The organism is Fodinibius sp. AD559 (assembly GCF_052712805.1).
In genome coordinates this window covers 115343-230685 of the sequence record NZ_JBQPVW010000006.1, presented here as the reverse complement: position 1 = coordinate 230685, position 115343 = coordinate 115343, and the positions used below count along the sequence as shown (strand labels likewise).

At 41.5% G+C, this 115343-nt stretch carries 106 protein-coding genes and 1 pseudogene (2 of these 107 running past the window's edge); 68 read left to right on the top strand and 39 right to left on the bottom strand.

What is annotated here, in order from left to right:
* Both atpC and atpD read right to left on the bottom strand, forming a co-directional pair.
* Positions 1–360 carry the 5' portion of an ATP synthase F1 subunit epsilon gene (gene atpC / locus ACQ4LT_RS12320; RefSeq protein ID WP_445666356.1) on the bottom strand. It extends 60 nt beyond the left edge of the window, so only the first 360 of its 420 coding nucleotides appear in the window; the start codon lies at positions 358–360; its stop codon lies off the left edge, out of view.
* A gap of 17 nt (positions 361–377) precedes the next feature.
* The gene (gene atpD, locus ACQ4LT_RS12315; RefSeq protein WP_445666367.1) at positions 378–1880 is read right to left on the bottom strand and encodes a F0F1 ATP synthase subunit beta; all 1503 of its coding nucleotides are present in this window, start codon (positions 1878–1880) and stop codon (positions 378–380) included.
* A gap of 365 nt (positions 1881–2245) precedes the next feature.
* On the opposite strand from atpD, the gene ACQ4LT_RS12310 reads away from it, so the two are divergent.
* From ACQ4LT_RS12310 to ACQ4LT_RS12255, 12 genes are all read left to right on the top strand, one after another.
* Positions 2246–3844: a histidine kinase dimerization/phosphoacceptor domain -containing protein gene (locus ACQ4LT_RS12310; protein ID WP_445666355.1), complete on the top strand. Its 1599-nt coding sequence runs from the start codon at positions 2246–2248 to the stop codon at positions 3842–3844.
* Between the two features lie 453 nt (positions 3845–4297).
* Complete coding sequence (locus tag ACQ4LT_RS12305; protein ID WP_445666354.1) at positions 4298–5146, top strand: class I SAM-dependent methyltransferase; 849 nt, start codon at positions 4298–4300, stop codon at positions 5144–5146.
* 47 nt (positions 5147–5193) lie between these two features.
* Positions 5194–6510, top strand: a complete 1317-nt coding sequence (locus ACQ4LT_RS12300) for an APC family permease (protein ID WP_445666353.1) — start codon at positions 5194–5196, stop codon at positions 6508–6510.
* 207 nt (positions 6511–6717) lie between these two features.
* Entirely contained in the window at positions 6718–8037 is a 1320-nt protein-coding gene (rsmB, locus tag ACQ4LT_RS12295) for a 16S rRNA (cytosine(967)-C(5))-methyltransferase RsmB (RefSeq protein ID WP_445666352.1), read from the top strand.
* Between the two features lie 242 nt (positions 8038–8279).
* Positions 8280–10982 (top strand): valine--tRNA ligase, encoded by a 2703-nt coding sequence (locus ACQ4LT_RS12290; RefSeq protein WP_445666351.1) that lies wholly within the window; start codon positions 8280–8282, stop codon positions 10980–10982.
* An 87-nt stretch (positions 10983–11069) separates the two neighbouring features.
* Positions 11070–13331: an ATP-dependent helicase gene (locus ACQ4LT_RS12285; RefSeq protein WP_445666350.1), complete on the top strand. Its 2262-nt coding sequence runs from the start codon at positions 11070–11072 to the stop codon at positions 13329–13331.
* A 31-nt stretch (positions 13332–13362) separates the two neighbouring features.
* Positions 13363–14922 (top strand): DUF5723 family protein, encoded by a 1560-nt coding sequence (locus ACQ4LT_RS12280; protein ID WP_445666349.1) that lies wholly within the window; start codon positions 13363–13365, stop codon positions 14920–14922.
* A gap of 162 nt (positions 14923–15084) precedes the next feature.
* Positions 15085–17622, top strand: a complete 2538-nt coding sequence (lon, locus tag ACQ4LT_RS12275) for an endopeptidase La (RefSeq protein ID WP_445666348.1) — start codon at positions 15085–15087, stop codon at positions 17620–17622.
* 93 nt (positions 17623–17715) lie between these two features.
* Positions 17716–18645: a ribosome small subunit-dependent GTPase A gene (gene rsgA, locus ACQ4LT_RS12270; RefSeq protein ID WP_445666347.1), complete on the top strand. Its 930-nt coding sequence runs from the start codon at positions 17716–17718 to the stop codon at positions 18643–18645.
* Positions 18646–18725: 80 nt separating this feature from the next.
* The gene (locus ACQ4LT_RS12265) at positions 18726–19844 is read left to right on the top strand and encodes a DUF6588 family protein (RefSeq protein WP_445666346.1); all 1119 of its coding nucleotides are present in this window, start codon (positions 18726–18728) and stop codon (positions 19842–19844) included.
* 78 nt (positions 19845–19922) lie between these two features.
* Complete coding sequence (locus ACQ4LT_RS12260) at positions 19923–20546, top strand: trimeric intracellular cation channel family protein (protein ID WP_445666345.1); 624 nt, start codon at positions 19923–19925, stop codon at positions 20544–20546.
* Between the two features lie 64 nt (positions 20547–20610).
* Positions 20611–21003, top strand: a complete 393-nt coding sequence (locus ACQ4LT_RS12255) for a DUF2914 domain-containing protein (RefSeq protein ID WP_445666344.1) — start codon at positions 20611–20613, stop codon at positions 21001–21003.
* Here ACQ4LT_RS12255 and polA read toward each other — a convergent pair.
* Entirely contained in the window at positions 21000–23780 is a 2781-nt protein-coding gene (polA, locus tag ACQ4LT_RS12250; protein ID WP_445666343.1) for a DNA polymerase I, read from the bottom strand. The two genes, ACQ4LT_RS12255 and polA, sit on opposite strands and share 4 nt — an antisense overlap.
* A 128-nt stretch (positions 23781–23908) precedes the next feature.
* Here polA and ACQ4LT_RS12245 point away from each other — a divergent pair, with 128 nt between their 5' ends.
* Complete coding sequence (locus tag ACQ4LT_RS12245; RefSeq protein WP_445666342.1) at positions 23909–25066, top strand: PP2C family protein-serine/threonine phosphatase; 1158 nt, start codon at positions 23909–23911, stop codon at positions 25064–25066.
* 51 nt (positions 25067–25117) lie between these two features.
* On the opposite strand, the gene tkt is transcribed toward ACQ4LT_RS12245, so the two are convergent.
* The 8 genes from tkt to ACQ4LT_RS12205 form a co-directional block, all read right to left on the bottom strand.
* Positions 25118–27124, bottom strand: a complete 2007-nt coding sequence (tkt, locus tag ACQ4LT_RS12240; RefSeq protein ID WP_445666341.1) for a transketolase — start codon at positions 27122–27124, stop codon at positions 25118–25120.
* Positions 27125–27267: 143 nt separating this feature from the next.
* Complete coding sequence (locus ACQ4LT_RS12235; protein WP_445666340.1) at positions 27268–28281, bottom strand: tetratricopeptide repeat protein; 1014 nt, start codon at positions 28279–28281, stop codon at positions 27268–27270.
* 214 nt (positions 28282–28495) lie between these two features.
* Entirely contained in the window at positions 28496–29200 is a 705-nt protein-coding gene (locus ACQ4LT_RS12230; RefSeq protein WP_445666339.1) for an LOG family protein, read from the bottom strand.
* Between the two features lie 9 nt (positions 29201–29209).
* Positions 29210–29887, bottom strand: coding sequence for a DUF5683 domain-containing protein (locus tag ACQ4LT_RS12225; RefSeq protein WP_445666338.1), 678 nt, complete (start codon positions 29885–29887; stop codon positions 29210–29212).
* Positions 29841–30779 (bottom strand): ParB/RepB/Spo0J family partition protein, encoded by a 939-nt coding sequence (locus ACQ4LT_RS12220; protein ID WP_445666337.1) that lies wholly within the window; start codon positions 30777–30779, stop codon positions 29841–29843. Before ACQ4LT_RS12220 ends, ACQ4LT_RS12225 begins: the two co-directional genes overlap by 47 nt.
* A gap of 13 nt (positions 30780–30792) precedes the next feature.
* The gene (locus ACQ4LT_RS12215; RefSeq protein WP_445666336.1) at positions 30793–31593 is read right to left on the bottom strand and encodes a ParA family protein; all 801 of its coding nucleotides are present in this window, start codon (positions 31591–31593) and stop codon (positions 30793–30795) included.
* Positions 31594–31866: 273 nt separating this feature from the next.
* Positions 31867–32979 (bottom strand): alanine dehydrogenase, encoded by a 1113-nt coding sequence (gene ald / locus ACQ4LT_RS12210; protein ID WP_445666335.1) that lies wholly within the window; start codon positions 32977–32979, stop codon positions 31867–31869.
* A 109-nt stretch (positions 32980–33088) separates the two neighbouring features.
* The gene (locus tag ACQ4LT_RS12205; RefSeq protein WP_445666334.1) at positions 33089–33361 is read right to left on the bottom strand and encodes a hypothetical protein; all 273 of its coding nucleotides are present in this window, start codon (positions 33359–33361) and stop codon (positions 33089–33091) included.
* 191 nt (positions 33362–33552) lie between these two features.
* Here ACQ4LT_RS12205 and ACQ4LT_RS12200 point away from each other — a divergent pair, with 191 nt between their 5' ends.
* Positions 33553–34428, top strand: a complete 876-nt coding sequence (locus tag ACQ4LT_RS12200; protein ID WP_445666333.1) for a DUF58 domain-containing protein — start codon at positions 33553–33555, stop codon at positions 34426–34428.
* 4 nt (positions 34429–34432) lie between these two features.
* Here the strand turns inward: ACQ4LT_RS12200 and ACQ4LT_RS12195 are convergent, their stop codons facing one another.
* A complete protein-coding gene (locus tag ACQ4LT_RS12195; RefSeq protein ID WP_445666332.1) occupies positions 34433–35722 on the bottom strand; it encodes a peptidoglycan DD-metalloendopeptidase family protein in 1290 nt (429 codons plus the stop codon).
* A gap of 197 nt (positions 35723–35919) precedes the next feature.
* On the opposite strand from ACQ4LT_RS12195, the gene ACQ4LT_RS12190 reads away from it, so the two are divergent.
* The 4 genes from ACQ4LT_RS12190 (at position 35920) to ACQ4LT_RS12175 (ending at position 42342) form a co-directional block, all read left to right on the top strand.
* Positions 35920–36942: a hypothetical protein gene (locus tag ACQ4LT_RS12190; RefSeq protein WP_445666331.1), complete on the top strand. Its 1023-nt coding sequence runs from the start codon at positions 35920–35922 to the stop codon at positions 36940–36942.
* Positions 36939–37931 (top strand): vWA domain-containing protein, encoded by a 993-nt coding sequence (locus ACQ4LT_RS12185; RefSeq protein WP_445666330.1) that lies wholly within the window; start codon positions 36939–36941, stop codon positions 37929–37931. Before ACQ4LT_RS12190 ends, ACQ4LT_RS12185 begins: the two co-directional genes overlap by 4 nt.
* 129 nt (positions 37932–38060) lie before the next feature.
* Entirely contained in the window at positions 38061–41414 is a 3354-nt protein-coding gene (mfd, locus tag ACQ4LT_RS12180; RefSeq protein ID WP_445666329.1) for a transcription-repair coupling factor, read from the top strand.
* Positions 41407–42342: an L-threonylcarbamoyladenylate synthase gene (locus tag ACQ4LT_RS12175; RefSeq protein ID WP_445666328.1), complete on the top strand. Its 936-nt coding sequence runs from the start codon at positions 41407–41409 to the stop codon at positions 42340–42342. Before mfd ends, ACQ4LT_RS12175 begins: the two co-directional genes overlap by 8 nt.
* A 60-nt stretch (positions 42343–42402) precedes the next feature.
* Here the strand turns inward: ACQ4LT_RS12175 and ACQ4LT_RS12170 are convergent, their stop codons facing one another.
* Together ACQ4LT_RS12170 and ACQ4LT_RS12165 are read right to left on the bottom strand one after the other, a co-directional pair.
* On the bottom strand, positions 42403–44379 hold the full coding sequence (locus ACQ4LT_RS12170) for a M1 family metallopeptidase (RefSeq protein ID WP_445666327.1): 1977 nt from the start codon (positions 44377–44379) through the stop codon (positions 42403–42405).
* A gap of 77 nt (positions 44380–44456) precedes the next feature.
* Entirely contained in the window at positions 44457–45536 is a 1080-nt protein-coding gene (locus ACQ4LT_RS12165) for a M42 family metallopeptidase (protein WP_445666326.1), read from the bottom strand.
* 162 nt (positions 45537–45698) lie between these two features.
* Between ACQ4LT_RS12165 and ACQ4LT_RS12160 the strand changes: the two genes are divergently transcribed.
* Complete coding sequence (locus ACQ4LT_RS12160; RefSeq protein WP_445666325.1) at positions 45699–46145, top strand: acyl-CoA thioesterase; 447 nt, start codon at positions 45699–45701, stop codon at positions 46143–46145.
* A gap of 51 nt (positions 46146–46196) precedes the next feature.
* A complete protein-coding gene (locus ACQ4LT_RS12155) occupies positions 46197–47453 on the top strand; it encodes an HD domain-containing protein (protein WP_445666324.1) in 1257 nt (418 codons plus the stop codon).
* A 272-nt stretch (positions 47454–47725) separates the two neighbouring features.
* Here ACQ4LT_RS12155 and ACQ4LT_RS12150 read toward each other — a convergent pair whose 3' ends face one another.
* Genes ACQ4LT_RS12150 through mgtE form a run of 3 tightly spaced genes read right to left on the bottom strand, consistent with a single transcriptional unit; the run spans position 47726 to position 50446 of the window.
* Entirely contained in the window at positions 47726–48199 is a 474-nt protein-coding gene (locus ACQ4LT_RS12150) for a dihydrofolate reductase (RefSeq protein ID WP_445666323.1), read from the bottom strand.
* Positions 48196–49044 carry a thymidylate synthase gene (locus tag ACQ4LT_RS12145; protein WP_445666322.1) on the bottom strand — a complete coding sequence of 283 codons (849 nt, stop codon included), beginning with the start codon at positions 49042–49044 and terminating at the stop codon, positions 48196–48198. Before ACQ4LT_RS12145 ends, ACQ4LT_RS12150 begins: the two co-directional genes overlap by 4 nt.
* A 19-nt stretch (positions 49045–49063) precedes the next feature.
* A complete protein-coding gene (mgtE, locus tag ACQ4LT_RS12140; RefSeq protein ID WP_445666321.1) occupies positions 49064–50446 on the bottom strand; it encodes a magnesium transporter in 1383 nt (460 codons plus the stop codon).
* A gap of 256 nt (positions 50447–50702) precedes the next feature.
* Here mgtE and ACQ4LT_RS12135 point away from each other — a divergent pair, with 256 nt between their 5' ends.
* Positions 50703–52121, top strand: coding sequence for a phytoene desaturase family protein (locus tag ACQ4LT_RS12135; RefSeq protein WP_445666320.1), 1419 nt, complete (start codon positions 50703–50705; stop codon positions 52119–52121).
* Positions 52122–52597: 476 nt separating this feature from the next.
* Here the strand turns inward: ACQ4LT_RS12135 and nfi are convergent, their stop codons facing one another.
* Together nfi and ACQ4LT_RS12125 are read right to left on the bottom strand one after the other, a co-directional pair.
* Positions 52598–53296, bottom strand: a complete 699-nt coding sequence (nfi, locus tag ACQ4LT_RS12130; protein WP_445666319.1) for a deoxyribonuclease V — start codon at positions 53294–53296, stop codon at positions 52598–52600.
* 68 nt (positions 53297–53364) lie between these two features.
* Positions 53365–53895: a transposase gene (locus tag ACQ4LT_RS12125; protein WP_445666318.1), complete on the bottom strand. Its 531-nt coding sequence runs from the start codon at positions 53893–53895 to the stop codon at positions 53365–53367.
* 120 nt (positions 53896–54015) lie between these two features.
* Here ACQ4LT_RS12125 and ACQ4LT_RS12120 point away from each other — a divergent pair, with 120 nt between their 5' ends.
* From ACQ4LT_RS12120 to ACQ4LT_RS12110, 3 genes are all read left to right on the top strand, one after another.
* A complete protein-coding gene (locus ACQ4LT_RS12120) occupies positions 54016–55437 on the top strand; it encodes a pyridoxal phosphate-dependent decarboxylase family protein (protein WP_445666317.1) in 1422 nt (473 codons plus the stop codon).
* Between the two features lie 575 nt (positions 55438–56012).
* Complete coding sequence (locus ACQ4LT_RS12115; RefSeq protein WP_445666316.1) at positions 56013–56717, top strand: SDR family oxidoreductase; 705 nt, start codon at positions 56013–56015, stop codon at positions 56715–56717.
* Positions 56718–56757: 40 nt separating this feature from the next.
* Positions 56758–59073 (top strand): M28 family peptidase, encoded by a 2316-nt coding sequence (locus tag ACQ4LT_RS12110; protein ID WP_445666315.1) that lies wholly within the window; start codon positions 56758–56760, stop codon positions 59071–59073.
* A 408-nt stretch (positions 59074–59481) separates the two neighbouring features.
* Here the strand turns inward: ACQ4LT_RS12110 and ACQ4LT_RS12105 are convergent, their stop codons facing one another.
* Entirely contained in the window at positions 59482–59823 is a 342-nt protein-coding gene (locus ACQ4LT_RS12105; protein WP_445666314.1) for a gamma-butyrobetaine hydroxylase-like domain-containing protein, read from the bottom strand.
* 85 nt (positions 59824–59908) lie between these two features.
* Between ACQ4LT_RS12105 and ACQ4LT_RS12100 the strand changes: the two genes are divergently transcribed.
* On the top strand, positions 59909–60622 hold the full coding sequence (locus ACQ4LT_RS12100) for a hypothetical protein (protein ID WP_445666313.1): 714 nt from the start codon (positions 59909–59911) through the stop codon (positions 60620–60622).
* Here the strand turns inward: ACQ4LT_RS12100 and ACQ4LT_RS12095 are convergent.
* Positions 60619–61026: a CoA-binding protein gene (locus tag ACQ4LT_RS12095; RefSeq protein ID WP_445666312.1), complete on the bottom strand. Its 408-nt coding sequence runs from the start codon at positions 61024–61026 to the stop codon at positions 60619–60621. The two genes, ACQ4LT_RS12100 and ACQ4LT_RS12095, sit on opposite strands and share 4 nt — an antisense overlap.
* 843 nt (positions 61027–61869) lie before the next feature.
* On the opposite strand from ACQ4LT_RS12095, the gene ACQ4LT_RS12090 reads away from it, so the two are divergent.
* Positions 61870–62247, top strand: a complete 378-nt coding sequence (locus ACQ4LT_RS12090; RefSeq protein ID WP_445666311.1) for a DUF2914 domain-containing protein — start codon at positions 61870–61872, stop codon at positions 62245–62247.
* 77 nt (positions 62248–62324) lie between these two features.
* Entirely contained in the window at positions 62325–62762 is a 438-nt protein-coding gene (locus ACQ4LT_RS12085; protein ID WP_445666310.1) for an FKBP-type peptidyl-prolyl cis-trans isomerase, read from the top strand.
* A 59-nt stretch (positions 62763–62821) separates the two neighbouring features.
* Here the strand turns inward: ACQ4LT_RS12085 and ACQ4LT_RS12080 are convergent, their stop codons facing one another.
* A complete protein-coding gene (locus ACQ4LT_RS12080; RefSeq protein WP_445666309.1) occupies positions 62822–63448 on the bottom strand; it encodes an O-methyltransferase in 627 nt (208 codons plus the stop codon).
* A gap of 82 nt (positions 63449–63530) precedes the next feature.
* Between ACQ4LT_RS12080 and ACQ4LT_RS12075 the strand changes: the two genes are divergently transcribed.
* Positions 63531–64193 (top strand): lysophospholipid acyltransferase family protein, encoded by a 663-nt coding sequence (locus ACQ4LT_RS12075; protein WP_445666308.1) that lies wholly within the window; start codon positions 63531–63533, stop codon positions 64191–64193.
* A gap of 307 nt (positions 64194–64500) precedes the next feature.
* Here the strand turns inward: ACQ4LT_RS12075 and ACQ4LT_RS12070 are convergent, their stop codons facing one another.
* Positions 64501–65580, bottom strand: coding sequence for a hypothetical protein (locus ACQ4LT_RS12070; RefSeq protein ID WP_445666307.1), 1080 nt, complete (start codon positions 65578–65580; stop codon positions 64501–64503).
* 76 nt (positions 65581–65656) lie between these two features.
* Between ACQ4LT_RS12070 and ACQ4LT_RS12065 the strand changes: the two genes are divergently transcribed.
* From ACQ4LT_RS12065 to ACQ4LT_RS12045, 5 genes are all read left to right on the top strand, one after another.
* Entirely contained in the window at positions 65657–66823 is a 1167-nt protein-coding gene (locus ACQ4LT_RS12065) for a glycosyltransferase (RefSeq protein ID WP_445666306.1), read from the top strand.
* Positions 66824–66897: 74 nt separating this feature from the next.
* Complete coding sequence (gene xerC / locus ACQ4LT_RS12060; RefSeq protein WP_445666305.1) at positions 66898–67815, top strand: tyrosine recombinase XerC; 918 nt, start codon at positions 66898–66900, stop codon at positions 67813–67815.
* Between the two features lie 23 nt (positions 67816–67838).
* Positions 67839–68138, top strand: a complete 300-nt coding sequence (gene hpf / locus ACQ4LT_RS12055; protein WP_445666304.1) for a ribosome hibernation-promoting factor, HPF/YfiA family — start codon at positions 67839–67841, stop codon at positions 68136–68138.
* A gap of 5 nt (positions 68139–68143) precedes the next feature.
* On the top strand, positions 68144–69172 hold the full coding sequence (gene hprK, locus ACQ4LT_RS12050) for an HPr(Ser) kinase/phosphatase (protein WP_445666303.1): 1029 nt from the start codon (positions 68144–68146) through the stop codon (positions 69170–69172).
* A 113-nt stretch (positions 69173–69285) separates the two neighbouring features.
* Entirely contained in the window at positions 69286–70260 is a 975-nt protein-coding gene (locus tag ACQ4LT_RS12045; RefSeq protein WP_445666302.1) for a peptidoglycan DD-metalloendopeptidase family protein, read from the top strand.
* A gap of 80 nt (positions 70261–70340) precedes the next feature.
* On the opposite strand, the gene ACQ4LT_RS12040 is transcribed toward ACQ4LT_RS12045, so the two are convergent.
* On the bottom strand, positions 70341–71027 hold the full coding sequence (locus ACQ4LT_RS12040; RefSeq protein WP_445666301.1) for a TrmH family RNA methyltransferase: 687 nt from the start codon (positions 71025–71027) through the stop codon (positions 70341–70343).
* An 89-nt stretch (positions 71028–71116) separates the two neighbouring features.
* Here ACQ4LT_RS12040 and ACQ4LT_RS12035 point away from each other — a divergent pair, with 89 nt between their 5' ends.
* A complete protein-coding gene (locus tag ACQ4LT_RS12035; protein ID WP_445666366.1) occupies positions 71117–71560 on the top strand; it encodes a CBS domain-containing protein in 444 nt (147 codons plus the stop codon).
* 93 nt (positions 71561–71653) lie between these two features.
* Here the strand turns inward: ACQ4LT_RS12035 and ACQ4LT_RS12030 are convergent, their stop codons facing one another.
* Positions 71654–72331, bottom strand: a complete 678-nt coding sequence (locus tag ACQ4LT_RS12030; protein ID WP_445666300.1) for a response regulator transcription factor — start codon at positions 72329–72331, stop codon at positions 71654–71656.
* 115 nt (positions 72332–72446) lie between these two features.
* Positions 72447–73139 carry an alpha/beta hydrolase gene (locus ACQ4LT_RS12025; protein ID WP_445666299.1) on the bottom strand — a complete coding sequence of 231 codons (693 nt, stop codon included), beginning with the start codon at positions 73137–73139 and terminating at the stop codon, positions 72447–72449.
* Positions 73140–73309: 170 nt separating this feature from the next.
* On the opposite strand from ACQ4LT_RS12025, the gene bioB reads away from it, so the two are divergent.
* Positions 73310–74314: a biotin synthase BioB gene (gene bioB / locus ACQ4LT_RS12020; protein WP_445666298.1), complete on the top strand. Its 1005-nt coding sequence runs from the start codon at positions 73310–73312 to the stop codon at positions 74312–74314.
* A gap of 200 nt (positions 74315–74514) precedes the next feature.
* Here the strand turns inward: bioB and ACQ4LT_RS12015 are convergent, their stop codons facing one another.
* Positions 74515–74784, bottom strand: coding sequence for a GIY-YIG nuclease family protein (locus tag ACQ4LT_RS12015; protein ID WP_445666297.1), 270 nt, complete (start codon positions 74782–74784; stop codon positions 74515–74517).
* Positions 74785–74830: 46 nt separating this feature from the next.
* The gene (locus tag ACQ4LT_RS12010; protein WP_445666296.1) at positions 74831–75790 is read right to left on the bottom strand and encodes an integron integrase; all 960 of its coding nucleotides are present in this window, start codon (positions 75788–75790) and stop codon (positions 74831–74833) included.
* 309 nt (positions 75791–76099) lie between these two features.
* Here ACQ4LT_RS12010 and ACQ4LT_RS12005 point away from each other — a divergent pair, with 309 nt between their 5' ends.
* The 13 genes from ACQ4LT_RS12005 to ACQ4LT_RS11945 all read left to right on the top strand — a co-directional run bounded on the left by ACQ4LT_RS12005 (position 76100) and on the right by ACQ4LT_RS11945 (position 85570).
* Positions 76100–76861: a hypothetical protein gene (locus tag ACQ4LT_RS12005; protein ID WP_445666295.1), complete on the top strand. Its 762-nt coding sequence runs from the start codon at positions 76100–76102 to the stop codon at positions 76859–76861.
* A gap of 217 nt (positions 76862–77078) precedes the next feature.
* Positions 77079–77795, top strand: a complete 717-nt coding sequence (locus ACQ4LT_RS12000) for a S1 family peptidase (RefSeq protein ID WP_445666294.1) — start codon at positions 77079–77081, stop codon at positions 77793–77795.
* Between the two features lie 12 nt (positions 77796–77807).
* Complete coding sequence (locus ACQ4LT_RS11995) at positions 77808–78713, top strand: hypothetical protein (protein ID WP_445666293.1); 906 nt, start codon at positions 77808–77810, stop codon at positions 78711–78713.
* 153 nt (positions 78714–78866) lie between these two features.
* The gene (locus ACQ4LT_RS11990) at positions 78867–79598 is read left to right on the top strand and encodes an XAC2610-related protein (RefSeq protein WP_445666292.1); all 732 of its coding nucleotides are present in this window, start codon (positions 78867–78869) and stop codon (positions 79596–79598) included.
* Between the two features lie 197 nt (positions 79599–79795).
* The gene (locus tag ACQ4LT_RS11985; RefSeq protein WP_445666291.1) at positions 79796–81031 is read left to right on the top strand and encodes an InlB B-repeat-containing protein; all 1236 of its coding nucleotides are present in this window, start codon (positions 79796–79798) and stop codon (positions 81029–81031) included.
* A 229-nt stretch (positions 81032–81260) separates the two neighbouring features.
* Positions 81261–81494 carry an addiction module protein gene (locus tag ACQ4LT_RS11980; protein WP_445666290.1) on the top strand — a complete coding sequence of 78 codons (234 nt, stop codon included), beginning with the start codon at positions 81261–81263 and terminating at the stop codon, positions 81492–81494.
* Positions 81491–81781: a type II toxin-antitoxin system RelE/ParE family toxin gene (locus tag ACQ4LT_RS11975; protein WP_445666289.1), complete on the top strand. Its 291-nt coding sequence runs from the start codon at positions 81491–81493 to the stop codon at positions 81779–81781. The genes ACQ4LT_RS11980 and ACQ4LT_RS11975 overlap by 4 nt, the downstream gene beginning before the upstream one ends.
* Positions 81782–81947: 166 nt before the next feature.
* Positions 81948–82949, top strand: a complete 1002-nt coding sequence (locus ACQ4LT_RS11970) for a peroxiredoxin family protein (RefSeq protein WP_445666288.1) — start codon at positions 81948–81950, stop codon at positions 82947–82949.
* Between the two features lie 160 nt (positions 82950–83109).
* Positions 83110–83688, top strand: coding sequence for a hypothetical protein (locus ACQ4LT_RS11965; protein ID WP_445666287.1), 579 nt, complete (start codon positions 83110–83112; stop codon positions 83686–83688).
* 6 nt (positions 83689–83694) lie between these two features.
* Positions 83695–84543, top strand: a complete 849-nt coding sequence (locus ACQ4LT_RS11960) for a peroxiredoxin family protein (protein ID WP_445666286.1) — start codon at positions 83695–83697, stop codon at positions 84541–84543.
* A 426-nt stretch (positions 84544–84969) separates the two neighbouring features.
* Positions 84970–85176: a MazE family transcriptional regulator gene (locus tag ACQ4LT_RS11955; RefSeq protein WP_445666285.1), complete on the top strand. Its 207-nt coding sequence runs from the start codon at positions 84970–84972 to the stop codon at positions 85174–85176.
* A 45-nt stretch (positions 85177–85221) separates the two neighbouring features.
* The gene (locus tag ACQ4LT_RS11950) at positions 85222–85404 is read left to right on the top strand and encodes a hypothetical protein (RefSeq protein WP_445666284.1); all 183 of its coding nucleotides are present in this window, start codon (positions 85222–85224) and stop codon (positions 85402–85404) included.
* Between the two features lie 10 nt (positions 85405–85414).
* Complete coding sequence (locus ACQ4LT_RS11945; protein WP_445666283.1) at positions 85415–85570, top strand: hypothetical protein; 156 nt, start codon at positions 85415–85417, stop codon at positions 85568–85570.
* Between the two features lie 276 nt (positions 85571–85846).
* Here ACQ4LT_RS11945 and ACQ4LT_RS11940 read toward each other — a convergent pair whose 3' ends face one another.
* Both ACQ4LT_RS11940 and ACQ4LT_RS11935 read right to left on the bottom strand, forming a co-directional pair.
* On the bottom strand, positions 85847–86872 hold the full coding sequence (locus ACQ4LT_RS11940; RefSeq protein WP_445666365.1) for an IS110 family transposase: 1026 nt from the start codon (positions 86870–86872) through the stop codon (positions 85847–85849).
* 514 nt (positions 86873–87386) lie between these two features.
* Complete coding sequence (locus tag ACQ4LT_RS11935; protein WP_445666282.1) at positions 87387–87995, bottom strand: hypothetical protein; 609 nt, start codon at positions 87993–87995, stop codon at positions 87387–87389.
* An 899-nt stretch (positions 87996–88894) separates the two neighbouring features.
* Between ACQ4LT_RS11935 and ACQ4LT_RS11930 the strand changes: the two genes are divergently transcribed.
* Positions 88895–89134 carry a thioredoxin family protein gene (locus ACQ4LT_RS11930; protein WP_445666281.1) on the top strand — a complete coding sequence of 80 codons (240 nt, stop codon included), beginning with the start codon at positions 88895–88897 and terminating at the stop codon, positions 89132–89134.
* A 216-nt stretch (positions 89135–89350) separates the two neighbouring features.
* Positions 89351–89770, top strand: a complete 420-nt coding sequence (locus tag ACQ4LT_RS11925; RefSeq protein WP_445666280.1) for a rhodanese-like domain-containing protein — start codon at positions 89351–89353, stop codon at positions 89768–89770.
* Between the two features lie 91 nt (positions 89771–89861).
* On the opposite strand, the pseudogene ACQ4LT_RS11920 reads toward ACQ4LT_RS11925, so the two are convergent.
* Positions 89862–90239 (bottom strand): annotated as a pseudogene (locus ACQ4LT_RS11920) (SDR family oxidoreductase); the annotation flags it as partial.
* A gap of 465 nt (positions 90240–90704) precedes the next feature.
* Between ACQ4LT_RS11920 and ACQ4LT_RS11915 the strand changes: the two are divergent.
* Positions 90705–91286: a hypothetical protein gene (locus tag ACQ4LT_RS11915; protein WP_445666279.1), complete on the top strand. Its 582-nt coding sequence runs from the start codon at positions 90705–90707 to the stop codon at positions 91284–91286.
* Between the two features lie 442 nt (positions 91287–91728).
* Positions 91729–91875, top strand: coding sequence for a hypothetical protein (locus ACQ4LT_RS11910; protein WP_445666278.1), 147 nt, complete (start codon positions 91729–91731; stop codon positions 91873–91875).
* A gap of 259 nt (positions 91876–92134) precedes the next feature.
* Here the strand turns inward: ACQ4LT_RS11910 and ACQ4LT_RS11905 are convergent, their stop codons facing one another.
* The gene (locus ACQ4LT_RS11905; RefSeq protein ID WP_445666277.1) at positions 92135–92665 is read right to left on the bottom strand and encodes a ferritin; all 531 of its coding nucleotides are present in this window, start codon (positions 92663–92665) and stop codon (positions 92135–92137) included.
* 419 nt (positions 92666–93084) lie between these two features.
* Here ACQ4LT_RS11905 and ACQ4LT_RS11900 point away from each other — a divergent pair, with 419 nt between their 5' ends.
* Together ACQ4LT_RS11900 and ACQ4LT_RS11895 are read left to right on the top strand one after the other, a co-directional pair.
* Complete coding sequence (locus tag ACQ4LT_RS11900) at positions 93085–94422, top strand: M1 family aminopeptidase (RefSeq protein ID WP_445666276.1); 1338 nt, start codon at positions 93085–93087, stop codon at positions 94420–94422.
* A gap of 436 nt (positions 94423–94858) precedes the next feature.
* Entirely contained in the window at positions 94859–95554 is a 696-nt protein-coding gene (locus ACQ4LT_RS11895; RefSeq protein WP_445666275.1) for a class I SAM-dependent methyltransferase, read from the top strand.
* Positions 95555–95929: 375 nt separating this feature from the next.
* Here ACQ4LT_RS11895 and ACQ4LT_RS11890 read toward each other — a convergent pair whose 3' ends face one another.
* Together ACQ4LT_RS11890 and ACQ4LT_RS11885 are read right to left on the bottom strand one after the other, a co-directional pair.
* A complete protein-coding gene (locus ACQ4LT_RS11890) occupies positions 95930–96103 on the bottom strand; it encodes a hypothetical protein (protein ID WP_445666274.1) in 174 nt (57 codons plus the stop codon).
* On the bottom strand, positions 96093–96533 hold the full coding sequence (locus ACQ4LT_RS11885; RefSeq protein ID WP_445666273.1) for a carboxypeptidase-like regulatory domain-containing protein: 441 nt from the start codon (positions 96531–96533) through the stop codon (positions 96093–96095). The genes ACQ4LT_RS11890 and ACQ4LT_RS11885 overlap by 11 nt, the downstream gene beginning before the upstream one ends.
* Before the next feature lie 110 nt (positions 96534–96643).
* Here ACQ4LT_RS11885 and ACQ4LT_RS11880 point away from each other — a divergent pair, with 110 nt between their 5' ends.
* The 9 genes from ACQ4LT_RS11880 to ACQ4LT_RS11840 all read left to right on the top strand — a co-directional run bounded on the left by ACQ4LT_RS11880 (position 96644) and on the right by ACQ4LT_RS11840 (position 103911).
* A complete protein-coding gene (locus ACQ4LT_RS11880; protein WP_445666272.1) occupies positions 96644–97093 on the top strand; it encodes a hypothetical protein in 450 nt (149 codons plus the stop codon).
* A 112-nt stretch (positions 97094–97205) separates the two neighbouring features.
* Positions 97206–97727, top strand: coding sequence for a hypothetical protein (locus ACQ4LT_RS11875; protein ID WP_445666271.1), 522 nt, complete (start codon positions 97206–97208; stop codon positions 97725–97727).
* A 746-nt stretch (positions 97728–98473) separates the two neighbouring features.
* Positions 98474–99175: a hypothetical protein gene (locus tag ACQ4LT_RS11870; RefSeq protein ID WP_445666270.1), complete on the top strand. Its 702-nt coding sequence runs from the start codon at positions 98474–98476 to the stop codon at positions 99173–99175.
* Positions 99176–99498: 323 nt separating this feature from the next.
* The gene (locus tag ACQ4LT_RS11865) at positions 99499–100587 is read left to right on the top strand and encodes a DUF5694 domain-containing protein (RefSeq protein ID WP_445666269.1); all 1089 of its coding nucleotides are present in this window, start codon (positions 99499–99501) and stop codon (positions 100585–100587) included.
* Between the two features lie 200 nt (positions 100588–100787).
* The gene (locus ACQ4LT_RS11860) at positions 100788–101402 is read left to right on the top strand and encodes a hypothetical protein (RefSeq protein WP_445666268.1); all 615 of its coding nucleotides are present in this window, start codon (positions 100788–100790) and stop codon (positions 101400–101402) included.
* A 12-nt stretch (positions 101403–101414) separates the two neighbouring features.
* Positions 101415–101714 (top strand): winged helix-turn-helix domain-containing protein, encoded by a 300-nt coding sequence (locus ACQ4LT_RS11855; protein WP_445666267.1) that lies wholly within the window; start codon positions 101415–101417, stop codon positions 101712–101714.
* Between the two features lie 15 nt (positions 101715–101729).
* The gene (locus ACQ4LT_RS11850; RefSeq protein WP_445666266.1) at positions 101730–101924 is read left to right on the top strand and encodes a PEP-CTERM sorting domain-containing protein; all 195 of its coding nucleotides are present in this window, start codon (positions 101730–101732) and stop codon (positions 101922–101924) included.
* Positions 101925–102010: 86 nt separating this feature from the next.
* Entirely contained in the window at positions 102011–102562 is a 552-nt protein-coding gene (locus tag ACQ4LT_RS11845) for a hypothetical protein (protein WP_445666265.1), read from the top strand.
* 380 nt (positions 102563–102942) lie between these two features.
* Positions 102943–103911 (top strand): hypothetical protein, encoded by a 969-nt coding sequence (locus ACQ4LT_RS11840; RefSeq protein ID WP_445666264.1) that lies wholly within the window; start codon positions 102943–102945, stop codon positions 103909–103911.
* Positions 103912–104063: 152 nt separating this feature from the next.
* On the opposite strand, the gene katG is transcribed toward ACQ4LT_RS11840, so the two are convergent.
* Positions 104064–106289: a catalase/peroxidase HPI gene (gene katG, locus ACQ4LT_RS11835; RefSeq protein ID WP_445666263.1), complete on the bottom strand. Its 2226-nt coding sequence runs from the start codon at positions 106287–106289 to the stop codon at positions 104064–104066.
* 760 nt (positions 106290–107049) lie between these two features.
* Between katG and ACQ4LT_RS11830 the strand changes: the two genes are divergently transcribed.
* The 5 genes from ACQ4LT_RS11830 to ACQ4LT_RS11810 all read left to right on the top strand — a co-directional run bounded on the left by ACQ4LT_RS11830 (position 107050) and on the right by ACQ4LT_RS11810 (position 112663).
* Positions 107050–108165, top strand: a complete 1116-nt coding sequence (locus ACQ4LT_RS11830) for a hypothetical protein (protein WP_445666262.1) — start codon at positions 107050–107052, stop codon at positions 108163–108165.
* Between the two features lie 19 nt (positions 108166–108184).
* Positions 108185–108610: a substrate-binding domain-containing protein gene (locus tag ACQ4LT_RS11825; protein ID WP_445666261.1), complete on the top strand. Its 426-nt coding sequence runs from the start codon at positions 108185–108187 to the stop codon at positions 108608–108610.
* A 171-nt stretch (positions 108611–108781) separates the two neighbouring features.
* A complete protein-coding gene (locus tag ACQ4LT_RS11820) occupies positions 108782–110278 on the top strand; it encodes a methyl-accepting chemotaxis protein (protein WP_445666260.1) in 1497 nt (498 codons plus the stop codon).
* Between the two features lie 743 nt (positions 110279–111021).
* Positions 111022–111486, top strand: coding sequence for a TspO/MBR family protein (locus tag ACQ4LT_RS11815; protein ID WP_445666259.1), 465 nt, complete (start codon positions 111022–111024; stop codon positions 111484–111486).
* A gap of 13 nt (positions 111487–111499) precedes the next feature.
* Complete coding sequence (locus tag ACQ4LT_RS11810) at positions 111500–112663, top strand: lycopene cyclase family protein (RefSeq protein ID WP_445666258.1); 1164 nt, start codon at positions 111500–111502, stop codon at positions 112661–112663.
* Here ACQ4LT_RS11810 and ACQ4LT_RS11805 read toward each other — a convergent pair.
* From ACQ4LT_RS11805 to ACQ4LT_RS11790, 4 genes are all read right to left on the bottom strand, one after another.
* A complete protein-coding gene (locus ACQ4LT_RS11805; protein WP_445666257.1) occupies positions 112660–113751 on the bottom strand; it encodes an AI-2E family transporter in 1092 nt (363 codons plus the stop codon). The two genes, ACQ4LT_RS11810 and ACQ4LT_RS11805, sit on opposite strands and share 4 nt — an antisense overlap.
* Positions 113752–113777: 26 nt before the next feature.
* Positions 113778–114488 carry a PIG-L deacetylase family protein gene (locus ACQ4LT_RS11800; RefSeq protein ID WP_445666256.1) on the bottom strand — a complete coding sequence of 237 codons (711 nt, stop codon included), beginning with the start codon at positions 114486–114488 and terminating at the stop codon, positions 113778–113780.
* A 104-nt stretch (positions 114489–114592) separates the two neighbouring features.
* A complete protein-coding gene (locus ACQ4LT_RS11795) occupies positions 114593–115330 on the bottom strand; it encodes an ABC transporter ATP-binding protein (protein ID WP_445666255.1) in 738 nt (245 codons plus the stop codon).
* A 7-nt stretch (positions 115331–115337) separates the two neighbouring features.
* On the bottom strand, positions 115338–115343 hold the 3' end of the coding sequence (locus ACQ4LT_RS11790) for an efflux RND transporter periplasmic adaptor subunit (RefSeq protein WP_445666254.1). It continues 1374 nt past the right edge of the window; the window shows 6 of its 1380 coding nt (coding positions 1375–1380); its start codon lies off the right edge, out of view; it ends in the stop codon at positions 115338–115340.

The window sequence follows — 115343 nt, the reverse complement described above, 5'->3', positions numbered from 1 at the left end:
TGCCTTTTTTGCCCGATCTTTATCAATCTCTTTATCGTCAGCTTCAAGACGCTCTACTGCACGCTCTTTTGCCTGCTTGGCTCGCTCAACATCAATTTCCTCAACCGGTTCAGCAGCTTCGGCAAGCAATGTCAGCTTATTATCCACCACTTCTACAAAGCCACCCGTCACAGCAAAATGCTGTTCGCCGCCAGCGGCTTTGCGAACCAGTATTTCTCCGATTTCAAGCGAAGAAATAATATTGGCGTGAAGCGTCTTAACTTCAAAACTCCCCATTTCTCCGGGGACTCGTACTCCGGTTACTTCATCATCAAAGATAGAACCTTCCGGAGTTAATATTTGAGCACTAAAGGTGTTCATTTGTTGTATACCTCTTATTATTCTGCGGCTTCAGCTTCTTCCTCGGCCAGCAATTCTTCGCCTTTTTCTTCTGCTTCTTCAATGGTACCAACCATGTAAAAAGCTTTCTCCGGCAAGTGATCGAGCTCACCGTCAAGAATCTTCTTGAAGCCTTGAATAGTGTCTTCAACATTCACATACGTACCGGGTTGACCCGTAAACTGTTCAGCAACAAAGAATGGCTGACTCAAGAATCGCTGAATGCGTCGAGCTCGTGACACAACCGTTTTATCCTCATCCGAAAGTTCATCCATACCCAGGATAGCAATAATATCCTGCAGATCTTTGTACTTCTGAAGAATTTCGATCACTCGCTGTGCCGTCTGATAATGTTCTTTACCAACAATATGCGGATCAAGAATTCGAGAAGTAGAATCCAGTGGATCTACAGCCGGATAAATACCAATCTGTGTAAGCGCACGACTCAATACCGTCGTTGCATCCAAGTGAGCAAATGTCGTTGCCGGAGCGGGATCAGTCAAGTCATCAGCCGGTACATAAACAGCCTGTACTGATGTAATAGAACCATTTTTCGTAGAAGTAATACGCTCCTGCAGGTCACCCATTTCAGTAGCCAATGTTGGCTGATAACCTACCGCCGATGGCATACGTCCAAGCAGTGCCGAAACCTCGGATCCAGCCTGCGTAAATCGGAAAATGTTATCAATAAAGAGCAGGATGTCTCGAGAAATTTCTTCACGGAAATACTCGGCCAGTGTTAATCCGGAAAGTGCTACACGAAGTCGAGCTCCAGGGGGCTCGTTCATTTGCCCGAAGGCAAAAGCAGCTTTAGAATCTTTCAAAGCATCTTTGTCTACCTTGCTAAGATCCCACTCTCCATTTTCAAAAGACTCTTTAAATTCTTCACCATAATCAATAATACCGGCTTCGAGCATCTCACGGATAAGATCGTTACCCTCACGAGTACGCTCACCAACACCGGCAAAAACCGAAAGACCACCGTGACCTTTGGCAATATTATTAATCAACTCCTGAATAAGAACCGTTTTACCCACACCGGCACCACCGAAAAGGCCTGTTTTTCCACCTTTGGCATATGGACAAAGAAGATCGATAACCTTAATTCCCGTTTCGAGCATCTCTGTAGATGTGGCGAGATCCTCAAAATCAGGAGATGATCGGTGGATAGGATATTGTTGATCTCCTTTGGGAGGCTCAATTCCGTCAATAGGTTCACCTACCACATTAAATACACGCCCGAGGATGTCCTCACCTACTGGCATCGAGATCGGAGATCCCGTATTAACAACTTCCATCTCCCGAACCAATCCGTCGGTAGAGTCCATCGCAATGGTACGGACACGATTTTCGCCGAGGTGCTGAGCAACTTCCAGATAGAGTTTAGATTTATCTTCTCTTTCGATATAAAGTGCATTAAGTACCGGGGGAATGTCGCCTTGATCGAAATCAACATCCACAACCGGCCCAATCACTTGTGCAACGGTTCCTTTCTTCATTATTTATTTAGTTCTAATGAGTTAACTTTTGATAATTTCTTGTCGGAAAGAAATGTAAATTTCCTACCACATAAGAAGCGGCAAAAGTTAGGGCTTTTTGCGAGCAAATGAAAGTCAAATCATACCTTTATTATATACCAATAACTTTGACAGAAAAATTTCTTATACGTCAAGTAAAACAACCCCGCTTTAGAATTCCCACCTTGATCCTTTAAAAATTCTAAACCTTATCTATCATACTTAGCCCCTGCCCAACCTGCACCCATACCCTTATTAATAAATATTAGAAATTTTTAATGTTCTGCTGATTTCTTACATTTTACTAAGGTTAGTGGCAGAAAATAATTTTAGTTGGATATAACATTATCATGAATAACACGGATCAACAAAGCTCTAACTTACTTTGGAAGCCGTTAACATTTGATATTCTACTTTCGCGTTATTCACTTACAAATATTCGCGTCTGGGGAATGTTGACGATGTGGATTATTGCTATTGCCGGCACACTCTATGCTACCATCGCTCTACTGCCTAATGAATGGATGTCAGTATCTAACGGCCGCGCCGACATCATTAAGTTTTTCCTTTTTAATCCGGCACTAATTTTGGGACTGCTGCTGTTTTTCTGGTTTGGTTTTGAGTGGGGATTTATTCCCATCTTTTTATGCTCTTTCATTATTGCATTTCATTCAAGCATGCCTTGGGGTTGGGCACTCGTTTTTGCAATTGCATTTGTATTAGGGGTAGCTATCTGTGCCATGGCATATCAGGGATTTAATATCGCCTACGATCTACGCAGCTTAAAGAGCATTGCGTTCTTTATCTCTATTATGTTTATCGCTTCTATCGCAAGTTCTCTGGGTTCTTTTATCTGGAGTTTTAGTCATCAACTTTCGGCTTCTGAAACCCTGATGATCTGGAAGAGCTGGTGGAGCGGTTCATTTATTCAGGCTATCTTAATAACAGGTCCGTTATTATGGCTATTCACTCCCGCAGTTGAACGTCTAAAGAGCCGCTTTTTTTCACTGCCCGATCGTTCCCGTTTGTCCTTAAAATGGGTGGCCGGTGCAGTAGGATCAATCACTGGAGCGCTTGCCCTATTTATTTTTTCGGGGAAATACCTGGGCAAGCTACGAGTTCAAGAGGTGATGACGGAACAGAAAACAGCTACCGTTATTGATGTGGTTAATGCTTTGGAGTCTTTCGAAATTATTTCGTGGATATCTATCGGCATTATTATAGTAACAGGATATGGCGCCTTTAAACTTATTGGAGGATGGAACCAACAGCTAACATCGGAAGTGGAAAACAGAACCCGTCAGCTTCATGAAAGTCAGAAAAAGCTACAGGTTTCATTAGATGAAAAAAAAGTTCTCCTCAAGGAAATTCATCATCGGGTAAAAAATAACCTGGCTTTGGTTAGTGCTTTGTTGGAATTGCAGGAACAAAACTCCTCACAAATTGAGAATGACAGTACATTCAGAACCGCACGATCGCGCATTAAGTCAATGGCATTGGCTCACGAAGCCCTTTATCAAAATGAGTCATTCTCTAATATTAGCATGAAAGAATATATCCAGCGAATTGCCAATCTTACCCATCAATCATTTGTCAATAAAAATGCTGACATCGATCTCAAGTTCAATCTCGAGGATGCACGGCTGGAAATGTCACAATCAATTCCTCTTGGTCTGGTTATCAACGAGATTCTAATTAATGCTCATAAACATGCTTTTGATGGTATATCTGATGGTTTTATTGAGCTTGGAAGTACGGTAAAGAATGACAAGATAAATATTTACATCCGTGATAATGGTGTGGGACTCCCTCAAGATCGGAAAACAATAAAGCCAAAGTCACTGGGAATGACACTTATCAAAAAATTTTCCAAGCAGCTTAAAGCTGATCTATCCATCGAAAGTGAGCAAGATGAGGGTACAACATTTAATTTAGTATTTCAGAATTAAAACTTCTTTTACACTTTCCACCATTTATTGCATGTGATATTGTAATCATTAACTATTCAGCGATTCCAACGTTCATGATTATAAGCCACATAAAACTCGTCAAAATACATATGTGGCGTTCCACTCCAGAAGAAAATTTAATCCCAACTTTCAGACGGGGCAAAAACAAACAGAACACTTATACATTTTTTAAAATACTAAAAACAGTGTAGCTCCTTGCATTTTTTTGCATTTATATGCTTATATTTGTTTTGCTTACTCTCTATTTCTTCTTTAAAAAATATTATAGAGATCTATCATATCTGAACAACCATTAAAAGATGTAATTATTTACTCAATGCGGAACATCTTAATAACAAAGTTGGTTCTTTAAGATAAAACTAAAGCTTTCATTTTTAACTTTTCGTAGTACATTACATAATTATTTCTTTCTTAAATTCAAGTAACCTAATTATGGAAAAGCGAACCTCGGGCAAATCATTACCTTACTATTTTTTTTCAGTACTAATATTTTTAGGATTAACTTTTACTTCTGTATCCCACGTCACAGCACAGGATCTGGATGTCCCCTACGTACCTACCCCCGACAATGTAGTTGAACGCATGCTCGACCTTACTGATGTAGAATCCAGTGATTATGTCATTGATTTAGGATCCGGAGACGGACGCATCGTAATTGCGGCCGCCAAACGTGGCGCCAATGGCCACGGCATTGATCTTGATCCTGAACGCATTGCCGAAGCTCGCGAAAATGCCAGCAGCGAAGGCGTTGATGACCAAATAATGTTTATGGAGGGTGATATCTTTGAAACCGATTTTAGTAAAGCTTCTGTTATTACGATGTATTTGTTGCCCTCAGTAAACAAAAAGTTGAGACCCGAACTAATAAATAAGCTGGAACCCGGTACACAAGTTGTTTCGCATAGTTTTGATATGGGAAGCTGGAAAGCTGATAAGAAGGTCGTTGTAAAAAATAATGGGAGAAGCCACGACATCTATTACTGGGTGATACCGGCCCAAACAGAAGGAACATGGTCGTGGAATTATAATGGCACCAATTTTAATATGACGGTTAATCAGCGATTTCAGGAAATTTCGGTAAAACTCACCGATAATAATGACACCTTTTTTGATATCCACAAAGCGGAATTAAAAGGTAAACGAATAACTCTGCGGGCATCAAATGGAAATCAAAATTATATTTTTAGCGGACGCGTTGAAGGAGATAAGATTAACGGGATGATGCAGCATCATAACGGCCAGGGAAAGAATTTTTATCAATGGTCGGCAATAAAAAAATAATTTCTTTTATTCCGACTTATCTTAATAAAAGGTTTTAGCCTCGCTGCATGAACACATCCGATTCGGGTTCACCGCTTAAAGTGTTTACTAATCTTAGTGCTATAGCTGTCGTTGTTGGTATTGTGGTCGGCATAGGCATATTTCGCCTGCCTTCCATTGTAGCACAGAATGCTGCATCTGAACTTCATTACATCGGTTTTTGGGTGGCAGGTGGGCTCATCTCCATCATTGGTGCACTTTGCTATGCCGAAATTGCATCAAAGAAGCCGGATGCCGGCGGGGAGTACTATTTTCTTACCGAAGCCTATGGATCGACCATAGGCTTTTTGTTTTCCTGGGGACGCATGACCGTCATTCAAACAGGATCTATTGCCCTGGCCGCTTTTATCCTTGGAGATTATGCATCTACTATTTACGATATGGGAACATATAGCTCATCTATTTATGCCGGCATCACCGTTATCGGATTGACCGGATTAAATATATGGGGCACCCATCCCGCAAAGAATGCCCAAAACGGAATGACAACCCTTATTGTGGGCATCTTACTGCTCTGTGGACTTGCCGGCGTTATTACCGGTGGTGAGGTTACACCTCAAACCGGCTCCTCAGTCAACACCTCGGCCGGTGCTGCTATGATCTTTGTCCTGCTCACCTATGGCGGATGGAATGAGGGAGTTTATCTTTCGGCAGAACTAAAGGATGTCCGACAAAATATATCCAAGGTACTTCTCATTGGATTAGCTGTAATTACTATTCTATATGTACTTATCAATAGTGCCTACCTTCAAGTATTGGGACTCGAACAACTTCGTACATCTAAAACAATAGGTGTAGATCTTACCAATAGTATTTTTGGGGCCGAGGGAGCCTATATTATGGCTGTTATTGTTATCATTTCTGCCCTATCTACCGCCAATGCGACTATTATTACCGGCGCAAGAACCAACTATGCATTGGGACGCGATTTTAGTGCTTTGAGATGGATTGGCAAATGGAATCCCCATTATAATTCCCCCATTAATGCTTTACTGGTACAAGGAGGTATAAGTCTTGGACTGGTTTTCTTAGGAGCATTTACCAAAGAGGCTGTTTCTACGATGGTCGATTATACGGCCCCTGTTTTCTGGTTTTTCATCCTTCTCACCACCGTTACGCTATTCCTTTTTAGGAACAGAGAAGAATCTTCTGAGGATACATTCAAAGTCCCGCTATATCCTCTTACTCCAATCCTGTTTATTATATGTTGTTTTTATCTTTTGTATTCAAGCGTGATGTTTACCGGGTGGGGAGCGATGGTTGGCATAGCTATCTTGGCAGTAGGTCTTCCGGTTTACTATTGGGCACAGAATAAACCGAAATAGCAAATCCCAGTAATCCAACTAATATAATCTATTCTCTATTAGCAACTCCCATGCTAAAACCGTATTTTTGACAACCTAAGAAACCACGTATTTTTTCGCTTAGAACAACAAAAAGTGAACAGAATGATTGTTGCACTTTGTGGATGTGGTTTGCTGGATTTTAAGATTGATTATCACCAGAAAGTTTAACTCTAAACAGATATTGCATTGGATACCGAAGCAACAGCTCGTTCTATCAGCGTAGAAATACTAATAGATTTTGAAGATAACGGAGTTCTCGATTATTCCCGGGCCAACAAGCTTGAGAGCCGCGACCGTGCTGAAGTACGCGAGTATGTGCAAAACATTTTACGACGTCGCTCCTACCTCGATTTTCTTATCGACCAGTTTTCGAACGTAAAAATTGATGAGATGAAATCGAGCTTAAAAAATATTCTGCGTCTCGGCGTGTACGATATGGTGTTTATGGATAGCACTCCCGATTATGCTGCTATTAACGAGTCAGTAGAGATAGCAAAATACAGTCTTGGCTCGCGTACCGGTGATCTTACCAATGCAATACTGCGTAACCTGCAACGGGATATAGATAATCTTCCCAAACCCAACTTCGAAGATCGTACTAAATTAGTTGCTACAACCTTTTCACATCCCGAATGGCTTGTAAAACGATGGACCGACCGCTTCGGCGAACGCGAAGCCTTTAAGCTGATGCAAGCCAACAATAAGCGTCCTGTATATTACATCCGTGCTAACAATTTGCGCACGAAAACAGAAAACTTTAAGCTACGCATGACCAAGCACGGCATCGAGTTTGAAGAAAGCGACTGGCTGCCCGGTTACTTTAAGGTGGACAGCGTTGCACCTTTCATTTCGAAAGGATGGCTGGATAAAGGTTTTTGCCAGGTACAGGATATTGCAGCGGGCTTTGCCCCTTATCTTTTGGATCCGGATCCAAGCGAATCAATTTACGATCTTTGTGCAGCACCCGGTACTAAAAGCGTTTTGATGTCTGACCTGATGAATGGTGAAGGCGACATTTTAGCCGTTGATATTTCTTCTGAGCGACTTGATAAACTGGCCGAAAGCGCCCTCTCCTATCACGCCGAAAATATTCGGGTTCGTCGCGCCGATGTCACGGAAGTAGAACTTGATGAAACAGATGCCGTTCTGTTGGATGCTCCGTGCACGGGAACTGGAGTCCTCAGCAAGCGAGCCGACCTTCGCTGGCGTCGCGATCAAGATTCCCTTGATAATGCAGTCCAATTGCAGTCTGAATTACTCGACTCTGCTGCAGCGATGGTTAAAAAAGGAGGACGCTTGGTATATAGTACCTGCTCACTCGAAGAGGAAGAAAATATGGAACAGGTGATGAACTTCCTCGACCGCCACGAAAACTTTGAAATGCAATCAGTGGAAGGATACGTGCCGGACGAAGTAATTGCCCACGGTGGGTTGGCTTATCAGACTTTCCCTCACAAGCATGGCTGTGACGGACACTTTGGCGTGCTGTTAAAACGTACGAAATAAGAGGTATCTTATACAGATCCTGAAACCCCGAATAGTCGGGACACGGCAAATTCAGGATAACATATGTAATGTTTGATTCCTGCTTCCGTAGTTCCACTGCGGAAGCTTTTTTATTCCTATTGTATTTTAAATTTCTCCGATAAAACCAGACATCAATTCCGACTCTACATCTTCTTTCCTTTTTCGTATCTTTGCGACTAAAATAGCGTTAACCGGAACCTGTAAAACGAGTTTTCATAATTTTGGATAAATCCACGCCTTCTCAAGACATCCCAAAACATTTTGATCCCGGCAGTATTGAAGAAAAATGGTACAGCTACTGGGAGGATAATGGCTTTTTTCATTCCGAGCCCGACGACCGCGAATCGTATACTGTTGTCATCCCTCCGCCCAACGTCACGGGCGTCCTACACATGGGCCACATGCTCAACAATACCATCCAGGATGTACTTGTCCGACGTGCCCGCATGCAGGGCAAAAACGCCTGCTGGGTGCCGGGTACCGATCATGCCTCTATTGCTACCGAGGCTAAAGTTGTTCAAAAGCTGCGCAAAGAAGGCATTACCAAAGCGGATTTAACCAGAGAGGAATTTCTTGAACATGCTTGGGACTGGACTGACGAGCACGGTGGAATAATCCTGCAACAACTGCGCAAACTCGGAGCATCATGCGACTGGGAACGCACACGGTTTACGCTCGAAGATGATTTATATGAAGCAGTCGTTGATTGTTTTATAGAACTCTACGAACGCGGCTATATTTATCGCGGCAAAAGAATGATTAATTGGGATCCCGAAGCCCAAACAGCTCTCTCTGATGAAGAGGTTATTCACCGTGAAGAAACCTCCAAACTCTATCACGTTCGCTATAAAATTAAAGACAGCGACGAGTGGGTTACTATTGCGACCACGCGTCCTGAGACCATTTTAGCAGATACGGCCGTTTGCGTACATCCCGAAGACGAGCGCTATCAAGACCTGATCGGCAAAACGGCCATCATCCCTGTTGTAGAACGCGAAGTGCCCATTATTGTCGATGAATACGTGGATATGGAATACGGAACCGGCTGCCTGAAAATTACGCCTGCTCACGACGAAAATGACTATGAGATCGGTCAGAAGCATGACTTGGAAATAATCGATATGCTTAATCCCGATGGCACGCTAAGCGATGCTGCCGAGCACTACATCGGTGAAGATCGCTTTGATGCCCGCGAGCTGATCATTAAAGATCTAAAGAAAAATGATCAGCTTGTAGAGATTAAAGAAATGCAGAATAAGATCGGGTATTCCGAGCGGACCGACGCCATTATTGAACCACGTCTGTCGCTACAATGGTTCTGCAAAATGGATGAGTTGGCTAAACCGGCCCACGAAAATGTCATGAATAACAACATCGATTTTCATCCGTCCAAATTTGAGAATTCCTATAACCACTGGATGGAAAACATTCGGGACTGGTGCATTTCACGACAGCTTTGGTGGGGTCAGCGTATTCCCGCCTGGTATTACGGCGAAGGCAAAGATGACTACGTCGTTGCCAAAACTGAAGAAGAGGCTGTTGAAAAAGCACGCAAAAAGTCAGGTAATGATGATTTAACAGCGGATGACATCCGTCAGGATGAGGATGTGCTGGATACTTGGTTCTCTTCTTGGCTGTGGCCGATTACGGTTTTTGATCCGGAGTATATTCGTACTGGAGAAGCGAATGAAGATCTGGAGTATTACTATCCTACCCAAGACCTGGTTACCGCACCGGAAATTATGTTTTTCTGGGTTGCTCGGATGATCATGTCCGGCTATGAATTTATGGACGAAAAGCCATTCAGCAATGTATATTACACAGGTATCGTCCGCGACAGTCAGCGTCGCAAAATGTCAAAATCGCTGGGTAATTCGCCTGACCCAATTAAATTAATGGAAGAATACGGAACCGACGGTGTGCGCGTTGGAATGCTGTTCTCCTCTCCTGCGGGTAACGATCTCCTTTTTGAAGAGCAGCTTTGTGAACAGGGGCGAAATTTTGCCAACAAGATCTGGAACGCGTTCCGATTCTTGTCAATGAATCGCACCGAAGAAACGCAGCTCAAGTATTCGCTTGAAATTGATGAGGATAATCTCGTCGACCGTTGGATGCTCTCTCGATTGCACGAGACCATCGACGCCATCAACAAAGATATGGAGAACTTCCGTATCAACGAGGCGCTCCACAAAATTTATTCCCTAATCTGGGATGATTTTTGTGACTGGTACATCGAGCTGATCAAAGCCGACGAACCGGGTGCCAGTATTCCCGAAGATCGCCTGTCGCGCGGATTCAATTTCTTTGAGCAGCTGATGAAGCTTCTGCATCCGTTTATGCCGTTTATCACTGAGGAAATCTGGCAACTTATCCGTGATCGGGATACCGACGAAGCCATGATTGTTGCTTCGTGGCCGGAATTTAATGAATCTGCAGTCTCCGAATCTGACAGAGATCTTTTTGAATCTATTCAGAAGATGATCTCTGCTATTCGAAACATCCGGGCCGAATTCAACTTGAATCCCAACGATGAAATTGACTTGCTTATTAAGGCCAAGGATGAAAAAACTGCTGAAGCTATCAGCAAAAACGAGTGGATTTTCCGCAAGCTCCAGTCCATTAATACATTTGACGTATCAGCTGACTTAGAAAAACCCGAAACATCAGCTTCGGCCGTTATCCAAGGTACTGAACTATTTGTACCGCTGGAAGGACTCATTGATCTGGAAAAAGAACGCAAGCGCATCCAGAAAGAAATTGATCGTCTCGAAGGATTCTTAAAATCTATTGAGGGCAAGCTTAACAACGACGGCTTCGTTAATAATGCGCCTGAAGATGTCGTACAAAAAGAGCGGGATAAAAAAGAAGACACGGAAACAGACCTCGAAAAACTACACGAAATTTTAGAAGAACTCGATTCATAACATCCCCACCCCGAGACCTCGGGATACTACCTATTTTGTGGAGTCGGGAGGTATAATAACAATAAGATATTTAGTATTTAGCATTCTATGCCGAAAGAACCGGATTTTATACACGACCTCAATGAGCAGCAAAAACGTGCCGTACGTCACGGCGATGGCCCTCTCTTAATTGTGGCAGGAGCCGGCAGTGGAAAAACACGCGTGCTTACCTATCGTATTGCGTACCTAATTCATCAAAACATGGCGGCACCAAATGATATTTTGGCGCTTACCTTTACCAACAAGGCAGCCAAAGAGATGCAGGAACGCATTGGACAGCTTATTGGTGACGAAGCCAAACGTCTATGGATGGGTACATTTCACTCGGTATTTTCGAAAATTCTTCGGTATGAAGCTGAAAAAATTGGATTTAGTTCCGACTACTCTATTTACGATACCGAGGATTCCAAGAATGCAATTAAGCAGATACTTCGTGAAAACAATTACGACCCCAAAGAGATAAAACCGCGAATTCTACAGCGGCGTATCAGTGATGCCAAAAATGAACTCATCAATCCGGATCACTATAGCGAAAAGTTTATCCATAGTACGCTTGATGATATCACGGCCAAGATCTACAGAATCTATGTAGAACGGCTCAAACACAACAATGCCATGGACTTTGATGATCTGCTCATCAAACCAATCGAGCTTTTTAACGAGCATCCTGATACCTTAGAAAAGTACCAGGATCGTTTTAAATATATCATGATCGATGAGTACCAGGATACCAATCACGCCCAGTACAAGGTCACGAATATGTTGGCCAGCAAGTACGAGAATTTGTGTGTGGTCGGTGATGATGCCCAGAGCATCTACTCGTTTCGAGGAGCTGATATCAGTAATATCCTGGATTTCAAAAGTGATTATGAGGATGCGGTTGAAATTCCATTGGAGCAAAATTATCGCTCAACAAAAGCCATTTTAAAGGCTGCCGATTCCATCATCAAAAACAACAGTAAGCAGCTCGAAAAAACGCTGTGGACGGATAATGATATGGGCAATACCATCACCGTGCTCGATAATTATGATGAGCGCGACGAAGCCAATCGCGTGGCGAATTATATCCAAGACTTGAAGATGCGCAAGGGATATGATTACAACGATTTTGCCATTCTCTATCGCACAAATTACCAAAGTCGTGTCTTTGAGGAGACCTTCCGGAGAAAAGGAGTTACGTACCAACTGGTGGGCGGACTTTCTTTCTACCAGCGCAAGGAAATTAAAGACGTACTGGCCTATTTGACACTGCTCATCAATCCCGATGACGACACGAATTTGATGCGTATTATCAATGAACCATCGCGCGGAATCGGGCAAAAATCGCTTTCTGATTTGATGAATCGCGCAAGGCAGACCGGGCAATCACTCTGGCGCATCCTCGAAAATGTAGAAGAAGCCGACGTGTATAAACCGGCTGAAAATAGTGTTAAGGATTTTGTGCGAATGATTAACAGTCTAAAGCAGGAATTAGCAAATGGTACAAGCTTAGTCGAAGTTACAAAACAGCTGCTGGATGAATCTGGCTACATGAAATCACTGGTGGAGGAAAATTCTCCCAAATCGATGACGCGACGCGAGAATATCCTCGAGCTCCAAAATGCGATCTCCTATTTTGAGAAAAATAACGATAATGCTACGCTCAGTTCTTTCCTTCAGGAAATAAGTCTAATTACCGACACCGACAAGTACGATGAGGACAAGCCGGCCGTTACTATGATGACGGTACATGCGGCCAAAGGCCTTGAATTTCCCGTTGTATTTATTGTGGGACTTGAAGAAGAGCTTTTCCCGGTTGGTAGCCGCAATAACGAAGATGTCAATATCGAAGAAGAGCGGCGACTATTTTATGTAGCTATTACCCGAGCCGAGAAAGAGCTGTATTTCAGTCACTGTCGTAGCCGCTATAAATATGGCGAAGAACAACGAAAAACACGTTCTCGCTTTCTCGACGAAGTGAGTTCTGACGTAGTACGCACCGAAACAGGATCATCCATTGACCAGGATAAGAACAGATTCTCTACTAATAAAAACAATAATTCTAATAACGGTGACACAACGGTAGAGTACGACTGGAAAAAACCGCTGTATGACAAGAACAATCGCTCATCACATACGCAGGTCCATTACGATAACCCCGATGAAGACCCTTTTCAGGTTGGAGCAAAAGTTGTTCACAATGTTTTTGGACCGGGTAAAATTATAAGTCGCAGCGGACAAGGCGAAAGAACCAAAGTTGTTGTATTTTTTAAAGAACGAGGACGAAAAACATTGATGCTCCGGGCAGCAAAAATGCAGGTTGTCGGATAATAGATATAACACCGGCACATAGGTTCAGCACATGAATAACACAGTTTTTGACGGTTTAAATTGCAGATCTACTACTGGAATAGCTATACTGCTATTTATACTATGCAGCATTTCTATACCCCTACAAGCACAACCCGTGCTTAATGCCCAAAACACTGCTTTGGGTAGTGGAGGTACGGCATACCTATCCGGCAATCAATCATTGTTTTGGAATCCGGCAAATTTGGCTATCAATGACCGTCACGGTACCATCCATATAAATGTGGGAGAAACAGGGATTTTATACGAGCCCGTTCTTTCTTCGGATGTAGCCGGTGACCAGTTCTTCAACTTCGCTGACAGTTATTTCCCCTACGAATCGGGTACAGTAGATATTACTCCGACACAACGCCAAACAATCATCGATAAAAATTATCCCCGCAACAGGTTAGTATCTCAGCATCAAACACGAACGGATGTTATGCTGGGAGGTATTTCATGGTATCGGGGTGACGAAACGTTTTCCATTGCTGCAAGAGCGCGCTACTCTTCACGCATTGAAGTTGGCAGAGGTTGGTACTCAGATAACTATGTTCAACGAGATAACCAACAAATTCGCGACTTTACCCTGGATCAGCATATCAACAAAAACCTGGAAGTTGCCCTGGGATATGGCAGAGAGTTCACATTTCTTGAAGGATTATTTTCTCGATTGAGCAAGTTGTATGTAGGTATTTCTCCCAAATTCATAATCGCAGGTCCCAGTTTTAGTGCCACCTATCAAGGTCAACAACAACGCCCTGATAATGATGATCAAACTCAATATGTGACCAATTTTTCGTATCAATCCTCCGGTGAATATTCTCGTATGACCAGAGACTACCTATCTTCTGGAAATCCGCAAGCTGCCATCAATAATAATTTAAATAAAAAATTCAATTTCGAACCTTCTGGTTACGGGGCGGCTTTTGACTTTGGTCTTACCTACCTCATCCCTATTGGCAGTGACCTTAACATCGTTGAAAATGATCCCAAAAAATCGGTGATAGGAAAATCGCTGCGTATCGCCATCTCTTTTAACGATATTGGGATGATCCGATATACTGAACAACCGCTTTCTTTTACTGCTCCGGATGACACCCTACAAATCGGTCGAGAATTTCCCAAGCAATCGATGTATATTGGATCCGGTGGTCAGTACCTAACGTATTTTGATGAAGCATCGGAGGTTAGCAATCCATTTAGCCAAACTCGAAATCCCAGTTCAAATACATTCTCAACCCCCACTCCGGCTTCAATAAATGGTGGGATTATGCTGGATCTTGAAAGAATTAAATTTATGGGCGACCTGACTGTGGGACTAAATAATACAGCACTGACCGATACAAAGTTGGCTATGCATTTAGGTATGGAAATCCGTCCAATTAGAAAAATACCTCTGCGAATGGGAACAAGATTGGCAGCCGGATTACCAACACATGTGGCGATAGGCACCGGCTATGAAAGCCGCTATTGGGATTTTAATATAGGAACACAGATCATTTTTCGCTCTCATACCTTGACCACCGAATTTGTGGGAGGAGCCTTTGCAGGCATTCAGCTTCACCTGTAATTGAGGTTATTTATGTCAAGCTGTCAAGGTCATTCTCAATTAAGAGCTCAAGTTGCTATTTTGCCAGTAAATATGACTAATTGGTAGTTTAAATAAAGTTGGCTCTTTATTTGCATCGATGTAATACAACACGAAAAAATATAGATTTAAATAATTCCATATATGAAAAACATCTTCGATAACATGGCCAATTTTGAAGATATTCAGGATCAATTTGATGATTTTGAACAGGCTATTCCCCTGATGTCCGAAGAGGAAGAAAAGGAATTGACGCAATCAGAGGTACCTGATGAACTTCCCATCTTACCACTTAAAAACACCGTTCTTTTCCCGGGTGTTGTAGTACCCATTACGGTGGGGCGAGATCGCTCGCTCAAATTAGTGAAAGAAGCATACGAATCTGATAAAACTATTGGTGTAGTCAGCCAAAAGGATGAGGAAGATGAGGATCCCGACGAAAAGGATCTTTATGAAGTCGGTACAGTTGCACAAATCCTTAAGCTAATTAAGATGCCGGATGGCAGCAAGAGTATCGTCATTCAGGGAAAAACAACCTTCAAAGTTGAAGAGTTTTTACAGAAAGATCCTTATTTCAGGGCTACCGTTGAGCCCTATCGCCAAGAGATGGATATTGAAGGCGTAGAGCTGGATGCCTCTATCCGATCGGTGAAAGAGACAGCCCAGAAAATTGTAAATCTTTCTCCCAATATTCCATCGGAAGCTTCTGTTGCAATAAACAATATTAATAGTCCCAATTTTCTGCTGAATTTTATCTCGTCGAACCTCAATGTTTCGACTTCCGATAAGCAGGAAGTGCTCGAGATCCGCAAATTCTCGGAGCGGATGGAACGCGTGATGGAGTTTCTCAACAAGGAACTTCAAGTGCTTAACCTGAGTGAAGAAATTCGTACCAAAGTTAAGTCGGATATCGACGAGCAACAGCGCGACTTTTACTTGCGTCAGCAGATGAAAGCAATACAGGAAGCGCTGGGGGAAGACGGTGAACATCAGGAGATCGCATCTCTGCGTAAGCGTGCCAAAGAAAAAAATCTTCCTGAAGAAGCACAGGAAACCGTTGAAAAAGAATTAAAGCGACTGGAACGAACTCCCAACTCATCTCCTAATCATGGAGTCATCCACAACTATATTGAGTGGATTTTAGACCTTCCCTGGGAAAAATATTCCGATGATAATCTGGATCTTGAAAACGCCCAAGAGGTATTGGATGATGATCACTACGGCTTGGACAAAGTTAAGAAGCGCATTATCGAATACCTGGCCGTGCTCAAGCTTAAGGATGACATGAAGGCTCCTATCCTTTGTTTCTACGGACCTCCCGGAGTCGGCAAGACCTCACTGGGGAAATCCATTGCACGTGCCTTAAATCGAAAATTTGAACGCTTTAGCCTCGGCGGTATTCATGACGAGGCCGAGATTCGCGGACACCGGCGTACCTATATTGGTGCACTGCCGGGTCGAATTCTGCGTGCCATGAAAAAAGCCGGTACGAGTAATCCGGTCATGATGCTTGATGAAATTGACAAAGTGGGTTCCGATTACAGAGGAGACCCTACTTCTGCCCTGCTTGAGGTACTTGATCCCGAACAAAACGACAGTTTTGCGGACAATTACCTTGAGCTCGAATACGATCTCTCGAACGTTCTCTTTATTGCAACAGCCAATTCGCTTGATACTATTCCAGCGCCACTGCGTGATAGAATGGAGATCATCAACATCAGCGGATATACACTGCAGGAAAAAACACAGATTGCCAAAGAGCATCTAATGCCAAAACAGATTAAAGAGAATGGCCTGAAAGATGATCAGATAGAATTTAAGGACGAAACGATTAAACAAATCATTGAAAAGTATACCCGCGAATCGGGCGTACGATCGCTTGAACGCGAGATCGGCTCGGTATGCCGCGGTGTTGCCGCAAAAATTGCCAAAGGTGATGATGGTGGTGAACACGTTGTAGACCCCGATGACCTCCAAGAATATCTTGGTAAGCGCAAATACTTCTCCGAAGTAGCTGAGCGTACCAAAGTTCCGGGTGTTGCCACAGGCTTAGCCTGGACCCCCTACGGTGGGGATATCCTCTTTATCGAGGCCAGCGTATCGAAAGGAACAGGGAAACTCCACATTACCGGACAGTTGGGCGATGTGATGAAAGAATCGGCCATGCTGGCAATGTCATACTTAAGAGCACACTCTGATGAATTGAACATTCCCGAAGAAGCCTTTAAGTACTGGGATCTGCATATCCACGTACCCAAAGGAGCCGTTCCCAAAGACGGACCTTCAGCGGGTGTTTCCATTTTCTCTGCAGTAGCATCTATCTTTACTCAGCGCAAAGTGAAAGGAACACTGGCTATGACCGGTGAAATCACCTTGCGTGGACTTGTTCTGCCTGTAGGTGGAATCAAGGAAAAAGTACTGGCCGCTAAGCGTGCCGGTATCGAAAAAGTTCTGTTACCGCAAAAGAATGAGAAAGATGTTGCTGAAATTGAAGAAGATGTGCTTGGAGATCTCGAAGTACAGTACCTCGAACGTATGGATCCCCTGCTTGATATCGTACTTGAAGATGAAGCAGTGCGAGATCCTCAGAAACGTTTCAAGGTAAGCGAATCCTATAAAAAGAAAACGAGTGAAAATTCTGAATCGACCGACTCCACGGAAGAAACAATTGTGATGGAGTAATGGCTACATTATCAGTAAAAAAAGTCGTCTCGATTTATCGGGGCGACTTTTTTATTTTAGAGATGTTTTAATTTCAAACAAAAGAAGTAAAATTTGCCCAAAGAAGGACGTATTGTAGAATCTACCGGACGATGGTATAAAGTTGCTTATGATGAGGACAGTGGAATGCAGACGATTAACTGTCGGCTTCCCGGCCGTTTTCGTCTTAAAGATCACGCATTGACCAATCCCATTGCCGTTGGCGACTATGTCGAGTTTGAAATAAATGACGACGGTTCAGGAAGCATCGAAAAAATAAAAGACCGTGAAAATTATCTGATCCGTCAGTCTACTCATCGACAGGAAGACCATCAGATACTGGCGGCCAATATTGACCGCGCCTATGTAGTGCAATCCGTTAAAATGCCTCGAATGAAACAGGGCTTTTTTGATCGCTTTCTGGTCACTTGTGAGGCCTACCAAATCCCGGCTTCTATCATTATAAATAAAATGGACCTGGCTGATGAAAACGCCCGGGCATATGTAGATTCTATTGCTGATTTATATGATTCGCTGGGTTATCCCGTTCTCAAAACCAGCATTGAAGACGAGGAATCTCTTAACCAACTTAAGGAAGATCTTCGAGATAATACCTCTGTTTTAATCGGCCCCTCGGGCGTTGGTAAAACAAGTTTGCTTAACAGCATCGATTCTAACATTGACCGCAAAGTGGGTGAAATCTCTACGTTTAATGAAAAAGGAAAGCACACCACCACGTTTGCAAAACTCCTACCCTTGCAAATTGGAGGATATATTGTAGATACTCCCGGCATTAAAGAGTTTGGGCTGGTCAATATCGAACCGTGGGAACTTTCACTGTTCTTTCCGGAGATGTTAGAGCCGCGCCGAAATTGCAAGTTTAACAACTGCACCCATGCTCACGAACCGGGCTGTGGAGTGATTGAAGCCTTCAAAGAGGGACATATTGATGCCGACAGATACGATTCCTACCTTAAAATCCTCGATTCTCTTCAAGAGGATTAATAATTAGAGAGTTAGCTTCAAATTCTTTAGTATTGAAATAGTTTATGGATGGTCAAAAATCAAAATTAAATATCAGGGATATGAAATTAAGATACCGTTTTCTCACCGTAATACTGCTATTTGGTCTTTTTGCATTCAATGCAGCCCCCACTTTTGGTCAGGTTGGAGATATAGGAGACATATTACAATCAGGGCGTGAAGATGCCAATACGCTCGCACGCGCTTACCTCGAACCTTTTGGATCGGGATTCGGTGCTTCGCTCAATACCGGGTGGACCAATACCGCTAAAACACATGGTAAGTTTGGTTTTGATGTTACCGTAAGTTCAGGTTTAGCTATAGTGCCCGATGCCGCAAAGTCATTTAACGTTACTGAGCTCGGCCTTCAAAAGTTGGAGTTAGAAGGAAATAATCCTAATTCACCGACTATTAATGGTGCTGATGAAGCGGGTTCGTTGCTTGCTTATTACGAAGAAATAAATGGCAACCGGGAAAAACTGTTAGAATTTAATATGCCAAAGGGATCCGGATTTGGATATGTACCCGCCCCCATGATAAAAGCCGGGGTTGGTCTTATTAAAGACACCGAATTAATGCTTCGCTATACTCCCAAAACCGAGATTGGAGATTTTGGTAATTTCAACCTGTTCGGCGTAGGTGCCAAGCATGGTATCAATCAATGGTTGCCTGGTGGCAAAGTACTCCCTGTTAACCTTTCCGTGATGTTCGGATATACAAATATGGAAGTAGGATCAGACTTAGACCTACCGGCTGAAAATGTCATTGAAAACCCGAACGATACTTATAACAAATATAATTCCACAAAATGGGATGGACAGTCAGTAACACTAAATACCGATGCCTGGACAATCAATGCGCTGGTTGGTAAAAGCTTACCCATGATATCGATTTATGGTGGTATAGGATATGAAGCTTCAACCTTAAGTATTACGACTCCGGGCTCCTATCCTACTGTTGTTCCTAATGAAAATTTTGATCCCACTAGTTCTGATGAAGAAACCAGACCACTAAAAGTTGATGCCCTTGACGAACCTATTGACGTGTCAATGGATGGAGATAATGGGTTTCGGGCTCTTGCTGGATTTAGGCTAAGATTTACGGTTTTCCATATTTCAGGCTCATATACTCTTTCCAATTATTCAAGTTATAATCTGGGCGTCGGAATTAGCTTCAGATAAACACGAACTCAAAATTTTATAGTAGAAGGGAGTTCACTCGAACTCCCTTTTTTATTTCACTTCAGAATGGAATAAAAAATGTTAGAACCTATTGATGTACTCTACCTCCTCGATCTTTTTGGAGTAACTGTTTTTGCAATATCCGGAGCCCTTGCTGCCGGACGTAAAAGTCTTGATCTGCTTGGAGTCGTGATTATTGCGGTTGTCACGGCCGTAGGCGGAGGCACCACCCGCGATTTACTGTTGGATCGACACCCTGTTTTCTGGATTGCCGACCCTACCTACCTGCTTGTAATTATTATAGCTTCTCTCTTTACCATCTGGTACACGCAATATAATAATCCACCTGAAAAAGCACTGTTGGTAGCTGATGCTCTCGGTTTGGCAGTATTTACAATATTGGGTGCTCAGATCACGCAAGAAGTCGTTTCAAACAGTGTTATTATCGTAATTATGGCAGCCATAACCGGTACTGTCGGAGGATTAATTCGCGACGTATTAAGCAATGAAATACCCCTTATTTTGCGCCGCGATATCTATGCCACGGCGGCATTAGCTGGGGCAACGGTCTATCTGCTATTACAGTTGAGTACCTTCGAACCAACGGTCAATATTGTCTTGGGCATGCTTGTCGTTATAGGCCTACGTCTGGCGGCTATCCAATGGAATCTCCACCTTCCCCGATTCAAATTAAAAGAATAGTTGGTGTTTTCTGTATTTGTAACAATATTTCTTTAACTCTGAAATAAAATGGGGAGATAAAATTATGAAAACACAAATATTATTGTTTCTCTTTCTGATAATCTTATTTACTGGCACAGCACAAGCTCAAGAAATCAACATCCAGCAGTTTGATTTCGCCACAGCTATAGAAGACCGCAAACCCTCGGGTATAGATACTGCCTTTACTGCTGATATTGGCACTGTTTACTGTTTTACGCAGGTTAAAGGTATCTCAGATACCACCCAAATTACGCACGGATGGTATTATAAGGATGAGGTAAAAGCACAGGTCGACTTGACAGTGGCGGCCGATAACTGGCGAACATGGAGTTCCAAAACAATACCTAAAAGCTGGACCGGTTCCTGGCGGGTAATGGTGCTTGGCCCAAATGGGAACGTGCTTGCAACCAAAAATTTTGTAATTACGGAAAATTAGTGTGCTTTAAGCCAATTGTTAGCCAGTCCCATATCTACTTTTAGAGGACAATCTAACTCATAAGCAGACTCCATCAACTCCTTCAACTTTAGGGGAACAGAGTTTTCTTCTTTTTCCGGTACCTCAAAAATAAGCTCATCATGAACCTGCAGCAGCATCCGGGTTTGAAGTTTATTTTTTTCCAGATACTTCTGTATATCAATCATCGCCTGCTTTATGATATCAGCGGCTGTTCCCTGTATCGGCATATTAATAGCTGTACGCTCTGCAAATGATCGCCGATTCCAGTTGCTGGCATTGATATCAGAAATATATCTCCGGCGTCCCATAAGCGTTTTTACGTAACCATGCTCTTTGGCAAAAGCTTTGGTTTCATTGATGTATTCCAAAATTCCCGGAAAACGATCAAAATACTGATCAATCATCTCTTTCCCTTCACTATTACTAATACCCAGCCTATTGGCTAATCCATAGGCACTTACCCCATAGGGAATTCCAAAATTAACTTCTTTTGCTTTTCGACGGTGATCGGAAGTGACATCATCGAGGGAATCCAGCTCAAAAATCTCTTTCGCCGTTCTGGAGTGAATATCCTCATCATTTTTGAATGCCTGAAGCATGTTTTCATCCCCCGACATAGAAGCAATAACGCGGAGTTCAACCTGGGAGTAATCAGCCGATAACAGCTTAAAACCATCATCCGCAATAAAGGCTTTTCGAATCTCACGACCGCGTTCGGTGCGAATGGGTATGTTCTGTAGATTGGGATTTGATGATGAAAGACGCCCCGTTGCCGCAATATGCTGATTGAAATCAGTATGAATACGACCGGTCTCTTCATGGATTAACTTTGGTAGAGCGTCCACATAGGTTGATTTTAGCTTGCTAAGCGCCCGGTACTCCAGAATTAGGTCTGGCATTGCGTAATTTTTTGCTAACTTCTTCAATACTGATTCTGCCGTAGAATACTGCCCTGTTTTGGTTTTCTTTCCGGCCGGCAGTCCCATCCTGTCAAACATCACTTCGCCCAGCTGTTTGGGAGAATTAATATTAAATTCCGTACCCGCCTTCTCATAAATCTGCTGCTCAAGTTCCAATAGATCATCCCGTAGCGACGCTGACAAATCTTTAAGCATCTTTTTATCCAACAAAATACCATTCATCTCCATCTCCGCCAGCACTTCGATAAGCGGAAACTCCAGCTTTTCAGCAATATCATCGAGCTCATCATCAGCCAATTTATCACTTAATACTTTATACAATCGCAAAGTAATATCAGCATCCTCACAAGCATAAATGCGAACCTCTTCCGGATCAAATTCATCCATCGACTTTTGTTTGCGTCCATTGCCAAGAAGATCCGTAATAGGAATCGGCTCATAATTAAGATATTCCTCTGCCAGGGTATCCATCTTGAGCTTTTGATCCGCATCGATAAGATAAGCTGCAATCATCGTATCAAAAACCTTGCCCTGAATCTCGAAACCAGCCCGACGAAGCATCATATAATCGAACTTAAAGTTGTGGGCAATTTTAAGCGTTGTGGGATTGGTAAATAGCGGACTCATGATCTCCAATGCTTCTTGCTCATCAAACCCTTTTTCTCCATTTATTGGGATATAATAAGCAACACCAGGCGTAGCAGAGATAGCAATTCCAACAAGGGAATTTTCCATGGGATCAACACCATCGGTTTCGGTATCGAAGCAGAAGGCATTCTTGCCGCTGATCTTATCCACCAGCTCTTCAAGACTTTCTTTTGAATCCACTAACTCGTAAGTAACAATATCTTCGTCATAACTCTCAAGCGGTGATTCCTCTTCAACCTCATCATCCGCCAGAAACAGATCGCCCTGATTTTCATCTCCCGAATCTGATTTCTTATCTGCCGATCGCACAATCTCTTCACCCAAATACTTTTTGGTGAGCGTGCGAAACTCCATCCGCTTAAAAAAAGCTCCCAGCTTTTCGTCATCAGCCCCTTGCCAGTCCAGCTTCTCCCAATCTATTGTATTAGGTACATCTGTTTTAATTTTCACCATTTCCTTCGCGTGCAGTGCTTCTTCGGAATACTCCTGCAACCCTTCTCGGTGACGCTTAGAACTCATATTGGGTGCATCTTCAATCGCGGCTTCAAGCGATCCGTATTTATTAATTAACTTGGGGGCTCCCTTCTTACCAATCCCTTTAACTCCGGGAATATTATCGGATTTATCTCCAAGAATAGCCAGCACATCTACCACTTTTTCGGGATAAACTCCAAAGTAATCTTTTACGCCCTCGCGATCTATCAAGTTGAACCCGCCATTTTGATTATCGGGTTTGTACATGGTTATGTGGTCGTGCACCAACTGCATAAAATCTTTATCCGGCGTTACCAGAAATACATCCACATCTTCGGCGTTCGCGCGATCAGCTACCGTCCCAATAATATCATCAGCTTCATAGCCATCCTGCTCAATATTTTCAATCCCATAGCCCTCAATCATCTCTTTAATCAGGGGAATACCGATCGTTAATTCTTCTGGCTGTGGCGGCCGATTCGCTTTATAATCTTCATCCATCTCATGCCTGAATGTTGGTTCCTGTGTATCCCAGGCTACGCCAATATGCGTGGGCTCATGCTCCTCAAGCAGTTTCTCCAGCGTATTGGCAAAACCCAAAATAGGACCAGTGGGAATACCTTCAGAATTCTGTAAATTACTGCTAATAAATGCGAAGTGTGAACGATATGCCAGCGCCATACCATCCAGCAAAAACAGGAGACTTTTCGACATGCTTTTTTCTTAAACTTGGAACGTTAAAATTCTTACCATTCGATTGTTAAATTATCCGGTAAAAGGTAAAACTTTTTAGCGTCGTTTTCGAATAACAACTTCATCTATATAATTGATCAAACTCTTTCATGGGATTAAAAAACGAAGCGCAGTCAGCATTCCAAAATACCAAATCCTTTTACAAGGAATACGTTTCGGGTATGACCCGCGAACGTATGGGGAAAGAATTTTATAAGGATACCGATCGTCTTAAAGAACTCTACGCCGAAGCTATCGGTGAAGACATTGAAAAGGCTGAAGATGAAGCCGTGCCCGGTCATCTTAAAATTATGCGGCTTTTTTCGGCATTAACACAACGCCTTAATCCCACCCGGCGGTTAGTTTTTGGATTGTCCGTTGTCTCATTTTTATCCCATTATTTGTTTGGATTCCTGCAGCTTACAGGCATCGTATTTTTTTATGATCTACTACTGCCTTTTGCATTTGTTTCCATGCTGATGTTACTGCTCGTTGAGTTGTTGGAAAAATCTGACGTTAAACGAGAGATTGACCTTGCCCGAGAAATTCAGCTCAGCCTGCTGCCCAATACCGAACATTATCGCAAAAACCTGGAGATCGCCTCTTTTGCCAATACTGCGAAAGAAGTAGGCGGCGATTATGTAGATATCATTGAAACAGATGAAGGAACATATATCGTTATTGCCGATGTATCAGGCAAAGGACTTTCGGCCGCTTTATACATGGTACGCATGCAGGCCTTGGTTCACCTTATTATCGAAAAAAGTCAGCCTTCTCCAAAAGAACTTTTCCTCGAACTCAACAATTATGTGAAGTCGGATATCAAAGACAAAACATTTGTTACAGCCTGTGCGGCTTACTTTCCCAATGGCGAAGATCACTTTATCTTTGCCCGCGCCGGCCATAATGCCCCTATCCTATTTAGTAATGAACGCGATGCCACCTTTGATTTGCGTTCAGATGGATTTGCCCTCGGCATGACCACATCAGCTAATATGGAGAGGCATCTGCAAGAAAAGAAATTTCACTTTAAATCCGGTGACAGCATTCTCTTTTATACTGATGGACTCACGGAATCACGAAATAAATGGGGCGAAGAATACGGCGAAGACCGTCTCGATGGAATAATGAGTGTCTACGGCTCACTTCATTCCAAATCAATTATTCACAAAGTCCAATCTTCACTGGAAAACTTTATCGGTAACGAAGAACCCGTTGATGATGTAACGTTTACATGCGTCCACCACACTGCAAATAAATCAAAATAAGCGGTCTACTATTCAGTAGACCGCTTATTATCTATTCCTCATAATATATTATCAGAGGAGCTTAATTGCCTCTTCTACCATTTGATCACTGGTTATGCCGTATTCTTGAAAAATGGTTTCATAGGGTGCCGAGGCACCAAAACGGTCAACACCAATAACAGTTCCTTCTGTGCCAACCCATTCTCTCCAGCCCTGCGTAGCAGCCGCTTCAATAGAGACACGAGCTGTAACATCTTTAGGCAATACCTTCTGCCGATACGATTGATCCTGCTCTCTAAAAAGCTCCCAGGACGGCATGCTAACTACCCGTGCATCAACATCTTTACCAGCAAGTTTTTCTTTGGCTTCCATTGCGCGGTACACTTCTGATCCACTACCCATCAGTATAACATCCGGTTGATCTTTTTCTGAATCTGAAAGAATATATCCACCCTTAGTGGTATTTTTGGGGTCATTATCTTCTGTACGTTCAAAAGTCGGAACATTTTGACGCGTAAGAACAATGAGTGACGGACCTTCGTTGTGATCCAGTGCTGCTTTCCAGCACCAGGCCACCTCGTTGGCATCAGCGGGACGTAGCACCAATGTATTAGGCATAGCCCGCAAAGATGCCAAATGCTCAACAGGCTGATGCGTAGGCCCATCTTCTCCCAATCCGATACTGTCATGAGTAAATACGAATATGGATGGGATATGAGATAGTGCAGCGATACGAATTGCGGGGCGACAATAATCAGAAAATATGAGGAACGTTCCACCGTATGGAATCACTCCTTTGTGCAACGCCATACCGTTTAGTGCAGCTCCCATAGCATGCTCTCGTACTCCGAAGTGGATATTACGTCCGCTATAATCAGAAGCAGAAAAGATACCGGCATCCTCAATCCAGGTTTTATTACTTCCCGTGAGATCCGCCGATCCACCAATCATTTGCGGTACGTTTTCTGTCAGCGACTGTAATACTTTGCCTGATGATGCACGAGTTGCCATCCCTTTTTCATCAGCCTTAAAAGCAGGTAGAAAATCCTCAAAATTATTGGAAAGCTCACGATTTATGGCATTCGTAAATGCTTTTGCTTTCTCGGGATTGTCTTGCTGATATTGTTCAAACGTATCTTGCCACGCTTGGAAAGACGAAGCTCCTTTTTCAACAGCAGTACGAAAATGGGTTAATGCCTCATCAGGAATATGAAATTTTGCATCCGAAACCCAATTGAGATTTTCTTTCGTCTTTTTGACTTCTTCTTCTCCCAAAGGAGCTCCATGAGAATCAGCGCTATCCTGCTTGTTGGGACTTCCAAATCCAATATGCGTTCGACAGATTATTAACGAGGGGCGCTCGGTTTCTGCCTGGGCTTTCTCAATAGCTTGTTCTACTTCTTTTCGATCATGGCCATCTACTTTAATGGTATGCCATTCAGCGGCTTCAAAACGTTTTTGTACATCTTCGGTAAAAGCTAAATCCGTGCTTCCATCAATAGAAATTTCATTGTCATCATACAGGTAAATCAATTTCCCCAGTTTAAGATGACCAGCCAGTGAAGCGGCTTCTTGAGAAATTCCCTCCATCAAATCACCATCACTGACAATACCGTATGTATAGTGATTTGTTATTTGATGTTCATCAGTATTAAACTTTGCACTCAGATGCTTCTCGGCCATAGCCATACCCACACCCGTAGCAAAACCCTGACCAAGTGGACCAGTAGTCATTTCAACACCCGGCGTCAATCCATACTCGGGATGTCCTGGTGTCAAACTTCCCCATTGACGAAAATTCTTAAGCTCATTAAGTGAAAGATCATATCCAGTAAGGTGAAGCAAACTGTAAAGTAGCATTGAACCATGTCCCGCTGATAAGACAAACCGATCGCGGTTATACCATTCGGGATTCGCTGGATCGTGCTTCAGAAATTTTGTCCATAGCACATAAGCTGCATCTGCCATACCCATGGGCATACCCGGATGGCCAGATTCTGCAGCCTGTACGGCATCAATGGAAAGAGTTCTGATCGTATTTACACATAGCTCGTCAAGTGAGGATTGTTTAGAGCTCATTTTAGAGAATCTGATTTTATTTGAAAGCCAAAATTAGTGCTGAAAATAGTCAATGCTCAGCTTACTTAAAAGAGAAGTTCCGCAAAATAAAAAAGGCCTCCAATAACGGAGGCCTTATAGAATATTTAACCTAAATAAATTATTTATTCAGTAGTATTTTCGCACTCAAGTTCATACTCCATCTGATGCTCAGCCGGAGATTTGAAATTACCATAGGCAGCATTACTAAACGCACCACATGCATTTTCTTTTTGGCCAAGTCCCTTGTATGCGGTACCAAGTTCAAAATAGATCTTCGCTTTATCAGTACGCCCCCCTGTTTCGAGGCCAAGAGCTTCTTTAGAATGTTGTACAGCTTCTTGCCAGTCTTGCGTTTTATTATATGCCTGAGACAAACGATAATGGGCATCAGCAGAGGTTGAATCATACTCAAGTGCTCGATTCAATAATTCTTTCGCACGAGAAAAGTTTTTGTTTTCGGTTGCTGTTGCTCCGCGATATACAAGCTCATCGCGAGCCGCATTTTTGGCGCGAGAAACAATTTGGCTGTCATTGGTCTTTTCTCCCACTTCAATAGCCTTATCAAATAGATCAATGGAACGTTCCAATTCAGTTCCATCAATCTTTTTAAGAACTATCCCCTTCTGATAATATGCCTTGGCATAATTGGGATCATTCTTAATTACTTCATCAAGAGTTGTAAGAGCATCTTGGAAATTTTGCTGCTTATACTGGATAATAGACTTACTATACAGCAATTGATTAATTACTCCATTTGCCTGGTTTGATATTTGCGAATTATCATATTCACCTGCCACATCTTTAGTTTCCCGAAAAGCGTCTATCGTGGCATCAAGATTTGCAATTGTTCGATCTTGTTTGAAAGCACGATATTTATCAAGTGCCATTTGTCGATACACTTCTGGCAATTTCGCTTTTGCTCGTTCGACAATATCCTGGCCTTGAGCATCGAGTTGATTGCCAATATCAATCGCCTTTTTAAATTGCTCAATAGCTTTCTGATAATCGCCGGACTGAACCATTTCCCGAGCACTGTTATACGTTTGGACGGCCTCTTTTCGATCTTGTGCTTCAACGGTTTGGCCCAATCCAAAGATAAAAAGACCAAGTAAGAATACAGATATGCTTGATTTCAACAACTTCATTATTTGTTCGATTTATGGTTAAATTTACAAATACGCAAATGTAGTAAATTAAACGATTTATATATAAGTAAACTAAATCGTGCGCATTTTATTGTTATGATTTATAAAATGACCTTTTTTATCGGCATTAGTAACATGTTATCTAATCCCTGATATCAAATTTTGTTTCAATGTATAACTATTTTTTTAATAAAATTAAACCCTTTTAGAAATTTGGACTCAATGTATGTTTCTGATAGAATTCACAGATAATTTCTATGGCCTCCTCTTTATCATCCGTTAAGTGGAACAAATCAATATCTTCTTCTGATATCGTACCATTAGCAAGCATGGTATCAGTAATCCAGTGAACCAGGCCGCTCCAATAATCTGTGCCAATTAACACAATAGGAAATGGATTAATTTTTTTCGTTTGTATCAGTGTCAGAGCCTCAAAAAACTCATCGAGTGTACCAAAACCTCCAGGAAACACAATAAAACCCTGTGCATATTTTACAAACATAACCTTGCGAGCGAAAAAGTAATGAAAATTGATAATATAATCGTTATCAACATAGCGATTTAATCCCTGCTCGTGGGGTAATGTAATACCAAGTCCTACCGATTTACCACCTCCCTCTTGGGCTCCTTTATTGGCGGCTTCCATGATTCCGGGTCCCCCACCTGTAATAATTCCAAACCCTCTTTCTGTAACTTTTTTAGCGGTTTGCTGAGCCATATCATAATAGACGTCACCTTCACCCATACGTGCAGAGCCAAACATGGATACGCATGGACCAATTTTGAAAAGCTTATCATAACCCTCCACAAATTCGCCCATAATTTTAAATATACTCCAGACATCATTCTCGTGGCTGTCACCAAAATTATCAGGTATTGTTAATTCACTTATTTCATTCTTACTACTCATAACACATATTTACTTAGTTATTAAATCGATTGATAGTGTAATCCCAGGCATATTAGACTGTGCCATTACTGCGGGTTTTACACGAGGTCGCATACTCAAATCTTTTGATACATCAAACGAACGCATGTGAGCAAAAACATAGGCATCTATAATATTAAGGCCATAAGCCAGAACTATACCTACATAAACAAGATCGCGATTATTTCTAACCTGATTCCGTAGATCTCGCACCTCATTCAGATTAGCACTTTCAGGAATATACGAAGGGGTGGATCCAAATCGTAAGTCATCGGGAGTATCGGGATTTAAATTATAGTAGGCCGCACGGTAGTCGTGGTATTTCTTTGTCAAATGAACGCTGTAATATCCCAATCCACCCAAAGTAGCATAAACAATAGGTACTTTCCAAGCTTGATTGTTAACAATTTGTCCCCAACCCGGAATTATCATCGACTTATAGAGCACATTTGTTGGATCGGGCAGATCTGCATTGACACGCTTGCTTGTCGTATCGTTTGCAAATTTCAGATTCTTATAACGTATATCAGTATCAGCACTAAAACTTCTAAATTGCGAAGAAAGCGAATTATTTAATTGCTGAGACTGACCCGGGGTCGGTGCATACAGAAAAATAGATATGCTAAGAAATAGAATCGAAAAGCTCGAGCAGGCGATCCAGTTCCTCATCTGAATAATATTCGATACGTATTTCGCCACCATTCTTTTTGGATTTGATATTGACCTTCGTACTTAACGTACTGCGAAGTCGATTCGATATTTCCTTTAAAAAAGTACTCTCCTTATCTGTGGTATCAGTCGACTTGGATTTCTCTTCCTGACCCTGATTTAGCTTTCGGATTACTTTTTCCGTCTTTCGAACAGAATATCCCTTATCAATAATTTTTTTGTAAACCTCCTCCTGATCGTCTTCATCATCGATAGACAGAAGCGCTCGAGCATGGCCCATTGATATTTTTTGGTCGCGAAGACCTGCCTGAATAAACGCGGGTAAATTCAGCAATCGTAGCATGTTAGTAACCGTAGAGCGGTTTTTACCAACCCGTTCAGCCACTTCAGCCTGGGTATACCCGGCCTCTTCCACCAATCGCTGATAACCCATCGCCACTTCAATGGGATTTAAATCCTCACGCTGAATATTCTCAATAAGCGCATAGGAGATAATATCATCATCATTTACTTCGCGAATATACGACGGTATTTCCTCCAATCCGGCCAGCTTTGCTGCCCGCAAACGACGCTCACCACTGATAAGCTCAAACCGCTTTTCACCGATGTATCGTACTGTTATCGGCTGGATTAATCCGTGAGCATCGATTGAATCCGCAAGTTCCTCAAGACGCTCTTCGTTAAATTCTTTTCGGGGCTGATGAGGATTGGGACGAATATTATCAACCGGCACATGCAGTACAATATTCACCCGCTTCTGCGGCTCTACATACGGAGATCCATCCCCTTCATTTTCATCACCTGATTTTTCACCTTTCGCCTGCTCCCCTTCTTCATCATATTCGGGAAAAAATGCTCCTAAACCACGACCTAAAACTTTTTTGGATGCCATAATTCATCACCTGTTAACTACTCGCAAATACCTGACTATCTTTAAAAAGCTCTTTATTGCGATGGATAATTTCACGTGCTAATGCCAGATAATTCTTTGCCCCTACACTTGTGGAATCATAAAGCAACGCCGGCTTTCCAAAGCTGGGAGCCTCGGCAAGACGAACATTCCGTTTGATAAGGGCTTCAAACACACGATCATCAAAATACTTCCGTACTTCATCAGCAACCTGGTCCGAAAGCCGTGTACGTGTATCATACATCGTTAATAGTACACCCTCAATTTCCAATTCTGTATTTAAATGCTGACGCACAATCTTAATCGTATTTAATAACTGTCCCAATCCTTCCAAAGCAAAATATTCGCATTGCACCGGAATAAGAACCGAATCGGAAGCCGTTAATGCATTGATGGTAAGTAATCCGAGCGAAGGCGGACAGTCAATAATAATAAAATCATATTGCTCCTTAAGTCCCGAAATAGCTTTTTCCAGGATACGCTCCCGCTGATCCCGATCAATCATTTCTATCTCAGCCCCGACCAGATTAATATGCGAAGGTATCAGCTCCAGAAACGGCAACTCTGTCTCTCTGATAGCATCAGAAGCATCCACCCCTCCTACCATCACTTCATAAACAGAATGTGACACCGTCTTCGCTTCAACCCCCAATCCACTGGTTGTGTTACTCTGGGGATCTATGTCAATGATTAACGTAGTATGCTCGATAGCAGCGAGGCTGGCGGCGAGATTAATAGCCGTCGTCGTTTTACCAACGCCGCCTTTTTGATTTGCTATGGAAATTATCTTGCCCATATGAACAATCTATAACAACTATTATTGATGTAATGATTTAAAAATATAATGGGATGACTTATGGTAAACAAAAATACTTATTAACAAGTTGTTCACTAAGATATCAACATCGTTAGTTACCTGCATGCCAATACATTACAACTGTTGAGCTAAAGAAATATTTTATATGTTCCACATATTGTTTCACGGTTAGGCTGAAAGTAGCCTTTATAAATAAAAGAGCCGAACATCTTTTACAGATATTCGGCTCTTCATCTATGACTTTATAGTGCTTTACAATACGTTTTCAACAGGGGTATAATCCATATTAAACGCTTCTGCCACTTCTTTATAAACAATGTCACCATCCACAATATTAAGACCTTTAAGTAGCTCTTTATCATCCTTCAGAGCTTTTTCCCAGCCTTTGTTGGCAATATCAACTGCATATGGCAGCGTAACATTTGTCAATCCAAGTGTTGAGGTCCGGGGAACAGCTCCGGGCATATTGGCTACACAATAGTGTACAATATCATCAACTTCATATATGGGATTGTCATGGGTTGTCGGTTTTGAAGTCTCAAAACATCCTCCCTGATCAATAGCCACATCTACTAATATTGATCCTTTTTGCATATCGGCCAGCATATCACGAGTAATCAGGCTTGGGGCTTTGGCACCCGGTATTAATACAGCGCCAATCACCATATCAACATCGGGAAGCATTTGTCGAATATTGGCTTCTGAGGAAAACATAGTATCCACATTGCGCGACATGATATCATCCAAATGTCGAAGTCGCGGCATACTGATATCCATGATCGTAGTATTTGCTCCCATTCCGGCAGCGATCTTTGCGGCATTAACACCTACGATACCACCGCCAATAACCAACACATTAGCTGGTTTTACACCGGGAATACCTCCCAATAAAATACCAAGTCCTCCTTCAGGCTTTTCCAAATACTTGGCCCCCTCTTGGGTTGCCATACGTCCGGCAACTTCACTCATGGGAATAAGCAATGGCAAGGAACCGTCTTCTTTTTCTACCGTCTCATAAGCAATAGCTACAGCTCCAGACTCTTGAACAGCCTCCGTCAGCTCGCGGCTGGCGGCAAAGTGGAAATAGGTAAAAATAATTTGGCCTTCCTTCATCCGATCATATTCGACCTCAATAGGCTCTTTTACCTTCATGATCATTTCAGCCCTATCCCAGAGCGTATCTACATCGTCAATAATTTCAGCTCCGGCTTCTTTATATTGCTCATCCAGAAAACCGCTGCCCTCTCCGGCTCCTTTCTCGATCAATATATCGTGACCGTTACGTTTCATTTTTGTTACACCGCCGGGTAGTAACGCCACGCGGTTTTCATGTGTTTTAATCTCTTTGGGTACACCTATAATCATGAATACAGAATTTTTGTTAATAGTATGCTACGGAGTCAAATCCGTGCCAAAGGTAGGTAATTTTTGGGAAAAATTTAACTGCAACTATCCCAATTTTTTATGATCTGCATCAGTACCGATTAATTAAACTTTCATACTTTTTTAAACCTGATTCTGTTATAGAAACATGCCCATACAAAAGCGGCCCGCCGATAGTTTTTATATTAATTAGCCCAAGCTCTTGCAGGTACTCCAGCACATGTTTTATTTCGGTACGATCCCATTCGAGGGTAGCATTTATTTTTTTGACGGGTATCTGTTTTGAAGTATCCTGCTGGGAAAGAGAGCCAATTTCCTTTAAAATTCGCTGATACTTTTTACTGAATTCACTGCCAATAATCATGTGCTAATCTATTCGGGGGTTCCACTGTCTTAGGGGATCAAATACAATAATTCTATCTAAACAAACCGTTATGGAACTGTTACCAAATTGTTACGATACATAATCCTCATCCTGGGAAACATGATTATCAGCTTTTAAATAAATAATAATTCCCCTATCCTTGCATTTATTGCAATGCCAATATTTCTATTATGATCTCAAAAGAAATTCTCCAAAAAGTCCGTAAGATTGAAATCCGTACCAAAGGTAAAGTGAATAACCTCTTTGGCGGGGAATATCAATCCGCCTTCAAGGGGCGCGGAATGGAGTTTTCGGAAGTACGCGAATATACTTACGGAGATGACATCCGACAGATCGACTGGAATGTCACCGCACGTACGGGCGATCCATTCATCAAGCAGTTTGAGGAAGAGCGCGAACAAACACTGATGCTCTGCGTTGATATTTCTCCCAGCGGTATTTTCGGCAGCCAGGGACAAAGCAAAATGGAGCTATCGATTGAGATTTGTGCGGTATTGGCATTCAGCGCCATAAAAAATGGGGACAAGGTTGGACTCATTCTTTTTACAGACGAAATCGAAAAAGTAATCCCGCCCAAAAAAGGAAGACGGCACGTATTGCGACTTATCCGAGAACTTTTAACAACAGAAACCAAAGGCACGGGCACCGACATCAGCGAGGCATTATCGTACGTAAACCGCCTGCTGAATCGACGAGCTATCATCGTCTTGGCCAGCGACTTTCAGGATGATCAATATGATAAACAGCTAAAAATCACCAACCGTAAACACGATCTCGTCAATATTTTTATCAATGATAAGTTTGAGGATGAGCTTCCCAACCTGGGATTAGTACCTCTGCGGGATGCCGAAACAGGTGAAGAAGTACTTTTAGATACGTCAAGCGAAAAGGTGCGCAAAGAGTATCAGAAGAAAAGAGAAAAGGCCAAATACCAACTTCGCGATCAATTTATGCGAATGAAAATTGATATGATTGAACTGGAAACCAACGCTTCTTATATCCGGCCACTCATGACGTTTTTCCGCAGGCGCATGCACCGCTATTGATCATTCATCTTACCTGTGTAATAACAGGAGCATCATCAGCGGTGGTATCAATTTTAGCCTCCAGCTGACGATTAAGACTATCTCTTACCTCTGCAAACACATCCATCAGACTATCCGGTACCGCCTCTGATGACGGCAATTCAACGGTACGAGAATTCACCGGCCGATCATTTTTATAAAGTGAATAATGTAGGTGTGGCCCTGTAGCACGGCCTGTACTCCCTACATAACCAATAACCTGTCCCTGCTCGACTTTAGCACCGCGCCTAATACCACTTGCAAATCCTCGCAGGTGCAGATATGCGGTTTGATAGGTCGAATTATGTCTAACTTTCACCATATTTCCACTTGCTCCTTTATAACCAGCCTCAGTAACGGTTCCATCCCCCACTGACAATACCGGTGTTCCCGGCCGAGCTGCATAATCAACTCCGGTATGTGGAACTCTTTTCTTTAAAATGGGATGGTAACGACTGCGAGAAAAGTTGGAACTTACGCGCTGACTAAACTTAAACGGTGCTTGTAAAAGTGCTTTCTGTACACTCTCCCCTTCTTCATTGAAATAGCCTTCGACATCTCCATGGCTAAATTTATACGCCTGATACGTTTCACCACGATGGGTAAACCGAGCTGCTTTTACATCCCCGATACCGTAGTAAGCATCACCGATAAACTGCTTATCATAAAGCACTTCGAACGAATCACCCGGACGTAATCCAAAAAAATTAATCTGCCAGGCAAAAATATTCGCCATCCTGTTCGCCAAAAGTTGGCTGGCGCCCTGCGAACTTATCGTTTGATATAATGAATTCTCTATCTTGCCAGAGGCTGCAACTGTTTTGCTGGAAAGCGGACGCGCAGCCTTATAAATTTGCAACGAATCCTGCTGCCAATCCAACACTACATATTCCAATGGATTGTTTTGTAAAAGAATGTGTGACACATCCTGTGTACTATCCGCAGATACATACGCACGGTACTTTTGGCCCGGTTTAATCTGATCAAAATCGATAATATTACTTGCCTCTTGCGTTATCGAATAAATTTCCTGCGGACTAAAATCGTACTTGTCAAGTATAAGATATAAGCTTTCGTTACGTTTAACGGTATGATTTTGTACCTCAACACTATCAACAGGAATACCAAACTCATCAACTGTGGAAGTAGAAATAACAGTATCAACCGTTGCTGAAACAGGTTCCACCTGCTGTACAGCTGTATTATTTTCAGATTCAGAAATGCACCCCCACATAAGAAAGGTTAGCAGTACCCCAAAAAGAAAGCTTGTTCGCATCGCTCCAAATTTGTTAAAAAATAATTCGTTTAAAGTTAGCATTTTCACAACACCTATGCACAGTTAATATTGCATACAACTATTAAAGATCCAGTTTTTCCGAATGGCACTATTTTTTCTATTTTTGGTGCCTGTTAATTGGGATTTAGTTGTTATCATCCCGATATAAAAGAAATTTCAAACATCGTATTACCTCAGTGGCAATAAAAAAATTTATAAACGGATTTTCCATCGTCTGTCTTCTTCTGATTATTACTCCCCTCAGTGGGCAGACACAAAATCTAAAAGAATTTTCTACTGTAGACTCACTGCAAGTTGGAGATACCTTTGACTTTTCTATTACTCTTGATAAAAATCAAGAATACGATAACATAGCGTTTCCTGACAGCTCGCACTTTGGTGGCACTTTTGAGATTCGTTCCCAAAAACAGTTCAAGGTTTCCGAGTATAAGGACAGCGTTTATTACAAGCTTCAGTTTTTTGGCACCGTCGATACACTTATTCCAAAATTACCTGTTCAATTGGTTGAAGAACAGGATACAACGACAATATATACAAAACCTATTCCTGTTGGCTTCAACAGTATTTTAGCCGGAAACGAGGACTCCCTTCGGCCGCTAAAACCCATTTTCGAATTTGCAAGGGCATGGTGGCCATACCTTTTGGGATTTCTAATCTTAGCCATCGTTGCCTATTATGCCTATCAATACTATCTGCAGTGGCAAGAACAGCAGCAGCAAGAAAAAGAGCGTCCGACATTTACTCCCACTCCATTTCAAAACCCCCTAAAGGAGTATCGAAAATCGATCCAACAACTCGAAAACGCAGAGTTATCTACCCAAGAAGATTATAAGGATTTTTACAGTGATCTGGGAGATGCCATCCGGCAATATTATGAATCACTTTATAACCTTCCCGCGTTAGAATCTACCAGTGGTGAGCTGTTAAATATGCTCCAAAATGGTTCTATCGACCAGGATCTTATCAATGATACACGAGCCGTACTACAGGAAGCAGATATGGTAAAGTTTGCCAAATTCAACCCTACTCCCAAACAGGCCGAGCGAGCCCTTCAAAAAGCTTATAACTTCCTCGATCGTGCCCAGCAAATTGACGGACCTCGCATCGATCACCTTCGGCGCAAACACCAAGCAAAAATGGAGACTCGACGCGAGAAATTTTATGAAGAACATGAAAACAGCGAGAAGGTGAACGCATGAGTTGGGCAAATCCTCATTTATTATGGCTGTTACTGCTGCTGATACCTATTATTGGTTATCAGATCTGGAAACATCGGGGCAACAAAAATCCCAGCCTACTATTTTCCAATACTTCGGGACTTAAAAACCTCAGCGGCAACTGGCGATCATACGGCATCTGGGTAGCTCCTTTATTACAGATTTTAGCCTTCACTCTTATAGTGATTGCTCTTGCGCGTCCACAGTACAAAAACACCACGGTAGAACGCAATGCCGAAGGGATTGATATCGTACTGACGCTGGATATTTCCACCTCGATGAAAGCAGAGGATCTCAAACCAAATCGACTGGAGGCTGCCAAAAGCGTAGCCGAAGACTTTATCAACAAGCGTATTTCGGATCGCATCGGACTGGTACTCTTTGCCCGTCAAAGCTTTACAATGGTCCCTCCTACACTCGACTACGATCTACTAAAACGATTACTCGAGGATGTTGAGATGGGCGTCGTAGAAGACGGAACAGCCATTGGTATGGGGATTGCTACAGCCGTGAACCGCCTCAAAGAAAGCAATGCCGAAAGCAAGGTTATCATCCTTCTTACCGATGGACAAAATAACGCTGGTGAAATTGACCCCGTTACGGCGGCCGATCTTGCCGTTTCTTACGATATTAAAATTTATACCATTGGAGCCGGCACGCGCGGGACGGCTCCCTATCCGGTAAAAGATCCAATTTTCGGTAATCGCTATCAGAATGTAGAGGTTAATATTGACGAGGAGATGCTCACAAAAATTGCCAATATGACCAATGGATCATATTTCCGAGCTACCGATACCGAAAATCTGGAAGGTATTTATAATCAGATTGATGAACTCGAAAAAACAGAGATTGAAGAAGTTATCTATACGGATGTACAGGATTTATATCCACGATTTCTGATTCCCGGCATATTACTGCTCGTTCTGAGTATCATCTCCGAACAATTTATCTTCCGAAAAGCCACTGAGTAGCAAACAAAACAGACATCCTATTATAACAGTGGATAACAAACAGCGTTCTTACTTCCCATAGAACCTAATTTATGGTTATTTTGTTATCTATTTTCTAAGCAGTAGAATTCTTTTCCAATTAATAATTTCATGGCGTTACAGTCTGTATTAAAAACATTTTCAGCCCAAATCCCGTGGAGTGATCTTCATTCCCATATCAAAGAGCGCAACACTTTACAGCTCAACCATTTTGTAGGTTCTACCCCCTCTTTTCTGATAGCCAAACTGGCCCAAAAGTATGACAAGGTTGTTGCTATTCATGGGGACCCCGAATCCGCCCAATTTATGCAGGGCGATCTTGAAGCACTTGATGTTGAACAGGCCAGCTATTTTCCCGAGACCGGTCACAAGCCTTACGATGATCAACAGATTACCGACAGCTCGGTTGTTGTTCAACGCTCAGAAGTACTTGAGAAAATCAATACCGAACCCAAAGCGGTTTTGGTAACATCTGCATCCGCCATTTTTGAAAAGATCGTTGCTCCCGAAGTTTTCACAGATGCATCCCTGACCATTAAAAAAGGGGATTCTGTTGAAATCGCTAAGCTTAAGGAAGAGCTGGTAGATCAAGAGTACGAGCCTGTAAAATTTGTGAATCAACCGGGAGAATTTGCGCACCGCGGCGGTATTCTTGATGTCTATCCCTATTCGGGCGAATACCCCATACGTCTGGAATTCTTTGGAGATGAAGTCGACTCCATCCGTGAATTTGATCCCGATTCGCAGCGGTCCGTATCATTTTTGGATGTCGCTCGCTTTGTACCCGATGCATCGAGTTTAAGCAAAGGACAAAAACAGGGCGTACTCTCCTATTTTGATGAAGATACCGTATTTGTATTACTGAATCGCTCGCTGATTGAATCCGATATCGAAGAACGATTTCAAGAAGCGTCTGAAACATTTAGCGAACTCGATACCACAGAAGACCTTTTACCACCTGAAGAACTCTACGTAGATCTGGAAAACCTTCAAGAATCCTATCAAAACCATGCACGCATTCAGCTCGGCGGCTTTTCAGAAAAGAGTGAACCAGCATGGTCGTATCGTTTAGATGCCAGTCCTCAACCTGATTTTAACGGGAGCATTAAGCTGTTGCGCGAAAATATAGAGCAGCTCAGCAAACAAAGTTTTGATACCTATATCCTCTGCGATAATGAAGGTCAACGCGATCGTTTTGAGGAACTGCTCGGCGAACCTTCAAAAAAACTACGCTATCACCTGTCTGTGGAATCTATCCACGAGGGTTTTACACTTAACGAACAGGGATTAGCCGTTTACACCGATCATCAGATTTTTAATCGGTATCATCGTCCCAAGGTTCGCCAAAGGCGCCATACCAGCAACATCTCCATCAAAGAACTGCGCGACCTCAACATCGGGGATTATGTTGTGCACGTGGATTACGGGATTGGCAAATTTGCCGGATTTAAGAAAATAGAAGTGCGCGGGGTAGAACAGGAATCCGTAGTCCTTCGATACCAAGAAAACTCATTGCTATACGTCAATGTGACCAGTCTGCATAAAATCCAGAAATATTCCGGCAAGGAAGGTACACAGCCCCGTATTAACAAGCTGGGGTCCGGACGCTGGGCACGCAAGAAAGCACAGACCAAGAAAAAGGTCAAGGATATAGCGCGGGATCTTATCAAGCTGTATGCCAAGCGAAAATCCAAAGATGCTTTTGATTTCTCTCCCGATACGTCGTGGCAGACGGAGATGGAAGCTCGTTTCGAATTTGAAGAAACGCCCGACCAGCGGGATGCTATCGAGGCCGTTAAATCGGATATGGAATCTAATACTCCTATGGATCGCCTGGTTTGCGGCGATGTTGGATTCGGAAAAACAGAAGTAGCCGTACGAGCTGCATTTAAGGCCGTGATGGATCATAAACAAGTGGCCGTACTCGTTCCTACAACTATTTTGGCCGACCAACACTACAAAACATTTTCGGAGCGAATGGAAGACTTCCCCGTTACGGTAGAGGTACTTTCTCGCTTCCGAACGCGCAAAGAACAAAAAGAAACGCTCAAAAGACTTAAAGAAGGGAAAGCGGATATTGTCATCGGCACACACCGACTTACGTCCAAGGATGTGGAATTCGATGATCTGGGGCTGTTAGTTGTAGATGAAGAACAACGCTTCGGCGTTAAGACCAAAGAAAAGCTGAAAGAATATCGCGCTACCGTTGATGTGCTTACTCTTACCGCTACCCCTATACCACGGACACTGCAATTTTCGCTGATGGGGGCCCGCGATCTCAGTATTATCAATACCGCTCCGCCTAATCGCCAGCCGGTAGAAACGGAAATACACAGCTTTGACAAAGAGCTTATACAGGACGCCATCTCACAAGAGGTTTCGCGTGGCGGACAGGTTTTCTTTATTCACAACAGAGTAAAAACGATTGAATCTGTTGCTAATATGGTGCGTGACGTTATGCCTAACGTTCGCGTTCGATTTGCTCACGGACAAATGAGTTCAAAGCAGCTGGAAAACATTATTGAGGATTTTTATGAGCACAAGTTTGATGTGCTGGTTTCTACCAACATTGTTGAAAACGGCATCGACATCTCCAATGCCAATACGATGATCATCAACCGTGCCGATATGTTTGGATTGGCTGAGCTCCATCAGCTGCGTGGACGTGTAGGACGATCACACCGAAAAGCATTTTGTTACCTGATCACAAAAGATATTAAATCACTCACTGATGATGCTCGCAAACGACTACTTGCATTAGAAGAATTTTCCGACCTGGGATCCGGATTTAATATCGCCATGCGCGATCTCGACATCCGCGGGGCCGGTGATATTCTGGGCGCCGAACAAAGTGGCTTTATCAACGATCTTGGCTTTGACCTGTATCAAAAAATATTAAACGATGCCGTCAAAGAACTCAAGCAAGAAGAGTTCAGCGACGTCTTTAGCGATGTAGAAACTGAGGTTGAACTGCCGGAAACACAGGTCGAATTTGACCTCCCCGCCCTGCTCGAAAGCGATTATGTATCAGATAATGTAGAACGGTTGAACCTGTATCGAAAACTGGCCGGAGCCGAAAAGCTGGAAACCATCAAAGAATGGAAAGAAGAAGTGAAAGACCGCTTTGGTCCTATTCCTGATGCTACTCAAAACCTGATTACTGCTTCGGTTGTTAAGCTGTATGCATCGCAGCTATTTATGACAAAAGTTCGGGTACGCTCAAATCGTATGTGGATGGAATGCCCGAAGCATGATTCTGATCTGGGCGAAGAGTTTTATGGGGATCGTTTCCAGCACGTGCTCAAGAAAATGCAAAAAGAGGCCGAAGGCAGATACGAGGTCATCCAAAAGGAAGACCGAGTGCGCTTTGCCATTCAAGACATTCCAGATTTGGAAGCAGCTGCTGAGTTTTTAAAAGAATTGGCTCCTTCAACCGACAAAAAAAGAGAGGTTAGCCTTGCTTGATCAGTATATAAATCTTCTTAAATCGGGAGAAGTGGTTGCTTTTCCCACGGAAACAGTATATGGCCTTGGCGCTGATGCCAAAAATCCCGATGCTATAAAAAAGGTCTTCGAAATCAAAGGGCGCCCCTCCGATAATCCGCTCATTGTACACATTTCTGACAAAAAACAGACTGAAGATTTCGCTTCCAAAATTTCGGATGATGCCCGAAAGCTGATGGATGGATTCTGGCCGGGCCCCCTTACTCTCATCTTTGAGAAGAAACCGCAAGTGCTCGATATCATCACGGCAGGATTGGATACTGTGGCCCTTCGCTGGCCCAAACACCCCCTATCACAACAGCTCATTGCGCGGGCCGGAGCATTGGTAGCCCCCAGCGCCAATTCATCGGGTAAGCCGAGTCCTACCAAAGCAGAACACGTTAAAGAAGATTTCGGGGATGATTTTCCCGTGGTGGACGCAGGAGAAACTGATATTGGACTTGAATCTACGGTATTGGATATCTCTTCTGAACCTTATACCATTTATCGTCCCGGTGCCGTAAGTGCCGAAGAAATTAAAAAAGTCATTGGTAAAGAGGTCGTTCAGGATAGCAATTCATCACAAGATAAAACAGCCAAAAGCCCCGGCACAAAATATTCGCACTATTCTCCAGCAGCAAAAGTCCAGTGGATCAGCAGCGGTGATGATACAACTTTCGTGGAAGATGCACTCTATTTGCTACATAACCGTCCTGCTCCTCAGAAAAGCACTCGTGTTATCCATTATAAAGGTGATTTCAAGAAAATGGCGCACGAATTGTACGACCGATTTCGTCATGCTGATCACCAGCAATTAGAATTTGTTTTTGTTGAACCCTTTTCAAATGATCAGCTTCGAAACCCGATAGTAGAAGCCCTTCAAAATCGCATTTCCAAGGCGATTGGCTGAATTTTTAATTCTATAGAAAAAGCCTGCTGCATTAAGCAGACTTTTTCAACTTATTGATTTTTAATTCTTTTCCTTTGATTTCTTCTCAGCTGAATCCGGTTTCCAAGTATTATTATCAGGTTTTACATCAGGAAACTCTTTATTTGGATCAATAACCACCTTCTTAATCGGTGAGGTCGAATTATACTTTACAATCCATTTATTTCCACGGTGCCAGGTATGTACAGGTAGTTCTACCATTTCAGTTTTTCCATTTTCCTGTGTTATTTCCATTTTCACCGGCATCACCAGCTTACCGTTGTTTTTGATACGGATAAATGCTCCCTTCGAAGGATCTTCTTTCATGTAAGCCACTTTATCCACAGCCTGATCCATCGTCCAGGTCTTTTCAAACCATCCCCGCCAGAACCAGTCCAATTCCCGTCCGGTAACATCTTCTAAGGTATTGAAAAAATCATCCGGCGTGGGATGCTTATAAGCCCAGCGATCCACATAGGCATTTATAGCTTCATCAAAAAGTTCTTCCCCGACTATCGATTCACGAAGAATTTGTAAGCCAAGTGCAGGTTTGTAATACGATACGCGACCAAAATTCCCCTCTTGTATTTGGTCGGGAGCTGTCATAATAGGTTCGGTATTTTTACTCGTCAACCAGTTGTTAAGAAAACGAGCATTCCGGGGATTGTGATATTCTCCATTATTGAAATTGGCCGTACTCAAGCTGTTAATAAAAGTATTAAATCCTTCATCCATCCATGCGTGTTCACGCTCGTTGGAACCCACAATCATAGGAAACCACTCGTGGCCAAACTCGTGATCGGTAACGCCCCACAAGCCAGCTCCTTTTGCTTGCCAGCTGCAAAAAACTATCCCGGGATATTCCATTCCGCCAACCGTACCGGCCACATTAATTGCATTGGCATACGGATACGGCATTAAATAATCAGAATAAAATTCTATCGATCCTTTTACATATTCAGTTGAACGTCCCCATGCAGAATCTCCGGCCACTTCTTTGGGATAGACCGACATAGCCATTGACTTATCTCCATTGGGCAAATTAATGCGCGCTGCATCCCACACAAATGCTTTCGATGCCGCCCAAGCTACATCACGGGTATTTTCCATCTTGTATTTCCAAGTCAGTCGATCCTTTCCTCTGGGACGAGATTCTTTTTTGCCAACCTCATTTTTCTTAATGATATATACCCTTTCATCACTATTTCGGGCCTCTTCCATCCGTTGTTGCTGCTTTTTGGTAAGCACATCCCCAGGATTTTGAAGCTCACCAGAAGCCACAACCACATATTTAGCCGGAGCCGTAATGGAATAATTAAAAGTTCCATATTCCATATAAAACTCACCGGCTCCCAAATAAGGCATCACATTCCATCCCTTAATATCATCATACACCGCCATCCGAGGATACCACTGGGCAATTTCATAGATGATACCATTTTTCGTATCCAAGCGTCCCAGTCGATCAGAACCCTCCTCTGGGACTTTAAAACTATAGTCAATGCTAATTTGTATTTCACCACCCTCAGCCTTAATAGCCTCCCTGAGGTTCAACTTCAAATTGGTATCCACCGTATGTGTTTTAGGTTCATAGGTTTCCCCATTGTGCAATATCCTGACCTTATTAATCTCGATACCTCCTTCAAATCCGGGATTACCAAAACGTCCTCCACCAAGTGGGGTCAGTTTAGCGCCCCATGAATGTTCCTCAAACAGATCCTGATCAAGCTGCAACCACAAAAATTTCAAACTCTGTGGACTGTTATTGGTATAATCTATGGTAATAGAAGTTTCTATCTTATGCTCATCGGGATAAAGCTGGGTATCAATAGTATAATCGGCTTCGTTTTGCCAATAAGCTTCACCAGGCTCACCGCTGGCACTTCGATACTGAGTACTCTGACCAGTCTCATAAGGGAGAAAAGCTTCCTGAACCGTACTTAATGTCTGTTCTTGCGCTTGTATTGATGTTGCCATCACTAAAGACAAGAAAAGAATATATATAAACTTTGCTTTCATAATTACAGGCCCGTCATTTCGTTAAAAAATTATGTTTTCCTATCCAGCTATTAACAGCTGGTAATAATATTACAAATCTATTTCAGCACCCGGAATACTTGATCCGGCGCCATATTCAAAACAGACTCAGTCATTAATTCAATAAGTGACTCAATGTCTCGAAAAGAGGCTGTTTCTACCGGGGAATGCATATACCGTAGCGGCAGAGATATCAGTGCACTGGGAATACCTGTTTTTTGATAGAAAATGCTATCCGTATCGGTACCGGTCCGCACGCTGGTAGCTTCGTGTTGCAGCTCAATTTCATTTTTTCTTGCAACCTTCTCGATAAACTCTACAATTTCGGGATGATTGGCTCCGCCATGCTGGATAGAGGGGCCTTTGCCAAGCTTGACCAAACCGTGCTCTTTGTGGTCAATACCGGGTGTATCGGTCGCGTGTGTAACATCGGTCACCAGCGCTGCATCGGGATCAATACGATAACTCATCATACGTGCCCCATAACCGCCCACTTCTTCCTGAACTGAGTTCAACGCTACCACATTTACTTTCAGATCGCTGCGGCGTTCGCTCAGCTTTTTTAAAACCTGCGCAATCATAAATCCACCAATACGGTTATCCAGCGCTCTTCCCGAAAGAATTTCATCGGATAAATAGTCGTAATCATCGGCATAAGTAATAGGATCACCGACTTGAACTAATTTTAACGCTTCCTCCCTGCTGGATGCCCCGATATCTACATATATATCCTTCCACCTGGGCTGCTCTCCTCCTCCGTTCTTTTTGTCCTGCAGATGGATAGCCGTATTACCGGTTACTCCTGAGACGATACCATTACGTGCATGAATATTTACACGCTTCGCACGTGCAATAGTTGAATCACTGCCGCCCAGCTTATTGATAAAAATATAGCCGTCATCGGTGATGTGCTGCACAATCATGCCAATTTCATCGCAGTGGGCTTCGAGCATAATAGTAGCCACATCATAACTGGTATTCAGCTTGGCATATGCCGAGCCGTAAGCGTCCGACTCAACACTATCCGTAAAATTATCTACATATTCGGTCCATACTTGCTGTCCCGCTGATTCAAAACCTGTGGGACTTGGGGTTATCAATAATTCTTCTAAAAATTCTTTTTCTGTTGAATTAAACATAAAACTAAGAAATACTTTTTTGTTACTTTTCTGAATCTCGAATATAAGAATTCACAGCTCTACCGCTAAACTCATTTTAGATAACGGTAGGATATTAAACACTAAGATGATTATTTTGCCTCTATCTTTTTGCTGCAAAACTAATTACATAAATTATCATTTATGATTCGACCGGAATTCGATAAAACAATATTCCCACATTGGACTACTATTCCCATACGTTTTCGAGATTTAGACCCATTAAATCACGTCAATAACGCTATTTTTAGCACCTATTACGAAGAAGCCCGAATTGAATTCATTCAAGAGGTCAACAAGCTGGCAAGTGAATTAAAAAACGGCTACAGCTTTGTGTTAGCCAATATTGAAATTGAATTCATACGTCCCGTTGAATACCCTAACGATATTTTAATTGGATCTGGCATAAAACAATTGGGGAATTCCAGCATCAATAGTTTTCAAGCTATTTATACCGGTGATGAAAAAAAGCTGGTCTCGGTGGCCGAGGCACACGGCGTTTGGTTTGATCTGTCCAAGCAGTGCCCCACAAGAATTCCTGATATACCCAATACCGAAAAGTATATGCTCCCAAATTCACTTTTTGAATGACTTTATAACTGTTTACTTTTGGATTCATTATAGATTTTAAATAACCGATCCATGGATAAAAGCACCCAGTACAAAATATTTAATGATCCCATTCACGGATTTATCACCGTTCCCAAAGGGCCGGTTTTAGAACTCGTTGATCATGCCTATGTGCAGCGTCTTCGCCGTATTAAACAAATGGGATTGGGATATTTGGTCTTTCCGGCGGCAGAACATTCCCGATTCTCTCATGCCCTGGGAGCTATGGAATTAGCTCAACGCACACTCAATAATCTTCGTGAAAAAGACACGACTATCAGTCCGGCCGAATATGAGGCTACGCTCATTGCTGTTTTGCTTCACGATGTGGGCCACGGCCCGCTTTCACACACCTTGGAGTTTGACCTGATTGAGGATTTTCATCACGAAAAAATGACGCTGGCGGTCATGCGTCATCTCAACAGGGAGATGGACGGTATGCTGGATCTTGCCATTAAAATTTTCACGGATCAATATCCCAAAAAACCTTTTTTAAACCAGCTTATTTCATCACAGTTGGATGTTGATCGCCTGGATTATCTGAAACGTGACAGCGCTTTTACCAATGTATATGAAGGTTCGGTGGGCATTGAACGCATCCTCAAGACCATGCGCGTACACAAAGGGAATATTGTGATCGAAAAAAAGGGAATCTATGCCATTGAAAATTACATTTTAGCGCGCCGCCTGATGTATATGCAAGTGTATTTGCACAAGACCGTTCTTAGTGCTGATAAATTAGTCCATCACATTTTTGACCGGGTGCGCAAATTAATCAATGCCGGCGAAAAGCTATATCACGCTTCTCCTGCCCTACAATATTTTTTGGAAAACAAATCCAGCGCTAAGAAGGGAATTAAAGGAGAAATATTACAGAGATACTTACAACTTGATGATAATGATGTATTTCAAAGCATAAAATACTGGCAGTATTCTGCGGATCCCGTGTTAGCAAATCTCTGTAAGCGATTCCAGTCACGAAAACTTTTTCGCACTACTTTCCTTGATCAAAAACCTTCCAAGAAGATTAAAAAGAAAGTATTAACTAAGACACAAAAAGTCCTCAAACAAAAGGGGCTGCCCCATGATGAGGAAACAGCAAGCTATTACTATTCATTTGATGAGAGCTATAGCGAAGCCTATCAGTACGAAAATGAAGGAATATGGATTTTAGAAGAAAAGGACAATGCTGTTGAATTTTCCAAGGCCGCCGATACTAAAAATATTATCGCTCTCACCGAGCCGGTCGTAAAACCGTATGTAGTACATCTAAAGGATATTGAGCTATAATTTTTAGCTTCAGCTGTATATCCATAGCAGGTGTACGGCGCGCCGTATACTTGCTTCATTACCTTCACTTTGGATGGCAACACTAACAACAAAATTAACTACTCGTAAACGACGTTCCGCAGCAGAGCTACGGAACGAGAGTATATATTTTGTTCCGATTCCGTTGCTTCGCTCCTGAATAAACGCCACTCATCATTCATCGGATGGCAAACCCAGCCAGCTGAGGAGGCTTAGAAAAAGCTAAGTCTCATTAGAACCAAATTGGTCAAACCCTACCTTATTCTATCATAAACTACAAAAGACAACTCATCCCGATCGTCTCTTCTGATCTCTTTCCAGGTAGTACCGATCTCGTCGCGATACTCCGGAAAGTAGGTATCTCCTTCATATTCCTGATGAATTTCAGTAACAAAAAGTTTATCACAGCGATCCAAAAACTGCCGATAAATTTTACCGCCCCCAATCAAAAATACCAGTTCTTCATCTCCTACAAATTCTAATGCATCATCAAAAGATGAAAAGGTAGGCACATGATCGTAATTACGAGATCGACTGAGGACAATATTTTCGCGTCCGGGCAGTGGATTTTTTTCCAGCTCCTCAAATACGACCCGCCCCATAATGAGCGGATGTCCCATAGTCGTCCTCTTAAAATATTTTAGATCCTCGGAATAGTGCCACGGCAGATCGCCGTCTTTTCCTATTACTAAATTAGGATCGTGGGCTACGATGGCAGCCAGCGTCATACTGCTACCTCAAATTTAATGGAATCGTGAGGATTGTAATCTTTAAGCTCAAAATCGTCGAACTCAAGATCGTCAACCGGTTTATCCGCAATTTCAAGGGTTGGTAGTGGACGTGGTTCACGGGTCAGCTGCTCTTTCAATCCATCAACATGATTTTCGTAGATATGGGCATCAACAATGGTGTGGGCAAAAGTTCCGTAATCCAATCCAACTTCATTGGCAATGGCCATAGTAAGAGCCGAATAACAAGCCAGGTTAAAGGGAATCCCCAGCGCTATATCACCGGAACGCTGCGTGAGATGACAATTCAGTTTGCCATCCGTAACATTAAAAATGTACATCAGGTGACAGGGAGGCAGTGCCATTTGATCAAGCAACCCGGGATGCCAGGCACTAACGACAATTCTTCGGCTGTTCGGATTTTCTTTCAGCATCTTAATAGCCCGCTGCACCTGATCAAATTCTTTCTTGATCAGCACCGTTTTACAGATGTGCGAAGCATCACCCTCAAAATGAATCTCCTCTTCTTCATGATAAGGGAATCGACGCCACAATACCGGATAAATAGGCCCAACGTGACCGTCTTCATCGGCCCAGTCATCCCAAATATGGCAATCATTCTCATCTCGCAGCCAGCGGATATGATCTTCTCCGCGAAGATACCACAGAAGCTCCAGAATAACCGATCGGAAATAAACTTTCTTGGTCGTAAGCAGAGGAAATCCTTCGGACAGATCTATTTTATAGAATTCCGAAAAACTGGAAATAGTATCGACATCGGTTCTATTTTCTTTTTTAACACCGTTCTCCAAAACATTGCGGACAAGATCTAAATATGCTTTCATATACCCTGTTTTTTAATAATTATAAAACCACTCCCTGTAGCAATAATAATGCAACAGAAAAGTAGATAATGATTCCCGTTACATCAACCAGTGTGGCAACAAAAGGAGCCGATGTTACCGCCGGATCCAGGCCAAAGTGTGACATGACAAAAGGCAACATAGATCCACTTAAATTACCAAATACCACAACTCCAACCAAGCTGGTACCTACGGTTAACGCCTGTAAAACAAGTCCAATTGAAAATACTTCCCCTCGTAAAACCATCCACGTAGCAATCACAATGGACCCCATAACTCCCAGGAAACTACCAAGAAGCAAACCCGAAAAAAGTTCTCGTTTGAGCACCATCCACCAGTCGTTAAGTTTAATATCGTCGGTAGAAATCGCGCGGATAATAAGCGTTGCGGCCTGAGACCCCGAGTTACCGCCGCTCGAAATAATCATTGGAATAAAAAAGGACAGCATAGCCGCGGCAGCCAACGCATCCTCATAACTGGCCATAGCTGTTACCGTGAGCATTTGTCCCATAAAAAGCATGATCAGCCAGCCCACGCGCTTTTTTACCATTTGAAAAATCGTCGTCTCTGAATAATAATCATCCAGAGCACTCATACCGGCCATCAGCTGCATATCCTCGGTGGTTTCCTCCTCGGCCACATCAATAATATCATCTACCGTAACAATGCCCACAAGAATACCGTCAGAGTCGACCACCGGCATAGCCACACGATCATACTTACTGAGCATCTTTACCCCATCCTCCTGATCATCGAAAGCGCTCAATGCTTCAAAACTTTCATCCATAAGCGATGATATCGGCGCTCCGGGATCAGCTAAAATAAGCTGATTCAGTCGCAGATCGTCAATCAGATGCTCATCAGCATCGACTACATAGATAACATTCACTGTTTCTACGCTGTGCCCATATTCCCTGATATGCTCCATGGCCCGCTGTACCGTCCAGTCTTTCTTCACCTTTACATAGCGAGGCGTCATCAATCGCCCTACGCTTTCTTCGGGATAGCCGAGCAGCTTTTGCGACTGCTTACGATCTTCTACATTCAGCGAATTCATCACCCGTTGTGTAAGATGACCAGGCAACTCTTCCACCAGCGATACACGTTCATCGGGCTCCAGATTCGACATTACTTCGCTAAGCTGCTGAGCTGTAAACATATTGAGAAGCTCCATCCCTTTCCCCGAGCTCAAGTACGTAAATACATCGGCCGCCTTCCGTTTTTTGAGCAATCGAAAAATGACGATAGCAATATCAGCATCAAGTTCTTCCAGCAATTCCGCCACATCAACGGCAGGAACATCATTCAGAATGTCCTTCAGAGCTACCCAATCCTTTTCTTTGATGAGTTCTTCAAACTCCGGTTTTAACAGATGAACTATCATAAATAAATCAAGTATAAACTTTTACTTTAATGGCGCCGATAATAATCAAATAATAGCTAAATAAAATAATCCAGTTTGGTATGTATGCTCTCAATGATTCCGTTCAGAATGTAAGAATTGCTCATAGAATATCACAAAATTGGTTTTAGTTATCTTACATTCATATTTATTAGTTTTTCTATCCATAAATATTCAGTTTATCATAATAACCTGAATTTTTATTTCTGCATTCATTGATTAATAGTATCCATCATACATGAAACACGACGCAATTATTATCGGCTCCGGTCCCAACGGCTTAGCCGCCGGTATCCGTCTGGCCCAAGAGGGACTATCCGTTAAAATATTTGAGAAAGAAGATACAATCGGAGGCGGAACCCGAACGCTGGAGTTAACCCAGCCCGGCTTTCATCACGATATCTGCTCTGCCATTCATCCCCTGGCAAAAGCATCACCATTTCTCAGGACACTTCCGCTCGAAGATTACGGACTCGAATGGATACAACCCGAAGTACCGGTAGCTCACCCGCTGGATGATCAACCCGCCGGTGCCCTTTTCCGCTCATTTGATAAAACGGTATCATACATTAAGGATGAAGATAAGAGTAATTACGCTCACAGTATTGCGCCTTTTCTCGAAAAGTGGGATGATCTCCTTACTGATATTTTAGCTCCGTTTTCGCTGTTGCCCAATCATCCATTATTGATGGCGCGGTTTGGACTTCAAGCCCTTAAATCGGCCAACGGTTTTGCAAAAAGATTTAAATCCTCCCAAACCCGTGCCCTCTTTGCAGGATTAGCAGCCCACGGTATTATGCCTTTTGATGCAACGGCTACCGCAGCTATTGGACTGGTGCTTGGCACGTCTGCTCATGCGGTCGGATGGCCCTATCCCAAAGGCGGCTCACATGCTATCACCAAAGCCATGGCAAAACATTTTGAGTCGCTGGATGGAGAAATAGAAACAGGGGTTGAAATAACTTCTGTCGATGAGCTGCCCGAATCTCAGGCCATTCTATTTAACAACACACCCAAGCAAATTTTAGATATTGCAGGCAACAAGCTTCCACAATCGTATGCCAAAAAGTTACGCAACTACAAATATGGTCAAGGCGTTTTTAAACTTGATTTTGCGCTCAGTGAACCTATTCCATGGAAAGATAAACTTTGCCAAAAAGCCGGTACGGTTCATGTAGGTGGTACAATCGAAGAAATCGCAGCATCAGAAGAACAATCTGCAAACGGACAACACCCCGAAAAACCGTATGTATTAGTTGCTCAGCAAAGTTTGGGCGACGAGACTCGAGCACCGAATAACAAACACACCGGATGGGCATATTGCCACGTCCCTAACGGTTCACCTGAAGATATGACGGAACCTATCCTCAATCAGATTGAGCGCTTTGCTCCGGGATTTCGAGATTGTATTATTGACAGCCATAAAATGCATGCTCAGGATATGCAAGCATACAACCCCAACTACATTGGCGGAGATATTAACGGCGGACGTGCTGATATTACCCAGCTTTTTACCCGTCCGGCGGGACTGTTTGATCCATATCATATCCCCAAAACCAACATGTATATCGCTTCATCCTCCACTCCTCCAGGTGGTGGTGTGCACGGAATGTGTGGATATCATGCAGCGGAATCAGTCTTGCATAATGCCTTTTGATACTCTAAAACCCGCAGGGTTTCTAAGAACTGTTTTCTTAATCATAAATTTTGATATCAACCTTACTGAAGTAAAACCCTGCGGGTTTACTTTATAATTTCAATTGTGTCTCTCCCTTTCACAAAACGAAAACTATTAAGCGTCTCCAACCTTCAAAGACAGATGAAACTTATTTAAATTCAGTATCCACAATTCGGCATAAGAATTCTGAATGAAGATAAAGGGTGATCAGGATAATTCTGTACCAGTCTTTAATAAAGATATTGGCTAATATAAGAGAAGGACCACCAGAATTATCCCCTCCCGCCGACCAAAATGATTTAAGAACTCTCAGTACAGGCTACATAGATTTACTACTGCGGTGGAGTAGGTCCATGACTTCTTCGTACCTTTTGTTTCAAGACAAAAAGATACACCTGATTCTGAGGGTTAAAAACTTACAACTCCCTTTAAAACATTAGATCAAATATATTAGCCTATAGAAACTCAAAATACCCCTCCTCAGCCTCTCCCTTCCGCAATTCATTCGCCCACTGATGCGCCAACCGAGACGTTCTGGGTAACTTATATTTCGTTAGTGCTTGCATCACAATGGTATACGCGTCATCAAATGAGCAACGATATCCTGGTGATACATAAATTGGATTTACTCTTGTTCTGCTGCGCAATGCCATCCCGATTTTCTCATCACCATCCACAAGACCTGCTGTTTCACCCTTATGATCTCCCAATTCATCATGTGCACCGGTTAATATATTTTTGGCGCAACCAATGGTAGGATGATCTACTTCAATACCAAAATGGGTAGCAATCCCCATCCGGCGTGGGTGAGCAATGCCATGTCCGTCAAGGATAAGCATATCTGGTTTCCTTACAAGCTGATTCCACGCCTTCAATAGCACCGGCATCTCCCGAAAAGCTAATAGCCCCGGTATATACGGAAAACTCGTCTCATCCGATGCCAACGACCGAGCTACCAGTTTCAATTTGGGCAATTCCAATATGATAATAGCTGCATGCATGAGATCCGACCCCCGATCAAAAGAAATATCCGCCCCAGCAATGTATTTCGGTGGATCTACAAGCGCCTCCAATTTTATTTGCCGGCGAAGTTCTTCTTGCAGCTCCTTCGCCGCAGACCGATCAATGGTTTTATAGTGTTCTAATCGGTTCATAGAAATTAACTTCCATTTAATGGAGCCTACCTTATCCAGACGGAGTTCACCTTCAAGGTGGACTCCGTCTATTTAAAGATGACTGTTCTTTTGGAAAATTCACAGTATTCTTCTTTAGATGAAAAGTACCTATCAATTATAGAATGATTCACCAAACTTCCATTTCTATAACCCGCCAAATCTAAATAGCTGGAATATCGCCATTCTTTAAGGTTATTAACTAATCTTGCTCGAACTGGATTTTTATGGATATATGAGATCAAAGTGAGTAAATAAGCTCGGTCTTCAATTAACTTCGCCTTGGTATGCTGCTGAAATAAACTTCCATTGCGGTCAAAAACTTTGTTGATGGCTTTTGTATAAGAACTTAGATGAATACCGATCTGTTTTCTAAGCTCATCAATTTCTTTTGTTTCAACTCTGATTAAAAAATGAAAATGAGTAGGCATCAAACAATAAGCATAAACTGACAATGAATTTTCAAATCGAACTTTAAACTTGCGAAGGAAATACCTATAGTTTTCTTTCTTTTTGAAAAGAAGCTCACGGTTATTAGATCTGTTATACAGATGATATACTTTATTAAACTCTAACTGCACTTATCTTATATTAAATTCTCCTTTAAAAGTAAGACCCAAAAGCAGCCAACTTCTTACAAAAAATCTAACCATTAGATGGAGCCCACCTCTCAGGTGGACTTCATCTAAGTAAGAATAAAAATGATGGACAACGAAGATTTTCGTAAACACGCTCACGAACTCGTCGACTGGATGGCCGATTATTTCGAAGAAGTCGAAGACTATCCCGTAAAACCAGATATACAACCCGGAGATATTTTACAGCAGCTTCCTGATGAAGCTCCACAAAAATCGGAGTCTTTTGAAGAACAGTTTAAGGACTTCCAAAATATAATCATGCCAGGCATGACCCACTGGCAAAGTCCCAATTTTATGGGCTATTTTCCCGCTAATACCAGCCATCCTTCCGTGCTGGCCGAAATGCTGACGGCCACCCTTGGCGCCCAGTGTATGAGCTGGCTGACCTCTCCCGCCGCCACCGAACTCGAGGAACGAGTCATGGAATGGCTTCGCAAAGCAATCGGACTGCCGAACCCTTTTACCGGAGTAATCCAAAGTACCGCATCCACCTCTACCCTATGCGCACTGCTGATGGCCCGCGAACGCATTACGGATTTCGAAATCAATGCTTCGGGATTTCCAAAGGATGAGACGTTCACGGTGTATTGCTCGTCAGAAACGCACTCATCCATCGAGAAGGATGTTAAGATAGCGGGATTCGGACGACGAAATCTGCGTACGATCAAAGTGGATGATAAACATGCTATGGATCCAAAGGCTTTAGAAGAAGCAATTCGAGAAGACCTCGAAAATGGATTTAAACCTACCGCCGTCGTAGCAACGATTGGAACTACGGGATCAACGGCTATTGATCCAGTAAAAGAAATCGGAGAAATTTGTGCAAAGTACGATATTTTCCTTCATGTGGATGCCGCCTATGCCGGCACGGCACTTTTACTGCCCGAAATGCGGTGGATGAATGAGGGAATTGAGCATGCGGACTCATTCATTTTTAATCCTCATAAGTGGATGTTTACCAACTTTGACTGCTCAGCTTTTTATGTGCAGGATGAGGCGCTGCTGGTCCGCACGTTTGAAATTATGCCGGAATATCTGAAAACGCCTGAAGATCAGCGAGTTAAAAACTATCGCGACTGGGGCATTCCGCTGGGACGTCGATTCCGCGCACTCAAGCTGTGGTTTGTAATGCGAAGCTATGGAATTGAAGGACTACAGGAAAAGATTCGACAACATATCCAATTTGGTCAGCAGCTAAAAGAAAAAATAGAATCTCACAATCACTTTGAGCTGCTTGCTCCCGTTCCACTGAATACAATATGCTTTCGATTTCATCCTAACTTTATTGATGATGAAAAGAAACTCAATGAACTAAACGAGAAACTTCTGAATCAAATACAGGAAAGCGGAAAATTGTTTTTAACGCATACCAAACTGGATGGGAAATATACCATACGTATTGTATTGGGAAATACGAATCTTAAACAACGTCATGTGGATAATGCGTGGCGGCTTATCCAAGATATTGCCAATAGATTAATTTAGCTGGAATTTGACTCAGTATTATACAGAGAATCACAGTTTCATTAAAAATAATAAGGCTTCATGTCATGCTGAACTCGTTTCAGCATCTGAATATAATAAGCAATAGATCCTGAAATAAATTCAGGATGACAGTAACGTTCGTATAAAAAGATCAATATATACCAACATTGTTCTATCCAACTAAATTTTAGCAATACACCTAACGGTCTTTTCATCAGTTCTTCTTTAAGAAGAGTACTATTTCTGGTCCGCCTTTTAGCTTGATCCAAAAGGCTCGTAAAAAATCAAGGGCCTACTACGCCGAAATAGCAAAGCTACGTAGGCTGTACTGAGAATTATGAACACGCTTCGTCTTTTGACTCCGTTCATAATTCATAGGCCGTTCTCTGTGCCCATAAGGGTGATATCAAATTCACAAAAGAAAGCTTCATGGTTTATAACTTGTTGGATTACAAGCATGGGCGCCTGTAATACAAGTTATTCATTATTTTGGAACTTAGATTTGTATCTCAACAAGATGCTGCAAATATTGTATCAGATATAATTAAGCTTCTAATCTAAAATTTTTTCTCGATATGGAATTATCTGATATTAAAGCATTAGTAACGGGCGGAAGCTCGGGCATTGGAAAAGCAACCGCTAAAGCAATTATTGAAGCCGGCGGAAAAGTAGTAATTGCTGCCCGTGGAATAGATAAGCTAAAATCCACAGCCGACGATATCGGGGCCATTCCCATACAATGTGATGTACGTGATGAAAAGCAGGTTATCAATCTGGTAGAAGATACGATCGAAGAACTGGATGGCTTCAATGTGCTCATCAATAATGCAGGCTACGGACAGTTTTCTAAGCTTACAGATCTATCCGAAAAAGCCCTAAAAAGCGTGCTACAAGTGAATACAGTCGGTGCCATGATGGTGGGACGTGAATCTGCCAGGCATTTTATCGAACAAGATTACGGAAATATCATCAACGTTTCGTCATCGGCCGGAAAACGCGGTTTTGAAGGCGGTACAGCCTATTGTGCCAGTAAATTCGCCTTGAGTGGAATGACCGAATGCTGGAGAGCCGAATTGCGTCCCCACAATATTCGTGTAATGCAGATTAATCCCAGCGAAGTACAGACCGAATTTTTTGATAAAGCGGGACGCGGTGGTCGCGACTTCAATCCCACTAAGCTTGTAGCTGACGATATTGCCAAAGCAATATGTAACATGCTTTCGCTCCATGACCGCGGTTTTATCACTGAAACCAGCGTATGGGCTACCAATCCTCAATAAAAACTATTGAGGAACCATCTATCAAAATATCTTAGCTAATATGACATCAACGGCGCTGAAACAAATCACGCTACTCATCCTCGGGATATTTGCGGTCTGGCTCAGCTCATATATCATTCAACCACCGGCGCCCCAACCTAAATCAGCTCCGCAAACAGAATTTTCTGCCGAACGCGCTTTTGAACACATAAAAGCACTTGCACAGACTCCTCGTCCTCTCGGTACCGCCGCCAATGACAGTGCCCGAAACTATATCATGAATGAACTTCGTCAACTGGGATTAGAACCGACGGTACAATCAGGTATCGGCATCGGTTCCAGCTTTGACCGCGGACTGGTGGGCAACACGAATAACATCATTGCCAAAATGGAAGGCGCTAATCCACAGAGAACAATTCTGCTAATGGCCCATTACGATTCCAAACCCAACACCTATGGTGCCGGTGATGATGCGTCGGGCGTTGCGGCTATCCTGGAATCCATTCGTGCAATTAAATCCCAGGAAAAACCTCTGCAAAACAATGTATGGATTTTACTTACAGACGGTGAAGAGCGCGGCCTATTGGGCGCCGAACTTTTTGCGGATGAGTTTGGAGAGCTGGAGGAAATTGACCTCGTACTCAACTTTGAATCACGCGGTTCCAGCGGTCCCTCGATGATGTTCGAAACCAGCGAAAATAACGGGCACCTTATTCCTCATTTTGCCCAGGCCACTCCATATCCCGTAGCCAATTCGCTGATGTATACCGTTTATAAACTGTTGCCCAACGATACCGATATGTCGGTAACCAAACGGGCCGGTCTTGACGGACTCAATTTTGCCTTCACCGAAGATTTTCTGCATTACCACACTATGCTGGATACTCCCGAAAATCTCTCGCTCTCATCCCTACAGCACCACGGATCCAATCTTTTGGGAAACGTCAAACATTTTGGAAACACCGATTTTAATCAACAAAGCGAAACTGAATTCGTTTATTTCAACAACATAAGCGGCGGACTGCTGTACTATCCCTCAGGCTGGTCATTTCCCCTGGCATTGGTCACCGTCCTGCTATTTATCACCTTCCTGATTTATCTATTTCGGATAAATCAGATTACCATCGGAAGATATCTGGGCAGTCTATTATTATTTTTGGTAACCGTTACAATTGGAGCACTCATCACCTACTTTGGCTGGCAAGGTCTCAAAGCACTTCATCCACAATACCAATGGATTATTCAGGGTGAAGTATATAACCATGCCTGGTATTTCTGGGGCTTTGCACTGTTAAATTCCGGCCTTTTTATCGGGATTTACAGCTGGATTCAAAATAAACTATCTACACAACAGCTCATTAGCGGTCCGTTTTCAATATGGATTATTCTGTCGCTCGTAACGGCCTGGTATCTGCCCACGGCTGCTTATATCTTTACCTGGCCAGCCCTGATGGGATTGGCAGGATGGATTATTTTAGGCAATGATCTAACAACCTATTCCTGGAAAAGTACAATGGTTCTGGCTGTTGCTTTCTTCTGGGGGCTTTTTATCATTTCACCATACATACGGTTGGTACAAGTTATGCTGACCACCGAAATACTGGCGGTTAGCATGATTATACTCGGATTACTCATCGGATTAACCTGGCCGCTTGTCTGGCAGATAATCAAAAATTACAAATACAAGTGGAGTGGGAGTCTTGCTGCTATAGCCCTTACCTGTTTTGTGATAGCTTCTTTTACCTCCGGTTTCGACAGTGACCATAAAAAGCAAAACAGCATTAATTTTGTTCAGAATTTGGATACCCAAACGGCTTATTGGATTAGCCGTGATCCCGCACCCGATTCGTGGACACAGCAGTTTTTATTGGATGATTACAACAAAGGAGCACCAGCCGATATTTCATTATCGCTTGGCAACGATGCATTATATCAAAAAGCAACCCCGCTTGATATATTAAAACCTGAATTTGAGATTTTAAGTGACAGCAGTTCGGGCTCTCAGCGGTACCTTACGCTACAAATGAATGCGGGAAAGGGAATTGCCATGAAGATGAATTGGGATCATCCTTCAACAATTACTAAAATAGCCATCGAAGGAAAATCCATTTTTGACACCAAGGATATGGGGCAATACTTGTATTACTTCCACGATTTTACCGAAGCTGTTGAACTTAATTTTAGCTTTCAAAAATCGGAAGAGCTCCCATCATTTCAATTTACCTTTGTAGATCCGGGGCTTCCCACCCAACTACTTGACGATTTTCAATCCCGATCGGATCATATGATTCCGGCCCCCTACTCGGTGTTAAGCTCTGATGCTACTATCTGGGAAACAGAAATTGATCTCAATGAAATTTTTTCCCAAGACAAATAAGGGACATTTGGCTTTATAGTCTCCAAGCTACAACACATTACTCTTTGATCTAAAAACTTTTGCACCAGAATCCAATTAAAGTCTTGTTTTATAAAACATTATTTGGCATTCATTTTTTGTGACCAAAAAACAAATCAAAAAAGTCCCGGGGAAATCGTAGATATTGTACTTTCTGAAATCGTAATCTCGGGGACCGTTCTGAATCATTAGTAATTACTCTTAATAATTTTTCCCGCGATTTGCCCCGGACCCCGAATTTTAAACCCGCAAAAACGGCACAAATAAGTTTCACTTTACTATCTCCCGTGCAATACTGGGAATAGAGTACCTCCAAGAACTTCAAAGGAATGAATTAAAGTAACTCGATTTCATTTCATAACAAAGCTGTTGAAAATACAAGATACCCAATCACTCCTGTTCGGGATAGCATTCTTCACACGGACACATATCCCGCAGCGTCTCCCACTGGTACATACCGTTGTTGTGGCCGTCGTTCCAGAATATCTTGATGGCGTGATTACCAATCTGCTTGATATCCTCAATCTCAAAATGCTGCGTCGGCTCCACAAAAAACAGTGACCGGTCAAAGGTATTCATATTTCCGTGTCCGCCACGACACATTACGCAGGGACAGTTTTTCCGTAATCCAAACAGAGAATATTCTGAATGATGTCCGTCCGACCAATCTATTTCCAGCACCTGATCGCTGTTAGAAACTTCAATTCCGGTAGGTAAAATATCGCTTTGCATAGTCTTCTTTTATTATATTAGGCTCAAAGGTAAGATGTTCGCATCCCGGATTCCAACGATTTCATTTAAAATAAACAGCAAAATCATGTACCTCGTAATCGCATTTTTGACCTTGTCGTTTTTGCTTTCCTTTTGGATGGGATATCGCCGAATTCTTCGGCTCCAGCACCTTAATCAGCGCAGAGTTATTAACGCCGTTGTCGGAGCCCTAATTCTTCTAACAACCATCTCTGCCGGACAGTGGCTCGACCTAATATCCCAAGATATTGCCGCTCATTTTACCATGTTTCTGTACTGCCTGGTTGGCGGATTCTTTTTCGGCTTTGCCTTTAAAATGATTTCCCTCAAACAGTCCGCCAGAGAAACCGAATACGTATATCGCTCCTTCTGGACCGATGCCGCACCAAATATCATAGCTATACTCATTATTGTTTTCGGCATCTATCGCACCGGCATTCTGCATTTTGGCCCATATACCGGCATTGGTATCACCTCCGGATTATCGCTACTGGGGTTTGGCTTCTTGGGACTCACGATAAAAATAGTTCCGGAATTCAGAGACAAAGGCATACTTATTCTGGATCAATATGTATCATGGGAAAAAGTAGTTGCCTACCGGTGGCAATCTGAAAACGTGTTATTGATTGAATACTATACCCCCGACGACAAGCTCACTGATTTTACCACCCATATTCCACCGGAAGATCAACTACAAATAGAGCGCCTGCTTGCTAAAAAGCTGAAGCAGTATCATCAGGATAAAAAAGAAATGATGGGACAAACCAAAGATGACTTTTAACCTGTTACTCTTTCATGCTGTACCATCATGCACTCATTTTCTATATACGTAAACCCCGCATCTTCAGCCAACTTCTTCGCCTCATCAGAAGAAACGTCAAGCTGGGTCCATATCACGGGCTTCTGCCCCCTTTTCTCCGACCATTCAATAATCTGACGAACCATATCGGCCGTGTGTTGTGAATCCCGAAAAATATCCACCACATCAATAGGTATATCTTTAGAAATCCCATCCATATTTGGAACACATTTCACTCCCAACACCTCTTCATAATTGGGGTTGATTGGAATAATACGAATACCATTCTCCTTCAAATAATTGGCAATATGATAACTGGTTCGGTATTTGTTCGCCGAACAGCCAATTATTGCCACCGTTTTTAAATTCTCAAGTAATTCCTTCATCTCCTTTAGATATTTGTTCATAAATATTCATAAAAAACAACACGAAATGTGATTTTAAGGGTCTGCATTATTGATCATTATACTATATTTTGAGCTCAATTTTCACCTTGTTTACTAAAAATTAGTGGTTTCTGCCGCCAAAAAATTTTTAATCAAACATAAAAGATACGCTCCGGTAATATTTTTTATTGGGGGTTTCATTTGGGATAGCCTTACCCTCGGACGTATCGACGGTAGGTACAGCAATTCTGTATTACTCTTCTACCTGATTTGTTTAACAGGCAGTTTGTATATCTACAATCTTGCCGATGACAACCACTGGAAAAATACTTTTATAGCCCCTTATCAACAATATGCACCGCTGGCAATACAGTTCTTTTTAGGGGGGGGCTATCCAGCGCTTATGTTATTTTCTTTTTTCAAAGCGTGACTTTTACCCGTACCATGGTATTCTTTGTAATTTTGGTGATTCTACTTTTATCCAATGAATTGCTACGAGATCGAATATCCAACAAGTATCTGCAATTCGGAGCCTATTTCTTCGTCAATTTTACTTTTTTCACCTTCTTTACCCCTGTCCTTTTTGGAGTAATGAATACTTTTTTGTTTATCCTATCCGGATTAATCAGCCTCCTGCTAACACTGGCTTTTATTAATTATATATATAGCAAAAGCCCTTCAACTCGTAACGACATCTCCCTGTTTAAAGTCGGTTTAATTATTATCGGAATATATGCGACCATTAATGTATTCTATTATTTCAACTTAATTCCGCCTGTGCCCCTATCCCTGCAAAATGGAATTGTTGCATATAATGTTGAGAAACAAGACAATATTTTTACGGTGTCCTACGAACAATCTGCCTTATATAATCCCTGGGAAACGTATGATAAAACCTTCAACTATGCCCCCAATGATACCGTTTTTATCTACACTTCTATTTTTGCCCCTACCGATTTGTCGAAGTCGGTTCAACATCAGTGGCAGCACTATAATCCATCTTTGAAAGAATGGCATACCTCAGACAACATTAGCTATGAGGTTATAGGAGGACGTAAAGGCGGTTTTAGGGGACACACATACAAGGCGAATATTTCACCCGGGAAGTGGAGAGTAAATGTCACAACAAAAGAAGGCCTGGTTTTGGGGAAATTAGAATTTACCATAATTCCCGATTCCAGCTTTGACAAATCACAATTGTCAACGATAAGATTTGAATAATAATACAGTCTCAATTCTCGCTAAAAACCGTTATATTCAAACACATTCACGACAATTAGAAACAAACACAAAGTATTTTGTCTAAAGTTAAAGACGGTGACACCGTAAAAGTGCACTACACAGGAACATTAACAGAAGAAGGAACTGTATTTGACAGTTCTCAAGATCGCGAACCTTTAGAGTTTAAACTGGGAGAAGGAAAATTGATTCCCGGTTTTGAAAAAGCAGTCGTCGGCATGGAAGAAGGCGACGAAACCACCGTGGAAATTGAATCCGGTGACGCTTATGGTCAGCGACGAGAAGACCTGGAGCTGGAAGTAGCAAAATCTGATCTCCCCGATAATATCGATCCAGAGGTTGGTATGCAGCTGCAGATGCAACAGCAAGAAGATGGGCAGGCTATTCCCGTTCAAATCACTGCTGTTGAAGACGAATTCGTTAAGCTTGATGCTAACCACCCGTTGGCTGGCAAAGACTTAACATTTGATATTGAGCTTGTTGAAATCGTTGACTGATTTTACAAGACTCTGCTAAATTTAGAGCCTGAATCTGATTACTCGGATTCGGGCTTTTTTTATTTTTTACGCAGCACTGTAACGCCATCGCGTACCGGCAGCATTACCTGCTCAACGAAATTATCATTCCGAATCATTTTATTCAGCTCGTCAATAGCTCGAGCTTTATCTGATTCGGAATCTAACACCTCCCCACTCCAGAACACATTGTCGATTACCATAATCCCGCCCTGCTCGAGTCGCGGCAGAATCATCTCATAATAGTTAGGATAGTTGATCTTATCCGCATCCAGAAATACAAAATCAAAACTGCCTGAAATAGTGGGAATAGTCTCCAATGCCTTACCCATCAACAGCCTTACCTTAGACCCGGCTTCACTCTTCTTAAAAAACGTGCGGGCGATATCTTCATAACGCTCATTGTATTCACAGGTAAACAATTCTCCGCCATCCGGCAACGCTTCTGCCATCGTCAGTGCCGAAAATCCCGTAAAAGTCCCAACTTCCAGCACTCGCTTAGCTCCTGACATTTTGATTAGCAAACCCAGCAACCGTCCCACCAACCGGCCGCTGAGCATATCGGTATGCTCAAGATTCTTTTCCGAAACACTTATCAGTTCTTTTATGATTTCAGAATGGTCTGTAGTATGATGCTTAGCATACTCTTCTATCTTCCCTTTCTCCATATAAATACCCTTAATTAATACTGGAAACTCTAAAGTAGGCTAAAGATATTCAGGTCAATAACACACAACAAATATTTTCGCCGTGGATTTCATTCCCGCCAAAGAATCACCCGTTTTTATCAAGATATTTCGCCTTTACACCAAACTCCTTTTCAAGTGGAGGTTCAAAACGGTATGGCTCAAACAAGAATATGAACCCTGTTCAGAATGCAAAACCGTTTACTACCTCAACCATCACTCCTGGTGGGATGGGTTAATTCCCTTAATGCTCAACGAATATCGATTTCGTCAGCAAGCTCGCGCCATCATGGAAGATAAACAGATGGAAACCTATTCTCTGTTCCAGAAAATCGGTGCTTTTTCTATTAACAGGAATAATCCACGTAGTGCTATTACCTCGCTGCGTTACGCTGTAAAGTCTTTTGAACGTAAGCAGGCCAGCCTTTTCATTTATCCCGAAGGCACGATCACTCCGGCCGGTAGTTCCATGAATTTTGAGAGCGGACTGGCCTGGCTGCACAACAAGCTGGATAATGTGGATTTTGTCCCTATCGGGATTTACATGCACACTATTCGTCACAGCAAACCGGAGCTACACCTGCATGTGGGGCAATCTGTTCGTTTAAAGGATTCACTACCCAAGGAAGAAAAAACAGCTCATTTCGAAGAGGTGCTCAACCAGATGCTGGCAGAATTACGCCAAACAGCAGGATTTGACGATAGTAAGTTTGAGCAGTTTTTGTGATTTTTTGCCAAACCGCAAGGGGTAATCGTAACTCGTAATAAATTTCGAGCTACATGCCATCCGACCGCTGGCTTTGCGATCGGATAGCTATTACGAATAACGTTTCAGCTATATAAATAGCACAAAAAAAGTATCCGCTACAGCTATCTGTTCTTAAATCGTTCGAGCGTCTGTCCGAATTATAGTAATTAAGCCAACCTCATACCTGCGTACCGCAGCAGAGCTACGGTACGAGATAGCAAAAAAGTATATTAACTCAATAGATCCCCGGCGTTTAAAAACGCCGGGGATCTAGAGGTTCAATTAATCACCACGTCCAACGATACAACTGCTTTGATCGCTGTACCCAATGAGGCCCTTCGGATTTGTACCAGATTCGCATATTGACAAACGGCCAAAAGAGTTTTGCATAGATGCGGTCGGGACAAATATACTCACTTATCCCCTTCGTTGATTCTACCACTCCCTCCTCTGGGATTCTCAAAAAGGCATCACTTTTATAGCGCTGATAAAACGGTCCGTTGTCGAGCAACTTCGACTGTTGAACACGCATTTCAATATTACCGGAACGGAATCCCAGTTTTCGAGCCGTCTTTAATCCAAACAACGTGAGCCCCTTATCTGCCATCTCAACATCTTCAAAGGTTTTCACTACCTCTATATTATGATTGTCAATAAGCCAGGCCCGATGCTGTTGCTCGTGCCTGCGATTCATCACATAATAGATCAATGTGGCTGAATCAAAATGGAACCGTCCCCAGTACCAGTCGTCAAACTCATTTCTCATGGGCTCCTTTCCGGCATTCTGATCATGATATCCCAACCCGTTGAATTGGATTTCCCGCTCCTCCCCTTTTATATCAAGATGTAAATCAGCGGATATATTCGCCCTGGGCTGCACCAAGTTCCAGATGTGACCTTTGGAAGTATTATCAATATTGGTAAAAATATTACCGTTGTAAGGACTGTTAAATAAAATGGTCCCCTCCAGCTGATCTCCATTTGGCAACTGTTCATTAAGTTCCAAATTATATTGCAACTGCTCATCTTTTAAGCGACCCTCCATCTTGTGGTTTCCTATTCTCAGAAGCGGCTGTTCCTCATTAAATTCACAATCCGATTTATCGAACTCGGTAAAACTATAATAGATGGGTTGTCCGTGCTCGTAAATAGAGATGCTAATTGCCGGGTAATCGACGGGAGAAGGGTTTTTATCCGCCAAAATCGCCCCATTATATCGCGTGGAAAACGGATTTCCTTCATATAATATAACGACAAAACTAAATCGATCATCCGAAGAAACACCATCGAAGTACCACCATTGATAGCCACCGGATGTATGGTCAGACTGACGTACGTCCTCCGAAAAATCAGATAATATCTTCATAAGCTGCCAATTAAATAGTTTAAACGATCAGCCGCAAGCTGTTTGATCTTAGGACTGACACCACTACCTTTTAGTGATGACAATTTTACTCTACATAGCACTGGGATACCTGCTTATTACTGGCGGAATTTTATATCTTAATAAAAGGGATTTTACGCCTTTATCCCCCACACCACGCAACTATTTTGACGAGCAGGCTCCGGCGGTGACCATTTGTATACCCGCCCGCAACGAGGCAAACTCTATTGAACGGTGCGTGCGTTCCGCTATCGATCAGCACTATCCCAATCACCATGTTTTAGTACTTGATGATGAATCTACTGACGGCACTTCAGAAATTCTGGCTTCGCTCTCCGAACATTATCCCGATACCCTAACTGTGATTAACGGCAAGCCCAAACCCGACGACTGGCTCGGAAAATCGTGGGCATGTCACCAACTTTCTGAACAGGCGCTTGGCGATATCATTTTTTTTATTGATGCTGACACCTGGCTGGAGCCGGAAACAACGTCCAAGGTCGTACGCACAATGGGTAGTGACGTCGTCGATTTTATCACCCTCTGGCCACAACAAAAGTTTGGTACATTCTGGGAAAAGACCATAATTCCGCTCGTGTATTTTGCCTTGCTCACACTCTTACCCACGCGTTACATATATCGATCACCAAAATGGCTTCCCGGCTTTCTAAAACAGAAAATGAGTCCCCTCTTTGCCGCCGCCAACGGACAGTTTATGGCTTTTAAGAAGAAATCTTATCAGGCTATCGGGGGACATCAATCCGTAAAAGATAACGTAGTTGAAGATGTTGGGCTGGCAAAAAATATTAAAAAAGGCGGATTTCGCATGAAAATGTATCACGGTAAAAATGCAGTAAGCTGCCGTATGTATAAGTCGGGAAAAGAGCTGTGGCAGGGATTCCGGAAAAACTTTTTTGCCGGCTTTGGTCACAATCTTGTCTTATTTATCGGGATGGGGCTGCTGCATATTATCACCTTTATTATCCCCATTCTAAGTTTACCCTTCTTATTTCTATGGGGATCGACGAAGCTCACCCTCTTGGCCCTGGCGGCTGTTTTACTAATGTACTTGCAACGCTTTACGGTGGATACATGGTTTAGCTGGAAACTACGATATGGCTTTCTGCACCCTTTGGGCGTAGGCTGGTATCAGATACTTGGAATACAGGTGCTCTCCGATTATTTCAATGAAGTGTCAGCACAGTGGAAAGACCGTGATATCTAATTGTGTGATCAGGACCTGCAATATCAATTAATAGCTGTTTATTTTTATCTGCAAAGTATCCATATTGCGAGTAGATGAAGAAAGCCATTGACAAATATCTGCGCTATTTAAAGGTTGAGCGAAACGCTTCTGACCATACCATCACTTCGTATAAAAATGACCTGACTCAATTTCTGGAATTTTGCACTAATCATTTTGATGAGTCGGAAGAAAATGTTGATATCACTAAAATCGAACGACTGACCATCCGCCTTTGGCTGGGACACCTATCTGAGCGCAGCTTAGCCAAAAGTACCATAGCAAGGAAAGTAGCTGCCGTTCGTTCATTTTGTAAGTACTGTTTTAAACGCGGCATCGTTGAACAGAATCCGGCACACTTGCTAATTGTCCCAAAAAAAGACAAACCTTTACCTAAAACGGCCAATGCTGAAGATTTAAACAGAATGATGGATTTGGCCGAAGGAAATACCCCGAAATCAGCCCAAAACAGGGCCATTTTAGAATTGCTGTATGGAACGGGCATCCGATTAAGTGAGTTAGTAAATCTCAACGAGGAAGACATCAACTTTAAGCTTAACCAAATTAAAGTACTGGGTAAAGGGGCCAAGCAGCGGATTGTGCCTTTTGGCAAGCAAGCCGGAAACGCATTGAAAAATCATCTTGATACAAAACAAAAGTTGTACGGAAAACGAACGGATGCCGATGCCCGAAAGGCTGTTTTTATTGCAGCAAGCGGACAGCGACTATATCCGCGCGCGGTACAACGCATTGTGAAAGATTATCTACAGCGCGCCAGTGAGGTAACACAAAAAAGTCCGCATGTATTACGGCACAGCTTTGCCACGCACCTGCTTGATCAAGGTGCCGATATAAGAGTGATTAAGGAATTATTGGGCCATGCAAATTTGGCCGCCACACAAGTTTACACGCATACTTCAGTTGAACGACTGAAAAACGTATACGAAACAGCTCATCCAAGAGCTAAAAATTAAACCTAATTTAGGAGGTACATTTTATGAAAACTACGTTCACGGCAAGACATTTTGATGCAAACACCGAACTACATGAATATGCCGAAGATGCGGTACAGAAATTGGACCAGTTTTATGATCGAATTTTAACCTGCGATATTGTTCTACAACCTGTCCCCGATGATGAGAATCCACAACAAGCTGAACTGAATGTGAAGGTTCCACAAAAGTTAATTAATGCAAAAGAACAGGCTTCCTCGTATGAACAGGCCATCAACATGGTTATCGATAATGTAACCCGTCAGCTCAAAAAGTATAAACAAAAAACCTTACATCAGCGATAATCATTATGCCTTTCGGCGACCACGAATCAATACCTAAAAAAGAAAAGATCGCTGTATCATATCTTATTGAACGTCTTCAGGAACGCGTTCAAATAGATCTGCAAAACTTTGTTGCTGAAAGTAATGCCGATCAGCGCCATGTTACCGAGGCGGATTTACACCGTCCCGGGCTGGCGCTGGCCGGATTTGTAAAACTTTTTACTCATCAACGAATACAAATAATCGGTAATACCGAAACAAACTATTTAAAAGATCTTCCCAAAGAAGAACAGATCGAGGCTTTTAAGAATATCACCCAATTTGATATTCCCGTTCTGATCTTGACTCATAACAATGTTCTTCCCGATCACCTGTTACAAATAGCTGACGAAGCGGGCATTCCTGTTTATGGGACTTCTCTGGAAACAACGCAGTTCATGCATTTAACGCGAGATTTTCTGGAAGACCAATTTGCCCTACAAACCATGGTCCATGGCTCTATGGTAGATGTGTACGGCATTGGGATTTTAATTGCCGGAAAATCCGGAATTGGTAAAAGCGAGGTTGCTCTTGATCTGGTTGAACGAGGCCATCGCCTGGTAGCCGATGATGTAGTGATTCTTACCAAAAAGAATAATGTACTAATGACCTCGGCCACCGAAATGAATAAGCATTTTATGGAGATACGCGGTCTCGGTATCATTGACATTATGTCGATGTTTGGGGTCCGGGCCATTCGCTACCAAAAACGACTTGAGGTAGTGCTGGAGCTGTCGCTTTGGGATGAGTCCAAAGATATTGAACGCACCGGATTAAATCGCGATACTACTTCCATTCTCGGCGTCGATATCCCCCTCATTAATCTACCTATTACACCCGGTAAAAATATCACGGTTATTGCTGAAGTTATCGCCATGAATTACCTGCTGCGTCATTACGGCTATGATGCCGCAGAAGCTTTTCAAGACAAGGTCAAATCACATATTGCCGATAAGGCCGATCCTGAGGCTATGCCGCGCAGAGCTATCGAGTATTTTGAAGGTGATATCGAGTAGCGGCACATATTCACCTTTTGAAAATTTGTAATGTATCACTACTTTAAGATTGTTTGTAACAAACGGCTTTTTACTTTCTCTTGCTTATAGATCAGTATGAAAACAAATCATCTATGGCTTTAAACAATTATTACTACTACGACGAGCAGAGCTGTGAGTTCGTGCCCGTCGAATACAACAGCTTAGAACGCATTATCTATACGGCTTGTATCTGGATTTTGTGCGGAGTTGTACTTTCCGGAATTGGTATCTCTATTCTTTCCTTTTCGGTAGGTACACCGGCAGAAATTGCCTTGAAAGCAGAAAATCAAGAGCTTATCGATCAGCTGGAACAAACAAAGACCAAAATTCAGGATTTAGACCAAGAAGTTGATCAACTGGCCAAAGCCGATAATGAAATGTATCGATCGGTATTGGGAATGGATGAAATTCCTTATGATGAGCGTCAGGCTGGTGCCGGTGGTGCTGATGTATATTCCGAGTTTGATGTATATAGCCAAGAAACTGCAGAAATCCTGAAATGGACCGCTGAAAATCTGGAAAATCTGGAACGAAGTATTAACATACAGCAGGTAAGCTTCAACGAAATTAAAAACTACTACAACAATAATCGGGAGAAAATGAAGCATATTCCCGCTATTAAGCCCACTGAAGGCATTATTCTTAGTGGGTTCGGGATGCGCTATCATCCTGTATTACAGTATGAACGCCAGCACGAGGGCCTTGACTTCAGAGCAAATGTAGGGAGCGAAATTTATGCTACGGGCGACGGTGTTGTCAAATATACCGGACTAAAAGGCACTTTCGGTCGACTCCTTATTATTGATCATGAATACGGCTATGAAAGCTATTATGCTCATCTCTCCTCTTTTGCCAAGGGTATAAAACCCGGTACAAAGGTTAAACGCGGCGACCTGGTCGGTTTTACCGGTCAATCGGGCATGGTTGAAGGCCCTCACTTACACTACGAAGTACGGAGAAGCAGTAACCCTGTTGATCCGCTCAACTTCTTATTTGCAGATACTACCCCCGAAGAATATATGATGTATAAGGAGATTGTTGAAAACAATCACCGTTCGATGGATTAACAGCTTTAACAATTTCACTCATTTAAAAGGCTGCTTTTACGGCAGCCTTTTTTATTTACAAATACTTGAACTGCCGCCCACTATTCTTCCTGCTCTTCCAAATAGCGTTGTATAAGTTTTTCGGGAGCTCGAACAGACTTTTTGAGCCAATTAAACTGCAGGTCCAGCTTCTCAGGTTCGGCCAGTGCCCAGTCGTCCCTGCTTTTTCTCAGTCGAGTGCTCAACTCATACAAGCAGAGTGCGGCACTTACCGAAATATTAAAGCTTTCACTAAATCCCACCATCGGAATTTTGGCATAGCCATCGGCATGCTCCAACGCATAATCTGACAGCCCCGTAAGCTCCGCCCCAAAAACCAGTGCCGTTTTTTGATCAAGCGGAATTTCATCGATTGTTGCATCATTATCGTGTGGTGTAGTAGCAATAATTTGATATCCTTTCTCCTTTAACTGGCGGTAACACCGCTCGGTATTATTTTCGCCGGGCTGATTATAGGACTGCAATGTGATCCATTGATCAGCCCCTATAGTTACTCCTTTATTGGGATCGAACTCATTTTTATTTTCGATAATATGCACGTCCTGAATCCCAAAACAATCGCAACTTCGCAATACCGCACTGGCGTTATGCGGCTGATAGATATCTTCCAGGATAACCGACAAATAGCGAGTACGTTTGTCCATTACTTCATTGATCCTCTGCCAGCGATCTTCGGTAGCAAATTGTCGTAAATACTGTATCAACTGCGATTTCAAAGCATTATTCATAAATAAAATAAGGGTGTCTGTTTTTAATCCTTAGAAATGTTATAATGTTTTTGAGTTGTTCTTTATTTCTTACAAAAAACGGAGGTCTTATGCTTGTGCGGGATATCTTAAAAAACAAGGGAACCAAAGTCTATTCTATAGCTCCCAATGAAACTGTTTACCAAGCCATTAGCAAGATGGATAAACACGACATTGGAGCGCTTATCGTCTTGGAAGATCAACAGCTAAAAGGAATTATCAGTGAACGTGATTACCGAAGTAAAGTCATTTTAAAGGGACGTTCGTCAAAAAATACGAACGTTCACGAAATAATGACCGAAGATGTGTATTGTGTAACGCCTGAGGAATCTGTGGAGGCCTGCATGTCAATAATGACAGATAAAAAGATACGCCACCTCCCTATCATGAAAGACGATACTGTGGGCGGTGTAGTCTCTATTGGAGATTTAGTTAAGTCTATCATCTCCAAACAGAAATTTGAGATCAAAAATATGCGCCAATACATACAGGGCGAAGCAACCTATCCGGGCTGATATCAGCAAACTTCGAATTGGGATTATATAAAAAAGCCTTGCAAGAAGAATAATCTTGCAAGGCTTTTAAAGTAGTTAAAGATCTAAAAACTGTTAATCATCACAGCGAATAATGAATCCCTTCTTTCGAACGGTATCAATATACTCATCTTCGGAGTGGTTGCGAATTTTCTTCCGCAGGTAACTAATATATACATTTATATAATTAGTCTGCGTATCGAAATGGATATCCCAGACATTTTCGGCAATCTCTTCCTGGGTAACGATGTTGTTTTTCCGCTTTAGCAAATATACCAACAGATTATACTCATTATTGGTTAAATCGACTTTCGTGTCGTTTACCCAAAACTCGCGCTCCAGCATATCCACTTTAAGTTCTCCACATTCGAGCGTTCGGTCGCCGTTAATCTCTCCAGTACGTCGACTTATTGCCTCAATACGAGCCAAGAGCTCTTCCGTATCGAATGGCTTAGTCAAATAATCATCAACCCCAGCTCGAAGGCACTTAATTTTAACATCCGTTTCTTGTTCTGCCGAAAGAACTAAAATGGGAGTCGTTATTTCCTGATCTCTCACATCCTTGGCCAAGTCAAAACCATCGCCATCAGGTAGTCCCAGATCGAGAATAATTATATCGTACGAATTTTCAACGGCATGCTCTTCGCCGCTTTGGGCCGTTTCAGCAAGATCAACGTTATATTCATTCTTTTCTAATACTGCCTTTACCAACGTGCGTACTGAAGGATCATCTTCAATGATAAGTACATTCATGATAATAAAATATCTCAGTTCCCTATTTTGAAACCATGTAAATCTTGATGGATTATAACCAACTGATTGTAAACATGCTAAGTTTATATCTCAAATTTTAAATTTATTTAAAGTCTTAATAATCCAAGGATGCCAGCCATTTTTGTGTTTCCCGCAAATATTTCCCATCCAATTTATGTGATCCGTCCATCTCTTTGAACATCACATTTGCTCCCCATTCGGATAGCTCTTTACAACTTTTTTGCTGAGGCTCGCTTTTTACGCTTTTATCCCCCGTGCCATGCAGCGCCAACACATTCATATCATCATAACTAACCTTTTCATCTTTAAACACCTCGGTTTTGATACGCGCCCCAATAACGATCAATTCATCTACGAGTTCTGGTCGCGAAAGAGCAAAGTATCCGGCCAGATATCCACCCATCGAATATCCAAAAATCGCCAATCTACTTACTGTAACCTGTTGTAAAATATCTTCCATTAGATTCTCCAGAAAGTCAGAAGCCGACTCTAACGACTTTACAAACTGATCCTGCTCCCCATCATAGAGATACCAGGAACGTCCCCAGTCTTCAACCTTCTTTTTACGGCTGCGATCATAAATGGGATATGGTCCCTGTACAAACAGATGATGGGCCTCCAAATCAAACATCGGGGCAACCAGCTTCTCGAACTGCTCCATATTCTGATTGAATCCATGCAGATAAATAATTACGGGCTTTTCTTCGGATGAATCTCCGGTTTCAATTAATTTATAGGGGACTTCAATATTAAATGTTGCTTGACCTGATTTCAGGGGATTCTTCATTTTTATTTGATAAGTAATAAGTATTTAGGCTATGAATTTGATAGCGAATAAACTACCCATCAAAAGATAAAAATTGAAATATTGATTGCATTATATGCTTTCAATAAATAGTATTTAGCGACCTAACTAATTGGCTTACAATTAATTAAAGACCTAATACCCCAAATACAATGGCTGATTTGCGAACAGATTGGACCAAAGAAGAAATTTCTAACATCTACCACACTTCTTTGATGGAACTCATTTATAGAGCCGCCACGGTTCATCGTGAGCATCATGAAACGGGCGAAGTTCAAGTTTGTACTCTGTTATCTATTAAAACCGGTGGATGTCCGGAAGACTGCGCCTATTGTCCCCAATCTGCCCATCACGATACCGATGTTGAAGCCGAGGATATGCTGGAGCCCGAAGAAATTCTATCAGCTGCCGAACGAGCCAAAGAGGCCGGCAGCACCCGGTTTTGTATGGGAGCCGCCTGGCGATGCGGTCGCGAAACCAAAGATTTTGATCAGGTATTGCAAATGGTGAGCGAAATTACTGACATGGGTATGGAGGTATGCTGTACGCTGGGCATGCTCAACGATGAACAGGCCGAAAAGCTCAAGGAAGCCGGCCTCTATGCCTACAACCACAACCTTGATTCCAGCGAGGATTTCTACAATCGCATTATTTCTACGCGTAAATATCAGGATCGCCTGGATACTATCGAACGAGTTCGGGAAAATGATATCAGCGTTTGCAGTGGCGGTATTATCGGGATGGGCGAAACCGATAAAGATCGTATTGAACTCATTCATAACCTTTCAACCATGCCAGAACATCCCGAGTCGGTTCCCGTCAACGCTCTTATCGCAGTAGAAGGTACTCCGCTCGAAGATCAGCCCAAAGTGCCCTGGTACGACATGGCCAGGATGATTGCCACCGCACGTATTACTATGCCCGATTCCATGGTACGCCTTTCCGCCGGACGCGTGGATATGAACATGGAAGAACAAGCACTCTGTTTTATGGCCGGAGCTAATTCCATCTTTACCGGTGATAAGCTGCTTACTACCAAAAACAACGAGTTAAGCGAAGACAAACGAATGTTTGATATCTTAGGGTTGGAGCCACGTGAGGCTTTTAAGGATGCAAAAGAAGAACATATTCCTGATAAGGTTGAAGCGGCGGAGTAATTTTTTGTATTGGAGGTTAAACGTGACAAGTGAGATGGCAGGAGTGTAAAAAAGTATGTAACTATCAGCCCTTAATAGCTCGGTATTAGTATTCATTGCTCAAAGATTTCCAATGAAATTGGATAGATATCATGCATCACTTTCAATTATCGATTGGGCTCTTTACTCCACGACCCCCTTTTTTAAGGACGTGCGCCCCGTTAGAAATCAAGACACTGCAGTGAGTACTTTAACCTATTTCTCAAATATCGTTTTCCCATCCCGGATTTTAAATATTTCTTCCTGGCCAAGGCATCTGCTTTGTTTAAACATCCCTCAAAATAGATCAACTTTAACGGTCGGCGATGCCGCGTTGAGTTTGTGCGGCCCAACTGATGTTCTTTTACTCTGGATCGCAAATCGCTGGTAAATCCAGTATACCAGTTGTTATCTTTTAAGCTGTAAAGCACATAAACATAATAAAAATTCATCGCTCTGGGATTTCAAACGGGATTGGATGGATATCATGCATCATTTTCAATTATCGATCGGGCTCTTTACTCCCCGGCCCCCTTTTTTTAGGACATGCGTGTAGACCATTGTAGTGCTTACATTTTTGTGTCCCAGCAGCTCCTGCACCGTTCGGATATCATAACCATCCTGCAAGAGATGGGTGGCAAACGAATGCCGAAAGGTATGGCTACTCACCTTTTTGATGATATTGGTTTTTGATACCGCTTCCTTAATTGCCTTGTGCAGATAGGATGACGATTTATGGTACCGCTGGGTCACCTCCGATCGCGGGTCCTTGGCTCGTCGATTTGATGGAAACAGATATTGCCATCCAAATGATGTAACCAAGCTGGGATACTTTTTAGCCAGTGCTTTTGGCAGAATGATTTCCCCATACCCTTTTTCCAAATCCTTTTGGTGAAGCAGCTTTACCCGCTTAATCTGATTTTTGAGCTTTTCTTTACTGACTTCCGGCAGCACCGTAGTCCGGTCCTTTTTACCTTTACCATTACGTACCCAGATCTGATTAAACTCAAAATCGATATCCTTAACTCTAAGTCGAAGACACTCCGACTGACGCAAACCACTCCCGTAAAGCAACTCTGTCATCAGCCGGACATCACCCTCCATATTAGCCAAAACACGCCGAGCTTCTTTAGCAGATAACACCACCGGCAACCGCTTGGGCTCGCTGGCCCGCTGCAAATTATCAAATGCCCCCAATGGTTCATTGAGCACCTGTTTGTACAGAAAAACAATAGCACACAGCGCCTGATTTTGTGTAGAAGCAGCCACATTACGTTCATTCGCCAGCCAGTTTAAAAACTCCACGACCTCCTCCTTTTCCATCTTAAGCGGATGCGTAAGTGCATGAAATTTTATAAACCTAATAATCCACCGGAGGTAGGCCTTCTCGGTGCGGTAGCTATAATTTCTTCTCCGGATTTCCTCTCTTACCTTAGTTAACAATTTACTCTCACTCATTTCTTTTTCTCTCGTGAACAGTTATAAGTAAGACCGCCCAGCCCCCAAAACCTTACAGATAAAATATATTATGCACACACATTATGTGTACAAACCGCTCCCTGCCTTATACAAATAATATTATTACATCCCGGGTCAAAATTAATTTATCCACAATTTTGCATATTATGCTCACAATAAATAGTATTTGAGATGTATGTATAAGACTAGGTTAGGTGTACATTTATATCGGTATTGATCGTAGCCTAATATGTCTGTTATTTGAGTTGTTGGTTAACTTATAGTATCAAACTCAATACAGATTAAATTATGTCACAAGACTATTATCAAGTAAGAGAAGAAATCGAAGATGTGTCTAGTTTTATATCTTCTAATGATTATGATTTCCCTTTTTTAAAAGAAGAAAGTCCTGATTTCCTAATAATTCATGACTCTAAACTTGTAGGAATAGAGCATCAGAGACTATTCCAACCTCCAGATTCTGATGGCGTTTTAATTCAGAATCAAGAGTCTCTAAAAGACCAAATTTATCTAAAAGCGAAGGAATTTTATGATAGACTGGATGGCCCAAACATGCTTGCATTCGTTGATATAAAAGATGTTTATGGTAAAAGTATTGATAAAGAGCAGTATAAACTTTCTAGCAAAGACGTTGATGAAATAGCTGAGCAAGTTGCACACATTGTTTATCAAAAGAATGACCTATCTAAGAAAAAAATTGTCTTAAATGGTACCAGTCTTAAAAATATTGATGATAGAGTTGATGGTATCTCAATTTACAATAATGAACTTTATCAAAGATCATATTTTGATCGAGCTAAGGGAGGCCTAATTCCAACAATTGAGAATTCGTATTTACAAAAACAGATTTCAAAAAAGGAGTCCAAGATTGAAGCATATTACGAAAAGTGTGAAGAGGTTTGGTTACTACTAGTTGTAAATGCTTTAACCTTTGAAAGAGCTTTCGATCTTTCAGATAGCAATGATTTTTTGATGGAGAATTACGAATCAAGTTTTGATTCAATATTTATTTTTACAGCTGATACCCGATCAACTTATAAGCTTAAATAAATATTTATCGTACACCTAACCCGCGCATTAACGCGGACGCACCTCGCCCTCTCTTGCTTGTTTTACTTTCTTGTTGCCAAATAGTAAACTGAAAATTGAATTAACAACAGTCCGTGCGCCGGTTATGCGCAAGGTCGTTAGCCATTTTGGAAAAATATTAACTAATTAAAAATTGATTCTGGTTTTATTTTTAATTTAAAATTAATCATTTAGAGAGATGACTACTTTTGCTGTTTGTAAAGCATCATATAGTTGGATTCCAATACCGACTTCGCCCGGTCGTGCAAAACCTAATGCAGTAGGTGGATACTGTGGAGCAGCTTTTTTTGTTAATTCCAGTACCGCAATTAGTGCACTTCATGTACTTAACAGTCCAACTTTCAAACCTAATCATGGTCGTAACCATGCGCAAGTCTGGATTATCTCTCCAGATAATCACATCGTGGAAATTAATGAATCAATGATTGATCCTTATCCAGATCTTGATTTAGCTATTTTGAATATAAAAGATAGTTTACCTAGAAGTGTTCAGTTAAAATTGGCGTCTGAAGCTCCTGAACAAGGTGAAAAAATTTACAATCTAGGTTATCCCAATACAGGTTCTCCTAACGTTAACTTTAGCGTTAATAACTCGACTTTAGGCCAACCAAAAATTGATTTAACGGGAGGTAACTTGAATTCAGATATAATCAGAAGTAACGGTGTTATTGATTCAATCGAGAAGGAATCTGTTATGGCTAATGACATGTCTCTTAACAATGTTGAGATTATTAGAACAAGCTATGGTGGATCAGTAGGAATGTCGGGCGGTCCACTAATTCGGCAACGAGACCAAAATGTTGTAGGATTCATGTCACATGGATATCCTCCTGATAAAACTGACAAAAATGTGTTATGTGCCATTTCAGTAACAGAATTCAGGAATCATATTTAAAACTTCAATAATATGAGTAACCAAATAATTCTTTTTGGAGCAGGCGCTAGTTATGGTTCAGACAATTCAAACGTACCTCCTCTAGGAGCTGATTTATTTAAGGAACTAAGAAATTTCAACCCTCCTGGTTGGGGACAATTGCCCAAAAATCTTGCAGATATTTTTGAAGAAGATTTTGAAAAAGGAATGAATAGAGTTGCCGATAATTATTCCCATCATATGCCTATTCTACAAAGAGCCATGGCAGCATATTTCTTTAATTTCATACCTAGTGAGTCAAATTTATATAGAAAATTAGGTCAAAGAATTCTAAATAAAAATTGGGATGGTACATTAACTACCCTCAATTATGAAAGACTTTTAGAGATATCATTATTACAAACTGGTTTAAGCCCTGTTGTCCAACAACCGGCTCAAAATTCTAAGCAAGTGGAAGTTTGTTTACCTCATGGATGTTGCCATCTATTCTCGGAAGGAGTTAGAGGAGATGCATCTGCAATTTCATTCTCTGGTGTAAATGTAACTACAGATGGTACTGTAAAAGCAATTAGTGATCCCAACGAATTCCAACAAAGAATAAATAATGATGCCTTCCCGCCAGTCATGAGTTATTTTGAACCTGAAAAAAGGACAACTTCAGGAGCCTCTTTTATTAAAAATCAACGCAAAAGATGGGAGGATTTAGCAAAAAATGCTAAAAAGCTTGCAATTATTGGGGTAGCTGTTAGACCAAGGGATAAACATATTTGGGATCCTCTAGCCAAGTGTTCAGGTAAAATAATCTACTGTTCAGGTCAAACAGGTGGTGAGAATTTTAAAAAGTGGACTGAAAAAAATCGTCCAGACTCATCTGATATAATTTATTACGAATTTTTTGATTCTGCTTTCGATAAAATCTGCAACCATTTGGGATTATAAAAATGGCTAACCCGCGCTATCAGCGGACAGGCCTCGCCCTTTCTTGCTAGCTTCCATTTTTATGGTTACAATTTCAGTTATAAATAATTTCAAAACATTGGCGCCTGCAGCTGTAGCGCAATGTCGTTAGGCTTCTTAATTCAAGATACTTCTATGAGAGTATTCCTTATTATTTGTTTCTTCTTTGGAATGATTGGAACTTGTTACTCACAAGAAACAAATCTTATATCTGAAGAAGATTCGGTTTTTGAACAAAACGGGTTACTGCACAGTATCCAAAAAGCAAAAGTTAGAATTAACTCTTCGCTACCTATTTATCGTATAGAATTTAAATCAGCTGAACTTCCCAAAGAAGAATTTCAGAGATCGAAAAAAGAAGCAGTATTTACGATTAACGTTTACAAGAATGATTCAAATGAATTAATTCAAACCATAAGTGATACACTTAAAGATAGAACTCCCCTATTGGGTACAATGAACTATAAACAAGAATTTCCAGACATAAATTTTGATGGGTACACGGATCTACCAGTTAAGGTACGTGGTGGTATGTCACGCAATAAAGTTTATGACTTTTGGCTTTTTGATAATGAAACCGGAAAGTTCGTTGTTAATCCAGAATTCACAGATTTAATAAATCCATTTATTAAATTAGAGGGAGAGGGAAATAAAATTGGTGTATTTGCAACATCTGGATGTAGTGGCCACCGATGTGGAACTTCCAAAGTTTTTAAAGTCAAGGGGGATAAACTACAACTAGTCGAAAGAGAAAGTACAAGTTTGGAAGAAATGAACTCAAATAATTATTTCATCACCGTCTATGAAGAACTTAGAAATGGGAAGTTAGATACAGTTAAAATAGATACCTCTAAGATCGAGGAGTAAAGAAGCCTAACACGCGCATTAAGCGGACGTGCCTCGCCCTATCCTGCCGATTTTTAGTTCCTCAATTTCTGTAGTACATTTTGTTTTTAATCAACATTGGCCTGCACGCAGCTTATGCGCAATGTCGTTAGGTTGCTTTGCTACTTAACTACGAGTACATTCAGAACGGGTACAAGTTCAAAACAAACAATATTCTTATGAGACCGCTATTATATCTTTCAATCTTTTTATTAAGCCTGTTCGCTATTTCTTGCAGTACAGGGAGTGATACCCAAATGTACGATGTTAATATATCCACCTCACCTTCTGAAGCTGGAACTGTATCACCAGCCGATACTTCTATTGAAGAAGGAACGCAATTTATTTTGCAAGCTGAGGCAAATAGTGAATACTTATTTAGTCATTGGAGCGGTGACGTTGATAGTACATCAGACAATCCATTGTCACTTACAATGGACCAAAACTATTCTCTGACTGCTAATTTCCTGAAGAAAAGTTATCAGCTGACGGTCAACAAAAATGGTGATGGATCAGTAAGTCAAGAAGTTGTGCAACAAAAAACAACTGAATATGAGCATGGTACTGTTGTTGAATTAAAAGCAACCCCAGGTACTGCCTATGAGTTTACCGAATGGACGGGTGATTTGAATTCTACTGATAATCCCAAAACAATAGTTGTGGATGAACCGAAAACAGTAACTGCTAATTTCTCGGTTAAAAACAATAAAGCCGCTTTTAAAGTTAATGTAGATTGGGAAGCAGTTAATCAATCAGCCCAAAAATATACTGCTAAAAGTTCAAGCTCTGCATCATCAATAACACACTTGGGAGCTCGGCTAGTTTATCCTAACCAAAATGCTGCATTTGTTCAATCAGTTGAAAAAGTTACTGCTGATAGTGCTGGTGTTATTACTATGGAAGTTCCTCCCGCTGATTCTGCAAGACTTATGGTTGCTGCAGTTCAATATGACGGTAGCAATAATAAATTGTTGAAAATGGGTGTTCTAGAAGATTTAACTATCCAATCTGGAGAAAGTTATGAGTGGGGTGTTAGCGATATAACTTGGTCTAATCCGTTTTGGAAACCTGCAGATAGCTTAGCCAATGATTATGAATCTGGTAGTTTCACAGTTAGTAAAGATAAAGAGGAATTTGAATTCTACTTTTTAGTCAAAGATCCATTTTATCCAAAAGCTGACCCTTCGCTTGACAATTATTTAATTCGGTTAAATGGTTATGGAGGTAATTCGGGATACGAAAATGGTTATCGAATTATGAGACAAATTGCTGAAAATCCTAATGTTGGGACTGCTAACTCAGAGCTATACGATAACTTTTATCCCTACTTAAAAAGTGAACTGTTTCAACTTCCAACTGAAGGAAGTCGATATGTTGTCTATGAGAAAGGTAGTTTTACAGTAAATTGGGAGTAACTTTAGTTAACAATTGGTCAGCAACCTAACCCGCGCATTAACTCGGACAGGCCTCGCCATCTCCTTGCCTCCCTTCCATTTATTAGTTAATCTTTCGTTTTGTAATTAATTCAGCACTGTTGCGCCTGCCGGTTATGCGCAATGTCGTTATACCCACTACAATAATTGACTTATTCTTCCAGTTCTCTATTGTTATACTTACATTTGAGTAAATTAAACCTTCATTGCTATGATTACCGATATTAAAGAAATTGAAAATTCTGCCCTGAATTTAAATAAGAAGGATAAGGCACGTTTAGCTGATAAATTATTGCAAAGCATCCATGGCAAAATTGATCCAGATATTGAGCAAGCTTGGATTAAAGAAGTTCAGAAAAGAAAAGAATCCCTCAAAGCTGGTGAATCTTCCCTGCATTCTTCATCAGAAGTATTAAGTGAAGCAAGAAAACGTATTCAAGAGTGACAATTAAATTTCATTCAGAAGCGCGAAAAGAATTTTTCAAGGCTGCTAATTATTACGAGGATCAAGTCGTTGGGCTGGGCGATATATTCATTGATGAAATTGAAAACGTATTAGAAGTGATTGAGCAATTTCCGTCATCAGGAACAAAGATTACACCTACCGAACGAAGGTTTTTAGTTTCTCGATTTCCCTATGGAATTGTATATACGGTTGAGGATGATCTTATCACGATATTTGCGATCATGAATCTAAGGCAAAAACCCGGTTACTGGAAACCTCGTACATGAGTCTCCGTGGGCATAACACGCGCATTAAGCGGACGTGCCTCGCCCTCTCCTGCTGATTTTTAGTTATTCAATTTCTGTAGTACATTTTGTTTTTAAATCAATGTTTGCCCGCACGCAGCTTATGCGCCGTGTCGTTAGGCTGTTTAAAAAACTAAATCATCAAGCTGTGAAATATTTTAAGCCTATTTTTTCTTTGTTAATACTGTTAACCTTCGCATCAAATATTATTGCTCAAAATACAACTGAAGTTGACTCGGCTTTTCAAGCAAGAGTAGATAGCGCTTATTCAAAGATTATACCCTTTAAAACAGATAGCTTACAAAAAGAATACGCAAAAGAGTTTTATCATTATCACTTAAATCATCCAAATACAGCAAATGGACAACTAGCTCTTAAAACAGCTATTGGAATGTGGGGGAATACTGGATCAATAAAAAGGATTGAGCAAGTGTTACCAACAATTGATAAAGATTCTGATCTTTGGTCAAAATTCATGTTAAGCGTTGGTAATGCTTATCGAATTAATCAGGAAAGAAATTGGAATGAGTATATAACATTGCTTAAGGAGCTTAAAAATCAACTCACTCATCCCGTCAGCAAGTCTTATGTACTGTTAGAGCTGGGCGAATATAATTTAACCGATAACAAGATTAATAAAGCTAAACTTCAGTTTCAGAAAGTGATAGAACTAGATGCTGATTCAATGTTAGTTTTAAAGGCATCAGGGAATTTGCAAGAGTTTAGCTCATTAAAAACCGGGATGGTTGCCCCAGATTTTACAGCTAAAACCATTTATGGCCAAACAATTAAACTTTCAGAAATAGATAGCAAAATCGTATTACTTGAATTTTGGGCAACTTGGTGCGGACCATGCTTGCCTGAGATTCCCCACCTGAAAAAGTTAAACAGCAGTTATAGTGATCAAGAATTGCAAATCATATCGGTTGCATTAGATAGTGATCTTGACAAACTTGATCAATTTGTAGAAGAACGCGAGATAAATTGGCCACAGATACAACAACCAAAAATGTGGAAGGGAAAAATTGCCAAGGCATATAGTGTTTTAGGCATACCAAGATCATTTTTAATTGATAATAAGGGCAATATTGTTGCCAAAGACTTGAGAGGCAATGAACTAAGAGAAAAGGTTTCTGAACTAATTGAATGATTTGTAAAGTTAACCAATGCATCAACTGGAAAGTAACTCATTGCCAGCTCCTTGTTTTGACTTAATGACGTTACCTCCTATAAACCAGTAACAGCCCGTACACCCGTAAATGCCATATTATTATGGTAGTTGAAAACCAAAAATAAAATCTAACAATATTATGAAGAAAGTACTCTACATTATATTTACAGTATTAGTTGTTTCTTGTTCGAATGGACAAATCGACCAAAAAGATCTTCAACCTGAAGTTGATGAAGTCGTTGATATTCGTATCAATGCTGACGGAGAAATCAGGTTCAATGGTAAGTTTATTGGTGAATCGGGCTTGAAAAGCCATATTGAAAGCTTAAATACATCTGAATCCACTCGAGCCAGACTTATTTTTGATGAAACCGTTTATAACCAAGTAATTTTTCATGCTCAAAAACAACTTTATACGAATCAAATCACGAACCTTAACACAAAAATGCTTAGTCCAGAAGAGTTCAAGGCATATCACCAAAACAAAATTCATATCGATGTCTTAAGTTCAGGAAAAATATTATTCAAGGGGCAAGAAATTTATCCCGCAGACCTCAAAACAACATTAGCAAATATTGAAATTAAACCTGAAACAGAATTTATAATTTCCGTTAGTGAAAAAACAACAGTAGGTCCTGTTTTTAAAACACAAAAATTGTTGGCCGACAACGGGCACCTGAAAATGACGTATGAGGACCTTTCAAAATATCATCATTAATTTGACATGAAGTTCCCTTCAGAAATAAATTTTTGTAAGTACTTTTTGCTAAGCTTTTTAGGCTTGTTTTTATTTGTCGGTTGTGGGGGCTCGGAAGACTCAAAATCAATCAAAGCTTTCAACAATCTTTACCGAGAATATAAAAAGGAGTTTGATGTTAGCACTGCGACTTCAAACACCAAGCTTGAAAAATGGATCGGTAATTTTTGGGAGCTACGGGAACAATTTCCAAACACATCAGGAGCAACAAGAGGAACAGTACAAGCTTATAAAATAGCTGTTGACCATAAAGACATCATTGCATTAGATACCTTGTTCCATAAAATATCTATCCAAGACGATGCCATGGCGGATATCTTGAGGTTTTTACCTTACACTCCTATCTATGAAAATGCCATACCCAAATTACGGCAAATCAGAAGAGAGTCAGATAATATTAATGTGCAAACTGTTGCTTTACTACAAAGCGCTATGGTTCATCAAACCCATCGCCGGTATGGCCAAGTAGCCGTAATATTAGACTCCCTGGCTGCCGAATTTAGCATTACTCGATCTCATCCGGAGTATGGAGATGAGATTGAAAAGCTCGAGAAAAACATGACGTCCTTTTCTATTGGGCAAAAGCTGCATAATTTTGAAACAACAACGATCGATGGGCGCCAGTTTAGTAGCAAAGATTTTAAGGGGAAGGTAACGTTAGTATACTTTTATAATACCGGATGTGGTACTTGTATTAAGATGATACCTAAATTGAATCAGTTATATAACAAATACAAAAGTTCTAATTTTGAAATTTTAGGAGTTTCTGCCGATGGACCCTATTTGGCTGAAAAAGAATTCCGAAATGAAATCTAACAACTCAATATAACATGGCCCCAGTCTTTGGAAATAGACCTATTTTATAAGTATAAAATAGGCAGAGTCTCAACGATATTTTTGATAAATAAAGATCAAGAGTTGGTTTTAACAGGTGAATCTGAAAATGTTACTCAAGCTATATCAGAACTGGAGGGATTATCACTTTATGATGCCGTTAAAAAACTATTGATCAAAAATTAAACAGCTAACCCGCGCATTAACGCGGACAGGCCTCGCCATCTCCTTGCCTCCCTTCTATTTATTAGTTAATCTTTTGTTTTAAAACTAATTCAACATCGTTGCGCCTGCCGATTATGCGCAATGTCGTTAGCCGTATTAAATATTTCCTTCTTATATACTTTTTTGCTTTTTATTTCGTATTCTTATGTTAATAACATAGTAAGAACATAAAGCAACAATATTATGATTAAGAAACTTCAAAAAATCGGCAACAGTCGTGGTGTCTTGCTCGAAAAAGCCCTGCTTAAGCTGTTGAAGGTAGAAGATGATGACCAAGTCGAAATCATCCCACAAGATGAAGGACTTTTGATTAAAAAAGTTGATGCAAAGTCTGCTTATCAAGAAGACAGTAAGAAGCATCGAAAATCCTTAGATAAACTGGGTGAATAATGAAAGAGCCTTCCTTTCTAACTATGGAAGACATTTTATTCATCCATGAGCAAGAGATTCAAAAAGCAGGTGGTGATCCAGGTATTCGGGAAGAACAAGACGTCCAAGCGTGCGCGGATGCTCCCAAGGCTAGTTTTTGACGGGGAATATCTGAATGACCTATTTGATAATAGCAGCCAGTTAGATCATTTGTTTAACAATCCGGCATCCATTCGTCGATGGAAATAAACGAACAGCTTTGGCCTCTGCCCTGACCTTTTTGTATCTCAATGGATATGAAGTTGAAGAATCCTATGAATTAGAACTTGCCGACTTGGTCTTGAACTTTTTATCAAAAGATATTTCTAAAGAGGAAGTAGCCGAACATCTAAAACAGAATTCGAAAGAAAGGTAGAAAATACGGCTAACCCCTTCAAAAAGGAAAATGTCAAGCAGATAGTCCTCACCTACCTTAGTATCGTATTACTCCAATAAATCCTTGGTTCAAACCTTTAGCTGGCAACCGGTTTCGGTGATCACGCTCGGACTGCCTGCTGGCGTCCAAACCCCTTTTCGGGCTTATCTTCTGCCAATGGGCAGAAGCTGCCTCGGTAATTACCGAGACTATCCCAGATCTTTAACCGGCCCACCAACCGATGTCCCAATCCCGCGCACGGGCTCAAAGTCCCTCTTAGGCGTTCGGGCTTATCGGTTGGGGCCAGCAGGTTTGCGAGGCGGCCCTTACCGGCTGCCCCTTAAATCCTTTATACTCTTCATTCTTGGTCAGCATATGCCAGACTCCTTTGGCCAGTTCCTTGGCGACCACGGCTCGGGCCACGGGCCGACCACTTCGACGCTTAATCTTGCGATAAAATTTCTTCACTACCTTATAATGGGTATAGGCAGAAACTGCTGCTTGTCGAAAAGCCGCCCGCAGGTACCTGTTCCCATCTTTGTTACCGGACTTATGCCGGTGGGATCCGCCACTGTCTTTGGCTCCTGGTACCAGCCGACAGTAGCTGGTAAATTGCCTGGCACTGGGAAATCGGGTGATGTCCCCGATCTCTGCCAAGATCGTCCAGGCACCAACCTTACCTAAACCGGGTACCGCCATGAGTCGCTCGGCCGCTTCTTCGAAGGGAACCTGCTGCTCGATTTCTTCTTCCAGCCGGTGAATATGTTTCTGCAGCTGGCTGATTTGCTCGAGCATTAGCTGGATCTGCAGATTCGCTGCTGGTGGCAGTTGTGGCTGGAGCCACTGCCCAAGTTTCTCCAACTCTCGCCACTGACTTCCGCTGATCTGCACGTTGTATTTGATGGCCTGGTTCCAAAGCGTGGACTGCAGTTTCCCCCGCCACTGGATCAGCCGAAGGCGCCCGCGGGTGAGTTCCCGAAGTTCTCGTCGGTCATGTTTAATTTGATAAGCCTCCGGAATGAGATCAGCCTTAAGCAACTCAGCCAGGGTTTTCGCATCTACTTTGTCGGTTTTTACCTTCGCATAGCTGATAGCCTTCACCATCTTCGAGTGGGCCAGCGTCAGCTCGATGTCGTTGTCCCGGCACCAGTCCGACAGCCAGTACCAAGAGCTTGTGCATTCGACCACAGTCTGGACCGGCGCTTCTAAATCATTGAAAAAATCTTCCAGTGATCTTGTGGCCGTCGGCAGTTTCGCCTCCCTTACCACCTTGCCATTGCCGTTAATCGCTACATTTACCATATTATTAGTGTGAAGATCTATCCCTACATAGGTCATGGAGTCCTCCTTGGATTAGTTACAGTTGATACTCTCTAATCTAAGTGAGGACTTCCTTTTTGGAAAGATCCCGCGCATTAACGCGGACAGGCCTCGCCTAGTAGTTCAAACATGCAATTATCTCATATTTATACCCACCTCTGTTACGATGCAATTGATATATGGTGACACGTTTGAGTTTACAGAGAGGATTACACCAGATAAAAAGAAAATTCGAATGTGATGCTTTCAGATAACCCAATCAACTCCATTTGTCAACCCCTGCCACTAGACCGAAAAAATGGCGTCCTTTTGGCAATTGAGATAAATCAATTCTTTAGGCTTTTCACGAAACATTCTATGGTTTTCAAGCTAGGGTCTGCCTGCCCAACAATGAACGGAATGAGGACAAATTAAGTCCAAAAAACCCGCAGCGGTTTTGACGACACTATGGGCTAACTATTTTTTTTGGGGGGAACATTTTTACATCCCTAAAGGATTAAAAAAAGTTTTTATACCTTTCAAATACGAGACCAAATACCTGGACCGTCATTTCTCTTCCATCTTCTCCAATGATACTAGGATATACCACGACCATGGTTTCATCAGTTCCCAGATCAATATTATTAAGAACCATATCTTCAACTTCAGGTATGAGAGCTGGGTCTAATGCAATAATAATAGGGTCCGTAGTTTGAATAAATGTGGATTTTGGTCTCCAGTCACTACTTGGAACCCACTCTGAACCCGGCATCCACAAGGAAGGAGGGATTTCTTCCGTTAATAATCCTGAAGAAAGTTCATCAGCCGATAATTCAACAGGTTCTGTCATGCTGCGATTGACAACCTCGCCGTTGTTTATCTGAAAGCCGTGGAGCACCACATCGAATTTAGAAAAGTCAGTCTGGGAAGGCCCCCCAATGTGCACGTTATCCTGAAAGTATTCCCAGGTAAAATCACTGGGCGTTTCGTTGATCATGGTACTCAACCCATCGGAAGGAGCCATCTGGAACTCCAGCGGTTCTGGGTCAGCACCTGTACCAGTATCACAAGAAATTAAAGAGAAAGCGATTATTATAGTGCATAATATGATTATCAGACGTCGCATAATTCCAAGAGTTTATTAACCTTGATGAAGTTTCACTTAGTAATATATGCGTGACAAAAAGTGGAATGGGGACAAATTCAAATATCCCGACATTCTAAGGGGTTACATGAAGACGCTTTTCAAATAAGATAGTAAAAGTAAGTGTAGCAACTTCACAACTACATCTTAATTGAATTGCCTCCTATTTACACTCACCTCTGCTACGGTAATAGGAGGTAACATATTTAAATTGAAGGGATCAGTTCTCGACAATTGAAGGTTTTGACAATATTCTAAGATAAGCCTACAGTATTAACCTAATTCTTTAGGATTTCTATATATAATCCCCCCGTATTTAACCAAAGTCTGCAAGCAATGTTATTTAAAAAATCGACCCTTCAGAAAAGCATACCCTATTATAAACCGCCCCACCCTTGGCTTCGAAAGGCAGGTTTTATTTTTATCCGAAACCTTTTAGCCTTGTCCAGAAATGATTTGGACTTTTTGATAAGCAACAAACTGGGGCAAATATAAAGCTCCTCACTATATGGAGATTGGGCACATGGAGCTTAACTCGAGGAGGTTGTCAATAACCTTCTGAAGGCATTCTATTATCTACATGTTATTGTTGTAGGCGGTACGAAAAAATGAACAACTAAGAAATTTCGATCCTAATCCCAATTTTATGAGGAAAATAGAACGTATTATTTGAGCGATTGCAGGTAGTTTTGTAACCATCAACATACCACGGGGCTATTTTGTGAGCCCTTACTGGTACCAGTTTGTGGGGCTAAACCTTTTACAATCATCCTTGGTGCCTGGCCGAAGAGATATTGAAGAAGTTCGGTATTTGGAATACCTTGCAAAAGAAAAAGAAGTCCTAAATCAGAATTTGAACATCAAATACAAAAGCTTTAAAAATGGAAGTACTTATTTTAGCAACCAAAGACTGTAATCATCGGCCGTTGGTGGAAGAGCGGCTTAAGAAGATGGGCATTTCGTACGAAGTTCGGTATGTGGATGAACATCCGAAACTGGTAGAAAAATATGAGGCCCATTCCTCACCAAACATTATCGTTGACGGAGAAGTCGTTTACCGTGGCGACTACGGTGATCCTATTCCGACAGAAGATGAATTGAAAAATTTATTTAATGCTTAACGTAATGTCATGTTAATTCCCCGCTGTTGGGTGAACTTTTGTGAGAGTTCCTTGTAACTTATCATATTCGTATAGAATTGCCATTAAACCTGACCGGTCGGCGATATTCAGCATTGACTAGATAGGAGTTTAAAAGTCAATATACAAAACAAAGACAAAATAGAATGGACAAAAAAACAACTGATAGAGCGTATTCCCAAAAGAGACGAAATGCAAATGACTCCCCAATACATACCGGATACGAAGGGACTGGTAGCAGTAGATATTACATGGGGCGAAATCCAGCCCATCCAGGTCGCCGATGGAATCCGTACCGTAGGTGAGCCAGAAGTAATAAAGCATCTTCAAAGCGGGCTTCCAGTGATTGACGTACGAGCTCCCGGTACCCGTGACGGCATACGAATCGCCGGTACAAATGAAATACCCATTTCAGATATTGTTGATCGGATGGATGAGCTGGACCGGTCAAAGCCCACTATTTTCTTCTGTAATGGGCCGCAGTGTCCACAATCGCAAAAGGCGATTAATCTGTTGCTCGAAGCAGGATATCCCGCTGAAAAGATGTGGTACTACCGCGGAGGCATGCATGATTGGATCACACTGGGACTCCCGGTTGTGAAAGAATACGTAGAATAGCGATTTAGGACGTGTTAGTACGCACTGAATCGTTACCTTAGCCAGAGTAATTGAATATTTTTTACTTTATACTTTAGGTAAACAAAATCAGTTATTGTGCGGTATAACCACCGTCTATGACCAACGCACTCCCGGTTACAAACTTTGATTCATCGGAAGACAGGTAAAGAATTTCATTGGCGATATCTTCCAGTTCGCCTACATGGCCAATTGGATGAGCCTCAGCAAGTTCTTCCCGGAATTTTTCAACTGTAACGCCTTCCTGTTCTTTAGCAACTCTCTCAACCAACAAAGTCCAGATGAACCCAGGGTGCACAGAGTTAACGCGGATGTTATCCTCGACATAAAATAGTGCATCATTTTTGCTCATAATATGAGCTGCTCCCTTAGATGCATGGTAAGGAGGTAGATCGGCTGCGTCTACTAATCCATAGATAGAGGATGAATTTATGATACCTCCGCCGCCCGCCCTTTCATAGTGGAATGGCATACTAAGCACACAGGAGTTCCAACTTTACCCACTTTGGTAGAGAATGCTATAACTGAAGGGAGAAGAATATTATCAAAGTCATCCAAAAGTATTTGGGGATACTCAGATGATCAGAAGGAATTAGCGAATTAAGTTGAAGTTTCAGAATTTTCTTTCATAAATCTTGAAATAGAGCAAATCCTGTATGTCCCAATATTATCGGATATTTAACTTGGATTATTCATCAAAAAATTTGGTTGATGGCGGGGAAGAGGGAAAATTAGATTACCACAATATATATTGTTTCTACTCCCACTGCCATTTAAATTGACAAATACATTAAAGGTTAAAACCATACAGATTCTTATGGCCGACTATCGGAACGTCTTACCTTCTCTATCTCGTGTAATATGACATGGAACTGAATTGATCAGATTTAAAACAATAATTCTGGGAGGATTTATTATGAAACGTTTTTACTCGTTAAGTCTTGTTGTGCTACTCGTTGCTCTAATTGCTGGCTGTGGATCCAATGACACTAAAAATAAAGAAACAACCAATGCTCAATCGGGTAATCAAAATACCCGAACAGAAACCCCGAATAAAGAGAATATGAGCACCGATTCGCTTGACCTTACACAACGCACGGGAATTCCTTTCCAAATAAGACAGCCCAGCCAAGACACCCTGCCCTTACTGGGAATTATGGCCAACCTAGAACAAAACATGGCTGTTGTTCAAGCAGGAATTTGGAGAGGGAACTACCAAGCCATTAACAAGGCCGCGAATGCCTTGGTCAATCACGCAAAAATTCCTAACCGGGAAGTTCAAAAAATACAGGCCATTCTCGGCAAGGAGGGGCTGAAAAAATTCGTAGCTGCCGACAAATACTGGCATAGCAAAGCGAAGGAACTTGCCCGAGCGGCCAACGAGAGAAAGATGGAACAAATTGTCAACCGGACGACCGAACTAATTCAGCGATGCGCCAGCTGTCATATGAAATACCGAGCACCTCTACGGGATAGCCCAAAATGGTTGGAACGTTGAATCAAAATTCAATTATGATTATGTGCCATTGAAGAAGCTGAATTCACAACTCCTCAAAAAAAGAGTGAGTTTGATGACTTTAATGCACAAAGAGATTGGGATTCCCAAAAAAATCACCGGCCCGTAACATATCCAGCAGCACACCCTCCCCCTTCAGGGTGTGAGATATTAATTTTACGTTTCCGCTCCCCCCATCCGTAGCATCGTTGACGAATCGCCCTGGTGATAAATAGTTTGTCCTTTTGAATAGTGATTAGCTGTAAATTTTTTATTCACGTCTCGAAGTTGCTCTTCGGTCAACGCTCGAAAAAAGGGACCATTGCCAGCTTCTCCAAGCGCAGGTCAATGGTGCAAATGGTGGCCCTCTAAAGACGGACTACTAAGCGGAGTTTCTCTTTTGTCAGACATAGTTTAACGCTGTTACAAATTTAACCTTCTAACCGTGTTTCCTATTTTTGAGGAGGCAGTAAATCCTCAAGAAAAAAGCAGAGAGTTCCGAGCATCCCGTCTTGGAGTAGATGGCATTCGTCTGGCTTCTGACGGTTTGGGCAATGATCCCCCTAACCTCGGAAATTTTTTTATTGCTTAATCTTTCATTTCGTAATCAATTCAACGTGGTTTTGCACGCCCCTTATGCGCAATAAGGTTAGGTGGCTCAGTCAAATCTTATCTTTAGGAATAGCGGACCTACTAAAAATTCTTATTTCATTTAGTACTGATGTCGCTCATATATCTTAGTATCTCCCATTCCTCGGCGTATCATCCACCGATTCAACTTTGAAGACTGAATTATACCCCCCCCTATACCAAAAGGGGATTTTATTTACAACCAACTAATAACATTTATGTTATTGTTGGTCTTCACTTTGTTCTGCTTCTTTTCCATTCTGGCCTTGTCTTTCCGCCATCTCGCGATCCAGTAGGTACAATCCGGAGCCGTCTTCTCCGACTAATTTTAGTTTATCAATAATATCTTGCACCATCTCCTCTTCCTCTACCTGTTCATCAATAAACCAAAGTAATAAACTTTCCAGCGGATAATCGCCTTCCTCCCTGGCAAGACTATACATTTTGTGAATACGTTTCGTGATATGCTGCTCCTGTTCAAGAGCAAGTTCGAACGCTTTCAGCGGAGAATCAAATTGTACTTTTGGTTTTTCAATATCTTGCAATATTGGTCGGCCGTCTCTTTGAATCAAGTGATTGTAGAACTTCATACCATGTTCTATTTCCTCTTGCCACTGGGCTTTCAGCCAGCTTGCAAAGCCACCAAGGTTTTTCTCTTCAAACCACGCCGATATCGCCAAATAAGCATACGCCGACTGAAATTCTTCTTGAATCTGATTGTTTATTTCTTCTTCTATATTTTGCTTAATCATAGTATCAAATATTCAATTTAAATTATTAGTTTATTTTTTTTATCCATTATAAAGATACCACTTTGCTACTAAATTGTCCTATATATACTTATTATTAAATACATTATGGGAATTTATTGAAAAGACCGTGTGTAATCTGAGGCATTAAAGTATTTCTACTTCCACTTCCAAAAGTCCACCCACCTAACACGGGCATTAAGTGGGGCGTGCCTCGCCTTTGGCTTCCAGTTTCGATCTTGTCAGTTACCGTCGTACATTTAAACAAATTTAGCGCTACTTTGCACGCCCTTATGCGCAATAAGGTTAGGTTTCTTTCTTACTACAAGTATAGCAAGAAATGTAACATGCGCTACAATTATTGGTATACTTATAGTTACGTATTAAATTCAATCATATAATCTGATGTTCAAATGTGTTCATTGGACGCACTACCAGAGATACTCCGCCGCAGTACACTTCCTTATGTATTTTCAGCCATCATACTTGTTCCATTTTTTATAATTGGTTGCCAGCCAGGTACCGATTCCACAGCGAAGAAGCCTGTTTTTCCAGATAGCACAACGCATTATCAGATTGATGCGCAAATTCGTCCCGACTCAGGCCAGTTCGACGTAGCAATAGACATGCAATTTGTACCTAAAGCCTCAACAGACACCCTCCGCTTTTTGCTTCATGATGCCTTTAAATTGGACGAACTCAGCGGGCCGGTTGTAGGCAACTACTCAATAAGTCCGTGGCACTTCGGTGGAGAAGACACCGTACACACCAAAGTTGTTAGTATTCCACTTTCCAAAACTATGACGCCGTCGGATCAAGTGGCAATAACATGGGAATACGCCGGGCGTCTCCAAAACAGGCAAATTCCGGGTATTGGAGGAGCGGTCGTGTCCCCACACTGGACTGAGTTACCGTTAGAAGCCATGTGGGTTCCAGTTCATGCTTCTATTGGTACCCGATTTACGTTTGACGCAACGGTCGATTTGCCCAAAAGCTATGAGGTCGCCAGCATTGGTGTGTTGCAGAAAACGGATGCAGGCTGGCACATCCAGTCTCCTGTGCCGGGACCCGACGTACCTCTTGTGATTTCTGACCAAATGCAGACGCAGAAGTATACAAATGGTGAGATTCCTTTGACAGTGTATCACGGAGGTGCACCTGACTCCTTGACATCTTTTGTAGCTCAAAGAACCCGACAGATTCTTGACCGCTATACCCGACGGTTCCAAGGTGGAAGCGATACTGATGCACTGCGTATCACCCTGGCACCGGTTGAACGGACCACTCCGAGCAGCTATGCACGAACCGGTCTCATCGCACTACGACATGACATAGAACCCGACACGAGTCTATTTGGGTTAATCGCACATGAGGCCGCGCATCTCTGGTGGACAGATTCGGTAAATCCCATGAGCCGTCATAATTTCCTAAATGAATCATTCGCCGAATATGAATCTTGGCTGGCACTACGTAAGATATATGACGACACTATCTTTCAGAAACGGATAGAAGAGGCACGTAAGAATGCCCAGAAGGCGCCGAGTTTCGATGAGTGGCAACCTCGTTTCGATGGCGCACTCTCTTATAACAAGGGGCCCTTGCTCCTCCATCAACTACACCAGCGCATCGGTGAAGCCAATTACCAGTCCTTTCTGAGATCACTTCAGCAAAAAGATGTTGGTACGATTGGTGACATGATCGCAACACTCGAAGAAGTCACCAATCCCGATACTGCAACATGGTTTCGGAAGAAATTATAATTACTCTCCCTTACATATCATTACTCCTAAAATTAGAGCAAACTAAAAGAAACCTAACCGTGCCATTAACGAGGACGCGCCTCGCCCTCTCTTGCTCGTTTTGTTCTCTTAGCGCAAATAATAAAATTTAAAATAATCAATCATTGCTCCTTGCACCTCACAAAGCAACCTATGCAGACGGCGGGGTTGCATGACATCTAACTTATATTAGCGAAACCCCATTTGAGGTTTTGAAATCCAGAACTTTTTCAAGTAATTATTCGCTACTTATTAATATTTATGAACCAGAATAATTTTCACATCAAAATTTAAGAAGTTTATTCTTATACGCTTATTCCATAAGGTCAAGGCACTTTTCCCAGATATCGGTTTTCTAATCACCAGAATATGGTATTGGTACGTGAACCTGATAGATAACCAACAACGAGTTACTTTTATGAATTACGGGTATGCTGATGACCAACCGCCTCAACTAAGCGACTGCGATGTTGACAACCGCTACCCCATTCAGCTATACCATCACACGGCTTCTCAAATTCCATTAAAGGGAAAGGAGGTACTGGAGGTGGGATGCGGCCGTGGAGGCGGCGCAGAATATCTTGGGCGGTGTTTCCGTCCCGCGAACCTGATCGGCATGGACATCAGTGAGCAGGCTGTTGATTTTTGCATAGAGAAATACAGGGATGACAAACACCTATCTTTTGTGCGTGGGGATGCCCTGGCCTTGGGGCAGTTGTTCTCCCCGGAATCATTTGATGTGGTGGTCAATGTGGAATCTTCCCACCGCTATACGGATTTCTCGGCCTTTGCACAAGGCATTTATACCATTTTATCGCCGGGAGGGCACCTCTTGCTTACAGATTTCAGAAAATCGGACAAATGGGATCCCGTACAGGATGAACTCCGGGAGGCCGGTCTTACGATAATCCGGACCGAAGATATCACGTCTAATGTTGTACGAGCGCTTGATGAGGATTCTGTCCGGCGTGAAACTCTTATTGAGGAAATGACGCCCCGCATTTTAAACAACGTGGCCCGGGAATTTGCCGGCACTAAGGGAACGAAACTCTACCGTTCCTTTGCTAACGGTGAACGACTTTATTATGCCATGGTGATTCAAAAGCCGTCGTAAAAAACCCTCTCTCTACCATCCGCTTTCTGGATAACACTTAGGGATTCGCCCAATAACCCGCGCTTTAACGTGGACACGCCTCGCCCTCTCCTTTCCTCCCTTCCATTTATTAGTTAATCATTCGTTTAAAAACGAATTCGACATTCCGGCGCCTGGCGGTTATGCGCAATGTCATTAGGTACATTTAGCCTAATCCAGATTAGTATTTCACCTTTAACCCATAAATTAAATCATTCGGATTTTTTTGCCATTTCCCCATTACATGGTCTCTGTTATAGACTTCTGAATCGAAAAACAATCCAATAGCAAACATGGGGCTAAATGTTTGGCCTTTGCTTGGTAACAATTCAAAAACCAAGAAAAAATTTCGCTTAGCTATATGGATGTCATGTTTTTTAAAATTACAGCTGATCCATCTTTATCTTTTTCAACAGTAGTAATTATGGATTTTTCTACTATATCATCACCAGGAAATTTATTTGTAGTATCGATTTCAGCAATTCGACACCTCATTTTTAATTCAACATTTTCATTTTTCTTAAGAAACATTCTTGCATGTAATATTTTCATAGGCAATGGCCCCCCACTTAATTTTAAAAGCATAAGCAGCCCCAATTTTTTCATGTTCGATATTTCGTCCATAAGAAGTACTTAATACCGGTCGTATTTTTTTGCCTATCCATTTTGTTTCTGGTTCAGCATCGGTTACCGTAATTGACTTCATCTGATAGGTTTTCGGCTGAAGCCTTAATTTAACGGGGCTCGAATTCGAAATAGATGACAAAGCAAATTTTTCAGTATGGTAACCAATGGCCGAAACCTGGAGCGTATCTTTTTTATGATCCTGGGAAATATTTAGTTTGAAGGCCCCATTTAGTCCTGAAGCAGTTCCTAAATATTTAGCTGGAATTCTAATGTGAGCGTAAGAAATGGGCTCACCATTTTCAGCATCTAAAATACTGCCTTGGACAGTAATCATGGGCTGTCCGTAGCAAAGACATGAAATAAGAGATGTAACCAGTACAACACATAATATTTCATAGAAGAAAGATTACGATTGCTTGGTCTCAATGTTTCAATGGCAAGTAAATGCACCATATCGACCGAATCAAAATTGACAAATTTAACCAATCCGGTTTTAGCTTTTCGGTTCATATTTCTGACGGTATGGAAGGTAGCTACCAGCTAAAAAGCTCGATCTATAACCGACAAGCTCTATTGGGGGAAGAAACCGAAGAGATCAGTCTGGACAATTCAAAAACAAGGAAAACTCGTACCATCAGCTACGACCAGCTCTTTCACAAATGCTTTGAAGAATTTCGAGGATCAAATATTTACGCATGTATTGAAGACACGGGCGCGAAATCTTTTTTTACGTTAGAGTCGCAACTGATCCCCCTCAAAGACAAAGAGCAAAGAATCACCAAAATTCGGGATGAGATTGAGTTGACATCCGCCGAGAAAACTGAATTCTCCATGGACACCTTTACCAATAACCGAGAAGTCGAGGTAAACAGTTTTCAACCGGTAGATCAGTAAGAGCTATATTAGAAGAGCCTGTGTACAATAAATAACTCAAATTGAATTAATTTTTGTTCGTGGACTGGTTATATGCCAGCACATTTTATTGTTAATCCAAACCTTGAGTATTATGTCACCAATAAAATTATCACTTAATGTAAATGATCCTGACTTAAGAAAAACATTTTTTCAAAAGACATTGCCTAAAGCCATTGATGCTTTGGATCAAAATATGGATCCTGACTGGGGAAAAATGAGCGCCCAGCACATGATTGAACACTTAATCTTTTCATTCAGAATGTCAACAGATAAGCTGGATCTTGAATGTAATACACCAGAAGGCACAAGGAATAAACTTCAAGCTTTTTTAAATTCGAATCGCCCCATGCCCAAAGGCTTTATAAATCCTGTAGCAGGAACTGAATTATTAGATTTACAATATCCAAGTTTAGAGCACGCAAAAGAAATATTAAAAGAAGAAATACAATACTACTTAACCTATTACAAAAACAACCCCGATGCTGTTCAAACCAATCCAACCTTTGGGAAATTGGGATCGGAACAATGGCAAAAGTTTCACTTTAAACATTGTTTTCATCATTTATCACAGTTTAACCTGATTGATCAAAATAAAACCGACGAAAATAAGTAACACAATCTACGCATTACCACAGACGAAGTTCATCTATTTATTTGCAAACTTTTAGCTTTTTAGCCCTTCGTTCATTATTTATCAACGTAATATTTTTCAAGATGCCTGTTAGGCGCAAGTCCGTTAGAGAGTTTAAAATAGTTCACCAATCATGAAAAAAAACTCAAAAACTATCAAATAGCTTTTTGGTTTACAGCACCGTCTGCCTTTCGATACTTATATATATATTTTCGGCGTTTTTGCTGTAATTAATGTTGTAAAAGAGTCTAGCCAAATAGGTTTTATAGAAGCTTTTACAGAGAATACTATCTCGACTATTTTGGGAATAATTTGTCTTTTTCTCGCAGCGCCGAGTTATAGATTAACGTAATCTCTGAGAATATTAGAAATAACAGATTATGAGAACGGCCCTGCTATCCTTACTCCTTATGTTCCCCTTTTTAGAGATGATATGCCACAGGCTGATACCAAAACAACTGTTCTAAATATCAAGAAGGTAAGTCAGAATAATTATTTCAATAGATTGGTTGAATTGCGATTTGACGACAATGGTTCCGAAAGAATTATCAAGAGCTTTATTAATCCCAGATTACTGAAAAAACTAAAACACAACTGATCAATATATTAACTCGGGCCGACCTTGCGCTCTCTTTTGCTAAATAGTAAACTGAAAATCGAATTAATATTGGTACCTGCTTTATACGCAGTACCGTTATAGGACTTAATCGAGATCAACCGATGCTATTATGAGAAAATTAGGTTTAATCTTACTCCTGTTTATTTTTATATCCACCGCTTATGGGCAAAGTTCAGAGCTTTCCGTCCATTTGAACTCTGGACTGTTTTCTTTTGGTGGTCAATCTGCTACAAAAAACTCTATTATTATAGCCAATGATGCAGGTTCCAATTATACAATCAATCCCTACGGAACTAAGAAAACCTTTTCTTATGGATTCTCTGCTCAACTTCAACGTATTACTAACTATAAATTAATTTTTGGTCTTCAAGCAGGATATGAGTTATTACGAAGTAGAGTTAACATAAATGATGTCTCTGGAGAATTCCTTGATCCTCCATCTTCTGCATCCGGTCAAACAACATTTAAAAATGGATTTATAACCTTATATCCAAACATTGGTCGAAGATTCATTTTTAACGATCTAAATATTGATCTGACTATGGGTCCTGAATTAGGATTCAATATCCTTAGCAGAGAACAAGGAGAAGCAACAACAAACAATAATATTGTTGTAAAAACTGATCGTGAAAGGAATCACGCCAATACCGATTTTAGACTTCGATCATCTTTAACAGTCTATTATAAAAACTGGGGAATATCGACGGGCTATTCTTATGGATTTCGCAACTATTCCGGTGATTTAGTTGGAGGCAATAGAGAAAGGTTTTCGCGATTTATCAGATTTGGCATTACTTATAGAATTAAATAATTAGTTAATCCAATAAGCCTGTAACCTGTGCATTAACGTGGACAAGCCTTGCCCTCTTCTGTCTCTTTCTGGCTTTTTACCTTTCCATTCGTTACTTAATCAAGCTTAACAATATTTCGTATGTCCTTATTTAATAGTCTATAATACACCTAATAACAAGATAAAAAACAATGGAAAAAATTGTAGGAACCGTTGATTGGAAATAGTCGGCTGTTTCTTATGCTTACACTAAAGTGCAACAATGAGCCTTCCCTTTCGAAAAAAACAACTGTTACTTCTGTAAGTTTTTGAAATGCTAATTTCAACATCAAGAAATTAACTATATGCCCTTTAGAAATTTAATTATTCTGACAGTTGCCTTTTTTATAGCATCATCTTGTTCCTATTTCTCCGCACCCACTCCGGTAGAAGAACTACTACCCAAAAAAGCTGATATAAATCTCGAATATTATGCAGACTCTGCGCCTCCTGATTCCGGTTCTACATCTGTCTTAATTCTGGGAACCTCACACTTGGCCCAAAAGGAACAGAAGGTTGACTCGCCTCGTATTGAGCGTGTCACTTCATCCCTTGCAACATACGATCCAGATCTGGTAGCAGTTGAATATCTCCCTGCAGACTATCCAAGAGGTAAAGGAAGAGACTATCGCAAAGACTTTAACGTAAAGAACTACGCCTCCCAATGGAATATGAGTATAAGCGAGGCGGATTCCATCATTAAAGCGTATCGACATACTACGGATTGGCCTTCGGATCCCTGCCGGTTAGCCAAGAGCTACTTTTTGCAATATGATCATGCAAATGCCCTTTATTACTGGAATACAAATAACTGTAAAGCCGTTGAGAAGTTTAAGGAAATCAATGAGTGGGCTGAATACTGGAGGGAACACGAGAGTGTCCGAATTGGACATCCCGTAGCATACGCTGGAGAAGTTCGCGAACTGACGAGTTTTGACTATCAGGGAGAGGATGCCAAATGGTTTATTGGAAAATATGCCAAAGATCAGCTATACAGCGGGCGACTGGATGCGCTTTACACGTTTTGGCCAATGATTCCGAAAGTGGGATCAATACGAGGAACGTATGCAGCCCGCTACGGCCATATCGATAATTACCTAAAGGAGCTTTACAAGAAAAATTCTCCAGAACATACAGGGCTACAGTATTGGGTGTACGAAGAGAAAATGCAGCGTATCGTTTGGGATGGCGACAGCGTAGGAAGTCGACAGGTGGACAATTATTGGCTCAGAAATAAGAAGATGTTTACAAATGTGCAGGATGCTATTAAAGAAAAGGATGCCAAACGAGCACTGATTATAGTCGGAGCTGGCCACAAATACTTTCTCGATGAGTTAGTCCGTAAATCAGATTATCGATGGATTGATCCACGGGAATATTTGTCCCCTCTTTGATATGGGACTAGTTGTAAGATTTAGGGTGTACTATTAAACAGGAAACAAGGTGGTTATCCTCTGACAATCAATATTAGATGTATTAATCTACAGACTGCTTAAACCTTCTTGAACAGATAAATCTGAAAATACTTAATAATTCTGGCAACTATTGTATAAGAGCAATTTTAGTATTAACTTTGAAATAAAAAGTACTTTGTATGAAAGAAGAACAAAATTATATTCAAGATTTAGCCGAGATACGCTCCATGATGGAGCGGTCTTCCAAATTTTTGTCGCTCTCTGGTTTGGCAGGGGTAATGGCCGGGATTTATGGATTAGCAGGAGCTTATATTGCTTATAGTATTTTCAATTTTAATCCCGATGAAATTATCTATAATTCCCTTAATTCTTCAAGCTTATCAATGATCATATTATTAGCCATTACCATATTGGTTCTGGCTATAGGCACCGCCATTTTTCTTTCCTGGAAAAAAGCTAATAAGAGGAATGAAAATGTATGGAATATCCCATCACGGCAAATGTTAGTCAACATGGCAGTTCCCTTGGCAGCAGGTGGAATTTTTATATTGGTGTTAATTTCAAAAGGACTTATAGGATTGATTGCCCCTTCAACTCTCCTGTTTTACGGCCTTGCCTTATATACTGCCAGTAAATTTACGTACGATGATCTGAAATTTTTAGGCCTAATCCAGATGGGGCTGGGATTAGCGGGCGCTTGGTTTGTTGAGTATGGTTTACTTCTCTGGGCCCTGGGATTTGGAGTTGCCCATATAATCTACGGCATTTATATGCATTTGAAGTACGAACGGTGAAAACAGCTATCAATGAAAATATCGATCGATGATCTACATAAAGCATTCGAAAGCCGTGTCCGACTTGGAATTATGTCTGTGTTAGCGGTAAATGATGGACTTGATTTCACATCACTGAAGGATTTGCTGGATGTTACTGACGGCAATCTGGCAACGCACATTAAAAAATTAGAAAAAGAAGGTTTTGTGGAGGTAGAAAAATCTTTTATCGACAATAAACCCAACACCACATATTACATGACCCAAGAGGGAAAGAATGCGTTTGAAGAACACCTTAACGTCTTGGAGGAGATCATTAAATCACAGAAATAACAAATCAAAATAGATATGAAAAAAGTAAACACTAAAAAACTAAAAACACACTCCCTGTTATCGATACTGACCATTGTATTTGGGGTTGCGTTTTTGATATTCATGATAGTTGTAGAAGATGAACCGGGTACCATTCCATTATTACTAATTGTAGCCGGTACAGGATGGTACTTTATCACCCGATACAGACTTCGATCAAAAGAAACATAATCTTACAGAGTCAAAATATTTTTTACTCTTTAACTTTGTAATTCAAAGTACTTTTAAATAAAGATAACCAACTAAAGGTAATTCTCATGAAAACAGATAGTAACTTATACCAATCCATAGCCAGCCTTGCATTCGTTACCGGATTAATATTAATGATTCCATTTACCGCAATGCAATTCACCGAAGAAGTGGTCTGGACGCTGAATGATTTCATTTTCGCCGGGATTCTCCTATTTGGCACTGGCCTTACCCATAAACTGATAACGAGAAAGTCAGATGAAACTATTTACCAGATCGCTGTTGGTTTTGCACTTTTTACGGGACTATTTCTTATCTGGACTAATCTCGCGGTGGGCATCATTGGATCGGAGGATAATCCCATAAACTTATTATACTTCGGAGTTATTTTTGTAGGAATCATCGGTGCGCTCATGGCCCGTTTTCAATCACAGGGAATGGCTTTAACAATGTTCGCAATGGCGCTCGCTCAGGCATTGGTGGCTGCTATTGCTTTAATCGGTGGATTCTACCAGTCCCCTCCCAGCACGGTTTTCCACATCATAGGTATAAATGGATTTTTCATCACACTGTTTCTCGTATCAGCCCTGCTATTTCGATATGATTTTCAGAAGCAATAATCAGCTATCCCAGTTTCCATAGTACATTAAAAAAATCAACGCTGCTTTATTTTCCTGTATACACAAGTTAAAGCAAAAGCATCTGGACAAGATTAAACCACGAATGAAAGCGGCTGCTTCGTAGAGTTAAAGCTATTAAGCACTCAATTGACTGCGAAGTTGCGTTAATGCCAAGAGGACTTTTTTTATTTAATACAGAGAAAGAAACCTGTTGGAAAGATTATAGATTTGCTCTAATTGCAGGTTCAAACGAAAAATGGTATCTATATTGATACTAACTATAAAATAGATTGAGGGGATATATGTACATTTCACCATTTATCAAACGTCCAGCAACATTTACGCTAACCTTAGCTTTAGTACTATCAAGTATAGTGCTAATGACAACTTGTAACGATACTGACACAGAAAGTGAGAGTGTGGTAGAAGTAACTGCTACTCACGACGCCGAAGAGAATAAGCATCTATTTGAGATGAGCACTAATGAAATCTCATCAGGGTGGACAACATTTCAATTCAATAATGCGTCAGGATATGACCATTTCTTTTTGATTTGGAAAGTTCCGGAACAAGGAATTGAGGCTGCAAAATCGGCCGATGAATCAATTCTTAATCATTGGTTTAAAGGCATCACAAAACCATTCCAAATGGAGTTTAATCCATATATAGATGGTGAAATCAACTTTGATAAATTTACAGATAGTTTGATCGCCACCATTTCGGAGAAAGCTCCCTGGTTTTTTGATCCCGGTGCAAAAACCATGGGGGGACCAGGATTTACCACAGCCGGAACCACATCTAAAACCACCATCCACCTGGAACCGGGTGAATATATCGTTGAATGCTACGTGAAGAATGAAGAAGAGATATTCCATTCGTATATCGGCATGCTTGAACATATAAGCGTTACTGATGAAACCTCTGGCACTGAAGAACCGGACCTCACGAATACTGTAACCATTTCATCCACGGAAGGAATTCAGGTTGATCAAGACTTAAATGAAGGAAGTCATACCTTTAAAATTATTTTCAAGGATCAGAAGTCTTATGCTCATCTCCAGGGCCATAATGTACAACTGGTAAAATTAAATGATAAAGAAGATGAGAAACTGCTTAGCAATCTCGCAACCTGGATGGATTGGAGGCAACCCGGTAGCCTTGTTGACCGAGCTCCTGAAGGAGCACAGTTTATGGGTGGTACCATGGAAATGGCTGAGGGTGGAATCGCTTATTTCCATGTGACCCTGGAGCCGGGAGATTATGCATGGATTGCCGAAGTACCTGAGCCGGCTGAGCATAATATGTTGAAAACGTTTACAATAACAGAAAAAAGCAACTCTGGAAATTAAGGTTAACAAATTTTTCAGGATTAACTCGAAAAGTTAAAAATAAAAAAGGGCAGCCTGATAAGCAGGCTGCCCTTTTACATTTTCTAAAATGTTAACCAAATCTGCTATTTAAAGTTCTATTTAAATAAGAACCATTAGCATCTTGGCTAAAATTAATCCAGATCGAAGCGATCCAGTTGCATGACTTTGGTCCATGCATCAACGAAGTCATTTACGAACTTCTCTTCTGCATCTTCACAAGCATAAACTTCAGCTAAAGCACGCAACTCAGAGTGTGACCCAAAGATCAAGTCAACACGGGTAGCTGTCCACTTGACATCACCGGTATCACGATCTTTGACTTCAAAAAGAAGTTTATCATCCGAAGTCGCCTCCGTAGTATAATCCATATCAAGTAGATTCACGAAGAAATCGTTGGTCAATGTTTCCGGCTTTTCGGTAAAGACGCCGTGATCAGAACCATCATAATTAGCATCCAAGGCACGCATCCCGCCTACAAGTACTGTCATTTCAGGGGGCGTAAGCGATAACAACTGGGCTTTATCAACCAACAGTTCTTCAGGCTTCGCATTGTGCTTTGGATTGTAATAATTACGAAATCCGTCAGCATCGGGATTGAGCCATTCGAATGAATCTTCATCCGTCTGCTCTGGCGTCGCATCATTGCGTCCCGGAGCGAAAGGTACTTCTATCTCATGACCTGCATCTTTGGCTGCTTTTTCGATAGCAGCAGCACCGCCGAGAACAATCAAGTCTGCAAGTGAAACGCGCTTATCGCCTGATTGAGCATTGTTAAATTCATCCTGAATGCCTTCAAGTACTTCAAGCGCCTTGGCTAATTGTTCAGGATTATTGACCTCCCAATCTTTCTGAGGAGCAAGTCGAACGCGAGCACCGTTGGCACCGCCTCGCTTGTCAGAATCGCGATAAGTTGAAGCCGAAGCCCAAGCCGTTTTAACAAGCTCGGATACGGTCAGATCGGAATCGAGGATCTTATTTTTAAGCACTTCAATATCCTTGTTATCAATCAGCTCGTAATCAACTTCGGGAATAGGATCTTGCCATAACAGATCTTCTTCAGGAACTTCCGGTCCGAGATAACGAGATTTGGGGCCCATGTCACGGTGAATAAGCTTGAACCATGCACGTGCATAAGCATCCGCAAATTCATCGGGATCTTCATAGAATCGCTTGGAAATCTTTCGGTACTCCGGATCTACTTTCAGAGCAAGATCCGTGGTCAGCATCATCGGAGCATTTTTCTTATCTGGATCATGAGCATCGGGTACGGTACCGTCTCCTGCTCCATCTTTTGGTTGCCATTGATATGCACCGGCAGGACTCTTCGTTAGCTCCCATTCATACTCAAAGAGATTTTCAAAGAAGCCCAAATCCCAACTTGTAGGGTCGTTGGTCCATGCACCTTCTTCACCGTCGGTGATTGTGTCTCCGCCTTTACCTGAACCGTAGTCGCTGATCCAGCCAAAGCCTTGTTCTTCGATATCGGCCGCTTCAGGTTCTGGTCCCTTATGTTCTAATGGTCCGGCCCCATGGGTTTTACCAAAGGTGTGTCCACCGGCAATGAGCGCAACCGTTTCTTCGTCATTCATTGCCATTCGTGCAAACGATTGTCGGATAAAGTGAGCTGATTTTTCGGGATCCGGTTCTCCATTCGGTCCTTCGGGATTTACGTAGATTAACCCCATATGATCAGCAGCGAGTGGTCCTTTTAGATTACCTTCTTCGTCATGTCGCTCATCATCCAACCACTCTTCTTCGGAACCCCAATTGACAGAAGTATCGGGCTCCCAGTCGTCTTCGCGTCCACCGGCGAAACCAAATGTTTCAAAGCCCATTGATTCCATCGCAACATTACCGGCCAGTACTAATAAGTCTGCCCATGACAATTTGCGACCATACTTTTGTTTGATAGGCCAAAGCAAGCGACGCGCTTTGTCTAAGTTGGCGTTGTCCGGCCAGCTGTTCAGAGGGGCAAAACGTTGTTGACCACCAGAAGCGCCACCGCGACCATCGGCAACACGGTACGTACCTGCAGCATGCCACGACATCCTAATGAAGAGACCTCCATAGTGTCCCCAGTCTGCGGGCCACCAGTCTTTCGAATCGGTCATCAGATCATGTAGATCTTGTTTTACGGCCTCGAAATCAAGCTTTTGAAATTCTTCCGCATAATCAAAATCCTCATCCATTGGGGTGCCCTTGGAGGAATGCTGGCGAAGCATATCCACATTTAATCTTTCGGGCCACCATTTATCGAGTTTTGTACCACCGGCAGCGGTTTCATTTGAATCCCCATTATGAAATGGGCATTTGCTTTCATTGCTACTTGATGTGTTCTGAGTTTTATCTTTATCCATACAATGCTTGGTTTATCAGTTTTTTTATTTATCTGTTTTAATCTAACCAAATCATTTATTCATATAAATTGTTTTCTGATAGAAAAATACTATAACCGATATTAGGCATAGCTATAAGATCTCCTTCAATAGTATATCTAAAGCGAGCAATAAAAGCATATAATATGTTCACCCTTTATTCTCATTGATCACATAAATTATCATATTGCCTTTAAAAAGAAGAGACAAAAAATTGAAGCAAAGTTCAGTTAGCTATATATAGCTACCAGTAAAAACTATCCGGCATACAAATACACTTGGTAAAAAAACAGTTCTTGCTACATTCCTATCATTAAATTTTCCCTGACGGTCAAGTCAACTGGTTATGATATTCTGGCACACGAAGTACTTGCTTTTTTCTGTAGCCAGTGCACGATTACTATCTTCGAATTGTCAGGGGGTTACAATTCAGGATTCTATTCATTCTTAACGGTTTTACAGTAATGGGTTAATACTGTATACATTACAATTCTCAATTTTACAGCCTCTCCGCATCTCTCGCAAATAGTTCAGATCGTACTGACATGAACTATTTGCTAAAAATTTATTTAAGAAAAATATAAAGGCCCCGATAACCCTACAAAATAACCTTAGGTGAACAAATAGCTTTTGGGCGGATAAAATAGTGAGTGACTAAGAACTCGATTCTTCACATCCTCCCCTATGCTACATAAGCAGCAAAGCTGTTTGTCAGCTGAACAACCCTTAATTCAAATTTCTTATGACAAACTTAAAGATACCAATCATCACATTACTACTGCTCTTTGTGGGCGCCAATATTTCCTTCTCACAAAGCAGTTGGGAGCCACAAACAAATATAACGGGATATATTTCAACCGAAATCAACTATTTTGATGAGCTGGAAGGATATGATTTAAATTATTCCGCAGCTGTCTCAGAAGCGGGAATTTTAATGTCTTATCAGCCCAAATCTAATTTTAGAATTAAAGGCGTATTCGTTTATCGACCCAATTTTGAGATCGACCAGATGTTAAACGAGGCTTTCGGCGAACTCACTATATCAGACGAAGTCAATTTTAAAGCCGGCCGATTTCTGTTGCCGTTAAGTCCCACAAATACCTATTATTACGCTCCTGTAAATACCAGTGCAACACTTCCTATCTTGGTAACAAATCATGAATTTTACCCCATTACCATTGATGGAGGCTCTTTTAATGGAGCAATCGGATCCGATTTCAAAGTCAATTACGACTTTTTTGCCGGTGGGTATAGCAATTCTACCTGGCTAAGAACCGGAGCTGTTAGATTCTTCGGAGATGAAGTTAACTACTTTAAAGATCAAATTGGTAGCAGCGCTACATTAGATCCGTCCTATAGCAAAACCTATAACTTTGGTTTAGGCGGTAGAGTGGGCTTTTCGTATAAATCAAATATTGATGTCGGTTTTAGTGCCTTCAAACCTAATGACGAGGACGTTCCACTACTCGTTAACGTTCCGGCCGGGGTTATTGGACCAGATCCCGCACAAATAGTTCAAGAAAGCTTATTTGAGAAGTTCAGCTATGGTGTTAATGTCAAATTTGAGTATAACAACACTAAATTAGTAGGTGAATATTGGTATTCTGATCTCAAAATAGACGGCAGTGCTACCGACTTAGAAGGAGGGTTTATAGAACTCAATCATCGTATCAATAAGGTTACCCCTTATGTTAGATATGAAGATCAAAAAACTGCTGACGTTGATTACAAACGCTATACTGCAGGTATAAACTACAAGCCGAATTTTACAAAGACGTTTAAGCTTGAGTACATGCGATATGAACACTCCAGTGGCGATATCAATGGCTTTGTTGGCACATTAATTTACTCATTCTAATATCTAAAGTTATAAAAAGATGAAAAACGTTATAACAACATTATTGGGCGTTATCTTGATTGCCTTTGCTACTGAAGCTACAGCACAGTCATTTAAAGTAATTGTAAATGAAGCAAATGCCACAGAAACAATTTCTAAAAAAGAATTATCCAAAATTTTTCTGAAAAATAAAACGAAGTGGGACGATGGATCATCCATCACTCCCGTAGATTTGAAAGCGAGTTCTGGAACTCGGAAAGCATTTTCAAATGAAATTCTCGGGCGGGATGTTGGTGCCATAAGAAGTTATTGGCAGCAAGCAGCTTTTTCCGGTGCCGGTACGGCGCCCGTCGAGCGTTCAAGTGAAGCTGAAGTTATCACTTTTGTAAAAAACAATCCCGGAGCCGTTGGTTATATATCCGAATCAACTGATGCTTCAGGTGCAAAAGTCTTAACCATCAACTAAACAATGATTTTGGAGTGTACGGATCACAACCCATTCGTATTATATGAGCGTTTGTGTTGTGATCTACACTCTATTCATCATCCGGAGACAAAACGAACAGAACCATTTGCCTGAACCAGGCCAAGGATACATCATAAAAGATTTTATAAGCAACTTTAGGTCTACAGCACAATGAATATTTTCAACAGTATAAAACTCAGGTACAAAATTCTTATCTTCCCCGCCATATTCATAATGGTAGTTGGAGTAATTTATTACACTACGCAATGGAGTAATGAATCTATCGGGAAGGAATTGAATACGGTACAGTACTCTTACATCCCCTATAACGATCTGACCAATCGCATGGAGTCTACACAGTCCGAGATCCAGAAAAAGTTCCAGGATGCTGTAGCTGCCCAGGATATAAGCATGATTGAAAGTACAGACGTATTAGCAGAAAAATTTCGGGAACTGGCCGACAGTGCGAAAACAATAAAGGCCGATAATAATTATACGTTACTGGACAGTACTATTCAGTCATTTAATAAATACTATAGCACCGGTGCTTCCGCATCAAAAATGATGATAGAGCAGGATTACTCGGAAGAGGTTAGCAATAAAGTCCAGGCAATGATCGATGAACAGAAAGTTCTTAAAGGTCTTTTAGGGAAGGTTTCGAACCAAGAAGTAGACCAAGCGTTTGACAATGCTCGGACCCAGTTGGCTGAGTTAAAACAGACTATTAACCTGGTGCTATCCATAAGCCTCGGATTGTTCATTGGCATATCTTTATTACTTTCACAGGCTATTTCTGGTGCTTTACGAAAAACAGTTAACAAGATTCGGTTACTTTCAGAGGGTAACTTGGATATTCATATTCCTGAAAAATATTTGCGGAGAAGAGATGAAATCGGTGATATTTCCCGAGCTTTAGAAAATCTTGTTTCCCAGTTCAGAGAAGTTATCCTCGGGGTACAAAGAGAATCGAATCAAATATCTGAGATCAGCCAAAATCTCGAAGCTACCTCCAATCAGATGGCCCAAGGTTCTAATGAACAGGCAGAATTTGTTGAAGAAATTTCAAGTACTATGGAACAGGTATCAGCAACGATCAACCAAAATGCGGAAAATGCCCAACAAACAAATAAAATATCGCGAGAGGCTAATACCCGGCTGAATGATGTAAATGAAAAATCAAGAAAGGTGATCGAAGCTAATAAAACCATCACAGATAGAATCAATCAGATTAATGAAATCGCCTTACAAACCAATATCCTCGCACTGAATGCAGCTATTGAAGCTGCACGGGCCGGTGATGCGGGCAAAGGGTTTGCCGTTGTTGCTACAGAGGTGCAAATGCTTGCTGAAAAAAGTAAAACGGTAGGTAACGAGATTGTAGAACTTACAGAAAGCGCCTATAAACGAGCCTCAAATGCGGGAGAAGTAATGTCTGAAACTATTCCCAAAATGGAAAAAACATCAAACTTAGTTAGTGAGATATCTATTTCCAGTGAGGAGCAAAGTAAAGGTGCTAATCAGGTTAATGACTCTATTCAACAGCTGAATACGCTGGCACAACAAAGTGCGGCATCAAGTGAAGAGTTGGCCGCTTCGGCTACCGAGTTGATGAGCCAATCTGAACGTTTAAAGAAATCAATCGCCTACTACAAACTGAATGACCATTAATCGATATCCTATGCACAATCATAAAATTATCAGCAAAACTTGAATCCTATTTAACCAACAAAAAGAAATGGTAGTGGTTCGAAAACAGGGGTATACTCCGCAGCAATGAATGAGGGGGCCGATACATAATGAGAGTTAAGAATCAAGAAGATTAACTGGATAATGAGTGTAACTCAATTATATAGCTCCTCCCATTTCACCTCATGAGGATTATGGTATTCCCTGCAAGCCAGGCGGTCATTTGTTCAAGAGTTTTCAATAAGGACACCGCCGGCCAATCTTTTAAGTGAAATTGATATAAAGTTCTCTTTATGCTGGTCTGAAAATTTGTTGGCTTTTATTTCTGAGATATGCTTGTCACGATCTGCCTTGCCAGCTTCTATTTTATCCGTAATATGTATTCCATAGCAGAAATAGCCGCTTAAATTTGTTCTTTATCCTCTTCGAATGCCTCAACATTCCAACATCAATGATTCTAACAATTCTTCCCTTCCTTAAAAAAAGCACCCTTGACACTATCATAATCTGAAGCATTCGCTTTCATCTCATTTTAAAACCTTGCAGCCTCTAAACGGACTTTAATCCAGTATTTAACCTTTTTTGCTTAGTCAAAAGGGACAAATAAGGAAACTACATTTGCAAACCACGAAAAGGAATTTTAACAAATAGAGAGTAAACGATTTTTGTTTATAATCACTTATAATAACTTTAGAATTTGTTATTGATATCAAATAAAATGATAGATGAGCATGAAAAAAATTGCAGGTTTACCGGTTTGGATTATAGTATGCAGTTTGGCCGGTATATTTGGGGCACAATTTGAACCTGGCACATGGTACGAACTATTGCAAAAACCAAGCTGGACACCACCAAACTGGGTCTTTCCTATAGTTTGGCCCATCCTGTATATTATGATGGGTACTTCGGCCTGGCTCGTTTGGCGGATGGATTCGATTTCTCTATCTGATTACGAATTCAAGTGGTTTTTTGTACAGTTAGGGCTCAATGCGATATGGTCGTGGCTATTTTTCGGAAAGCACTATATTTCAACTGGTTTAGCCGAAATTTTACTGTTGTGGGTTGCCATTGCCTTTACTCTGTTACTATTCTGGAAGAAGAATTGGATAGCCGGCTTACTGCTTGTGCCCTACCTGCTTTGGATAAGCTATGCTTCGGCCCTAAACTTTGCGATCTGGCAACTTAATTAATCACCGCATTATTATGCAGCAGTACGATTATATCATAGCAGGTGCAGGCGCATCAGGACTTTCCCTGGCATCAAAAATGCTGCATTCACCATTATCAGAAAAGAAAATCCTTGTCGTTGATCAGTCTCTAACCCCATCAAATGATAAAACCTGGTGTTTTTGGGATGCTGACAACCCTCCCTTTAAGGATCTGATTTATCGAAAATGGAAAAAAGCAGAAGTCAGTATTTTTGGAAACCGTTCTATTGAACGGCTAACCAATTATACCTACTACTGTCTGCGGAGCGGCGATTTTCGCAATAATATTTTGAGTAATCTTAAAGATCATCCCAATTTTGATCTGCTTGAAACTCCAATCAAGGAGCTATCATTTAATGGTAGCTCCCCCACGTTGCATACTGATACAAATTCATTTGAAGCAGACTATATTTTCCAAAGTTGCTTTAATCCCTGGGATAATGCCGAAGATCAGCCTCGACATCCACTGCTCCAACATTTTCTGGGATGGGAAATTAGTGCATCAAAACCGGTTTTTGATGACAGTTTTTTTACGTTAATGGATTTTGATCAGACGTTTAAGGATGGAATAGCCTTCATCTATCTGCTGTCCTGGTCAAAAACTTCTGCCCTTATTGAATACACTATTTTTTCAGATTCACTCCTTAATAAAAAGCAATACGAGGAGAAGGTATCTCTATATTTAAGCAACCGATTTAATCTGAAACCAATTGATTACAGCATTGAAAGAAAGGAGTTTGGCAAAATACCAATGGAAGATCGCCCCCACAAGCCATGGTATAAGCCTGGAATATTTAATCTGGGTATGGTTGGCGGTGTTACCAAACCCTCCACCGGCTATACGTTCAAACGTATCCAAAAGCAAACTGATGCAGTTGTAGGAGATTTACTCTCAAAGGGGGAATTACAACCGCAGCCCCCCTCTAAAAAGAGATTTAAAGCATACGATCTTTGGCTGCTACAAATTATCGATCAACATCCCAAGGACGCGCTTCAGATCTTTAATCATCTTTTTAAGAATAATTCCCTGGATGATATTTTTCGATTTCTCGCGGAGGAATCCTCTATTCAGGATGACCTGAAAATTATGAGTAGTGTCCCCTATATTCCTTTTTTAAGAGCGATTTGGAAGACGCGTAGCCGGCTACGAGAACTTTAATCATCGCTACTGCTACTTTTTATTGCTGATTCAGCAGGTTTATACTCTGTACGATTACCCAGTAGATAACCGTATGGTTTTAGTGCTTCAACCTGATCGAATACACATTTTAAGATTCCCAACAGAGGCACAAATAATATCATCCCTGAAATACCCCACAGCTGACCACCGATTACGAGTGCAACTAATGCCATAAAGGGATTAACACTTACTTGCGAACCAATAACATTGGGAGTAATAAAATTTCCTTCGAGAAACTGAACTATCGCAAACACAGCCACTACTCCAATAGGATTTAATAGAGAATCGGTAAACAAAAGCGCAAAAATAATGGCGGGCAGACTTCCCAGAATGATTCCTATATAGGGAATAACCGCAAGGATAGCCGCAAATGCTGCAAAAAATAATACGTGGTCAATGCCAACAATCCATAGCCCTATTGCATTTAAGATTCCCAGAATGGTAATAACGGTGATCATCCCCACGATATAATTCTGGGTCACAGCTTGAACGCTATCAATCACAGAATCAATAGCATCGTTTTTTCCACCCACAGCAGTGTGCAAGAATGTGCGGTACATTTTTTTGTAATACATCATAAAAAATACAAAAAATGGTAGCAGCCCGATGGTTGTAAACACACTGGTTGTAGTCCCCAATATCGTGCTGACATATTCCCCGCTTTTATTGATAACCGTTTCAAGACCCCGTTCTAAAAACTGTATCTGTCGGTCAGGAGTAAGATTAAATGTGGACTCAAAGAATTGTATCAAATCACTACTCATCGTCTGAATCTTGGCATTTGCCTCGGGCAGACGATCCGCAAACTGAATAAACTGGATGGAAAGCAACGACATAATCCCGCCTAAAATTACAGCAATTAGTATAATGCTGGTTAAAATTGCCAGAATTCTATTAAACTTATATTGTTGTAACCATGAGCTGATCGGATCTAATAACATGGCGATGAGAGCAGCAAATACGAGAGGCATTAAAATAAACTTCCCATACGATAAAACGACGAACAATAATATAAGCCCAAATAAGATTGTTGTTCCTTTCAGCCAGACGGGAAAATCTTTTTTCATCAGTTATTTAATATTAGCAATTAATATTACGCGTCTAATTGATCTCCTAAATCAGTAAGCGGTGGATCAAAATTCTCCTGGAAAATTTCAAATGGCACCCGATACCCTACCTCTTCCTTGACATTGCTATCCTCGATCACCTCTTGATACGTTTCATAACAATCGAGTGCCGATAAGAATTTTTGGTAATCGTCTTCATTGGCTTCAATCCAACAATCAATATCGTCCTGTTTTGATGAAGTTAGATTAAACTTTCCATCTCCCTCACTCTCACTGTAATGAGTAAAAAATGCCAATCGTTTGGGGTAGTCAAATTCTTCTCGTTTTAAATTGCAATACACACTCTTGACTACGGCATGACTTACCAAGTGATCTTCAAATCCGCTGATACCATGCACGGCATAGGTTACCAATACATCAGGTTTTATTTCCTGAATCTGTTTATGAATCACTTTTTCAATATCGGCAGGATCCATCTCCTTTAATCCACTATCGGGCAAATCCAAGACTGTCATACCGTTTAAATCAAGTGCTTTTTCTACACATTGCATTTCTTTATAACGTATCTCTCCCATCTCTTTTTTATTGATTCCCAAACGAAATCGCTGTTTAGTAGCCTCTCCCTTAGTAAGAGTAAGAAGATATACTTCATGGCTTTTTCTACGCTGAGCAGCAATTGCCGGAGCCGGGCCAAATGACTCGTCATCGGGATGTGGAAAAACGTAAAGAATTTTCATGGCAAGAGAATTTGATTAAATCATTTACATGATGTTAATCATAATTTTGCTGCCACAAAACCCAAATGTCAGCAAAAAGAGTATTAAAACAAAAACTGCAAAGGCTATGCTGTAGCTGCTTCAATTTGAATCTCTTCATTTTCCAAGGCAGGATCCTCAACTTTCTCATCGCTTTCAATTTTACCGTCTCGAAGGCGGATAATTCGACGGGCATGCTCGGCAATTTCCGGCTCATGCGTAACCACGATAATCGTATTACCCGACCGATAAAGCTCCTCAAACAGCATCATAATCTCTTCACCTGTTTGGGTATCAAGGTTCCCTGTAGGTTCATCGGCCAACAAAATAGAGGGATTATTAACCAGGGCACGAGCAATGGCTACACGTTGGCGCTGTCCGCCCGAAAGCTCATTGGGTTTGTGATCAATGCGGTCTCCCAGTCCAACTCGTTCTAATGTTTTTGCGGATCGTTCATGCCGTTCAGCCGTTTTAACGCCCGAATAAATTAGTGGCAGTTCCACATTTGATAGGCAATCTGTTCGGGGAAGTAAATTAAAAGTTTGAAATACGAATCCAATTTCCCGATTACGAACTTCTGCGAGATCAGCATCGTCAAATTGGCTTACATCCTCCCCATTTAAAATATAGGCACCCGAAGTTGGGGTATCCAGGCAGCCAATAAGATTCATCAACGTAGATTTACCCGATCCGGATGGACCCATAATCGCGATGTATTCATTCTCCAATACATCAAAGGTAACACCATCAAGAGCGCGCACCTCTTGGGTTCCCATCTGATAAATTTTCGTTAAGTCCGCTACCTGAATAATCGGTTTTGCCATTCTACTCTTAATT

Coding starts and splice junctions, on each gene's coding strand:
- tkt (WP_445666341.1), bottom strand. CDS start 27,124: ATGAGCTCTAAACAATCCTCACTTGACGAGCTATGTGTAAATACGATC.
- xerC (WP_445666305.1), top strand. CDS start 66,898: ATGAAGAAAGCCATTGACAAATATCTGCGCTATTTAAAGGTTGAGCGA.
- ACQ4LT_RS11905 (WP_445666277.1), bottom strand. CDS start 92,665: ATGATTAAGCAAAATATAGAAGAAGAAATAAACAATCAGATTCAAGAA.
- ACQ4LT_RS12185 (WP_445666330.1), top strand. CDS start 36,939: ATGAGTTGGGCAAATCCTCATTTATTATGGCTGTTACTGCTGCTGATA.
- lon (WP_445666348.1), top strand. CDS start 15,085: ATGAAAAACATCTTCGATAACATGGCCAATTTTGAAGATATTCAGGAT.
- ACQ4LT_RS12195 (WP_445666332.1), bottom strand. CDS start 35,722: ATGCGAACAAGCTTTCTTTTTGGGGTACTGCTAACCTTTCTTATGTGG.
- ACQ4LT_RS11810 (WP_445666258.1), top strand. CDS start 111,500: ATGCAGCAGTACGATTATATCATAGCAGGTGCAGGCGCATCAGGACTT.
- ACQ4LT_RS12110 (WP_445666315.1), top strand. CDS start 56,758: ATGACATCAACGGCGCTGAAACAAATCACGCTACTCATCCTCGGGATA.
- ACQ4LT_RS11985 (WP_445666291.1), top strand. CDS start 79,796: ATGAGACCGCTATTATATCTTTCAATCTTTTTATTAAGCCTGTTCGCT.
- ACQ4LT_RS11895 (WP_445666275.1), top strand. CDS start 94,859: ATGAATTACGGGTATGCTGATGACCAACCGCCTCAACTAAGCGACTGC.
- ACQ4LT_RS11995 (WP_445666293.1), top strand. CDS start 77,808: ATGAGTAACCAAATAATTCTTTTTGGAGCAGGCGCTAGTTATGGTTCA.
- ACQ4LT_RS12260 (WP_445666345.1), top strand. CDS start 19,923: ATGTTAGAACCTATTGATGTACTCTACCTCCTCGATCTTTTTGGAGTA.
- ACQ4LT_RS12135 (WP_445666320.1), top strand. CDS start 50,703: ATGAAACACGACGCAATTATTATCGGCTCCGGTCCCAACGGCTTAGCC.
- ACQ4LT_RS12095 (WP_445666312.1), bottom strand. CDS start 61,026: ATGAAGGAATTACTTGAGAATTTAAAAACGGTGGCAATAATTGGCTGT.
- ACQ4LT_RS11860 (WP_445666268.1), top strand. CDS start 100,788: ATGAAAGAAGAACAAAATTATATTCAAGATTTAGCCGAGATACGCTCC.
- ACQ4LT_RS12145 (WP_445666322.1), bottom strand. CDS start 49,044: ATGAAAGCATATTTAGATCTTGTCCGCAATGTTTTGGAGAACGGTGTT.
- ACQ4LT_RS12000 (WP_445666294.1), top strand. CDS start 77,079: ATGACTACTTTTGCTGTTTGTAAAGCATCATATAGTTGGATTCCAATA.
- ACQ4LT_RS11980 (WP_445666290.1), top strand. CDS start 81,261: ATGATTACCGATATTAAAGAAATTGAAAATTCTGCCCTGAATTTAAAT.
- hprK (WP_445666303.1), top strand. CDS start 68,144: ATGCCTTTCGGCGACCACGAATCAATACCTAAAAAAGAAAAGATCGCT.
- ACQ4LT_RS12245 (WP_445666342.1), top strand. CDS start 23,909: ATGGGATTAAAAAACGAAGCGCAGTCAGCATTCCAAAATACCAAATCC.
- ACQ4LT_RS12115 (WP_445666316.1), top strand. CDS start 56,013: ATGGAATTATCTGATATTAAAGCATTAGTAACGGGCGGAAGCTCGGGC.
- ACQ4LT_RS12265 (WP_445666346.1), top strand. CDS start 18,726: ATGAAATTAAGATACCGTTTTCTCACCGTAATACTGCTATTTGGTCTT.
- ACQ4LT_RS12255 (WP_445666344.1), top strand. CDS start 20,611: ATGAAAACACAAATATTATTGTTTCTCTTTCTGATAATCTTATTTACT.
- ACQ4LT_RS11990 (WP_445666292.1), top strand. CDS start 78,867: ATGAGAGTATTCCTTATTATTTGTTTCTTCTTTGGAATGATTGGAACT.
- ACQ4LT_RS11880 (WP_445666272.1), top strand. CDS start 96,644: ATGCACCATATCGACCGAATCAAAATTGACAAATTTAACCAATCCGGT.
- ACQ4LT_RS12150 (WP_445666323.1), bottom strand. CDS start 48,199: ATGACGCTGGCTGCCATCGTAGCCCACGATCCTAATTTAGTAATAGGA.
- ACQ4LT_RS12160 (WP_445666325.1), top strand. CDS start 45,699: ATGATTCGACCGGAATTCGATAAAACAATATTCCCACATTGGACTACT.
- mfd (WP_445666329.1), top strand. CDS start 38,061: ATGGCGTTACAGTCTGTATTAAAAACATTTTCAGCCCAAATCCCGTGG.
- ACQ4LT_RS12005 (WP_445666295.1), top strand. CDS start 76,100: ATGTCACAAGACTATTATCAAGTAAGAGAAGAAATCGAAGATGTGTCT.
- ACQ4LT_RS12225 (WP_445666338.1), bottom strand. CDS start 29,887: ATGAGGAACTGGATCGCCTGCTCGAGCTTTTCGATTCTATTTCTTAGC.
- ACQ4LT_RS11800 (WP_445666256.1), bottom strand. CDS start 114,488: ATGAAAATTCTTTACGTTTTTCCACATCCCGATGACGAGTCATTTGGC.
- hpf (WP_445666304.1), top strand. CDS start 67,839: ATGAAAACTACGTTCACGGCAAGACATTTTGATGCAAACACCGAACTA.
- ACQ4LT_RS12155 (WP_445666324.1), top strand. CDS start 46,197: ATGGATAAAAGCACCCAGTACAAAATATTTAATGATCCCATTCACGGA.
- ACQ4LT_RS12200 (WP_445666333.1), top strand. CDS start 33,553: ATGATCTCAAAAGAAATTCTCCAAAAAGTCCGTAAGATTGAAATCCGT.
- ACQ4LT_RS12040 (WP_445666301.1), bottom strand. CDS start 71,027: ATGAATAATGCTTTGAAATCGCAGTTGATACAGTATTTACGACAATTT.
- ACQ4LT_RS11890 (WP_445666274.1), bottom strand. CDS start 96,103: ATGTTTCTTAAGAAAAATGAAAATGTTGAATTAAAAATGAGGTGTCGA.
- ACQ4LT_RS11930 (WP_445666281.1), top strand. CDS start 88,895: ATGGAAGTACTTATTTTAGCAACCAAAGACTGTAATCATCGGCCGTTG.
- ACQ4LT_RS12045 (WP_445666302.1), top strand. CDS start 69,286: ATGGCTTTAAACAATTATTACTACTACGACGAGCAGAGCTGTGAGTTC.
- ACQ4LT_RS11815 (WP_445666259.1), top strand. CDS start 111,022: ATGAGCATGAAAAAAATTGCAGGTTTACCGGTTTGGATTATAGTATGC.
- ald (WP_445666335.1), bottom strand. CDS start 32,979: ATGATTATAGGTGTACCCAAAGAGATTAAAACACATGAAAACCGCGTG.
- ACQ4LT_RS12215 (WP_445666336.1), bottom strand. CDS start 31,593: ATGGGCAAGATAATTTCCATAGCAAATCAAAAAGGCGGCGTTGGTAAA.
- ACQ4LT_RS12310 (WP_445666355.1), top strand. CDS start 2,246: ATGAATAACACGGATCAACAAAGCTCTAACTTACTTTGGAAGCCGTTA.
- ACQ4LT_RS11825 (WP_445666261.1), top strand. CDS start 108,185: ATGAAAAACGTTATAACAACATTATTGGGCGTTATCTTGATTGCCTTT.
- ACQ4LT_RS11850 (WP_445666266.1), top strand. CDS start 101,730: ATGAAAAAAGTAAACACTAAAAAACTAAAAACACACTCCCTGTTATCG.
- katG (WP_445666263.1), bottom strand. CDS start 106,289: ATGGATAAAGATAAAACTCAGAACACATCAAGTAGCAATGAAAGCAAA.
- ACQ4LT_RS12025 (WP_445666299.1), bottom strand. CDS start 73,139: ATGAAGAATCCCCTGAAATCAGGTCAAGCAACATTTAATATTGAAGTC.
- ACQ4LT_RS11940 (WP_445666365.1), bottom strand. CDS start 86,872: ATGGTAAATGTAGCGATTAACGGCAATGGCAAGGTGGTAAGGGAGGCG.
- ACQ4LT_RS12015 (WP_445666297.1), bottom strand. CDS start 74,784: ATGAATTTTTATTATGTTTATGTGCTTTACAGCTTAAAAGATAACAAC.
- ACQ4LT_RS12220 (WP_445666337.1), bottom strand. CDS start 30,779: ATGGCATCCAAAAAAGTTTTAGGTCGTGGTTTAGGAGCATTTTTTCCC.
- polA (WP_445666343.1), bottom strand. CDS start 23,780: ATGTCGAAAAGTCTCCTGTTTTTGCTGGATGGTATGGCGCTGGCATAT.
- ACQ4LT_RS11795 (WP_445666255.1), bottom strand. CDS start 115,330: ATGGCAAAACCGATTATTCAGGTAGCGGACTTAACGAAAATTTATCAG.
- ACQ4LT_RS11950 (WP_445666284.1), top strand. CDS start 85,222: ATGAGCAAGAGATTCAAAAAGCAGGTGGTGATCCAGGTATTCGGGAAG.
- ACQ4LT_RS12300 (WP_445666353.1), top strand. CDS start 5,194: ATGAACACATCCGATTCGGGTTCACCGCTTAAAGTGTTTACTAATCTT.
- ACQ4LT_RS11935 (WP_445666282.1), bottom strand. CDS start 87,995: ATGCGACGTCTGATAATCATATTATGCACTATAATAATCGCTTTCTCT.
- ACQ4LT_RS11955 (WP_445666285.1), top strand. CDS start 84,970: ATGATTAAGAAACTTCAAAAAATCGGCAACAGTCGTGGTGTCTTGCTC.
- ACQ4LT_RS12205 (WP_445666334.1), bottom strand. CDS start 33,361: ATGATTATTGGCAGTGAATTCAGTAAAAAGTATCAGCGAATTTTAAAG.
- ACQ4LT_RS12070 (WP_445666307.1), bottom strand. CDS start 65,580: ATGAAGATATTATCTGATTTTTCGGAGGACGTACGTCAGTCTGACCAT.
- nfi (WP_445666319.1), bottom strand. CDS start 53,296: ATGAACCGATTAGAACACTATAAAACCATTGATCGGTCTGCGGCGAAG.
- ACQ4LT_RS12080 (WP_445666309.1), bottom strand. CDS start 63,448: ATGGAGAAAGGGAAGATAGAAGAGTATGCTAAGCATCATACTACAGAC.
- ACQ4LT_RS12305 (WP_445666354.1), top strand. CDS start 4,298: ATGGAAAAGCGAACCTCGGGCAAATCATTACCTTACTATTTTTTTTCA.
- ACQ4LT_RS12105 (WP_445666314.1), bottom strand. CDS start 59,823: ATGCAAAGCGATATTTTACCTACCGGAATTGAAGTTTCTAACAGCGAT.
- ACQ4LT_RS12100 (WP_445666313.1), top strand. CDS start 59,909: ATGTACCTCGTAATCGCATTTTTGACCTTGTCGTTTTTGCTTTCCTTT.
- ACQ4LT_RS11820 (WP_445666260.1), top strand. CDS start 108,782: ATGAATATTTTCAACAGTATAAAACTCAGGTACAAAATTCTTATCTTC.
- bioB (WP_445666298.1), top strand. CDS start 73,310: ATGGCTGATTTGCGAACAGATTGGACCAAAGAAGAAATTTCTAACATC.
- ACQ4LT_RS11885 (WP_445666273.1), bottom strand. CDS start 96,533: ATGATTACTGTCCAAGGCAGTATTTTAGATGCTGAAAATGGTGAGCCC.
- ACQ4LT_RS12120 (WP_445666317.1), top strand. CDS start 54,016: ATGATGGACAACGAAGATTTTCGTAAACACGCTCACGAACTCGTCGAC.
- ACQ4LT_RS11830 (WP_445666262.1), top strand. CDS start 107,050: ATGACAAACTTAAAGATACCAATCATCACATTACTACTGCTCTTTGTG.
- ACQ4LT_RS12230 (WP_445666339.1), bottom strand. CDS start 29,200: ATGAGTAGTAAGAATGAAATAAGTGAATTAACAATACCTGATAATTTT.
- ACQ4LT_RS11915 (WP_445666279.1), top strand. CDS start 90,705: ATGAAACGTTTTTACTCGTTAAGTCTTGTTGTGCTACTCGTTGCTCTA.
- ACQ4LT_RS11960 (WP_445666286.1), top strand. CDS start 83,695: ATGAAGTTCCCTTCAGAAATAAATTTTTGTAAGTACTTTTTGCTAAGC.
- ACQ4LT_RS11865 (WP_445666269.1), top strand. CDS start 99,499: ATGCCCTTTAGAAATTTAATTATTCTGACAGTTGCCTTTTTTATAGCA.
- ACQ4LT_RS11840 (WP_445666264.1), top strand. CDS start 102,943: ATGACAACTTGTAACGATACTGACACAGAAAGTGAGAGTGTGGTAGAA.
- ACQ4LT_RS12065 (WP_445666306.1), top strand. CDS start 65,657: ATGACAATTTTACTCTACATAGCACTGGGATACCTGCTTATTACTGGC.
- ACQ4LT_RS12285 (WP_445666350.1), top strand. CDS start 11,070: ATGCCGAAAGAACCGGATTTTATACACGACCTCAATGAGCAGCAAAAA.
- ACQ4LT_RS12170 (WP_445666327.1), bottom strand. CDS start 44,379: ATGAAAGCAAAGTTTATATATATTCTTTTCTTGTCTTTAGTGATGGCA.
- ACQ4LT_RS11875 (WP_445666271.1), top strand. CDS start 97,206: ATGTCACCAATAAAATTATCACTTAATGTAAATGATCCTGACTTAAGA.
- ACQ4LT_RS12030 (WP_445666300.1), bottom strand. CDS start 72,331: ATGAATGTACTTATCATTGAAGATGATCCTTCAGTACGCACGTTGGTA.
- ACQ4LT_RS12280 (WP_445666349.1), top strand. CDS start 13,363: ATGAATAACACAGTTTTTGACGGTTTAAATTGCAGATCTACTACTGGA.
- ACQ4LT_RS11805 (WP_445666257.1), bottom strand. CDS start 113,751: ATGAAAAAAGATTTTCCCGTCTGGCTGAAAGGAACAACAATCTTATTT.
- ACQ4LT_RS12010 (WP_445666296.1), bottom strand. CDS start 75,790: ATGAGTGAGAGTAAATTGTTAACTAAGGTAAGAGAGGAAATCCGGAGA.
- mgtE (WP_445666321.1), bottom strand. CDS start 50,446: ATGATAGTTCATCTGTTAAAACCGGAGTTTGAAGAACTCATCAAAGAA.
- ACQ4LT_RS11845 (WP_445666265.1), top strand. CDS start 102,011: ATGAAAACAGATAGTAACTTATACCAATCCATAGCCAGCCTTGCATTC.
- ACQ4LT_RS11965 (WP_445666287.1), top strand. CDS start 83,110: ATGAAGAAAGTACTCTACATTATATTTACAGTATTAGTTGTTTCTTGT.
- ACQ4LT_RS12035 (WP_445666366.1), top strand. CDS start 71,117: ATGCTTGTGCGGGATATCTTAAAAAACAAGGGAACCAAAGTCTATTCT.
- ACQ4LT_RS12165 (WP_445666326.1), bottom strand. CDS start 45,536: ATGTTTAATTCAACAGAAAAAGAATTTTTAGAAGAATTATTGATAACC.
- ACQ4LT_RS11870 (WP_445666270.1), top strand. CDS start 98,474: ATGAGAAAATTAGGTTTAATCTTACTCCTGTTTATTTTTATATCCACC.
- ACQ4LT_RS11855 (WP_445666267.1), top strand. CDS start 101,415: ATGAAAATATCGATCGATGATCTACATAAAGCATTCGAAAGCCGTGTC.
- ACQ4LT_RS11925 (WP_445666280.1), top strand. CDS start 89,351: ATGACTCCCCAATACATACCGGATACGAAGGGACTGGTAGCAGTAGAT.